At 41.0% G+C, this 115343-nt stretch carries 123 protein-coding genes and 2 other annotated features (2 of these 125 cut by a window edge); of the genes, 18 read left to right on the top strand and 105 right to left on the bottom strand.

Features of this window, described 5'->3' with window-relative positions; translation table 11 throughout:
• The 69 genes from ACXYMX_RS04815 to ACXYMX_RS04475 all read right to left on the bottom strand — a co-directional run.
• Window positions 1-560: the 5' portion of a peroxiredoxin-like family protein gene (locus ACXYMX_RS04815; RefSeq protein WP_459043101.1), read on the bottom strand. The gene continues 85 nt to the left of window position 1, outside the view; 560 of the gene's 645 nt are visible here — the first part of the coding sequence; its start codon is at window positions 558-560; its stop codon lies off the left edge, out of view.
• A 262-nt stretch (window positions 561-822) separates the two neighbouring features.
• Complete coding sequence (gene rpsI / locus ACXYMX_RS04810; protein WP_459043100.1) at window positions 823-1215, bottom strand: 30S ribosomal protein S9; 393 nt, start codon at window positions 1213-1215, stop codon at window positions 823-825.
• A gap of 19 nt (window positions 1216-1234) precedes the next feature.
• Window positions 1235-1672, bottom strand: a complete 438-nt coding sequence (rplM, locus tag ACXYMX_RS04805) for a 50S ribosomal protein L13 (protein ID WP_459043099.1) — start codon at window positions 1670-1672, stop codon at window positions 1235-1237.
• Between the two features lie 172 nt (window positions 1673-1844).
• Window positions 1845-2585, bottom strand: a complete 741-nt coding sequence (gene truA, locus ACXYMX_RS04800) for a tRNA pseudouridine(38-40) synthase TruA (RefSeq protein ID WP_459043098.1) — start codon at window positions 2583-2585, stop codon at window positions 1845-1847.
• A gap of 12 nt (window positions 2586-2597) precedes the next feature.
• Window positions 2598-3395 carry an energy-coupling factor transporter transmembrane component T family protein gene (locus ACXYMX_RS04795; RefSeq protein WP_459043097.1) on the bottom strand — a complete coding sequence of 266 codons (798 nt, stop codon included), beginning with the start codon at window positions 3393-3395 and terminating at the stop codon, window positions 2598-2600.
• On the bottom strand, window positions 3395-4264 hold the full coding sequence (locus ACXYMX_RS04790) for an energy-coupling factor ABC transporter ATP-binding protein (RefSeq protein WP_459043096.1): 870 nt from the start codon (window positions 4262-4264) through the stop codon (window positions 3395-3397). The genes ACXYMX_RS04795 and ACXYMX_RS04790 overlap by 1 nt, the downstream gene beginning before the upstream one ends.
• Complete coding sequence (locus ACXYMX_RS04785; RefSeq protein ID WP_459043095.1) at window positions 4240-5085, bottom strand: energy-coupling factor ABC transporter ATP-binding protein; 846 nt, start codon at window positions 5083-5085, stop codon at window positions 4240-4242. Before ACXYMX_RS04785 ends, ACXYMX_RS04790 begins: the two co-directional genes overlap by 25 nt.
• 304 nt (window positions 5086-5389) lie before the next feature.
• Window positions 5390-5770: a 50S ribosomal protein L17 gene (gene rplQ, locus ACXYMX_RS04780; RefSeq protein WP_459043094.1), complete on the bottom strand. Its 381-nt coding sequence runs from the start codon at window positions 5768-5770 to the stop codon at window positions 5390-5392.
• A gap of 32 nt (window positions 5771-5802) precedes the next feature.
• Complete coding sequence (locus ACXYMX_RS04775; protein WP_459043093.1) at window positions 5803-6747, bottom strand: DNA-directed RNA polymerase subunit alpha; 945 nt, start codon at window positions 6745-6747, stop codon at window positions 5803-5805.
• 133 nt (window positions 6748-6880) lie between these two features.
• On the bottom strand, window positions 6881-7270 hold the full coding sequence (rpsK, locus tag ACXYMX_RS04770) for a 30S ribosomal protein S11 (RefSeq protein ID WP_459043092.1): 390 nt from the start codon (window positions 7268-7270) through the stop codon (window positions 6881-6883).
• 25 nt (window positions 7271-7295) lie between these two features.
• Window positions 7296-7661, bottom strand: coding sequence for a 30S ribosomal protein S13 (gene rpsM, locus ACXYMX_RS04765; RefSeq protein WP_459043091.1), 366 nt, complete (start codon window positions 7659-7661; stop codon window positions 7296-7298).
• 24 nt (window positions 7662-7685) lie between these two features.
• Entirely contained in the window at window positions 7686-7799 is a 114-nt protein-coding gene (rpmJ, locus tag ACXYMX_RS04760; RefSeq protein WP_075526647.1) for a 50S ribosomal protein L36, read from the bottom strand.
• A 37-nt stretch (window positions 7800-7836) separates the two neighbouring features.
• Window positions 7837-8055, bottom strand: coding sequence for a translation initiation factor IF-1 (infA, locus tag ACXYMX_RS04755; protein WP_060203457.1), 219 nt, complete (start codon window positions 8053-8055; stop codon window positions 7837-7839).
• A gap of 392 nt (window positions 8056-8447) precedes the next feature.
• Entirely contained in the window at window positions 8448-9089 is a 642-nt protein-coding gene (locus ACXYMX_RS04750) for an adenylate kinase (protein WP_459043090.1), read from the bottom strand.
• 53 nt (window positions 9090-9142) lie between these two features.
• Window positions 9143-10435, bottom strand: a complete 1293-nt coding sequence (gene secY / locus ACXYMX_RS04745) for a preprotein translocase subunit SecY (RefSeq protein WP_459043089.1) — start codon at window positions 10433-10435, stop codon at window positions 9143-9145.
• The gene (rplO, locus tag ACXYMX_RS04740) at window positions 10435-10875 is read right to left on the bottom strand and encodes a 50S ribosomal protein L15 (RefSeq protein WP_459043088.1); all 441 of its coding nucleotides are present in this window, start codon (window positions 10873-10875) and stop codon (window positions 10435-10437) included. The genes secY and rplO overlap by 1 nt, the downstream gene beginning before the upstream one ends.
• Before the next feature lie 32 nt (window positions 10876-10907).
• Window positions 10908-11090, bottom strand: coding sequence for a 50S ribosomal protein L30 (gene rpmD, locus ACXYMX_RS04735; RefSeq protein WP_459043087.1), 183 nt, complete (start codon window positions 11088-11090; stop codon window positions 10908-10910).
• 13 nt (window positions 11091-11103) lie between these two features.
• Window positions 11104-11604, bottom strand: coding sequence for a 30S ribosomal protein S5 (gene rpsE / locus ACXYMX_RS04730; protein ID WP_459043086.1), 501 nt, complete (start codon window positions 11602-11604; stop codon window positions 11104-11106).
• A gap of 23 nt (window positions 11605-11627) precedes the next feature.
• On the bottom strand, window positions 11628-11990 hold the full coding sequence (gene rplR, locus ACXYMX_RS04725; RefSeq protein WP_459043085.1) for a 50S ribosomal protein L18: 363 nt from the start codon (window positions 11988-11990) through the stop codon (window positions 11628-11630).
• 33 nt (window positions 11991-12023) lie between these two features.
• Window positions 12024-12563, bottom strand: a complete 540-nt coding sequence (rplF, locus tag ACXYMX_RS04720) for a 50S ribosomal protein L6 (RefSeq protein ID WP_459043084.1) — start codon at window positions 12561-12563, stop codon at window positions 12024-12026.
• A gap of 30 nt (window positions 12564-12593) precedes the next feature.
• Window positions 12594-12992, bottom strand: a complete 399-nt coding sequence (gene rpsH / locus ACXYMX_RS04715) for a 30S ribosomal protein S8 (protein ID WP_459043083.1) — start codon at window positions 12990-12992, stop codon at window positions 12594-12596.
• 30 nt (window positions 12993-13022) lie between these two features.
• On the bottom strand, window positions 13023-13208 hold the full coding sequence (locus ACXYMX_RS04710) for a type Z 30S ribosomal protein S14 (protein ID WP_269051743.1): 186 nt from the start codon (window positions 13206-13208) through the stop codon (window positions 13023-13025).
• 19 nt (window positions 13209-13227) lie between these two features.
• The gene (gene rplE, locus ACXYMX_RS04705) at window positions 13228-13767 is read right to left on the bottom strand and encodes a 50S ribosomal protein L5 (protein ID WP_459043082.1); all 540 of its coding nucleotides are present in this window, start codon (window positions 13765-13767) and stop codon (window positions 13228-13230) included.
• 26 nt (window positions 13768-13793) lie between these two features.
• A complete protein-coding gene (gene rplX / locus ACXYMX_RS04700; RefSeq protein WP_459043081.1) occupies window positions 13794-14105 on the bottom strand; it encodes a 50S ribosomal protein L24 in 312 nt (103 codons plus the stop codon).
• A 36-nt stretch (window positions 14106-14141) separates the two neighbouring features.
• Entirely contained in the window at window positions 14142-14510 is a 369-nt protein-coding gene (gene rplN, locus ACXYMX_RS04695; RefSeq protein WP_459043080.1) for a 50S ribosomal protein L14, read from the bottom strand.
• A 39-nt stretch (window positions 14511-14549) separates the two neighbouring features.
• Window positions 14550-14813, bottom strand: coding sequence for a 30S ribosomal protein S17 (rpsQ, locus tag ACXYMX_RS04690; RefSeq protein ID WP_459043079.1), 264 nt, complete (start codon window positions 14811-14813; stop codon window positions 14550-14552).
• Between the two features lie 17 nt (window positions 14814-14830).
• Window positions 14831-15031 carry a 50S ribosomal protein L29 gene (rpmC, locus tag ACXYMX_RS04685; RefSeq protein ID WP_381540196.1) on the bottom strand — a complete coding sequence of 67 codons (201 nt, stop codon included), beginning with the start codon at window positions 15029-15031 and terminating at the stop codon, window positions 14831-14833.
• Window positions 15021-15455 carry a 50S ribosomal protein L16 gene (gene rplP / locus ACXYMX_RS04680; protein ID WP_459043078.1) on the bottom strand — a complete coding sequence of 145 codons (435 nt, stop codon included), beginning with the start codon at window positions 15453-15455 and terminating at the stop codon, window positions 15021-15023. Before rplP ends, rpmC begins: the two co-directional genes overlap by 11 nt.
• A 1-nt stretch (window position 15456) precedes the next feature.
• Window positions 15457-16116, bottom strand: a complete 660-nt coding sequence (gene rpsC / locus ACXYMX_RS04675) for a 30S ribosomal protein S3 (RefSeq protein WP_459043077.1) — start codon at window positions 16114-16116, stop codon at window positions 15457-15459.
• A 3-nt stretch (window positions 16117-16119) separates the two neighbouring features.
• Window positions 16120-16464 (bottom strand): 50S ribosomal protein L22, encoded by a 345-nt coding sequence (gene rplV, locus ACXYMX_RS04670; protein ID WP_459043076.1) that lies wholly within the window; start codon window positions 16462-16464, stop codon window positions 16120-16122.
• A gap of 19 nt (window positions 16465-16483) precedes the next feature.
• A complete protein-coding gene (gene rpsS, locus ACXYMX_RS04665) occupies window positions 16484-16762 on the bottom strand; it encodes a 30S ribosomal protein S19 (RefSeq protein ID WP_459043075.1) in 279 nt (92 codons plus the stop codon).
• Window positions 16763-16822: 60 nt separating this feature from the next.
• Entirely contained in the window at window positions 16823-17653 is an 831-nt protein-coding gene (rplB, locus tag ACXYMX_RS04660; protein ID WP_459043074.1) for a 50S ribosomal protein L2, read from the bottom strand.
• A gap of 36 nt (window positions 17654-17689) precedes the next feature.
• On the bottom strand, window positions 17690-17974 hold the full coding sequence (gene rplW / locus ACXYMX_RS04655; protein WP_459043170.1) for a 50S ribosomal protein L23: 285 nt from the start codon (window positions 17972-17974) through the stop codon (window positions 17690-17692).
• Window positions 17974-18597 carry a 50S ribosomal protein L4 gene (gene rplD / locus ACXYMX_RS04650; protein ID WP_459043073.1) on the bottom strand — a complete coding sequence of 208 codons (624 nt, stop codon included), beginning with the start codon at window positions 18595-18597 and terminating at the stop codon, window positions 17974-17976. Before rplD ends, rplW begins: the two co-directional genes overlap by 1 nt.
• Before the next feature lie 25 nt (window positions 18598-18622).
• Window positions 18623-19252: a 50S ribosomal protein L3 gene (gene rplC / locus ACXYMX_RS04645; protein WP_459043072.1), complete on the bottom strand. Its 630-nt coding sequence runs from the start codon at window positions 19250-19252 to the stop codon at window positions 18623-18625.
• Between the two features lie 40 nt (window positions 19253-19292).
• The gene (gene rpsJ / locus ACXYMX_RS04640; protein ID WP_459043071.1) at window positions 19293-19601 is read right to left on the bottom strand and encodes a 30S ribosomal protein S10; all 309 of its coding nucleotides are present in this window, start codon (window positions 19599-19601) and stop codon (window positions 19293-19295) included.
• Between the two features lie 261 nt (window positions 19602-19862).
• On the bottom strand, window positions 19863-21182 hold the full coding sequence (locus ACXYMX_RS04635; protein ID WP_459043070.1) for a Na+/H+ antiporter family protein: 1320 nt from the start codon (window positions 21180-21182) through the stop codon (window positions 19863-19865).
• Between the two features lie 235 nt (window positions 21183-21417).
• Complete coding sequence (gene tuf, locus ACXYMX_RS04630; protein WP_459043069.1) at window positions 21418-22605, bottom strand: elongation factor Tu; 1188 nt, start codon at window positions 22603-22605, stop codon at window positions 21418-21420.
• Between the two features lie 117 nt (window positions 22606-22722).
• Window positions 22723-24801, bottom strand: coding sequence for an elongation factor G (gene fusA, locus ACXYMX_RS04625; protein ID WP_459043068.1), 2079 nt, complete (start codon window positions 24799-24801; stop codon window positions 22723-22725).
• A gap of 51 nt (window positions 24802-24852) precedes the next feature.
• Window positions 24853-25323, bottom strand: a complete 471-nt coding sequence (gene rpsG / locus ACXYMX_RS04620) for a 30S ribosomal protein S7 (RefSeq protein WP_459043067.1) — start codon at window positions 25321-25323, stop codon at window positions 24853-24855.
• A gap of 37 nt (window positions 25324-25360) precedes the next feature.
• Complete coding sequence (gene rpsL / locus ACXYMX_RS04615; protein WP_459043066.1) at window positions 25361-25780, bottom strand: 30S ribosomal protein S12; 420 nt, start codon at window positions 25778-25780, stop codon at window positions 25361-25363.
• A gap of 102 nt (window positions 25781-25882) precedes the next feature.
• Window positions 25883-26131, bottom strand: a complete 249-nt coding sequence (locus tag ACXYMX_RS04610; protein WP_459043065.1) for a 50S ribosomal protein L7ae-like protein — start codon at window positions 26129-26131, stop codon at window positions 25883-25885.
• A gap of 135 nt (window positions 26132-26266) precedes the next feature.
• Window positions 26267-29869: a DNA-directed RNA polymerase subunit beta' gene (gene rpoC, locus ACXYMX_RS04605; RefSeq protein ID WP_459043064.1), complete on the bottom strand. Its 3603-nt coding sequence runs from the start codon at window positions 29867-29869 to the stop codon at window positions 26267-26269.
• Window positions 29870-29998: 129 nt separating this feature from the next.
• On the bottom strand, window positions 29999-33532 hold the full coding sequence (gene rpoB, locus ACXYMX_RS04600) for a DNA-directed RNA polymerase subunit beta (RefSeq protein ID WP_459043063.1): 3534 nt from the start codon (window positions 33530-33532) through the stop codon (window positions 29999-30001).
• A gap of 223 nt (window positions 33533-33755) precedes the next feature.
• The gene (locus ACXYMX_RS04595; RefSeq protein WP_459043062.1) at window positions 33756-34358 is read right to left on the bottom strand and encodes a class I SAM-dependent methyltransferase; all 603 of its coding nucleotides are present in this window, start codon (window positions 34356-34358) and stop codon (window positions 33756-33758) included.
• A 99-nt stretch (window positions 34359-34457) separates the two neighbouring features.
• The gene (gene rplL / locus ACXYMX_RS04590; RefSeq protein ID WP_459043061.1) at window positions 34458-34817 is read right to left on the bottom strand and encodes a 50S ribosomal protein L7/L12; all 360 of its coding nucleotides are present in this window, start codon (window positions 34815-34817) and stop codon (window positions 34458-34460) included.
• 65 nt (window positions 34818-34882) lie between these two features.
• Entirely contained in the window at window positions 34883-35383 is a 501-nt protein-coding gene (rplJ, locus tag ACXYMX_RS04585) for a 50S ribosomal protein L10 (protein WP_459043060.1), read from the bottom strand.
• A gap of 32 nt (window positions 35384-35415) precedes the next feature.
• Window positions 35416-35564 (bottom strand) — a sequence feature (ribosomal protein L10 leader region).
• A 106-nt stretch (window positions 35565-35670) separates the two neighbouring features.
• Window positions 35671-36372 carry a 50S ribosomal protein L1 gene (gene rplA / locus ACXYMX_RS04580; protein ID WP_459043059.1) on the bottom strand — a complete coding sequence of 234 codons (702 nt, stop codon included), beginning with the start codon at window positions 36370-36372 and terminating at the stop codon, window positions 35671-35673.
• Between the two features lie 114 nt (window positions 36373-36486).
• The gene (rplK, locus tag ACXYMX_RS04575; RefSeq protein ID WP_459043058.1) at window positions 36487-36912 is read right to left on the bottom strand and encodes a 50S ribosomal protein L11; all 426 of its coding nucleotides are present in this window, start codon (window positions 36910-36912) and stop codon (window positions 36487-36489) included.
• A gap of 169 nt (window positions 36913-37081) precedes the next feature.
• Complete coding sequence (nusG, locus tag ACXYMX_RS04570) at window positions 37082-37615, bottom strand: transcription termination/antitermination protein NusG (protein ID WP_459043057.1); 534 nt, start codon at window positions 37613-37615, stop codon at window positions 37082-37084.
• A gap of 113 nt (window positions 37616-37728) precedes the next feature.
• Complete coding sequence (gene secE / locus ACXYMX_RS04565; RefSeq protein WP_459043056.1) at window positions 37729-37914, bottom strand: preprotein translocase subunit SecE; 186 nt, start codon at window positions 37912-37914, stop codon at window positions 37729-37731.
• A 51-nt stretch (window positions 37915-37965) separates the two neighbouring features.
• The gene (rpmG, locus tag ACXYMX_RS04560) at window positions 37966-38115 is read right to left on the bottom strand and encodes a 50S ribosomal protein L33 (RefSeq protein WP_459043055.1); all 150 of its coding nucleotides are present in this window, start codon (window positions 38113-38115) and stop codon (window positions 37966-37968) included.
• A 67-nt stretch (window positions 38116-38182) separates the two neighbouring features.
• Window positions 38183-38821, bottom strand: coding sequence for an RNA polymerase sporulation sigma factor SigH (gene sigH / locus ACXYMX_RS04555; RefSeq protein WP_459043169.1), 639 nt, complete (start codon window positions 38819-38821; stop codon window positions 38183-38185).
• Window positions 38822-38901: 80 nt separating this feature from the next.
• A complete protein-coding gene (locus tag ACXYMX_RS04550; RefSeq protein WP_459043054.1) occupies window positions 38902-39417 on the bottom strand; it encodes an NYN domain-containing protein in 516 nt (171 codons plus the stop codon).
• A complete protein-coding gene (gene rlmB, locus ACXYMX_RS04545; protein ID WP_459043053.1) occupies window positions 39414-40172 on the bottom strand; it encodes a 23S rRNA (guanosine(2251)-2'-O)-methyltransferase RlmB in 759 nt (252 codons plus the stop codon). Before rlmB ends, ACXYMX_RS04550 begins: the two co-directional genes overlap by 4 nt.
• Window positions 40169-40600 carry a Mini-ribonuclease 3 gene (locus ACXYMX_RS04540; protein WP_459043052.1) on the bottom strand — a complete coding sequence of 144 codons (432 nt, stop codon included), beginning with the start codon at window positions 40598-40600 and terminating at the stop codon, window positions 40169-40171. Before ACXYMX_RS04540 ends, rlmB begins: the two co-directional genes overlap by 4 nt.
• Window positions 40597-41997 (bottom strand): cysteine--tRNA ligase, encoded by a 1401-nt coding sequence (cysS, locus tag ACXYMX_RS04535; protein WP_459043051.1) that lies wholly within the window; start codon window positions 41995-41997, stop codon window positions 40597-40599. Before cysS ends, ACXYMX_RS04540 begins: the two co-directional genes overlap by 4 nt.
• Window positions 41998-42021: 24 nt before the next feature.
• On the bottom strand, window positions 42022-42645 hold the full coding sequence (gene cysE / locus ACXYMX_RS04530; protein WP_459043168.1) for a serine O-acetyltransferase: 624 nt from the start codon (window positions 42643-42645) through the stop codon (window positions 42022-42024).
• Between the two features lie 84 nt (window positions 42646-42729).
• Window positions 42730-42949: a binding site (T-box leader), on the bottom strand.
• A 53-nt stretch (window positions 42950-43002) separates the two neighbouring features.
• Window positions 43003-44463: a glutamate--tRNA ligase gene (gltX, locus tag ACXYMX_RS04525; protein WP_459043050.1), complete on the bottom strand. Its 1461-nt coding sequence runs from the start codon at window positions 44461-44463 to the stop codon at window positions 43003-43005.
• A 32-nt stretch (window positions 44464-44495) separates the two neighbouring features.
• Entirely contained in the window at window positions 44496-44978 is a 483-nt protein-coding gene (gene ispF, locus ACXYMX_RS04520) for a 2-C-methyl-D-erythritol 2,4-cyclodiphosphate synthase (protein WP_459043049.1), read from the bottom strand.
• Window positions 44953-45669, bottom strand: a complete 717-nt coding sequence (gene ispD / locus ACXYMX_RS04515; RefSeq protein ID WP_459043048.1) for a 2-C-methyl-D-erythritol 4-phosphate cytidylyltransferase — start codon at window positions 45667-45669, stop codon at window positions 44953-44955. The genes ispF and ispD overlap by 26 nt, the downstream gene beginning before the upstream one ends.
• Window positions 45670-45700: 31 nt before the next feature.
• Window positions 45701-46804 (bottom strand): PIN domain-containing protein, encoded by a 1104-nt coding sequence (locus ACXYMX_RS04510; protein WP_459043047.1) that lies wholly within the window; start codon window positions 46802-46804, stop codon window positions 45701-45703.
• Between the two features lie 174 nt (window positions 46805-46978).
• Window positions 46979-48352, bottom strand: a complete 1374-nt coding sequence (radA, locus tag ACXYMX_RS04505) for a DNA repair protein RadA (protein ID WP_459043046.1) — start codon at window positions 48350-48352, stop codon at window positions 46979-46981.
• Window positions 48353-48428: 76 nt separating this feature from the next.
• The gene (locus ACXYMX_RS04500; protein ID WP_459043045.1) at window positions 48429-50885 is read right to left on the bottom strand and encodes an ATP-dependent Clp protease ATP-binding subunit; all 2457 of its coding nucleotides are present in this window, start codon (window positions 50883-50885) and stop codon (window positions 48429-48431) included.
• Between the two features lie 126 nt (window positions 50886-51011).
• The gene (locus ACXYMX_RS04495) at window positions 51012-52100 is read right to left on the bottom strand and encodes a protein arginine kinase (protein ID WP_459043044.1); all 1089 of its coding nucleotides are present in this window, start codon (window positions 52098-52100) and stop codon (window positions 51012-51014) included.
• Entirely contained in the window at window positions 52090-52644 is a 555-nt protein-coding gene (locus ACXYMX_RS04490; RefSeq protein ID WP_459043043.1) for a UvrB/UvrC motif-containing protein, read from the bottom strand. The genes ACXYMX_RS04495 and ACXYMX_RS04490 overlap by 11 nt, the downstream gene beginning before the upstream one ends.
• A 38-nt stretch (window positions 52645-52682) precedes the next feature.
• A complete protein-coding gene (locus tag ACXYMX_RS04485; RefSeq protein ID WP_459043042.1) occupies window positions 52683-53153 on the bottom strand; it encodes a CtsR family transcriptional regulator in 471 nt (156 codons plus the stop codon).
• A 215-nt stretch (window positions 53154-53368) separates the two neighbouring features.
• The gene (locus ACXYMX_RS04480) at window positions 53369-53554 is read right to left on the bottom strand and encodes a histidine kinase (protein WP_459043041.1); all 186 of its coding nucleotides are present in this window, start codon (window positions 53552-53554) and stop codon (window positions 53369-53371) included.
• Between the two features lie 54 nt (window positions 53555-53608).
• A complete protein-coding gene (locus tag ACXYMX_RS04475) occupies window positions 53609-53986 on the bottom strand; it encodes a hypothetical protein (RefSeq protein ID WP_459043040.1) in 378 nt (125 codons plus the stop codon).
• A 2156-nt stretch (window positions 53987-56142) separates the two neighbouring features.
• Here ACXYMX_RS04475 and ACXYMX_RS04470 point away from each other — a divergent pair.
• Entirely contained in the window at window positions 56143-57099 is a 957-nt protein-coding gene (locus ACXYMX_RS04470) for a nuclease-related domain-containing protein (RefSeq protein WP_459043039.1), read from the top strand.
• A 68-nt stretch (window positions 57100-57167) separates the two neighbouring features.
• Here ACXYMX_RS04470 and ACXYMX_RS04465 read toward each other — a convergent pair whose 3' ends face one another.
• The 3 genes from ACXYMX_RS04465 to ACXYMX_RS04455 form a co-directional block, all read right to left on the bottom strand.
• Complete coding sequence (locus tag ACXYMX_RS04465) at window positions 57168-58277, bottom strand: DUF2812 domain-containing protein (protein ID WP_459043038.1); 1110 nt, start codon at window positions 58275-58277, stop codon at window positions 57168-57170.
• Window positions 58274-58603 (bottom strand): PadR family transcriptional regulator, encoded by a 330-nt coding sequence (locus ACXYMX_RS04460; RefSeq protein WP_459043037.1) that lies wholly within the window; start codon window positions 58601-58603, stop codon window positions 58274-58276. The genes ACXYMX_RS04465 and ACXYMX_RS04460 overlap by 4 nt, the downstream gene beginning before the upstream one ends.
• A 133-nt stretch (window positions 58604-58736) precedes the next feature.
• Window positions 58737-58910 carry a hypothetical protein gene (locus ACXYMX_RS04455; RefSeq protein WP_459043036.1) on the bottom strand — a complete coding sequence of 58 codons (174 nt, stop codon included), beginning with the start codon at window positions 58908-58910 and terminating at the stop codon, window positions 58737-58739.
• Between the two features lie 183 nt (window positions 58911-59093).
• Here ACXYMX_RS04455 and ACXYMX_RS04450 point away from each other — a divergent pair, with 183 nt between their 5' ends.
• Window positions 59094-59486: a thiol-disulfide oxidoreductase DCC family protein gene (locus ACXYMX_RS04450; RefSeq protein WP_459043035.1), complete on the top strand. Its 393-nt coding sequence runs from the start codon at window positions 59094-59096 to the stop codon at window positions 59484-59486.
• Between the two features lie 13 nt (window positions 59487-59499).
• Window positions 59500-59946: a hypothetical protein gene (locus tag ACXYMX_RS04445; protein ID WP_459043034.1), complete on the top strand. Its 447-nt coding sequence runs from the start codon at window positions 59500-59502 to the stop codon at window positions 59944-59946.
• A gap of 170 nt (window positions 59947-60116) precedes the next feature.
• Here ACXYMX_RS04445 and adh (ACXYMX_RS04440) read toward each other — a convergent pair whose 3' ends face one another.
• The 8 genes from adh (ACXYMX_RS04440) to ACXYMX_RS04405 form a co-directional block, all read right to left on the bottom strand.
• The gene (adh, locus tag ACXYMX_RS04440; protein ID WP_459043033.1) at window positions 60117-61658 is read right to left on the bottom strand and encodes an aldehyde dehydrogenase; all 1542 of its coding nucleotides are present in this window, start codon (window positions 61656-61658) and stop codon (window positions 60117-60119) included.
• A gap of 159 nt (window positions 61659-61817) precedes the next feature.
• Window positions 61818-62174: a DUF779 domain-containing protein gene (locus ACXYMX_RS04435; RefSeq protein ID WP_459043032.1), complete on the bottom strand. Its 357-nt coding sequence runs from the start codon at window positions 62172-62174 to the stop codon at window positions 61818-61820.
• A gap of 21 nt (window positions 62175-62195) precedes the next feature.
• Window positions 62196-63737, bottom strand: a complete 1542-nt coding sequence (gene adh / locus ACXYMX_RS04430; RefSeq protein ID WP_459043031.1) for an aldehyde dehydrogenase — start codon at window positions 63735-63737, stop codon at window positions 62196-62198.
• A gap of 205 nt (window positions 63738-63942) precedes the next feature.
• Window positions 63943-64719 (bottom strand): IclR family transcriptional regulator, encoded by a 777-nt coding sequence (locus tag ACXYMX_RS04425; protein ID WP_459043030.1) that lies wholly within the window; start codon window positions 64717-64719, stop codon window positions 63943-63945.
• Between the two features lie 33 nt (window positions 64720-64752).
• The gene (locus ACXYMX_RS04420) at window positions 64753-65940 is read right to left on the bottom strand and encodes a CaiB/BaiF CoA transferase family protein (protein WP_459043029.1); all 1188 of its coding nucleotides are present in this window, start codon (window positions 65938-65940) and stop codon (window positions 64753-64755) included.
• Between the two features lie 19 nt (window positions 65941-65959).
• The gene (locus tag ACXYMX_RS04415; protein ID WP_459043028.1) at window positions 65960-66766 is read right to left on the bottom strand and encodes an enoyl-CoA hydratase/isomerase family protein; all 807 of its coding nucleotides are present in this window, start codon (window positions 66764-66766) and stop codon (window positions 65960-65962) included.
• A 46-nt stretch (window positions 66767-66812) separates the two neighbouring features.
• The gene (locus ACXYMX_RS04410) at window positions 66813-67871 is read right to left on the bottom strand and encodes an acyl-CoA dehydrogenase family protein (protein WP_459043027.1); all 1059 of its coding nucleotides are present in this window, start codon (window positions 67869-67871) and stop codon (window positions 66813-66815) included.
• Complete coding sequence (locus ACXYMX_RS04405) at window positions 67868-69022, bottom strand: acyl-CoA dehydrogenase family protein (RefSeq protein WP_459043026.1); 1155 nt, start codon at window positions 69020-69022, stop codon at window positions 67868-67870. The genes ACXYMX_RS04410 and ACXYMX_RS04405 overlap by 4 nt, the downstream gene beginning before the upstream one ends.
• Window positions 69023-69215: 193 nt before the next feature.
• On the opposite strand from ACXYMX_RS04405, the gene ACXYMX_RS04400 reads away from it, so the two are divergent.
• From ACXYMX_RS04400 to ACXYMX_RS04365, 8 genes are all read left to right on the top strand, one after another.
• The gene (locus ACXYMX_RS04400; RefSeq protein WP_459043025.1) at window positions 69216-70382 is read left to right on the top strand and encodes a S1C family serine protease; all 1167 of its coding nucleotides are present in this window, start codon (window positions 69216-69218) and stop codon (window positions 70380-70382) included.
• 115 nt (window positions 70383-70497) lie between these two features.
• A complete protein-coding gene (locus ACXYMX_RS04395) occupies window positions 70498-71208 on the top strand; it encodes a winged helix-turn-helix domain-containing protein (protein ID WP_459043024.1) in 711 nt (236 codons plus the stop codon).
• Window positions 71205-72617 (top strand): sensor histidine kinase, encoded by a 1413-nt coding sequence (locus ACXYMX_RS04390; protein WP_459043023.1) that lies wholly within the window; start codon window positions 71205-71207, stop codon window positions 72615-72617. The genes ACXYMX_RS04395 and ACXYMX_RS04390 overlap by 4 nt, the downstream gene beginning before the upstream one ends.
• A gap of 87 nt (window positions 72618-72704) precedes the next feature.
• Window positions 72705-73571 carry a foldase protein PrsA gene (locus ACXYMX_RS04385; protein WP_459043022.1) on the top strand — a complete coding sequence of 289 codons (867 nt, stop codon included), beginning with the start codon at window positions 72705-72707 and terminating at the stop codon, window positions 73569-73571.
• An 84-nt stretch (window positions 73572-73655) separates the two neighbouring features.
• Window positions 73656-74963 (top strand): hypothetical protein, encoded by a 1308-nt coding sequence (locus ACXYMX_RS04380; RefSeq protein WP_459043021.1) that lies wholly within the window; start codon window positions 73656-73658, stop codon window positions 74961-74963.
• 246 nt (window positions 74964-75209) lie between these two features.
• Window positions 75210-76622: a YfcC family protein gene (locus ACXYMX_RS04375; RefSeq protein ID WP_459043020.1), complete on the top strand. Its 1413-nt coding sequence runs from the start codon at window positions 75210-75212 to the stop codon at window positions 76620-76622.
• A 29-nt stretch (window positions 76623-76651) separates the two neighbouring features.
• The gene (locus ACXYMX_RS04370) at window positions 76652-77812 is read left to right on the top strand and encodes a M20 metallopeptidase family protein (protein WP_459043019.1); all 1161 of its coding nucleotides are present in this window, start codon (window positions 76652-76654) and stop codon (window positions 77810-77812) included.
• Window positions 77809-78921 (top strand): mandelate racemase/muconate lactonizing enzyme family protein, encoded by a 1113-nt coding sequence (locus ACXYMX_RS04365; RefSeq protein WP_459043018.1) that lies wholly within the window; start codon window positions 77809-77811, stop codon window positions 78919-78921. The genes ACXYMX_RS04370 and ACXYMX_RS04365 overlap by 4 nt, the downstream gene beginning before the upstream one ends.
• A 1241-nt stretch (window positions 78922-80162) precedes the next feature.
• Here the strand turns inward: ACXYMX_RS04365 and wrbA are convergent.
• From wrbA to ACXYMX_RS04350, 3 genes are all read right to left on the bottom strand, one after another.
• Entirely contained in the window at window positions 80163-80777 is a 615-nt protein-coding gene (wrbA, locus tag ACXYMX_RS04360) for an NAD(P)H:quinone oxidoreductase (protein ID WP_459043017.1), read from the bottom strand.
• Window positions 80778-80950: 173 nt separating this feature from the next.
• On the bottom strand, window positions 80951-82147 hold the full coding sequence (locus tag ACXYMX_RS04355) for a DUF3238 domain-containing protein (RefSeq protein ID WP_459043016.1): 1197 nt from the start codon (window positions 82145-82147) through the stop codon (window positions 80951-80953).
• Window positions 82148-82202: 55 nt separating this feature from the next.
• A complete protein-coding gene (locus ACXYMX_RS04350) occupies window positions 82203-82832 on the bottom strand; it encodes a thiamine phosphate synthase (RefSeq protein WP_459043015.1) in 630 nt (209 codons plus the stop codon).
• A gap of 201 nt (window positions 82833-83033) precedes the next feature.
• On the opposite strand from ACXYMX_RS04350, the gene ACXYMX_RS04345 reads away from it, so the two are divergent.
• The 3 genes from ACXYMX_RS04345 (at window position 83034) to pgeF (ending at window position 86980) form a co-directional block, all read left to right on the top strand.
• Window positions 83034-84929: a heavy metal translocating P-type ATPase gene (locus ACXYMX_RS04345; protein ID WP_459043014.1), complete on the top strand. Its 1896-nt coding sequence runs from the start codon at window positions 83034-83036 to the stop codon at window positions 84927-84929.
• Window positions 84930-85088: 159 nt separating this feature from the next.
• Window positions 85089-86177: an alpha-hydroxy-acid oxidizing protein gene (locus ACXYMX_RS04340; protein WP_459043013.1), complete on the top strand. Its 1089-nt coding sequence runs from the start codon at window positions 85089-85091 to the stop codon at window positions 86175-86177.
• Window positions 86178-86221: 44 nt separating this feature from the next.
• A complete protein-coding gene (gene pgeF, locus ACXYMX_RS04335; protein WP_459043012.1) occupies window positions 86222-86980 on the top strand; it encodes a peptidoglycan editing factor PgeF in 759 nt (252 codons plus the stop codon).
• 49 nt (window positions 86981-87029) lie between these two features.
• Here the strand turns inward: pgeF and ACXYMX_RS04330 are convergent, their stop codons facing one another.
• From ACXYMX_RS04330 to ACXYMX_RS04315, 4 genes are all read right to left on the bottom strand, one after another.
• Window positions 87030-87674, bottom strand: a complete 645-nt coding sequence (locus tag ACXYMX_RS04330; RefSeq protein WP_459043011.1) for a vWA domain-containing protein — start codon at window positions 87672-87674, stop codon at window positions 87030-87032.
• A 99-nt stretch (window positions 87675-87773) separates the two neighbouring features.
• Complete coding sequence (locus ACXYMX_RS04325; RefSeq protein ID WP_459043010.1) at window positions 87774-88778, bottom strand: macro domain-containing protein; 1005 nt, start codon at window positions 88776-88778, stop codon at window positions 87774-87776.
• Between the two features lie 116 nt (window positions 88779-88894).
• A complete protein-coding gene (locus ACXYMX_RS04320) occupies window positions 88895-89863 on the bottom strand; it encodes a ring-cleaving dioxygenase (protein ID WP_459043009.1) in 969 nt (322 codons plus the stop codon).
• Between the two features lie 17 nt (window positions 89864-89880).
• Window positions 89881-90294, bottom strand: coding sequence for a MarR family winged helix-turn-helix transcriptional regulator (locus ACXYMX_RS04315; protein ID WP_459043008.1), 414 nt, complete (start codon window positions 90292-90294; stop codon window positions 89881-89883).
• A 153-nt stretch (window positions 90295-90447) separates the two neighbouring features.
• Here ACXYMX_RS04315 and ACXYMX_RS04310 point away from each other — a divergent pair, with 153 nt between their 5' ends.
• A complete protein-coding gene (locus ACXYMX_RS04310; RefSeq protein WP_459043007.1) occupies window positions 90448-90687 on the top strand; it encodes a glutaredoxin family protein in 240 nt (79 codons plus the stop codon).
• A gap of 232 nt (window positions 90688-90919) precedes the next feature.
• Here ACXYMX_RS04310 and ACXYMX_RS04305 read toward each other — a convergent pair whose 3' ends face one another.
• From ACXYMX_RS04305 to ACXYMX_RS04290, 4 genes are all read right to left on the bottom strand, one after another.
• Window positions 90920-91960, bottom strand: coding sequence for an acyl-CoA dehydrogenase family protein (locus ACXYMX_RS04305; protein WP_459043006.1), 1041 nt, complete (start codon window positions 91958-91960; stop codon window positions 90920-90922).
• A gap of 21 nt (window positions 91961-91981) precedes the next feature.
• Window positions 91982-92206, bottom strand: a complete 225-nt coding sequence (locus ACXYMX_RS04300) for a hypothetical protein (protein ID WP_459043005.1) — start codon at window positions 92204-92206, stop codon at window positions 91982-91984.
• Between the two features lie 206 nt (window positions 92207-92412).
• A complete protein-coding gene (locus tag ACXYMX_RS04295) occupies window positions 92413-94851 on the bottom strand; it encodes a DUF2357 domain-containing protein (RefSeq protein WP_459043004.1) in 2439 nt (812 codons plus the stop codon).
• A complete protein-coding gene (locus ACXYMX_RS04290) occupies window positions 94823-96262 on the bottom strand; it encodes an McrB family protein (RefSeq protein ID WP_459043003.1) in 1440 nt (479 codons plus the stop codon). The genes ACXYMX_RS04295 and ACXYMX_RS04290 overlap by 29 nt, the downstream gene beginning before the upstream one ends.
• Before the next feature lie 289 nt (window positions 96263-96551).
• Between ACXYMX_RS04290 and ACXYMX_RS04285 the strand changes: the two genes are divergently transcribed.
• Both ACXYMX_RS04285 and ACXYMX_RS04280 read left to right on the top strand, forming a co-directional pair.
• On the top strand, window positions 96552-97334 hold the full coding sequence (locus ACXYMX_RS04285) for a hypothetical protein (RefSeq protein ID WP_459043002.1): 783 nt from the start codon (window positions 96552-96554) through the stop codon (window positions 97332-97334).
• A gap of 17 nt (window positions 97335-97351) precedes the next feature.
• Window positions 97352-97510: a hypothetical protein gene (locus ACXYMX_RS04280; RefSeq protein WP_459043001.1), complete on the top strand. Its 159-nt coding sequence runs from the start codon at window positions 97352-97354 to the stop codon at window positions 97508-97510.
• A 166-nt stretch (window positions 97511-97676) separates the two neighbouring features.
• On the opposite strand, the gene ACXYMX_RS04275 is transcribed toward ACXYMX_RS04280, so the two are convergent.
• From ACXYMX_RS04275 to ACXYMX_RS04235, 9 genes are all read right to left on the bottom strand, one after another.
• A complete protein-coding gene (locus ACXYMX_RS04275) occupies window positions 97677-98927 on the bottom strand; it encodes an allantoate amidohydrolase (protein ID WP_459043000.1) in 1251 nt (416 codons plus the stop codon).
• A gap of 54 nt (window positions 98928-98981) precedes the next feature.
• Window positions 98982-100229 (bottom strand): allantoate amidohydrolase, encoded by a 1248-nt coding sequence (locus ACXYMX_RS04270; protein ID WP_459042999.1) that lies wholly within the window; start codon window positions 100227-100229, stop codon window positions 98982-98984.
• 133 nt (window positions 100230-100362) lie between these two features.
• The gene (locus tag ACXYMX_RS04265) at window positions 100363-102009 is read right to left on the bottom strand and encodes an ABC transporter substrate-binding protein (RefSeq protein ID WP_459042998.1); all 1647 of its coding nucleotides are present in this window, start codon (window positions 102007-102009) and stop codon (window positions 100363-100365) included.
• A gap of 30 nt (window positions 102010-102039) precedes the next feature.
• Window positions 102040-102969: an oligopeptide ABC transporter permease gene (gene opp4C, locus ACXYMX_RS04260; protein WP_459042997.1), complete on the bottom strand. Its 930-nt coding sequence runs from the start codon at window positions 102967-102969 to the stop codon at window positions 102040-102042.
• 15 nt (window positions 102970-102984) lie between these two features.
• Window positions 102985-103935: an ABC transporter permease gene (locus ACXYMX_RS04255; protein ID WP_459042996.1), complete on the bottom strand. Its 951-nt coding sequence runs from the start codon at window positions 103933-103935 to the stop codon at window positions 102985-102987.
• Between the two features lie 22 nt (window positions 103936-103957).
• On the bottom strand, window positions 103958-104971 hold the full coding sequence (locus tag ACXYMX_RS04250; RefSeq protein WP_459042995.1) for an ABC transporter ATP-binding protein: 1014 nt from the start codon (window positions 104969-104971) through the stop codon (window positions 103958-103960).
• A complete protein-coding gene (locus ACXYMX_RS04245; RefSeq protein WP_459042994.1) occupies window positions 104968-105993 on the bottom strand; it encodes an ABC transporter ATP-binding protein in 1026 nt (341 codons plus the stop codon). Before ACXYMX_RS04245 ends, ACXYMX_RS04250 begins: the two co-directional genes overlap by 4 nt.
• 122 nt (window positions 105994-106115) lie before the next feature.
• Window positions 106116-107330: a M20 metallopeptidase family protein gene (locus tag ACXYMX_RS04240; protein ID WP_459042993.1), complete on the bottom strand. Its 1215-nt coding sequence runs from the start codon at window positions 107328-107330 to the stop codon at window positions 106116-106118.
• Window positions 107331-107415: 85 nt separating this feature from the next.
• Entirely contained in the window at window positions 107416-108408 is a 993-nt protein-coding gene (locus ACXYMX_RS04235; protein ID WP_459042992.1) for a dihydrodipicolinate synthase family protein, read from the bottom strand.
• 341 nt (window positions 108409-108749) lie between these two features.
• Between ACXYMX_RS04235 and ACXYMX_RS04230 the strand changes: the two genes are divergently transcribed.
• Window positions 108750-111620, top strand: coding sequence for a transporter substrate-binding protein (locus ACXYMX_RS04230; RefSeq protein ID WP_459042991.1), 2871 nt, complete (start codon window positions 108750-108752; stop codon window positions 111618-111620).
• Between the two features lie 169 nt (window positions 111621-111789).
• On the opposite strand, the gene ACXYMX_RS04225 is transcribed toward ACXYMX_RS04230, so the two are convergent.
• The 5 genes in view from ACXYMX_RS04225 to ACXYMX_RS04205 are tightly spaced (at most 29 nt apart) and all read right to left on the bottom strand, a layout consistent with a single transcriptional unit that may run on beyond the window.
• Entirely contained in the window at window positions 111790-112548 is a 759-nt protein-coding gene (locus tag ACXYMX_RS04225; protein ID WP_459043167.1) for an SDR family NAD(P)-dependent oxidoreductase, read from the bottom strand.
• 29 nt (window positions 112549-112577) lie between these two features.
• A complete protein-coding gene (locus ACXYMX_RS04220; RefSeq protein ID WP_459042990.1) occupies window positions 112578-113417 on the bottom strand; it encodes a 3-hydroxyacyl-CoA dehydrogenase NAD-binding domain-containing protein in 840 nt (279 codons plus the stop codon).
• Window positions 113418-113435: 18 nt separating this feature from the next.
• Window positions 113436-113579: a hypothetical protein gene (locus ACXYMX_RS04215; protein WP_459042989.1), complete on the bottom strand. Its 144-nt coding sequence runs from the start codon at window positions 113577-113579 to the stop codon at window positions 113436-113438.
• Window positions 113563-114465, bottom strand: a complete 903-nt coding sequence (locus ACXYMX_RS04210) for an NAD(P)H-dependent flavin oxidoreductase (RefSeq protein ID WP_459042988.1) — start codon at window positions 114463-114465, stop codon at window positions 113563-113565. Before ACXYMX_RS04210 ends, ACXYMX_RS04215 begins: the two co-directional genes overlap by 17 nt.
• A protein-coding gene (locus ACXYMX_RS04205) for an acetyl-CoA C-acetyltransferase (RefSeq protein ID WP_459042987.1) crosses the window boundary here: on the bottom strand, window positions 114458-115343 show its 3' portion. 296 nt of this gene lie beyond the right edge of the window; 886 of the gene's 1182 nt are visible here — the last part of the coding sequence; its start codon lies off the right edge, out of view; it ends in the stop codon at window positions 114458-114460. Before ACXYMX_RS04205 ends, ACXYMX_RS04210 begins: the two co-directional genes overlap by 8 nt.

Here is a 115343-nt window from a genome sequence, read left to right as displayed (position 1 = left end):
CCCGACTGATCGATTACAAATGTAGCGGGCTTGGGAAGTTCCCAATCATTATTTCCATTATGAGCGGGAACGTTTAATTTAGACTCCTTATATATTTCAATTAAGAAGTCCGGCATTTTAAATACCAAATCAAACTTTTCAGCAACTTTATTACTTTCATCACTGAGAACTATGAACTCAAGTTCATTTTTTTCCTTTGTGGATAAGGATGCATCTGGGGTCTCTGGACTGATCGCTATTAATGTTGCACCAGCCTCTTTGATGACATCTAATTCCCTTTGATAGGCTTTTAATTCAAGATTGCAATAAGGACACCAGCCACCTCGATAAAATACCAGGATTATTGGTCCTTTTGAAAGTTCTTCAGTAATAGAAACTAATTTCCCTGTTACGTCAGGAAGTTTAAAGTTCGGTGCCTGGTCTCCTTTTTTCAGTCCAAGTGCAATTCCAGACTCTTCTAATTCCTTTGTGGCTTGCGCCATCAACTTCTGTTTTTCCTCCGGAGCCCTTTGCTTAAATCCTTCTTTGTAAGCTGTAAGTTCTTCAAGTAATTTAGACATACGTTTTTGTCCCTCCACTATTATTATTTACATGCGTGTTTTTATATCTCACAGAATAGTGAACTACTAGTCAGTACAAAAAAGCGTATCATATTAACTGAACATTCAAAAGAGATGACGACTTACACCAACAAGGATTTCTCTGAACTTGTTCCGAATTCAAATTGCAGTGTACATTCTGTCCTTAGTAATACGTTAAGAAAAACGAAAAAAGCCCTTCCTGGAGTTTTCCGAGAAGGGCTTTAAAAACTTAATTGTATTATTAACGCTTAGAGAATTGAGGAGCTTTACGTGCGCCTTTAAGACCGTATTTTTTACGTTCTTTCATGCGTGCATCACGAGTTAGTAGTCCTGCTGCTTTAAGTGTTGGACGGAAATCTGGATCTACGTTCAATAGTGCACGAGCAACTCCGTGACGGATTGCGCCTGCTTGTCCTGTGTATCCGCCGCCATGGACGTTTACAAGGATATCGTAGCTTCCTAGAGTTTCTGTTGCAACAAGTGGTTGCTTAATTACTTCACGAAGTGTTTCAAATGGTACGTAGTCCTCTACATCACGATCGTTAACGACAATTTTGCCGTTACCAGGAACGAGACGTACACGAGCTACTGAGCTTTTACGACGGCCAGTGCCGAGATATTGTACTTGTGCCAAAGGTGTTTCCTCCTCTTAATTATCCGCGAAGTTCAAATACTTCCGGTTTCTGTGCTGCGTGCGGATGTTCTGCTCCCGCATATACGTTTAGCTTTTTGAACGTTTGACGACCTAAAGGACCTTTTGGAAGCATTCCTTTAACCGCAAGTTCAAGCATTTTTGTTGAGTAATTTGTACGCATTTCAAGAGCCGTACGTTGTTTTAGATTACCAGTATACCCTGAGTGACGGTAGTAAATTTTGTCTTTCAATTTGTTTCCTGTTAATACGATTTTCTCAGCGTTGATGATGATAACATGATCACCTGTGTCAACGTTTGGTGTGAAAGTCGGTTTATGTTTACCGCGTAACAGCTGTGCAACTTCCGAAGCAAGACGACCAAGCGTCTGTCCTTCAGCGTCGACAACGAACCATTTACGCTCTACTTCGTGGCCTTTAGCCATGAATGTTGTACGCATGTTAGTGTCCTCCTAAATAAATAAAAATCTGTTCCGTTTTCTCTATCCCTAAACACAAATAACCTTCCGGGGCTTTATTGTGGGGTTTTAGAAATACCATTTATCATCATATAACGAATTCATCAATATGTCAAGCGTTTTTCAAAGAACACGTGGAAAAGTTGTCATAGTATTAGTAATCCACTTTTTCCAAGTATAAACCGTGTGCTGGCGCTGTTTTCCCTGCGGCTTTCCGATCTTTTAATGCCAAGATTCGACCGACGTCTGCTGGAGTGTCCCAACCTTTTCCTACCGCTAGCAACATTCCTGCAATTGTTCGAACCATATTATATAAAAATCCGTCGCCTTCAATTGTCATAATTAAAAAATCGCCCTGTTCTTCGAGAGTTAGTAAATTTACAGTACGTACTTTATTCGAAGTGGCTGTTTTAGATGAACAAAAACTCGTAAAGTCATGAGTTCCGATTATAAATGGACAGGCTTCTTTCATTTGTTCCACATCCAACTTCCAGCGACCCAAGTGTACGGATAAATTCCTCTCAAAGGGACTATGGACTTCACTTGAAGACCATTTATACACATATGTTTTTCGAACAGCTGAATAGCGAGCATGGAAGCTTTCATCCACGTATTCCACACCGACTACTCGGACGTCAGTCGGCAACAAGACATTCAAAGCCATCTGCCATCGATCTAACGGTAAGTTGAGTGGTGTGTCGAAGTGTATGACCTGTCCATTCGCATGCACTCCTGCGTCGGTTCTACCGCTCGCTACAGAGTGGATCTGCTTGTCCTTATGGATTTTAACCAGTGCCTTGTCCATCTCTGATTGGACAGTTCGTAATCCAGGTTGGGATTGATAGCCTGCAAAATGGGTACCTTCATAAGCTATAACAGCTTTTACCCGATTCATTTCCTCAACCTCCTACCCTCTTAGTAAATAAAGTCCGATTATTAAAGCTGCAAGTAGAATCATGATAGTTGTATCACGATATCCCCAACTCAATTGACGGTACCTCGTTCTTCCTTCACCGCCGCGATACCCACGTACCTCCATTGCAATTGCTAAGTCTTCTGCACGTTTAAATGCACTGACGAAAAGTGGAACTAGAAGTGGAATCACAGCTTGAATTCGTTGCTTAATGGACCCGCTGCTAATATCAGAACCTCTTGCCAACTGCGCCTTTAAAATTTTGTCGGTTTCATCCATTAATGTAGGGATAAAACGAAGGGAAATAGACATCATCAGTGCGAGTTCATGAACAGGAAGTTTAACTCGTTTAAATGGATTTAATAATTCTTCAATTCCATCCGTAATCGATATAGGCGAAGTTGTTAACGTAAGGATAGACGTCATCAAAACAAGTACTAGAAAGCGAATCGATATGAATATCCCTTGACGGAATCCCTCTTCATAAATTTTAATGAAACCCCAGCTGAATATAACTTCGCCTTCCCTTGTAAAGAAAAAGTGCATCAGCAATGTAAATACTATCAAAAACAGGATTGGTTTTAATCCATTTAGAAGGAAATACAATCGAATGCGGGAGACAAAAATAACTAGCAGTGTAAATGCCAAAACCATACCGTACGTCCAGACGTTATTCGCTAAGAATACAGCAATAATAAAAATAAATACAAAAGATAACTTAGCACGCGGATCGAGTTTATGAACAAACGATGTACCGGGAATGAATCGACCAAAAATCATCTTTTCTAACATTAGTAGCCACCTTCTTCTCGGGCTTCCTTAGCAATTGCAAGTGCGAGTTTCTCCTCAGTTAATGCAAGAGTCGGAAGCGGACGTCCAATTAACTTTTCAAAACCCCTCTGAAACTTTACTGGCCGTGGGAGGCTAAGTCCGTATGTAGATAGCTTCTCTTCATCACTAAAGATTTCTTCCGTAGACCCACTCATAACAGACGTGCCTTGATGCATAACAATAATGGTATCCGCATAGCGCGCGGCATCCTCCATACTATGAGTGACCAGAATTGTCGTCAAATTCTCTTTTTCATGAAGCATGTTGAAGAGTTCCATGATTTCCTTACGACCTTTAGGGTCTAAGCCCGCAGTAGGCTCATCTAAAACGAGTACGGATGGTCTGAATGCAAGTACACCTGCAATAGCAACACGTCGCATTTGCCCTCCTGATAAATCAAACGGGGACTTATTTGCAACATCTTCTGGAAGCCCTAAAAGCCCAATCAATTCATGAGCTCGTTTGCGTGCTTCTTCTTCCGAAACACCGAAATTCATTGGACCAAACATAATATCTTTTTCTACAGTTTCCTCAAATAATTGGTGTTCTGGAAATTGAAAAACAATTCCTACTTGACTTCGTACCTCTTTAAGACCTTTTGTTTTTGTTCCTGCTGAAATGGTCACATCACCAATTTTTACAACGCCTTCTGAGGGTTTCAAGAGACCATTTAAATGCATAAGCAATGTAGATTTACCGGAGCCCGTATGACCAATTATCGCCGTATAGGATCCCGATTGAATCGTTGCATCTACTCTCTGCAATGCTCTTTTTTCAAAAGGAGAGTCTTTCCCATATAAATAGCCTACCTGTTGAAGTGAGATGTCCAAAGCTCATTCACCAACTCTTCTTCTGTCATATGTTCCCCATTCAGTTCCATTCCAGCTTCTCGTAGAAGATTTGAAACTTTCATCGCAAAGGGCAAATCTAATCCAATATCTTCAAGTTCTTTCCCACGCTGAAATAATTCCTCAGGTTTACCGGTAGTGAAAATCTTTCCTTTATTCATTACAACAATTCGATCAGCCAGTAATGCTTCTTCCAAATCATGTGTAATTGAAATGACGGTTAATCCGGTTTCCTTTTGCAGTTCATGCACAATTTGAACAACCTCGTCTCTACCTTGTGGATCGAGCATAGAAGTCGCTTCGTCCATGATAAGTAAGCGTGGTTTCATAGCAAGTGCGCCTGCAATTGCTACCCTCTGTTTCTGTCCTCCAGATAGATGGTGCGGTTCGTGGTCAAGAAAATTAGCCATATTCACTTGCGCGAGTGACTCGTGAACACGTACCACCATTTCTTCAAATGGCACCCCATTGTTTTCAAGCGCAAAAGCTACATCGTCCTGAACTGTTGAACCGACAAATTGATTATCGGGATTTTGAAATACAATTCCCATATTTGATCGAATATCCCACAAATTACTTTCGGTCAATTTTTCGATGAAGACATTCACATCTCCTTCTTTCGGGAAGAGAAGGCCAATCATCAATTTTGCAAGTGTCGATTTACCGGATCCATTATGACCTACAATCGCAATCCATTCACCATCATTTACCGTAAAGGAAACTGAATCAACTGCATTTATTGCATGTCCATCCTCCGATGGATAGGAATAGCTTACATTGTTCATCGATAGGATTTCCTTCATTGTCGACACTCCTGTTCATTCTATGTATTCGAATAAGGCTCAGTTGTACTAAAAAAATGTAAATAAAAAAAGCGCGCACCTCATCCGAAGAAATGCGCTCACATCTATAACTAGTACCGGGTGCTCAATCCGATACTGCGGATGAGGTGCGTAGAGCTAGACCAGACGAATAGTTCGCCAATCATAACACTCAGCTTTTAAAATTGTCGTATAAATCATTTTAAAAAAAGAGGTGTGGCTATGCGTACGCCAGACACACCCCTGTTATAGCAAAGGCTTTATACCTTCACTGTAAATATATAAATTAAACCAGTTCGATTACGACGACAGGTGCACCGTCACCGCGACGAGGGCCCATTTTCATGATGCGCGTGTATCCACCTTGACGTTCTGTGTATCGAGGGGCTACAACATCAAAAAGTTTTTGGATTGCGAAGATTTCATTCTCTTCACCTTCATCATTTGTTACCGTAACGAGTTCACGTCGGATATATTGTGCAGCTTGACGGCGTGCATGTAAATCTCCACGCTTACCAAGTGTAATCATCTTTTCTACAACCGAACGTAATTCTTTCGCACGAGTTTCAGTAGTTTGAATACGCTCATGAACGATTAAATCAGTCGTTAAGTCACGAAGCATAGCTTTACGCTGTGAACTTGTGCGTCCAAGTTTTCTGTATCCCATAAAAGTTTCCCTCCTTCAACCTATAAACTTGCTCAATCTTCTGTTCGCAACTCGAGATTAAGCTCATCTAGTTTCGCTTTCACTTCTTCAAGTGATTTACGTCCTAGATTTCGTACTTTCATCATTTCATCTTCAGACTTGTTAGCAAGCTCAAGAACTGTGTTAATTCCAGCACGCTTTAGGCAGTTATAAGAACGAACAGAAAGGTCAAGTTCCTCAATCGTCATCTCTAGAACTTTTTCAATTTGATCTTCTTCTTTTTCTACCATAATCTCAGCAGTCTGGGCTTCATCTGTCATGCCAACAAATATATTTAAATGCTCAGTTAGGATTTTTGCTCCTAGTGAAACGGCTTCTTTTGGACCAATGCTTCCATCTGTCCATACATCAAGTGTTAATTTATCGAAGTTTGCCATTTGGCCAACCCGCGTATTTTCCACTTGAAAGTTAACCCGTGATACCGGCGTGTAAACCGAATCAACTGGAATAACTCCAATTGCTAAATCATCACGTTTATTCATTTCGGAAGGCGCATATCCACGGCCACGAATTGCATACATACGCATGCGTAAATGTCCATTTTTCCCGAGAGTTGCGATAGGTTGTTCTGGATTCAAAACCTCTACATCACTGTCATGTGTAATGTCAGCTGCTGTAACGACTCCTTCACCCTTTACGTCTATCTCAATTACTTTCTCTTCGTCCGAGTATATTTTAAGAGCCAGCTTTTTCACATTCAATATTATTGAAGCTACGTCTTCGACGACACCTTCAACAGTAGAGAATTCATGAAGTACACCATCAATTTGAATTGATGTTACTGCCGCTCCTGGTAAAGATGATAGAAGGATACGACGCAAGGAATTACCCAATGTATTTCCATAACCGCGCTCTAATGGCTCAATGATAAACTTGCCAAACTTGGAATCTTCATTGATCTTAACTGCTTCAATTTTAGGTTTCTCAATTTCGATCATCCGTTTATCCTCCTTCAAAACATCTAATGTATGGCCGATCCATATTGAAATCGATTTTTTCGTATGACAAAATCTTACTCACAATTCATTTTTGACAATAATTGTGTTTCTCAATCAAATGGAAATCAAGCCATTATACACGACGACGTTTTGGTGGGCGGCATCCGTTATGAGGAACCGGTGTTACGTCTCTAATTGCAGTTACTTCAAGACCTGCTGCTTGTAAAGAACGAATCGCTGCTTCACGTCCAGAACCAGGACCTTTAACCGTTACTTCTAACGTTTTCAGACCGTGTTCCATTGCTGTTTTAGCAGCTGCTTCAGCAGCCATTTGTGCAGCAAATGGAGTTGATTTACGAGAACCTCTAAAACCTAGTGCACCTGCACTTGACCAAGATAATGCGTTCCCGTGCATATCAGTAATTGTAACAATTGTATTATTGAACGTCGAACGAATGTGTGCAATACCAGCTTCGATATTCTTTTTCACTCGACGCTTACGAGTTACTTGTTTTTTTGCCATGTTAAGAAGATACCTCCTTTACCTATTATTTATTCTTGTTAGCTACAGTACGTTTCGCACCTTTACGAGTACGAGCGTTATTTTTAGTGTTTTGCCCACGTACAGGCAATCCACGACGATGACGAATTCCACGGAAACTTCCGATTTCCATCAAACGTTTGATGTTAAGTGAAGTTTCACGACGAAGATCTCCCTCAACTTTTAGTCCGTCAATTAATTCACGGATTTTATCAAGTTCAGCGTCCGTTAAATCACGAACACGAGCTTCTTCTGAAACACCTGCATTAGCTAAAACTTTTTGTGCAGTTGTTTTTCCTATTCCAAAAATATAAGTCAATGAAATGACAATGCGCTTATCGCGCGGAATGTCTACACCAGCAATACGTGCCATATAGATTGTGCACCTCCTTCTAAATTAGCCTTGTCTTTGTTTATGTTTAGGATTTTCACAGATTACCATTACTCGGCCTCGTCTGCGAATAACTTTACATTTTTCACAGATCGGTTTTACAGATGCTCTTACTTTCATCTTACCCAACCTCCTTCATATTCCGGAGTACAATAGTTTATTTGAAACGATATGTGATACGTCCACGTGTCAAATCATAAGGCGAAAGTTCCATTGTCACTTTGTCGCCAGGCAGGATGCGGATAAAGTGCATACGGATTTTGCCAGATACATGCGCAAGAATCGTATGGCCGTTCTCCAGCTCCACTTTGAACATCGCGTTTGGTAACGTTTCGACTACAGTTCCTTCTACTTCGATTACATCGTCTTTCGCCATCAATCCTGTCTCCCTTCTATATCTCAATAAAGGTTCTCACCATTGGTCGGCATCAGTCGCCTTTAAAGCTTCCTTCAACATATGTCTGGATTGCAAGAGTGATGTTCGAAAGACGTCTGTCACATTTCGTTTTCCCGCAAACCAGTCCTTCGACTTATTGTTGTGGAAAATCCTATTGGAATGGACACGACCGTCCAGATTGCCATGGATGAGTTCCTAGTTACGTTTTTATAGCTCTAGGTAGAACTTCTACGTCCCACAGAACTCTAAGCAGTTCTTTTATACCGGCCACCATATGCTTTTGCAACTCGGTGAAACGCCCTTCCCAGTAGTATTACCATATACCCTTATAAAGCATACAATATACGTACCAGTGAGGTTTACTGCACATTCTATTGAAGAAGTGCATCCAGTTCTTTGAAAACTTCGTCGATATGTTGCTCGCCATCGACATTAGATAACACGCCTTTTGCATCATAAAATGCAAGAAGTGGTGCCGTTTGAGTCATATTTACTTCCAGACGATTTGTAACTGTCTCTGGATTGTCGTCTTCTCGTTGATAAAGTTCTCCACCATCTTTATCACATACTCCATCAACCTTTGAAGGTTTGAATTGAAGATGATAAGATGTGCCACATACTTTGCAGATGCGACGCCCTGATAAACGTGCAACCAGTTCATCCTTTTCCACTTGTATATTAAGAACATGTTCAATGCTACGCCCCATATCCGCCAAAAGCTCATCTAAGGCTTCGGCTTGCGGAACTGTACGAGGAAAACCATCTAGCAAGAAACCTTTATCACAATCAGGTTTACTTAATCGTTCACGAACGATACCGATTGTCACTTCATCAGGAACTAGTGCTCCTTGATCCATGTACGATTTTGCCTTGACTCCAAGTTCCGTACCTTCTTTAATTGCAGCACGGAACATATCGCCTGTAGAAATATGAGGAGTTTCGTACTTTTCGACAATTTTGTCTGCCTGAGTACCTTTACCAGCACCTGGCAAACCCATTAATACGATATTCATACGGATAGCGCTCCTTCAAATTCACTTTTCAGGAAGAGTAGTTCCTGAAAAGTTTATTTCATAAATCCTTTATAATGTCTTTTCACAAGTTGTGATTCAAGTTGCTTCATCGTTTCAAGCGCTACACCGACGACGATGATCAAACTCGTTCCGCCGATTTGTGCCGATTGAGGAAGATTTGCAAACTTGATAAAGAACATTGGCATGATTGATACAGTTGCAAGGAAGATAGCTCCCACAAATGTCAATCTATATAATGTACTTGTTAAATAACTTTGTGTATTTTGCCCTGGGCGAATACCCGGAATGTAGGCACCTTGCTTCTTTAAATTATCCGCCATATTTTCAGGATTAACCTGAATAAAGGCATAAAAATAAGTGAAGGCAATAATTAGTGCTACATACAATGTCATTCCGACAGGTGTCGTATAATCAAATACTTCTCTAATCGTAGACGTAAAACTATTTTCACCGAAAAAAGTTACGATAGACTGAGGAGTCATAAAGAATGCAGAAGCGAAAATTACTGGGATAACACCCGCAGCATTCAGTTTTAACGGCAAATGAGTTTGTTGGCTTGCAGTCGAAGGACCTCGGCCAGTAACACGTTTTGCATACTGAATTGGAATTTTTCGTAATGCTTCTTGTACATAAATGATACCGACAGTGATTGCCACAATAACAAGGAGCAATAATGCACTTATTGCGATTCTGATGAATAACGCATCACCAGCATCTTGAAGCTGAGTTGCATAATATTGGTTGACGGCTGTTGGAATACCAGCAACGATACCTGCGAAGATGATAATGGAAATACCATTTCCAACACCTTTTTCGGTAATTTTTTCGCCTAGCCATAATAGAAATGCAGTTCCAGCAGTCAATACAAGCGCAATAACAACATATGTTGAAAATCCTTCTGCAATTATTAGCTTACCGTCAAACATCCGGTTAAAACCGAATGACATGGCCATAGCTTGAATAAATGCCAGGATAATCGTGAAGTACCTTGTGAACTGAGCAAGCTTACGTCTTCCAACATCACCTTGCTTCGCCCATTCGGAAAACTTCGGTACAACATCCATCTGCAATAATTGCACGATGATAGATGCTGTAATATAAGGCATGATCCCCATCGCTAAGATAGAAAAGTTAGCAAGAGCGCCTCCACCGAACATATTCATAAAGCCAATTAGGCTATTTTGATCCGTCTGAAATGCAGATGCATTAACGCCTGGAACAGTTATAAATGTTCCTAATCTAAAAACGATAAGCAAAAGCAGTGTGTAAACGATTTTACGTCTTATATCTTGTACGCGCATAAAATTGGAGATCGTCTGAAACATTAAACCACCTCAGTTTGGCCGCCAGCTTTTTCAATAGCTTCCTTTGCAGAGGCAGAAAATTTGTTTGCTTTTACAGTAATCTTCTTATCAAGAACCCCGTTACCTAGAATCTTAATTCCAGATTTAGCATTACTAACGATACCTGTCTCTATTAACAATTCTGGTGTTACTTCCGTGCCTTCATCGAAAACATTAAGCTTGTCAAGGTTTACAACTGCATAATCCTTACGGTTAATGTTTGTAAATCCACGCTTAGGTAAACGTTGGAAAAGTGGAATTTGTCCACCTTCAAATCCAAGACGTACTCCACCGCCTGAACGAGAGTTTTGTCCGTCATGACCTCTACCAGAAGTTTTACCGTGACCTGAACTCATTCCGCGTCCAACGCGTTTGCGTTTTTTACGAGAACCTTCAGCTGGTTTCAATTCGTGTAATTTCATCTTTATGGCACCTCCTTATTAAAAAATCAAAATCATTTTTCGTTAACTGTAACCAGGTGGGCTACTGTATTGAGCATGCCACGAATAGCGACATTATCTTTATGTTCAACCGTTTGATTCAATTTACGTAGTCCCAACGCTTCTACTGTTTTACGTTGTGCCGGTTTAGAACCAATCACGCTTTTTGTAAGGGTAACTTCAAGTACGTTTGTCATTGTGCTTCCCCCCTTAACCTAGTAGTTCTTCTACTGATTTACCGCGTAATTTCGCAACATCCTCAGCACGTTTCAAGCTTTTCAATCCTTCGACAGTTGCACGAACCATGTTGATTGGTGTACTTGATCCAAGAGATTTAGATAGGATATCAGTAATACCTGCTAGTTCAAGTACTGCACGGACAGGTCCTCCAGCGATAACTCCAGTACCTGGTGCTGCAGGCTTGATAAGGACTTGACCTGCACCAAAACGACCGAGTACTTCGTGTGGAGTTGTACCTTTGACCATTGGTACCACAACTAAGTTCTTTTTAGCATCATCTATTGCTTTACGAATCGCATCTGGAACTTCTTGCGCTTTACCAGTACCGAAACCTACACGGCCATTTTTATCTCCGATTACAACTAGAGCAGTGAAACGGAAACGACGTCCGCCTTTCACAACTTTAGCTACGCGATTAATCGTTACTACGCGTTCTTCGAATTCACTTTTATTCTGATCATTACGACGCATGAAATGTGTCCCTCCTTCTTAAATTAAAATTCTAGACCATTTTCACGTGCTGAGTCCGCAAGAGCTTTCACACGGCCGTGAAATAGGTAACCGCCACGGTCGAAAACAACCGTTTTGACATCCTTTTCAACAGCATTTTTCGCGATCAACTCGCCGACTTTTACAGCAGCTTCAGCACTTGCTGTAGACTCTGAGCCAAACTCTTTGTCCATAGTAGAAGCACTTGCGATCGTTACTGAGTTAATATCATCGATTAATTGAGCATAGATATGCTTATTAGATCGATAAACGTTCAAACGTGGACGAGCCGCAGTTCCGCTGATTTTTGTACGTACACGTGCATGACGGTTTTTACGTACAACGTTTCTATCTTTTTTCGTAATCATCGTGGTCACTCCTTCCGAATGCCTTAATGGGCATTATTTACCTGTTTTACCTTCTTTACGACGGACTACTTCGCCTACATAACGAATTCCTTTACCTTTATAAGGCTCTGGAGGACGTACTTGACGAATATTCGAGGCAAGAGCGCCAACGCGTTCTTTGTCTATCCCACGAACAGTAATTTTTGTGTTTGCAGGAACTTCTACTTCAATTCCTTGTTCCGGTGTAAATTCAACCGGGTGAGAATAGCCGACGTTCAATACAAGTTTTTGTCCTTGAAGTTGCGCACGGTAACCTACCCCTACAAGTTCAAGTGACTTTTCAAAACCTTTTGAAACGCCTGTCACCATATTATCGAGTAATGAACGAGTCGTTCCATGAATAGAACGGTGTTCTTTCGATTCAGAAGGACGGACCAATGTGATCACGTTTGCTTCTTGTTCAATCTTTATATCAGTATTAAATGTGTTTGTAAGTTCGCCTTTAGGTCCTTTAACAGTAACATGATTACCTTCTGCAATCGTAACTGTTACTTGTTCTGGAACAGTAATCGGCTTTTTTCCAATACGGGACATTCAGTTGCACCTCCATTCAATTGTTACGTATTACCAAACGTAAGCTACTACTTCTCCGCCTACTTGTTTAGCACGAGCATCCTTGTCAGTAAGGACACCTTGTGATGTGGAAACGAGGGCGATACCCAGACCATTCAAAACTTTAGGAACTTCGTTTGTTTTTGCGTAAACACGAAGACCCGGTTTTGAAATACGTTTAAGACCAGTGATAACACGCTCGTTATTTTGACCATATTTAAGGAATATGCGGATGATACCTTGTTTGCTATCTTTGACATATTCTACATCGCGTACAAAACCTTCACGTTTCAAGATTTCAGCAATTTCTTTTTTCATGTTTGAAGCAGGAACTTCAAGCTTCTCGTGACGAACCATGTTCGCGTTACGGATGCGTGTAAGCATATCTGCGATCGGATCACTCATTGTCATTGCATTTACCTCCTTCCCATATTTAGGGGATTACCAGCTTGCTTTTTTAACGCCTGGAATTTGTCCTTTGTATGCCAATTCGCGGAAACAAATACGGCAAAGCTTGAATTTACGATATACAGAATGTGGACGACCACATCGCTCACATCTTGTATACGCCTGAACACTATGCTTTGGCGTACGTTTTTGTTTTGCGATCATTGATTTTTTAGCCACGTTTTCGCCTCCCTCTTATTTACTTTTGGAACGGCATGCCGAACTGCGTCAATAACTCTCTTGCTTCTTCATCAGAGTTTGCAGTCGTAACGATGACGATATCCATACCGCGTATTTTAGAAACTTTATCATAGTCAATCTCAGGGAAGATCAATTGTTCTTTTACCCCTAGAGTATAGTTTCCACGACCATCAAATGATTTCTTTGAAACTCCACGGAAGTCACGTACACGAGGTAGTGATACCGAGATTAGCTTATCGAGGAATTCGTACATGCGCTCACCGCGTAATGTAACCTTCGTTCCGATAGGCATCCCCTCACGGAGACGGAATCCTGCGATAGACTTCTTCGCTTTTGTGATGACCGGTTTTTGACCAGAAATGATTGTTAAATCTTCCACTGCCGCATCAAGTGCTTTCGTGTTTTGAACAGCATCACCAACACCCATGTTGATAACGATCTTATCCACTTTTGGCACTTGCATAACCGATGTATATTCAAACTTGCTCATAAGAGCAGGTGTTACTTCGTTTGTAAACTTTTCTTTAAAACGGCTCATCTGTTGGACCTCCTTTCATCCGTTACTTATTTATCCAGGTTTTCACCGGATTTTTTAGCAACACGAACTTTTTTGCCATCTTCTATCTTATAACCTACGCGTGTTGGCTCACCAGTTTTAGGATCTATAACCATGACGTTAGATACATGGATAGCTGCCTCTTGGCTAACGATTCCGCCTTGCGGGTTTTCTTGATTAGGCTTCGTATGTTTCATGACGATGTTAACACCTTCAACAAGCACACGATCCTTTTTAGGTAAAGCTGCTAAGATTACGCCCGTCTTACCTTTGTCTTTACCGGATATAACCATAACTTTATCGCCTTTTTTAACATGCATTCTGTCGCACCTCCTTGATTGGCATTGTCATGTGAATTAAAGTACTTCCGGTGCTAATGAAATAATCTTCATAAAGTTAACATCGCGAAGTTCGCGAGCAACTGGTCCGAAAATACGTGTACCACGTGGGCTTTGATCATCACGAATGATTACACATGCGTTTTCATCAAACGTAATGTATGAACCATCCTTGCGTCGAACGCCACTTTTCGTACGGACGATAACCGCCTTGACGATTTCACCCTTCTTAACAACGCCACCTGGTGTTGCTTTTTTCACTGTACATACAACTACATCACCGATGTTAGCTACTTTACGGCCTGTACCGCCTAAAACTTTAATTGTAAGAACTTCACGAGCGCCAGAGTTATCGGCTACTCTCATACGACTTTCCTGTTGGATCATTGAGGCTACCTCCTCCCGGATTATTATCTCCGAACTTTATTAGATAACGACCGCTTTTTCGACTACTTCTAATAGGCGGAAACGTTTTGTTGCTGATAACGGACGAGTTTCCATTATACGAACAACGTCACCGATTTTCGCTTCATTTAATTCGTCGTGGGTCTTCAATTTCTTAGAATACTTTACACGCTTACCGTATAAAGAATGCTTCTTGTATGTTTCGACCATTACAGTAACTGTCTTATCCATTTTGTCAGATACGACACGTCCTGTGTATACTTTGCGTTGGTTACGCTCTGTCATGGTTGCAACCTCCTCCATCAGTTATTTGCACTGATTTCTCTTTGACGTATTACAGTTTTCATACGCGCGATTGATTTACGAACTTCGCCGATACGTGCAGTGTTTTCTAATTGGCCTGTCGCCAATTGGAAGCGAAGGTTGAAAAGCTCTTCTTTCAGTGATTTCACTTGTTGCTCAATCTCTGCAGTTGTCAAGTCACGGATTTCTTTAGCTTTCATTAGATTCACCACCAATTTCTTCACGTTTTACAAACTTCGTTTTAATAGGAAGCTTGTGAGATGCAAGACGAAGTGCTTCACGAGCAACCTCTTCATTTACACCCGCGATTTCAAACATAACTCTACCAGGCTTAACAACAGCTACCCAGCCTTCTACCGCACCTTTACCTGAACCCATCCGTACTTCTAGAGGCTTCTTTGTATATGGTTTGTGTGGGAAAATGTTGATCCATACTTTACCGCCACGTTTCATGTAACGTGTCATTGCGATACGTGCAGATTCTATTTGACGGCTTGTAATCCATGCCGGCTCTACTGCTTGCAGTCCGAATTCACCGAACTGTACTGATGCTCCGCCTTTTGTAGTTCCGCGCATCTTTCCACGGAATACACGACGGTATTTAACGCGTTTAGGCATTAACATATTAGTTGCCTCCTTCCTCAGAGTTCTTCTTTCTCACTGGAAGGACTTCTCCTCTATAAATCCATACTTTTACGCCTAATTTACCGTAAGTAGTATCGGCTTCTGCATGAGCATAATCGATATCTGCACGTAAAGTATGAAGAGGGACAGTACCTTCACTATAATGTTCTGCACGAGCGATGTCGGCACCGCCAAGACGTCCAGAAACTTGAGTTTTAATTCCTAGTGCGCCAGAACGAATTGTGCGTTGAATCGCTTGTTTCTGAACACGACGGAATGAAACACGGCCTTCTAGTTGACGTGCAATGCTTTCTGCTACTAATTTCGCATCAAGATCAGCACGTTTAATTTCAATAATATTGATGTGTACACGCTTGCCAGTAATATCATTAAGTTGTTTACGAAGTGTTTCTACTTCGGAACCACCTTTACCGATTACCATACCTGGTTTCGCAGTGTGAATTGTTATGTTAACACGCTTAGCAGCACGCTCAATTTCAACTTTTGAAACTGATGCTTCTACAAGACGCGTGTCGATATATTTACGAATCTTTAAGTCTTCATGTAAAAGAGTTGCATAGTCTTTTTCAGCGTACCATTTCGACTCCCAGTCGCGGATGATACCGACCCGTAAACCGTTAGGATGTACTTTTTGACCCACGAATTATCCCTCCTTTTTTTCTGATACCACTACAGTGATGTGGCTTGTGCGTTTGTTGATTGCACTTGCACGTCCCTGTGCACGTGGACGGAAACGTTTCATTGTCGCACCTTCATCAACGAATACTTCGCTTACGATAAGGTTCTCGACATCCATCTCATAGTTATGTTCAGCGTTTGCAATTGCTGAGTTTAATACTTTCTCTACTACCGGAGATGCCGCTTTTGGCGTCAGGCGTAGAATTGCGACAGCTTCACCGATTTTCTTGCCCCGGATAAGATCAACGACTAAACGGACTTTGCGAGGAGCAATACGGACTGTGCGGGCAGTAGCTTTAGCTTGTTGCATCAGAATAACCTCCTCTCAATTAACGTCTTGTTTTCTTGTCGTCTCCACCGTGGCCTCTATATGTGCGCGTCGGTGCGAATTCGCCAAGTTTGTGACCTACCATATCTTCAGTCATGTAGACAGGTACGTGTTTGCGGCCGTCATAGACAGCAATTGTCAATCCGATGAAAGACGGGAATATAGTAGAACGGCGTGACCAAGTTCTAATTACTTGTTTTTTCTGAGAATCATTTTGTGCTTCTACCTTCTTTAGAAGATGGTCGTCTACAAAAGGTCCTTTTTTCAAGCTGCGTCCCATGTCGGAACCTCCCTCCGTGCGTGTACTACGGTCCATTCATAGAACCGCAGTTCATTCACATTATTTTTTACGGCGACGAACAATAAGTTTGTCGGATTTATTGGATTTCTTACGAGTTTTATATCCAAGAGTAGGTTTGCCCCATGGTGTAAGTGGTGATGGCATTCCAATTCCTGTACGACCTTCTCCACCACCGTGTGGGTGATCGTTCGGGTTCATTACAGATCCACGTACTGCTGGACGTTTACCCAACCAACGTGAACGGCCTGCTTTACCAATGTTGATAAGTTCGTGTTGTTCATTTCCGACTTGACCAATTGTTGCACGGCAAGCTTCAAGGATCATACGTACTTCTCCTGATTGCAAACGAATAATAACATATTTGCCTTCACGTCCAAGTAGTTGTGCAGATGTACCTGCAGAACGAACGAGTTGGCCACCTTTTCCTGGCTTCATCTCAATATTATGGATTGTTGAACCCATTGGGATGTTAGTTAAAGGTAATGCATTACCGATTTTAATGTCTGCGTCTGGACCTGACATTACTTGTTCTCCTACTACTAAACCTTTAGGAGCAAGAATGTAACGTTTTTCTCCATCTGCGTAATTGATTAGTGCGATATTAGCAGAACGGTTCGGATCGTATTCGATCGTAGCAACGCGTCCTGGTATGCCATCTTTCCGTCGTTGGAAATCGATGACTCGGTATTGGCGCTTATGTCCTCCACCTTGATGACGAACAGTAGTCCTACCTGTATTGTTACGTCCACCTGTCCGTTTGATTGGAGCAAGCAATGATTTCTCCGGTCTATTCGTTGTAAGTTCAGCGAAGTCCGAAGTAGTCATATTACGACGTCCGTTGGAGGTAGGTTTGTATTTCTTAATCGCCATTTGGTTTCCCTCCTTCGTATAATTAAATGGTTATTTTTAGATCTCGAAAAGTTCGATGTCTTTTGAGTCTGCAGTTAATGTAACAATCGCTTTACGGCGCTTGTTTGTATAACCAGCATGCTTACCCATACGTTTGAACTTCCCTTTGTAATTCATGACGTTTACTTTTTCAACTTCTACGCCAAAAATTTCTTCAACAGCTTGTTTAACAACTGTTTTGTTTGCGCGAGTGTCTACTTCAAAAGTATACTTTTTAAACTCCATTTGTTCAGAAGAACGCTCGGTTATGACCGGACGTTTCAATACATCACGTGCTTCCATCAACCAAGCACCTCCTCTACTTTTTGAACTGCAGCTTTCGTCATAATAAGTTTATCATGACCTATAAGGTCAAGGACGTTGATGCCATTTGCTGTTACTACGCTAATTCCAGGGATGTTTCGAGCAGACAATGCTACTGTCTCATCTAGGTCAGCTGTAACAATTAGGGCTTTCTTATTAATTGAAAGGTCTTTCATGAATTGAATAAAGTCTTTTGTTTTTGGTGCATCAAATGCAAGGCCTTCAAGAACAACTAGATTTTCTTCAAGAACTTTCGTTGAAAGAGCTGAAAGAAGAGCAAGTCTACGAACTTTTTTAGGCAACTTGTATGAATAACTTCTTGGTGACGGACCAAATACGATTCCGCCTCCACGCCATTGTGGTGAACGAATCGACCCTTGACGAGCACGACCTGTTCCCTTTTGACGCCACGGCTTACGTCCACCGCCGGCAACTTCTGAGCGAGTTTTCACTTTGTGATTACCTTGACGTAAAGAAGCTTGTTGTTGAATAATTGCTTCGAATAAGACGGCTTCGTTTGGCTTAATCCCGAAGATTGCATCGTTTAGTTCGATGTCACCAACAGAAGTACCCGTCTGGCTTAATACAGAAATTTTAGGCATTTCAATTTCCTCCTTCCTTTAGTAGTCAGTTTCCTTTAACAGCGTTTCTCACTTGGATAAGTGACTTACGTGCTCCTGGAACGTTCCCTTTAATAAGTAGTAAGTTGCGCTCAGCGTCAACTCGTACAACTTCTAAGTTTTGAATAGTCACTGTATCGCTACCCATACGTCCTGGCATCTTCTTCCCTTTGAATACACGTTGTGCATCAACTGAACCGATTGAACCTGTAGAACGGTGGAAACGAGATCCGTGACTCATTGGACCCATTGAGAAACCGTAGCGTTTAATAACACCTTGAAATCCTTTACCTTTTGAAACTCCTGTTACGTCGATTACATCGCCTTCAGCAAAAGTTTCAACTGTAACCTCTTGTCCAACTTCATAAGCACTAACGTCCAATCCACGAAATTCGCGGATGAAGCGCTTAGGCGTCGTGTTAGCTTTAGCAACATGCCCTTTTTCAGGTTTGTTTGAAAGCTTGTCACGTTTGTCTTCAAATCCAAGCTGAATTGCTTCATAGCCATCCGTTTCTTGTGTCTTCTTTTGAAGTACAATGTTTGGAGTAGCTTGGATGACAGTTACTGGAATTAAATCGCCGTTTTCAGCGAAAACTTGCGTCATTCCGAGTTTTCTTCCTAAGATTCCTTTGGTCATTAGTAACACCTCCTGTAATGTTTTAATACTATTTTAATGATTAAAGTTTGATTTCAATGTCTACGCCGGATGGTAAATCCAACTTCATTAACGCGTCGACAGTTTGTGGTGTCGGGTTAACGATATCGATCAAGCGTTTATGAGTACGCATTTCGAACTGTTCGCGTGAATCTTTGTAAACGTGAACCGCACGAAGTACAGTGTAAACACTTCTTTCAGTTGGTAGTGGAATCGGACCCGATACACTAGCACCCGAACGTTTTGCTGTTTCAACAATTTTCTCAGCAGACTGATCTAGAATTCTGTGATCATATGCTTTTAAACGAATACGAATCTTTTGTTTTGCCATTATTTTCCCTCCTTTTCGCCTAATTTGATAGACATTCTCCACGAAAATTTCCCACACACATGCCATGGCAAAGCGGCCTGGTGTGTCGGCAACCTCTCGCTTCATCGCAGTCAAAAGACCAACATTCAATATTATACACAAAGGAATTTCATTACGCAAGTGTTTTATGCATTTTCTTTCCTGAGCTTTTTAATTATAAATCCTAGTGTGCTAAATTGCAAGTAGCCACGAATTAGTCAGAACAATTAAACACCCTATTTTTTAGTTTAGAAAGATTGCTGTTATCCAACCAAACACTACAAGTGGAATATTGTAATGAATAAATGTTGGCACACATGTATCCCAAATGTGGTTGTGTTGCCCATCAACATCAAGGCCAGCAGTCGGACCAAGTGTCGAGTCTGACGCAGGTGAGCCTGCATCACCAAGAGCCCCGGCAGTTCCTATGAGCGCGATGATTGCCATTGTACTAAAACCAAACTCTATACTAAGCGGCACAAATATTGCTGCGATAATCGGTATGGTTGCAAAGGAAGATCCAATACCCATCGTCACTACTAATCCGATAAGCAACATTAGTAGTGCTGCCATCCCTTTATTATCACCAAGTAGTTCACTCGAGTTGTTCACAAGTGATTGAATATGGCCAGTTTCTTTTAGTACTGCCGCGAATCCATTTGCTGTAATCATAACAAATCCAACAAACGCCATCATTCGCATCCCTTCATTCACAACACTATCTGCTTCCTTCCATTTTAGTGCACCGGTTATATATAAAATGAAAATCCCAGTAATAGCACCCGCTATCATAGATTGAGTCGGAATTTGAACAGCTAGCGTTCCAACTAGCGCAAGTACCGTGAACACCACATTGCGTTTCTTAATGTCATATTGTTCCTCACTAGTATCTATTTGATGATTTTCATATACCCTAGGCTTTCTATATGAGAAAAATACCGCTATGAGCAATCCAACGACAAGTCCAAGAACCGGAAATGCCATCGCCTTAGGAATATCTGCCATGTCAATAGCTAAGCCAGCCTTATCCATCTGAGTTGCTAGAATTTCATGAAATATAAAGCCGTATCCGTACGGCAATAGAATGTAAGGAACCGTAAGTCCAAACGTTAGAACAGACGCTATTAATCGTCGATCTATTTGCATCATATTCAATATATGCAAAATCGGTGGAACCAACAAAGGAATAAAAGCGATATGAATCGGAATTAAGTTTTGAGAAAATATAGCCATAGAAAGAAGAACGAATATAATTAAGACCTTCCCAAGTGCTGTCCTGTCCTTTTGACCATCTTTCTTGACTATTTTCAACATGACATTCACTAGAAGCTGTGGGATTCCAGTTTTTGAAATTGCTACTGCAAAGCCACCCAATAAAGCATAGCTAAGAGCGATTGTTGCCCCATCACCTAGCCCACCTGTAAACGTCGTAATTGTCGCATCTATTGAAAGTCCTCCTACAAGTCCACCAATAATCGCTCCTGCAACAAGAGCCAAAACAACGTTGACTCGCAATAAACTTAAAATAAGCATAATAAGAATTGCGATAATAACTGCATTCATTTAATTTCCTCCTACCAACCGATGCTTTAACCAATTAAAGCGATAAAGTATTTTTGGCACTTTATCAACTTATCAGAAGAGAACAGCCCTGTCAACAGCAGTTGATAGTTATATATTAATTATAGTAGTTTTACTTAAAATCATGAGAGTAGATTAAGTGATAAGCAGAGATTATCGATAGTTCATAAGATAAAAAAATCCCACCGCTAAGGGTGGGATTTTAAAAATAAAGATATTATTTTTGAATTGTCGCTACAACGCCAGCGCCTACTGTACGTCCACCCTCACGAATTGAGAATTTAGTACCTTCTTCAAGAGCGATTGGGTTGATAAGCTCAATTGTCATTTCAACGTTATCTCCAGGCATAACCATTTCTACGCCTTCTGGAAGATTACAAACACCAGTTACGTCAGTTGTACGGAAGTAGAACTGAGGACGGTAGTTTGTGAAGAATGGAGTATGACGTCCACCTTCTTCTTTTGAAAGAACATAAACTTCAGCTGTAAATGAAGTATGAGGAACGATTGTACCTGGCTTAGCAAGTACTTGACCACGTTGGATATCATCACGTGAAACTCCACGTAGTAATGCTCCAATGTTGTCGCCCGCTTCTGCATAATCAAGAAGTTTACGGAACATTTCTACACCTGTAACAGTAGTAGCTTTTGCTTCTTCAACGATACCAACGATGTCGACAACGTCTCCGATTTTAACTTGTCCACGCTCAACACGTCCTGTAGCAACTGTTCCACGACCTGTAATTGAGAATACGTCCTCAACAGGCATCATGAATGGCTTTTCAGTATCACGTGGTGGAGTTGGAATGTATGAGTCAACTGCATCCATAAGTTCAACAATTTTCTCTTCCCACTCTTCTTCGCCTTCAAGTGCTTTAAGAGCAGATCCTTTGATAACTGGAATGTCATCGCCAGGGAACTCATACTCTGAAAGAAGATCGCGAATTTCCATTTCTACTAACTCAAGAAGCTCTTCGTCGTCAACCATGTCACACTTGTTCATGAATACAACAAGATATGGAACACCTACTTGACGTGAAAGCAAGATATGCTCACGAGTTTGTGGCATTGGACCATCAGCTGCAGATACAACTAAGATTCCGCCATCCATTTGTGCTGCACCAGTGATCATGTTTTTAACATAGTCAGCGTGACCCGGGCAGTCTACGTGTGCGTAGTGACGAGTAGCAGTTTCGTACTCAACGTGAGACGTGTTAATTGTAATACCACGCTCTTTTTCTTCTGGTGCATTATCAACGTCAGCATATGACTGAGCTGTTCCACCTGATCTTTTTGCAAGAACCGTTGCGATTGCAGCAGTTAAAGTTGTTTTACCATGGTCAACGTGACCGATTGTTCCTACGTTAGCATGTGACTTGGAACGGTCGAATTTTTCTTTACCCATTATAGAAGTCCTCCTTATAAATACAAAAGTTTATTTTTTATTAGAGTCATTGGAGATTTTTCTCCAATGACTTAAAGCATACAATTAATTTATACTGCAAATAAAGATAGATTACAATTAATCGCCTTTATTTTTCTTGATAATTTCTTCTGCAATTGATTTCGGTACTTCTTCATAGTGATCAAACACCATTGAGAATACTCCGCGCCCTTGCGTATTTGAACGTAGGGACGTTGCATAACCGAACATTTGAGCAAGAGGAACCATTGCACGAACTACTTGTGCGTTACCACGAGCTTCCATTCCTTCAACGCGGCCGCGTCGAGAAGTGATATCGCCCATAATATCGCCCATGTATTCTTCCGGAATAATGACTTCAACCTTCATCATTGGCTCTAATAGAACCGGATCAACGTGTGCGACAGCGTTTTTAAGTGCCATTGAAGCAGCAATCTTAAATGCCATCTCGTTTGAGTCAACATCATGGTAAGAACCATCAAATAGTCGAGCTTTAATATCAATTAGTGGGTAACCCGCTACAACACCATTGTTAAGTGAATCACGAATTCCAGCTTCTACAGAGGAGATATATTCACGTGGAACAGTTCCACCAACAACATTATCTACGAATTCAAATCCTGCCCCAACTTCGTTAGGAGAGAACTCAACCCATACGTGACCATACTGTCCACGTCCACCTGATTGACGTACGAACTTACCTTCAACTTCCGCTGATTTGCGGAATGTCTCACGGTAAGAAACTTGTGGTGCACCAACGTTAGCTTCAACATTAAACTCACGACGCATACGGTCAACGAGAACGTCTAGGTGAAGTTCACCCATACCAGCAATAATTACTTCGCCTGTTTCTTCGTCTGTGTGCGCGCGGAATGTTGGATCCTCTTCTTGAAGCTTAGCAAGTGCTTGACCCATTTTATCTTGGTCAGCTTTCGTCTTAGGCTCTACAGATAGAGAAATAACTGGTTCTGGGAAGTCCATTGACTCTAGGATGATAAGGTTCTTTTCTTCACATAGTGTGTCGCCAGTTCCTGTATCCTTAAGACCAACAGCTGCTGCAATATCTCCAGCATGTACTTCTGCAATTTCTTCACGTGAGTCAGCATGCATTTGTAGAATACGTCCTACGCGTTCACGCTTTCCTTTTGAAGAGTTTTGTACGTATGAACCTGATTTTAACACACCTGAGTAAACTCGGAAAAATGTTAATTTACCTACATACGGATCTGTCATTACTTTAAAAGCTAATGCAGCGAATGGGCCATCTTCCATAGCTGGACGAGTTAACTCTTCGCCAGTGTCTGGATCTGTACCTTTCATAGGTAAAACATCTTCTGGAGATGGAAGGTAGTTGATGACAGCATCAAGTACAAGTTGAACTCCTTTGTTTTTGAATGCAGTTCCACATACAACCGGATAAAATTCAACAGCTAACGTAGCCTTACGAATTGCTGCTTTAATTTCATCAACTGTAAATTCTTCTTCATTCAAAAACTTCTCAAGAAGATCTTCATCAAACTCAGAAAGAGCTTCGATTAGTTTTTCACGATATTCAAGTGCTAATGGTAGGTGCTCTTCAGGAATTTCGCCAATTTCAACGTTCATTCCAGTATCATCACCATAGTTAATTACATTCATTTCAACTAAGTCAATAATTGAATGGAACTGATCTTCCGCGCCAATAGGCAACTGGATTGGATGCGCATTTGCACCAAGACGTTCGCGTAGAGTTCCTACTGAATATAGGAAATCTGCACCTGTCTTATCCATTTTGTTGACGAATACAAGACGTGGAACACCGTAGTTTGTTGCTTGACGCCAAACTGTTTCAGTTTGTGGTTCAACACCTGATTGTGCATCAAGTACTGTTACAGCACCATCAAGTACACGAAGTGAACGTTCAACTTCTACAGTGAAGTCTACGTGACCTGGTGTATCAATGATGTTAACGCGGTGACCCTTCCAAGATGCTGTTGTTGCAGCAGAAGTGATTGTAATACCACGCTCTTGTTCTTGTGCCATCCAGTCCATTTGAGATGCACCTTCGTGCGTTTCTCCAAGTTTGTGGATTTTACCTGTATAATATAGAATCCGCTCAGTCGTTGTTGTCTTACCAGCATCGATGTGAGCCATGATTCCAATGTTACGAGTCTTCTCTAAGGAGAACTCTCTAGCCATAATGTAAATCTCCTTCCGTTTCGGATTAGAGCTGTTATAGAAACCTTTATTTTACCAGCGGTAGTGAGCGAATGCTTTGTTCGCATCTGCCATTTTGTGAAGCTCTTCACGACGTTTTACTGATGCACCAGTGTTATTAGATGCATCTAGAATTTCATTTGCAAGACGCTCTTCCATTGTCTTCTCTCCACGACGGCGAGAGTAGTTTACGAAGAAACGTAATCCAAGTGTAGTACGACGCTCAGGACGCACTTCAACTGGAACTTGATAGTTTGCTCCACCTACACGGCGTGCACGTACTTCAAGTACCGGCATTACATTGTTCAATGCTGCTTCAAATACTTCAAGTGGATCCTTACCAGAACGTTCTCTTACAAGTTCGAACGCACCGTAGAGGATTTTTTGAGATGTACCTTTTTTTCCGTCAACCATCAATTGGTTAATCAGACGTGAAACGAGCTTCGAGTTATATAGTGGATCTGGAAGTACGTCACGTTTTGCAACAGGACCTTTTCTAGGCATGTTGTATTCCTCCTTTCGTGCTAATTATTTTTATGTTTTATTTTTTTACTTTAGGTTTTTTTGCTCCATACATAGAACGACTTTGCATACGGCCAGTAACTCCAGCTGTATCAAGTGCTCCACGAACGATATGGTAACGAACACCAGGTAAGTCTTTTACGCGTCCTCCACGGATAAGAACAACACTATGTTCTTGTAGGTTATGACCTTCACCAGGAATATAAGCGTTAACTTCCATTGAGTTTGTCAAACGAACACGTGCATATTTACGAAGTGCCGAGTTTGGCTTCTTCGGTGTCATAGTACCAACACGTGTACAAACACCCCGCTTTTGTGGAGAGTTTACGTTTGTCATTGACTTTTTGAAGCTGTTATAACTTTTTCCGAGTGCTGGTGATTTAGATCCCATCACGTTTGGTTTACGTGGTTTGCGGACCAATTGGTTAATTGTAGGCATCGGTTTTTCCTCCTCTCATACTTTCATTTGTAAGACCACACATCCAGGTGGTTCATTTTTAGGTAAAAAACAAAGTCTTTGTGCTTTATTGCACAAAAACGATTATACAGTAATCGCAACTACAGCCGTACCAACTTGTATTCCGCATGCTTCTCCAAGTTTTTTCTTGGAATCCACATACACTACAGGGATACCCTGAAGCTTCGCTTCTTCAATTACTGAAGAAATTATACGTTCTTCAGCATCCTGAGCAATAATGAGTTCAGTCACTATTCCTGCACGGATTGCTCTCACTGCCTGCTTAGTACCGATGATTGTCTTCTTCGCCTGTTCAACTTTTTCATAAGACATTTACATATCCTCCAAAGTGCAGACATTTAACTATCAACCTTTTGTATATTATCATTTGTTTTTAAATCTGTCAATACATAATTAAAAAAAGAGGGGGAATTACTTTTCAATTCCCCCGGAAGGTACTTCACTTATTTACTCTGCTGCTACTTTTTCGTCTGCATTCTTTGTTTCTTCTTTATCCATAAGGATTTGACGATAACGCTGCATTCCAGTTCCCGCGGGTACGAGTTTACCGATAATGACGTTCTCTTTCAATCCTAATAACTCATCCATTTTCCCTCTAATCGCAGCATCCGTTAGAACACGTGTCGTTTCTTGGAATGAAGCGGCAGAAAGGAAGGATTCTGTCTCAAGAGATGCTTTAGTGATACCAAGAATAACCGGGCGACATGTCGCAGGTATTTTTCCTGCTTCAAGAACCACTTTGTTCGCATCCGAGAATTGATGAATATCGACTAATGAACCTGGTAATAGATCTGTGTTTCCTGCTTCAATTATACGTACTTTTCGAAGCATTTGACGTACCATAACTTCAACGTGTTTATCACCAATTTCAACACCCTGACTACGGTATACCTTTTGAACTTCTTTTAATAAATATACTTGAACAGTAGCCACGTCTTTGACCACGATTAACTCTTTAGGATCGATAGACCCTTCAGTAATCGGTTCTCCTCTGTCGACAGTGTCACCAACAGCAACTTTGAGTCGACCATTGTAAGGCGCCAAGTACTTACGTGTTTCAACTTCACCCGTGATGGTAAGTTCTTTCTGACCTTCACGAATTTCGTCTATTTCCGTAACTACTCCTTTAATTTCCGAGATGACAGCTTGCCCTTTCGGATTCCTTGCCTCGAAAATTTCCTGGATACGTGGAAGACCCTGAGTAATATCATCCCCAGCAACTCCACCTGTATGGAACGTTCTCATCGTAAGCTGAGTACCTGGTTCACCGATTGACTGAGCAGCGATGATTCCAACTGCTTCGCCGACCTCGACATTTTCGCCTGTAGCTAAGTTAATACCGTAACATTTCTTACATACGCCGTGTTTCGTGTTACAAGTAAATGCTGAACGTATTGAAATCTCTTCAATACCAGCCTCTATAATTGTACGTGACACGTCTTCTGTAATCATTTCATCCCTCGCTAGAATTACTTTTCCAGTTTCAGGATGACGTATTGTTTTCTTAGTGTGACGTCCTGCGATACGCTCATCAAGTCCTTCAATCAACTCAGAACCTTCCATTAGCGCACCAACCACAAGGCCACGATCTGTACCACAATCATCTTCACGAACAATAACATCTTGAGCTACATCAACAAGTCGACGAGTCAGGTAACCTGAGTCAGCTGTTTTCAGTGCCGTATCCGCAAGACCTTTACGAGCACCATGCGTTGAGATAAAGTACTCAAGAACCGTTAGTCCTTCACGGAAGGATGACTTAATCGGTAACTCGATAATCTTTCCTGCCGGGTTTGCCATCAGACCACGCATACCTGCTAACTGCGTAAAGTTTGAGGCGTTACCACGAGCTCCGGAATCACTCATCATAAAGATTGGGTTCATATTATCAAGAGATTCCATTAGTTTATCCTGGATAACATCTTTTGCATGACTCCAATAAGAGATAACGCGATCATAACGCTCTTCTTCCGTGATCAAACCACGTCTAAATTGCTTCAGAACATTATCTACTTTACTTTGAGCTTCTTCTAGAATTTCACCTTTATTTGGAAGTACAACAATGTCTGACATTCCTATCGTAATTCCTGCACGTGTTGAATATTTAAATCCAAGGTCCTTCATACGGTCTAGCATTCTTGATGTTTCCGTAATGTGGAACACTTTAAATATTTCAGCAATGATATTACCAAGTATTTGCTTCTTGAAAGGTGCTACGAGTTCAGCTTCAGCAAGATGCTTCTTCACGTCTACTGTTCCGGAAACAAAATACTTTTTAGGCGTCTCAACTTGTAAGTTGAAATCTGTCGGTTCGTTGATGTACGGGAACGACCTTGGTAAAATCTCGTTAAATATTAGCTTACCTACAGTTGTAAGAAGTAATTTACCGTTTTGCTCTTCCGAGAAATTCGGGTTATTTAACGAGCCTGCTTGAACAGCGATACGTGAATGAAGATGTACATGACCATTATGATAAGCGATAATCGCTTCATCTGTATCACGGAATACAAAACCTTCACCAGCTGCATCTTTACGTTCAAGTGTTAGGTAATAGTTTCCTAAAACCATATCCTGAGATGGAGTAACAACCGGCTTACCATCCTTAGGGTTCAAAATATTTTGAGCTGCAAGCATTAATAGACGGGCTTCAGCTTGTGCTTCTTCAGAAAGTGGTACGTGAACAGCCATCTGGTCACCATCGAAGTCAGCGTTATATGCTGTACATACAAGTGGGTGAAGAGTGATTGCACGACCTTCTACAAGAACTGGTTCAAACGCCTGGATTCCTAGACGGTGAAGCGTTGGTGCACGGTTCAATAAGACCGGATGCTCCTTAATAACTTCTTCTAGTACATCCCAAACTTCAGAATGAAGACGTTCGATTTTTCGCTTCGCACTCTTGATGTTATGTGCAAGTCCACGTTCAACGAGTTCCTTCATAACAAATGGCTTGAATAATTCAATTGCCATTTCTTTTGGTAAACCACACTGATACATTTTCAAGTTTGGACCTACGACAATAACAGAACGTCCTGAATAATCCACTCGTTTACCAAGTAAGTTTTGACGGAATCGACCTTGTTTCCCTTTCAACATATGCGATAGGGATTTTAATGGACGATTTCCTGGTCCTGTAACTGGACGTCCTCTACGACCGTTGTCAACAAGTGCGTCAACCGCTTCTTGTAACATACGCTTCTCGTTTTGAACGATAATTCCAGGAGCACCAAGATCAAGCAATCTTTTCAGTCGATTGTTCCGGTTTATAACCCTTCGGTACAAATCATTTAAATCAGAAGTTGCAAATCGGCCACCGTCTAGTTGTACCATCGGACGGAGCTCTGGTGGAATTACCGGTAATACTTCAAGAACCATCCATTCAGGACGATTGCCTGAGTGACGGAAAGACTCAACAACGTCAAGTCGTCTGATAGCACGTGTACGACGTTGACCTTGAACTGTTTTCAATTCCTCTTTAAGGAAGTCTGCTTCTTTATCCAAATCGATTGCAGCCAAAAGACGCTCAATTGCTTCTGCACCCATTAGCGCTTGAAATTTCGTACCATACTTTTCACGATACATACGGTATTCTCTTTCAGATAGCAACTGCTTTCTTTCGAGCGGTGTATCCGCTGGATCTACAACAACATAGGATGCAAAATAGATAACTTCTTCTAGAGCACGTGGTGTCATATCAAGAATTAAGCCCATTCGGCTTGGGATTCCTTTAAAGTACCAAATGTGTGTTACTTGAGCAGCTAGTTCGATGTGCCCCATACGTTCACGACGAACTTTCTGACGTGTAACTTCTACACCACAACGATCACAAACGACTCCTTTATAACGAACACGTTTGTACTTTCCGCAATGGCATTCCCAGTCCTTTGTAGGTCCGAAAATACGTTCACAGAACAATCCTTCTTTTTCTGGTCTTAATGTCCGGTAGTTAATCGTCTCTGGCTTCTTAACTTCACCATATGACCATGATCGAATCTTATCCGATGAAGCGAGGCCGATCTTCATATACTCAAAATTGTTTACATCTACCAAGGAGCATACCTCCCTCTTGTCTTAGTTAGCGATTGCCTTTTCCGAGCAAGCCTGTACCTTTTATTAACTATAAAGAGGAAAATGATTTCTCTTTTCCTCTTTATTTTATTAAATCAACAAACCGTTTTATTAATCTGCTTTAACAAAATTCAAAGCATCGGTTGGTTGCATATCATCATCTTCATCAAGATCGCGCAATTCTATCTCTTCGAAATCAGCAGATAGCATTTTCACATCTAAACCAAGGCTCTGTAGTTCCTTAATTAGTACTTTAAAGGATTCTGGAACTCCTGGCTGAGGAACACTTTCGCCTTTGACGATTGCTTCATACGTTTTTACGCGTCCTACAACATCATCTGATTTCACAGTTAAAATCTCTTGAAGTGTATAAGCTGCTCCATATGCTTCAAGCGCCCAAACTTCCATCTCTCCAAAACGCTGTCCACCAAACTGAGCTTTACCGCCTAGTGGCTGTTGAGTAACAAGAGAGTATGGTCCAGTTGAACGAGCATGAAGTTTATCGTCAACCATATGCGCAAGTTTGATTAGATACATCACACCAACAGATACGCGGTTATCAAAAGCTTCTCCTGAACGACCATCATACAGGATTGTCTTTCCATCACGATCCATACCAGCTTCCTCCATTGTTGACCAAACGTCTTCTTCGTTTGCTCCGTCAAATACTGGGGATGCCATATGAATACCTAACGCCCGAGAGGCCATACCAAGGTGCATTTCAAGAACCTGACCAATATTCATACGTGATGGAACACCTAGAGGGTTAAGCATAACGTCAATCGGTGTGCCGTCTGGCATATAAGGCATGTCGGATTCAGGTAAGATTCTAGAGATAACACCTTTGTTACCGTGTCGTCCAGCCATTTTGTCACCTACGGAAATTTTCCGCTTTTGAACAATGTAGGCACGAACGAGTTGGTTAACGCCTGGTGGTAGCTCGTCTCCATCTTCGCGATTAAATACTTTTACATCCAGAATGATTCCACCAGCTCCGTGTGGTACACGAAGAGATGTATCACGTACTTCACGTGCTTTTTCACCGAAAATTGCATGAAGAAGTCTTTCCTCTGCAGTAAGTTCAGTTACACCCTTCGGCGTCACTTTACCTACTAAAATGTCTCCATCACGAACTTCGGCTCCAATACGAATGATTCCACGGTCATCTAAATGACGAAGCGCTTCTTCTCCGACGTTTGGAATGTCACGAGTAATTTCCTCAGGACCGAGCTTTGTGTCCCTCGCTTCAGATTCGTACTCTTCGATATGAACTGAAGTGTATACGTCATCTTTCACAAGTCGTTCGCTCATTATAATTGCATCCTCATAGTTAAAACCTTCCCAAGTCATGAATGCAGTAAGGACGTTACGCCCAAGTGCAAGTTCGCCTTGTTCCATAGAAGGGCCATCTGCAAGAATGTTGTTCGGTTTAACTCGATCACCAACACTAACAATCGGGCGTTGGTTATAACAAGTTCCTTGGTTTGAACGGATGAAGTTGTCTAGGCGATATACTGTTAAGTCACCTTTGACTTCTTTTCCATCAACTGTTTCAATTCGTCGAACACGAATTTCTTTCGCTTCTACATGCTCTACGACACCTTCATGGATAGAAAGAACAGCAGCACCTGAGTCACGCGCTGAAACGTGCTCCATTCCAGTACCAACTAATGGTGCTTCTGGATTAAGAAGAGGGACAGCTTGTCGTTGCATGTTTGCTCCCATCAATGCACGGTTAGAGTCATCGTTTTCTAGGAAAGGAATACATGCCGTTGCAGCAGAAACAACCTGCTTAGGAGAAACGTCCATATAGTCAATTTGATCACGTTTAAACACCGTGTTATCACCCTGGAAACGACCTACAACACCCTCATTAACAAATGAACCATCTTCTGCAAGAATCGCATTTGCCTGAGCAACCACGTAATTATCTTCTATATCTGCAGTTAAGTAGTCTATTTGAGATGTTACTCGGCCTGATTCTGGATCGACCTTACGATATGGAGTTTCAATAAACCCAAACTTATTCACTTTCGCAAATGTCGAAAGGGAGTTAATTAAACCAATGTTTGGTCCTTCTGGGGTTTCAATCGGACACATTCGACCGTAGTGAGAATAGTGAACGTCACGTACTTCAAAACCTGCGCGCTCACGAGTTAAACCACCGGGTCCAAGGGCAGACAATCGACGCTTATGCGTTAGTTCTGCAAGCGGGTTTGTCTGATCCATAAACTGTGATAATTGAGAACTTCCGAAGAATTCCTTTATGGACGCGATTACTGGACGAATATTAATGAGTTGTTGCGGTACAATAGACTGCGTATCATTAATTGACATTCGTTCTTTAACTACACGCTCCATACGTGAAAGTCCGATGCGGAATTGGTTTTGTAAAAGTTCGCCTACTGAACGTAAACGACGATTTCCTAAATGATCTATGTCATCTGTATTTCCAATACCATGTAAAAGGTTGAAGAAATAGCTAACTGAAGCAACTATATCTGCAGGCGTAACATGCTTAATCGCATCTTCTACATATGCGTTAGAAATTACATTTATTACTTGTTTCTCTTCATTATTCGGTGCGTACACTTTGATTGTTTGAATTGTAATGTTCTCATCAAGAACGCCACCTGCATGGGAGATTTCTTCAAATCCAATCCCTTTTTCCAAGTGAGGTAAAAGACGGTCGAGCGCACGGCGATCGATAAGTTCATCTTTTTCCAAAAGGATTTCACCTGTTTCAGGATCAACAAGTGTTTCAGCAAGCGTTTGATTGAACAAGCGGTTTTGAACATGAAGTTTCTTATTCATCTTGTAGCGACCAACATTCGCCAAGTCATATCTTTTCGCATCGAAAAAGCGTGAGAATAGGAGATTCTTCGCGCTATCAAGCGTAGGTGGCTCACCTGGGCGGAGTCGCTCGTAAATTTCAAGCAAGGCCTTTTCGGAGTTTTCCGTATTATCTTTTTCAAGCGAGTTACGTAAATACTCGTTATCACCAATCAATTCGATGATTTCCTCGTCAGTAGAGAAGCCAAGCGCACGAAGAAGTACTGTAATCGGCAATTTACGCGTCCGATCAATTCGTACATGTACCACATCTCTTGCGTCGATTTCATATTCTAACCAGGCACCACGATTCGGAATTACGGTTGCGCCAAATCCACGCTTTCCGTTTTTATCCACTTTGGCATTGTAGTAAACACTTGGAGATCGAACAAGTTGCGAAACAATTACTCTTTCCGCACCATTAATAACGAACGTACCGTTTTCTGTCATAAGTGGGAAATCACCCATGAAAACGTCTTGCTCTTTCACTTCGTCAGTCTCTTTGTTGTGGAGTCGAACTTTCACTCTAAGCGGTGCAGCAAAAGTTACGTCACGCTCTTTAGATTCGTCAACCGGATATTTAGGCTCTTCTAAATGATAATCGACAAATTCTAATGAAAGATTTCCCGTGAAGTCTTGAATTGGAGAAATATCACGGAACATTTCCCGTAAACCTTCTTCTAAAAACCACTCGTAAGATGCCGTCTGTATTTCAATTAGATTCGGAAGATCCAACACTTCGCTGATCCTTGCGAAACTTCTACGCTGACGGTGTTGACCATATTGGACTAGATGACCTGTCAACTCATTCACCCCTTATAAATGCAATATTAGTTCTTTGCGATATCATAAAAGTAGTGTATGATATCCAAAAAACAAAAAAGAAAACGAGTTCTAGCAAGAGCTCATTTTCGGTTTGATAATCTTTTATACATCGTCAGTATACCAACTCTTGGCATGTTTCATGCAAAAAGGCAGACGACCGCATGATATTAATTTATGCATCTTATAACGTTATCGTATATTCATTTGAAAGTCAAGCCTTTTTAGCTTTCAAAATATAGTATCCTCTTTTTTTCACAACAGTATCGACTGTACCAAAGAGCTCTAATAACCGATTAATAGTTGATGGGGCACCCTGTTTTTTCTGGATAACAACCCATAACTCTCCACCGGTTTTCAACTTCGAAAATGCACCGTCATAAAAATTAAAAATCGTTGTCTTTCCCGCTCTAATTGGTGGGTTTGTTACAATCACAGCAAAGTCTTCAGCCGTTACCGCCATTAGTGCATCGCTTGAATAGACCTTTGTATTTTCAACTTTATTTAATTCAGCATTTAACTTCGCAAGATGAAGCGCTCGTTCATTAACGTCAACCATATGAACAGTTCTTTCGGGCGCTAACATTGCAACCGATAAACCTATAGGACCATATCCACAACCAACATCCAGGACATCGCCTGTAATTTCGGGTAAGGTGAACGTTTCAATAAGAAGTCGTGAACCAAAATCCACTTCCCCTTTACTAAAAACTCCCGCATCCGTCTTAAATCGAAGGTTTTTCCCACGCAATTCGGTTGTCCATTCAGCTTGATTGCTTTTCACCACTGGATCTTTGGAATAATAATGTTCAGACATTATAGTCCCTCTCCCTCTTATAAAAGTATCTAAAAGAAAGGTAAATGAAGAAAAGCCCGTCTTTCGCCGACGAGCTTTTCTTCATTTATTCAATAAGAATTACTTAAGTTCGATTGATGCGCCAACTTCTTCAAGTTTAGCTTTTAGCTCTTCAGCTTCTTCTTTTGTTACGCCTTCTTTAACAGCTTTTGGTGCTTCGTCAACTACTGCTTTAGCTTCTTTCAAGCCAAGACCAGTGATTTCACGTACTGCTTTGATAACTTGGATTTTCTTGTCTCCAGCAGCAGTAAGGATTACGTCGAATTCAGATTGCTCTTCTTCAACAGCAGCTCCGCCACCAGCAGCAGCTACAGGTGCAGCAGCTGTTACGCCAAACTCGTCTTCAATTGCTTTTACAAGGTCGTTAAGTTCAAGAACTGTCATTGCTTTAACAGCTTCTAGGATTTGTTCGTTAGTCATTATAATTTCCTCCTAATATTTGTTTTGTCGAGTTTAACTCGCAAATGTATCTTTAAGCCGCAAAATTATGCGCCTTGTTCTTCTTTTTGATCTGCAACTGCTTTTGTGATTGCAGCAAGGTTGCGCATTGGTGCTTGTAGAACACTGAGTAGCATAGATAGTAGACCATCGCGTGATGGAAGTTCTGCCAATGCCTTTACGTCAGCTTGAGATGCTACCAATCCTTCGATAACGCCTGCTTTAATTTCTAACTTGTCGTTTTTCTTAGCAAAATCGTTAAGGATTTTTGCCGGAGCAACAACATCTTCAGTTGAAAACGCAATCGCGTTAGGTCCTGTTAGGAATTCATTCAACCCTTCAAGTCCCGCGTCTTCAGCTGCACGACGTGTCATTGAGTTTTTATAAACCTTAAACTCAAGACCCGCATCGCGTAATTGCTTACGAAGATCTGTTAGTTGGCTTACGTTTAGACCACGGTAGTCAACAACAACAACTGACGCTGCCGATTTTAACTTATCCGCGATTTCAACAACAACTGCTTGTTTCGCTTCTAATACTTTGCTCATTTGGACACCTCCTATTAAGTTTCGTGTCACTCATACCGATATGAAAAGCCCTCATGTCTACATAGGTAGACATGAGGGCTGAAAAGTCGTCATCTTTATAAGAAAAGAGCGTCTTTGTCCTCGGTAGGAATTTTAAGCGGCAAGCCGCTCCTACTGTCTACGGTACAAATGAATATTGTCAATTACATTATAACAAAAGCTATCGCTTTCCCTACAAATAAAATTGTATCCAATTTATTAATTAACAACAAGAGTTATCTTACTAGAAGATAATTCAGTTGTCAATATTATTTTGCTACAACAACACTTGAAGCATCAACTTTAATAGCAGGACCCATTGTTGTCGTCATGTTAACTGACTTCATGTATGTCCCCTTAGCTGAAGCAGGCTTCGCTTTTTGAATTGTTTCAAATACAGTTAAGAAGTTCTCAACTAATTTGTCATCTTCAAAAGAAACCTTACCAATTGGCGCGTGAATAATTCCAGCTTTATCAGCACGGTATTCAACTTTACCAGCTTTGATTTCTTCAATTGCTTTAGTTATATCGAAAGTTACAGTTCCTGTTCTAGGGTTTGGCATAAGACCTTTTGGTCCAAGAATACGACCAATCTTACCAACTTCACCCATCATATCAGGTGTTGCAACGATTACGTCAAAATCAAACCAACCTTTTTGAATTTTTGCGATGTAATCTGCATCTCCAACATAGTCAGCTCCAGCAGCTTCCGCTTCTTTAAGTTTTTCACCTTTTGCGAAAACAAGAACGCGTTGAGTTTTACCTGTACCGTTTGGAAGCACAACTGCTCCACGGATTTGCTGATCATTTTTACGTGTATCGATTCCAAGACGGAATGCAACTTCAACTGTCGCGTCAAAATTTACAGTGCTTGTCTGCTTAGCTAGTGCTACTGCTTCCGCTGCGTTGTAAACTTTTGAGCTATCAATAAGCTTAATTGCTTCTGTGATTTTCTTGCCTTTTTTAGCCATTTAAAATTTCCTCCTCATTTGTGGTTTTAACGGGTTAAACCTCCCACGAATAAGGGTTGCGTGTCCTAACGAACCACCGCAACCCCCACTACGAACAAAACATCTTAACCGAAATTAATCTTCGATCGTGATTCCCATACTGCGTGCAGTACCTTCAACCATAGCCATCGCCGCTTCAACCGACGCCGCGTTAAGATCTGGCATTTTTTGTTCTGCAATTTCGCGAACTTTATCGCGTTTTACAGTAGCAACCTTCGTTTTGTTTGGTTCTCCAGAACCTTTTTGAAGATTAGCTGCAACCTTCAGCAATACTGCTGCCGGTGGAGTTTTTGTAATGAATGTAAATGAACGGTCTTCAAATACAGAAATCTCAACAGGAATAATTAGACCTGCTTGATCCGCTGTACGCGCGTTGAATTCTTTACAGAATCCCATTATGTTCACACCTGCTTGACCAAGCGCTGGCCCAACTGGTGGAGCCGGATTCGCTTTCCCTGCAGGGATTTGCAATTTAACAACTTTAGTAACTTTTTTAGCCACGAGACACACCTCCTTAAGTCCGTGATGTGGTAATTGGGTTGCCCCTCCCACTCAATATGTGCCTGCCGACATGCGTCGGTAGAATGTGTTAATCTGTTCAAACTATTAGATAACAGCCTGACCTTTGAAATGATACCACTAAATCGCATAGTGCGCAAGTGTTATTTAATTATATTTTTTCAATTTGTTCAAAATCCAATTCCATGTTCGTTTCGCGACCAAACATGTCTACAGAAACTTTTACTTTTCCTTTAGCTTCGTCGATCTCTTCCACTTTACCTTGGAAGTGAGCAAATGGACCTTCAAGCACTTGAACCATTTCGCCAAGAGAAAAGTCGATTTCCAACCTACCCTCTTTGACACCCATTTGTTTCAGGATAAATTCTACTTCTTCTGGAAGTAAAGGCGTTGGTTTCGCTCCTCCACCTGAAGAACCAATAAATCCAGTAACACCTGGCGTGTTACGAACAACATACCATGAATCATCCGTCATAATAATTTCTACGAGAACATATCCTGGGAACGTTTTCTTCAAAACTGTACGTTTCTTACCATCTTTGAAATCAGTTTCTTCTTCTTCTGGGATAATGACACGAAATATCTTATCTTGCATTCCCATCGTTTCTACACGTTTCTCTAGATTGGCTTTCACTTTGTTTTCATATCCAGAGTACGTATGAACGACGTACCAATTTTTCTCCATCTCCATAGTGACAAGGACTGTTCGTCCGCCCCTCCTTTTTCCCGTACAAAATGAAAAACCCGTACACTCTACAGGACGGGCCATTTTATCAAGGGATTATTTATTCTGTTCTATTATAACGCAAGGTACCACTCAATTACACTTGATATACCAAGGTCTGTAAGTGCAAAGTAAACGGCCATGAAAATAACTGTCGTAAGAACAACAATTGTATAACGTGTCAACTGTTTTCGACGCGGCCAACTAACCTTTCTCATTTCTGAGACTACGGCTTTTAAAAAACTAGTAATCTTACCCATTGTATTGTGACCCTCCGAATAAATATATAATACGCCTGTCAGCTTGCTTTGTCATGCCGTTTGTCTGTGGACTGTATGTCCATCACAATGCTTACAGTACTTTTTTAAAGTTAACCGATCTGCAGGCTTATCTTTTCGAGCTGGAACAGAATAATTCCTGGAAGCACATACATCACAGCTTAATATTACTTTTTTAGTCATTTTACCACCCTATACGACTTATAGTCTTGCTAAAGAGTAACATCTTACATTCAAGGTGTCAACACGTCTAACGTACAGCTTCAACCTGCATATATCGTTCAAGCTTCCTCTTAATTCTTTGGAGTGCATTGTCGACTGATTTAACTTGTCGATTCAATTCATCTGAAATTTCCTGATAGGATTGACCTTCTAAGTAAAGAGCAAGCACTTGCTTCTCAAGACCGCTCAAAACCTTATTCATCTCTTTCTCCATGTGAATAAAATCTTCCTTATGAATTATTAAATCCTCTGGATCATCGAGGGTCGGTCCTGGAACCATGTCTAGAAGAGTGCGCTCCGATTCCTCTGAGTATACGGGCCTGTCCAATGAGATAGATGTATTCAAAGGGATATGCTTCTGTCTAGTCGCTGTTTTAATCGCCGTAATAATTTGGCGAGTTATACAGAGCTCTGCAAACGCTTTAAAAGAGCTAAGTCGATCCGCCTTGAAATCACGAATCGCTTTGTAGAGACCTATCATTCCTTCTTGAATAATGTCTTCCCGATCGCCGCCAATTAAAAAATAAGAACGCCCCTTCAGTCGTACAAACGACCGATATTTAGTAATCAGAAAATCGAGTGCATCAGTATTGCCATTATGGATAATCTCAATAATCTCTTCATCTGTTAATCCTGTAAAATTAGAAACTCTGCCACTAACCAACATCTTTTCCACCACTGGATCACCCCGACTTTTCATAGGTCCTCTTTCAAGTATACCGTATGGAAATTTTTTACGTCAAGCCTTCATTTCATTCCCCGGCGCCATTTTTCGAATTTTTCTGCAACTTCGTCCGATAAAGGTATTTTAGATAGTGGTTGTTGGCTATGAATATCCTTAACTTGTACTGATATAAATTTATCAATCTCATCCATTTCTATTTCTAACTCGCGCGCTGATTTCCGAAGAGCTCCCTGTGCAAAGATTACCCATTGTTCTGTTAAGTCGGATGTCGCTACATGAATTTGTACAGTTCTTCCCTTTAATTCACTTACAAGTTTTTCTATCCGTTCGTCAGCTGTTTCTTTTTCTCTAGTAAAAACAATTTCCAAGTCGTATCTGCGTTTCTTTTTTTCAATTCCCGCTATCAAATGCGCATCAAAAACAATAATGACGCGCCAACCCGTGTATCCCTTATATTCTGCCATTCTCTCGATAAGGCGGTCTCGAGCATCCTCAAGCCGCTCTTCTTTCATCTTGCGTAGTTCCTCCCACGCACCAATGACATTATATCCATCGACAAGGAGTATATCCTTTTTCATCCCTCAGTTTGGTTAGCTTGCCGCTTGCGTAACACTTCGTACATGAGAAGTGATGCCGCTACCGAGGCATTGAGTGATGTAACATGACCTCTCATAGGTAAGTGGTAGAGGAAATCGCATTTCTCTTTCAATATTCGCGACATCCCTTTGCCTTCACTACCTATAATTATTGCAAGCGGTAATGTTGCATCCATCAACCTATAATCAGTCGACTTTTCAGCATCCGTCCCTGCAATCCAAACACCCATTTTCTTAAGCTCTTCTATTGTTTGCGAGAGGTTATTCACCCTTACAACCGGAATATGCTCAATTGCACCTGTTGATGCTTTCGCAACGACTCCCGTAAGGCCAACCGCACGACGTCTAGGAATAATAACTCCGTGAACTCCTGAAGCATCTGCCGTTCTCAGTATTGACCCTAGATTATGCGGATCCTCAAGTTCATCTAAAATAAGAATGAATGGATCTTCTCCGCGTTCAGTCGCTACAGCCAAGATATCACTGAGTTCGGCATATTTATAAGCCGCAACTGAAGCAACAATCCCTTGATGATTCATATCCAACATGCCATCGAGCTTTCGTTTCGGAACAGCTTGAACAATAACTTTTGCTTCATTGGCAAGCGAGAGAATTTCCCCGATACTTTTTTTGTTAAGTCCTTCAGCTATCCAAATTTTATTTAGTTCTCTTCCTGACCGAAGTGCTTCTGCGATAGGATTTTTCCCACCTAATAATTCCGTTTCATTTTCTGTCATGACGTTCCCTCTTTCTCTGGGTTCTCAATAATACGTATGGACTCATTGATAAACTCTTCAATTCTTTCAGTTCTTCGAAGCAAGTACAAAAATCCGAGTACCGCTTCGAATCCCGAACTGTGATTATATGTGACGACATCAGTATTTTTCGGAACAGATCCTGACTTCGCATTTCTACCACGTCTCATTACAGCTTCTTCTTCTTCTGTAAAAAATCCAGAGCTCAGCATTTCTTTGATAACTACTGCCTGTGATTTAGCTGAGACGTACCGAGTCGCCTCCTTATGCAACACGTTCGGTCGAACACGCCCTGAACGCAGGAGATGTTCTCGTATCGCTTGTTCATAGACTGCGTCGCCCATATAGGCAAGGGCGAGGGCATTTAATTGTTTTACGTCAATATCCCTTAGTGAATACACTTGCTTCATCCCCTTTTCCAACGCGTCCCTTGTGCCGTGTCCTCAAGGAGAATGCCTTTTTCCTTCAACTCATCACGAATTTCGTCAGAACGAGCAAAGTCTTTCGTGCGACGAGCTTCTAGTCGTTCGTTAATTAGCTCTTCGATATCCTCGTCGAGTAAGTTGGATGCTCCGCTGATTGGAATTCCAATGACCGCCATGAGTTCCTCCATCGTTTCAATGAAGTTCTTTATGACTTCAGCTTGTGTATTTTTCTCCAAAAGATAAACGTTTGCCAGTTTTGCCAACTCAAATATAGCGGCAATACCATTCGCTGTATTAAAGTCATCATCCATTGCGGTTTTGAATTCCGCCTTGCACGTAGCGACTTTATGATTCCATATGTCGTTTTGGTCTCCCAAATCTGCTGAAGAATTAAGTCGATGATTTAAATTATTATAAGCCGTTCGAATACGCTCGAGACCATTTTCTGCACTTTCAATAAGATCCCGCGAGAAGTTGATCGGATGCCTATAATGAACGGACAACATGAAAAACCGCAATACTTGAGGGTCTATTTTTTTTCGTATATCGTTTACTAGAACAAAATTGCCTAGTGACTTCGACATTTTTTCGTTGTCGATATTAATGTAACCGTTGTGCATCCAATAACGTGCAAACTGTTTTCCCGTCAACGCTTCTGACTGAGCGATTTCGTTTTCATGGTGAGGAAATGCTAAGTCTTGCCCACCTGCATGTATATCCATCGTATCGCCAAGATGTTCGCGCGCCATTACTGAACACTCTATATGCCAACCAGGTCGGCCAGCACCCCATGGACTTTCCCATGAAATCTCTCCATCTTTTGCAGCTTTCCATAAGACAAAGTCAAGTGCATCTTCTTTTTTAACGCCCGCTTCTATACGCGCCCCAACAATCAACTCTTCTGTTGATTGTTTAGATAACTTGCCGTACCCTTCAAACTTTTTTGTTCTGTAATATACGTCACCTTGTGATTCGTACGCAAAACCTTTTTCAATAAGTACTTGAACAAACGATACAATGTCCTCGATATGATCCATAACTCTCGGATGAACGTCCGCTTTCCCACATCCTAAAGCAGAAACATCTTCATAAAATGCCTCAATAAAGCGATCCGTCAATTCCTTAACGTCTTCGCCAAGCTCTTTCGCAGCTGCAATAATCTTATCGTCAACGTCTGTAAAATTCGATACATACTTCACGTCATATCCACTGTATTCTAAATAGCGTCTGACTGTATCAAAAACAATAACAGGACGTGCATTACCGATATGAATATAGTTGTAAACGGTAGGGCCACACACATACATCTTCACTTTTCCTTCTTCCAACGGAATAAAAGGTTCTTTCTGTCTCGTCAATGTATTATAAATTTGAATGCTCATAATAAATCCCCTTTCCAATATGCCTTACTTTTCTAATCGGTCAAGTCGCTCTTTTAATATTTTTATTTCCCGTTCAAGCTTACTACATTCATCTGCTACGGGATCCGGAAGGTCTTGATGATCCAGTCTTCTTGTTACTCTTTCACCATTTCGAACGACAATCTTGCCCGGTATTCCTACAACCGTTGATTCCGAGGGCACATCTTTCAGTACAACCGATCCAGCTCCAACTTTACTATTCTCACCAATTGTAATGGAACCAAGTACTTTCGCGCCTGTTGCAACTAAGACGTTGTCGTGAAGTGTCGGATGCCTTTTCCCTTTTTCTTTCCCTGTACCACCAAGAGTAACTCCTTGATAGATCGTTACATCGTTACCGATTTCACACGTTTCTCCAATTACAATTCCCATGCCATGGTCCATAAAGAAACGTCGTCCAATTGTAGCCCCAGGATGAATTTCAATTCCTGTAAAAAAGCGACTTACTTGCGAAATTACTCGCGCCAAGAATAGAAACCTTTTATTGTAGAAAGCATGTGCAATTCGGTGTGACCAAATTGCATGCAATCCAGAATATGTGAGAATAACTTCAAATCTGCCGCGCGCAGCTGGATCCTGGTCTAAAATGCAGTCGACGTCTTCTTTCATTCTTCGAATCACAGTTCTGCTCCTTTCTTTCGGGTTATTTCCATTTTATTTTTAGATATTAAAAAATGCGCCTCTGTCGAAAATGACAGAGACGCATTCATTGCGTGGTTCCACTCCGCTTGAAAGGTTACGCACCTTCCCGCTTTACACCGAATAACGCTGGTGATACGTCCACGCCTACTTAATGTTCGGCTCGGCTCTCAAAGGGGCATTTCCACATTGCAGAGACTCGGATCGCTTGCAGCCGGTGACGATCCTCTCTGAAGAGCTTACACTGTGTACTTTTCCTTATCGTTGATTTCAAGGCACATTCAATTAATTACTTTTATTCTACACTGCAACTAACGAATGTCAATATTACTGCACTGCAAATTTTGAAACTCGTTCAATTGCAACTTCTTTTCCAATAAGTGCAATCGCAGTCGGTAATTCTGGACCATTTGTCTGTCCTGTTGTAACAACACGCGTTGGCATAAATAAGTTCTTCCCTTTATGACCCGTCTCTTTTTGGACAGCTTTGATAGCCGCTTTAATTGATTCAGCGTCGAAAACCTCAAGCGCTTCAAATTGAGCTTTAAGCGAGGTCATCACTTCAGGAACTTGTTCGCCCGCAAGGACTGCCTGGGATGCTTCATCATATTCAATCTCATCTTTAAAGAACTGGGCAGAAAGTTCAACAATTTCAGCTCCGTAACTCAATTGGTCTTGATAAAGAGCTATTAAACTGTGTGCCCATGCCGTTTGTTCAGCCGACAATTCTTCTGGTAGTGCACCGGATTTTTGTAAATGCGGCAATGTCAGTTCGATTAGTTGGTCAATCGATAACTTTTTAATGTATTGGTTATTCATCCACATCAACTTATTTTTATCGAAAACAGCTGGGGATTTCGATAAACGATCCGCGTCGAAAATAGAAATAAGCTCCTCTTTCGAATAGATTTCTTCTTCTCCACTCGGTGACCAACCAAGAAATACGATGAAGTTGAAAATAGCTTCAGGGAGATACCCTAACTCCTCGTATTGCTCGATAAATTGAATAATAGATTCGTCACGCTTGCTTAGTTTTTTACGTGCATCGTTGACAATCAATGTCATATGACCGAATTTCGGCTCTTTCCAGCCAAATGCTTCGTAAATCATTTGTTGCCTTGGCGTATTTGAAATATGGTCATCTCCGCGAAGAATATGCGTAATTTCCATATAATGATCATCAACAGCAACCGCAAAGTTATATGTTGGAATTCCATCCTTTTTCACAATGACAAAGTCGCCCATGCCGTCCGACTCAAATGATACATCGTCTTTCACCATATCGTTAAATGTATAGACTTTTCCAGGTTGAACAGCATAACGAATACTAGGCTCTCTACCTTCTGCTTCACGTACAGAACGCTCTTCATCTGATAAATTGCGGCACTTTCCACTATAACGCGGCATTTCATTTTTGGCGATTTGTGCTTCACGTTCTGCCTCTAATTCCTCAGCTGTACAATAACATTTATAAGCTTTCTTTTCCTCTAGCAATTGGTTATATAAACCTTCATATATATCATTTCGCTCAGATTGACGATATGGACCAAAATCTCCACCTACATCAATGCTTTCATCCCAATCGATGCCGAGCCACTTCAAGTAATTCAGTTGTGATTCTTCACCGCCGGAAATATTACGTTTCGCATCGGTATCTTCAATACGAATAATAAATTTCCCACCTTTATTTCGTGCATATAAATAGTTAAATAATGCCGTTCTGGCATTTCCTATATGTAAATGCCCAGTTGGACTTGGTGCATAGCGTACGCGAACTTCTTTTGTCATAATATAAAAGCCTCCTATAATTTTAAATTCCTTTATTGATTGATTGAAGTTAAGAGAATTACTGCTAAAGATGCAATTCCTTCTTCTCGACCGGTAAATCCTAATTTCTCAGTTGTTGTCGCCTTCACGTTAACTTGTGTAACATCTGCTTCGAGTAACTCCGCTATACGTTCTCGAATCGCTTCAATATGCGGTGACATTTTTGGTTTTTCCGCAATAATTGTGCAATCAATATTGCCGAGCTTATATCCACGCATTTTAACAAGTTCCCATACCTTTTCTAGCAAAACTGCAGAATCAGCATCTTTGAATGCCACATCCGTATCAGGGAAATGCTTTCCAATATCCCCTTCACCAATTGCCCCGAGCGCCGCATCCGTAATTGTGTGCAGCAACACATCTGCATCCGAATGACCAACTAGTCCTTTCGTGTGAGGAATTGTTATCCCGCCAATTATTAACGGACGCCCCTCTTCAAATTTATGTACATCATACCCTTGTCCAATTCGAATCATTTTCATCTTCCTCTCGTCGTCTTTTCAATAAAATTTCTCCAAAGACGAGGTCTTCTTGGGTCGTCATCTTTACATTATCATATGTACTTTCAACAATCCTTACGGAATGCCCAAGTCGTTCAACCAACATGGATTCATCCGTACCCAAAAACCCATTTTCTATCGCTCGGTTGGATGCATTTTGTAGAACATCAAACCTAAATGCCTGAGGAGTTTGAACAATCCAAAGTTTTTCTCGGTCGACTGTTTCCTCGATGACTCCATCAGAAGCAAACTTCATTGTATCTTTCGCACGAACACCTGCAATTGCTGCCCCAAACTCATGAGCAGTTTGAACAAGTTCCCTTATAATTGAACGAGGAACAAATGGGCGAGCAGCATCATGTACAAGAACAATGCCGCCCCCATTATACGCCTTAATACAAGCTGCAACACTATATTGCCTTTCGCTTCCACCCTCAATTAAACCGAGGACTCTCGTAATTCCGAACTGATCCAACATCGCTTGCATCTCTTCTCGCTCTTCTATTTTAACAGCAAGAAGAACTCCTTTACATGCTGGGTCCCGTTCAAATACATCTAACGTATGAATAAGAATTGGTTTTTCACCAAGTTCTAAAAATAATTTATTTTGCCCTGCACCCATTCGCTGTCCGCTTCCTGCTGCTGGCATAATCACTGTATACTCCACAATCCATCTTCCTCTTCTATCCTATAAGAACTTAATTTGCACGTGCTGTTTTCCCATTCTTCGGCTTCGCAAAAATCATCCGTCCTGCAGATGTTTGCAGAACACTCGTTACAACAACGTCTATCGCGTTACCAATATGGTATCTACCCTCTTCAACAACAATCATTGTACCATCGTCCAAATATGCAATTCCTTGGTTATGCTCTTTACCGTCTTTAATAACAACAACGTGCATATCCTCACCTGGAATTACTACTGGCTTGACCGCGTTCGCAAGATCGTTGATGTTTAGTACGGGTACTCCGTGAAGATCTGCAACTTTATTCAAATTAAAATCATTCGTTACAACAAGACCGTCCATTTTTTTTGCTAGACGCACAAGTTTTAAATCAACTTCTGGCGTATCTGCGATATCTTCATCCGTAATTAAAATAGTAGGTCCATCTGATGTTTGCAAGCGTTTCAGTATATCTAAGCCTCTTCTTCCCTTTGTCCTTTTCAGCGTATCCGATGAATCTGCGATATGTTGAAGTTCTGTTAAGACAAACTGCGGAACGACTAAGACGCCTTCTAAGAAACCTGTTGAGGAAATATCTGCAATTCGACCATCGATAATTACACTTGTATCAAGCAACTTGTGCAGGTTTCCATGCTTTGTAGAAGCCTCCCCGTTTCCATCTTTCTTTTTTTGACCTACATTTTTTGTAGCCTGCATTGCACTCATAAATTCTTCACGCTTCTTATATCCCACTTGGAATCCAAGATAACCAGAAATAACGGACAAAATAATAGGCAGTACATCCGATATAAATCCAATCTGAATACTTCCTAATCCGAAACTGACGAGAAACGCTACACTTAGGCCAACCATAAGGCCGATTGTTCCGAATATCAAATCGAATATAGGCGCCTTTAACAAACGATCTTCCATCCACTTAATCAAATTAACAAGTGGCATCGTTAGAAAAACACTAATAAAAGCTAATAAAGCAGCACCGACTAGGGCAGAAACGTACGGGTTATTTATGAATGGGTTCGTAGTAAAAGAAAATAATTTAAATAAGTGCGGTAAGAATAAGACCCCGAGCGTACCTCCGATAAGTAGAAATGAAGCTTGAACAACTTTTTTCAACATTGAATCCACCTCCTTTAAAGTTAATTATACATGTTTACCCTTTATATCACTCTGTTTAACCTTTTTTCCAGGAACAAAAATCATCTGCCTACTCTCATTGGACGCCTATAGGCAATTCAGAGTTCCTTAATTTTATTAGTAATAGGGTTACCCGAACAGTAACCCCCTCATTTTCTACTTTGTAAAAGCTATTTTCAGTGCATCACTAACAGTTTCTACACCAATTACTTGAATCCCTTTTGGATAGTCCCACCCACCAAGATTTGACGAAGGAATAATCGCGCGCTCAAAACCCAGTTTCGCGGCTTCTGACACTCTTTGTTCAATTCGCGAAACGCGACGTACTTCACCCGTAAGTCCAACTTCTCCGATAAAGCAATCGGATAATCCAGCAGCAGCGTCCCGGTAGCTCGAAACAATACTTACGAGAACAGCAAGGTCGATTGCAGGTTCATCTAGTTTGACCCCACCCGCAACTTTTATATATGCATCTTGTGCTTGTAAGAGCATACCCATACGTTTTTCAAGAACTGCCATTAAGAGCGAAACTCGGTTTTGATCGAGTCCAGTCGCCATACGCTTCGGATAATTAAAGCTGGATGGTGTAACGAGTGCCTGAATTTCAACAAGAATTGGTCTTGTTCCTTCCATAGAAGCAACAACTGTTGATCCTGCTCCCCCTTGTGATCGTTCGCGTAAAAATAACTCCGAAGGATTCAGGACCTCTTTTAATCCCGACTGAAGCATTTCAAAAATGGCAATCTCATTTGTAGAACCAAATCTGTTTTTCACACTACGTAAAATCCGGTATGTATGATGCCGCTCCCCTTCAAAGTAGAGAACTGTATCCACCATATGTTCAAGTAGACGTGGCCCAGCTATTTGCCCATCCTTCGTTACGTGACCAACAAGGAAGATAGCGATGTTTTCAGTTTTAGCAATACGCATAAGCTCCGCTGTACACTCACGCACTTGGGTGATACTTCCGGGTGCTGATTTCACTTCAGGATGATGGATTGTCTGAATTGAATCCACGATTACAAATCGCGGCTTTACCTCTTCAATTGTATGATGAATTTGCTCTAAATCTGTTTCTGCATATATATAAAGCTCTTCTGAAGTGACGCCAAGCCGTTGTGCACGCAGCTTTGTCTGACGAATCGATTCTTCACCAGAAATATAAAGAACGCGATGCCCTTTATTTGCAAGCAATGAAGACACTTGAAGAAGTAGTGTCGATTTCCCAATTCCAGGATCACCAGCTGTTAGGATCAGTGAACCAGGCACAACACCCCCACCAAGAACCCGATTCAACTCTTCTAAATCCGTGTCGATACGTGGTTCGTCCGAAGTTTCAATGGCACTAATAGGCATAGCTTTTTGCTTCACATTGGCACTGTGTTGAAAGGCACCACGCGGCCCCTTTGAAACAACTTCTACTTCTTCATCCATTGTGTTCCATTCGCCACAACCAGGGCATCTTCCCATCCACTTCGGCGACTCGTAACCACAAGACTTACATACGAATTTTGACTTTCTTTTTGACATGTAATCCTCCCAATACGAAAAGGACAGCCCAGTCGCATCGAAATTTTATCGATGGATGGACTATCCTGTTCACTTATTATTTTTCAACTTTTTCTTTTTTAGGCTTATCTTCATTCCTGTTCACGACAAACTCATCGTCTTTCACATCAACCACAACTTTGCCACCCGTCAATAAATTCCCTTTAAGGAGCTCTTCAGACAAACGATCTTCAATGTGTTTTTGAATTGCACGACGTAAAGGACGAGCTCCGTAGTCTGGATCATACCCAACTTCAGCAATCTTCTGCTTTGCATCGTCCGTGATTTCAAGTACGATATCTTGTTCTTTTAAGCGTTTTGATAATTCGTCTGCCATCAGCGTGACGATTTCTCGTAAATGTTCTTTCTCAAGCGAATGGAAGACAATCATTTCATCTACGCGGTTCAAGAACTCTGGACGGAATGCTTTTTTCAACTCTTCTAGCATCGCAGATTTCATGCCCTCATAATCTCTGTCATTATCTTGCAAGTTAAATCCGACGTATCGATTTTTACGCAATGTTTGTGCGCCGACGTTTGACGTCATGATGACAACCGTATTACGAAAATCGACCGTACGGCCTTTGGAATCCGTCAATCTACCATCTTCAAGTACTTGTAGAAGGATGTTAAAGACATCCGGATGCGCTTTTTCAATTTCATCCAGAAGAATTACGGAGTAAGGTTTACGACGAACTTTTTCCGTTAACTGGCCGCCCTCTTCATACCCTACATATCCTGGAGGTGATCCAACTAGACGTGAAGTCGAGTGTTTTTCCATGTACTCTGACATATCTACTCGAATCATCGAATCTTCATCACCAAACATAACTTCCGCTAGCGCCCTTGCTAACTCCGTCTTCCCTACCCCTGTTGGCCCTAGGAAGATGAATGAACCGATTGGGCGTTTCGGATCCTTAAGACCCGCACGTGCACGTCTAATTGCCCGGGAAATAGCTGTTACGGCTTCAGACTGCCCAATGACACGTTCATGGAGCATTTCTTCCATGTTCAGTAATTTTGCAGTTTCTGTTTCTGCTATTTTAGATACAGGAATTCCAGTCCACATTGCAACAACTTCTGCAATATCTTCAACTGTCACTTTCGACTCTGTTTTTCCTTGCTTTTCTTTCCATGCCGTTTTTGTCGTTTCCAACTCTTCTTTTATTTTCTGTTCTGTATCCCGATAGGACGCTGCTTTTTCAAATTCTTGACTTTGAACAGCCGCATTTTTCTCAGAGCGGATTGCCTCCAGCTTCAATTCGAGTTCTTTCAAGTTAGGTGGCGTCGTATACGATCGTAGACGCACTTTAGAACCTGCTTCATCAATCAAATCAATCGCTTTATCCGGAAGAAAACGATCCGAAATGTATCGGTCCGACATCTTAGCAGCCGCGTCAATCGCTTCATCCGTAATCTTCACACGATGGTGCGCTTCATAACGGTCTCGGAGTCCATAAAGTATCTGAACTGTTTCTTCAACTGTTGGTTCATCAACTTGAATGGGTTGAAAACGTCTCTCGAGCGCTGCATCTTTTTCAATGTATTTGCGGTATTCATCCAGCGTTGTTGCACCGATACATTGCAGCTCTCCACGTGCAAGAGATGGTTTCAAAATGTTCGATGCATCAATTGCACCTTCAGCTCCACCAGCGCCAATTAATGTATGCAACTCATCTATGAATAAAATAATATTGCCCGCTTGACGAATTTCTTCCATCACTTTTTTCATACGATCTTCAAATTCACCACGGTATTTCGTACCCGCAACAACGGTTCCCATATCAAGCGTCATCACTCGTTTATCACGAAGGATTTCAGGCACTTCATTATTAATCACTTGTTGCGCTAATCCTTCAGCAATTGCTGTTTTACCAACACCAGGCTCACCAATTAGAACAGGGTTGTTTTTGGTACGACGTGCTAACACTTCAATAACACGGGTAATTTCTTTGCTTCGACCAATCACCGGATCTAAAGTACCTTCTCGCGCAATTTCGGTTAAATCTCGCGCTAAGCTATCTAGCGTTGGCGTTGCTGCAGAATTTGAAGTCCCCTGATTCCCAACGGAACTATCATTATTGCCTAGTAACTGGAGAACTTGTTGACGCGCTTTATTTAAACTGACACCAGCATTGCTTAAAACACGTGCTGCAACTCCTTCACCTTCGCGAATAAGTGCTAGTAAAATATGTTCCGTTCCAATATACGAGTGTCCTAACTTTCTTGATTCATCAACAGAAAGCTCGATAACCTTTTTAGCACGCGGTGTATAATGAACAATTGGACCAACATCTTTTGTTCCTGCACCCACAAGCTTATCTACACCTTGTTCGATTGTTTCAAAACTCACATCAATCGCTTCAAGTGCCTTTGCAGCAATGCCGCCGCCTTCTCGAATAAGACCAAGTAAGATATGTTCTGTTCCAATAGATTCATGCTTCATGCGAATTGCCTCATCTTGTGCGAGTTGCAACACTTTTTGTGCCCTTTGTGTAAATCGGTTAAACATCATATTCAGTCCTCTCCTTCTACTATATATAATCAAACTACTTGATTCTCATACCTAACAATTATATTCTTTCTTGACTAACTTTGACCTTAACATACTGTATAGGTGAGGACCGTGCAAAATTATTGCTCAATCTTCTAATTTTTCTTCAAACGATGTTGACCCACCCTCAATATTCAATCGTTCACGGAAGAGTTTCGCTCGAAATGTATCACGTTCTTCTTGCGATAATTCCACTCCAGCAAATTGCTGAAGAAAACCAGGCTGCATAAAAATCATCAATTCATTCAATATCGAAACGTCTACATCTTGAATAATATTTAGATCAATGCCAAGCCGTACATCCGATAGACAGCGTGCCGCCTCTCCTGAAGGCAAAAGTCTTGCATAGACAATTGTTCCAAGCGAGCGAAACAATCTATTTTCAAGTGCTAGACGAGATTTCGCCAAAAGAACTTCACGAGATTTACGCTCATGCGCAATTAATCGAGAAGCAATATTCTCTAAATCCGAAAGAATCTCTTTTTCCGTTTTACCTAGAGTCGTTTGGTTAGACACTTGATAGACGTTCCCCGGCGCATCGCTACCTTCACCGTAACTTCCGCGAACGACCATACCGAGCCGAGAAATCGCTGGAATAATCCGATCAATTTGCTTCGTCATTGTCAACGCCGGGAGATGCATCATAACCGATGCACGAATCCCAGTGCCCGTGTTAGAAGGGCAACTTGTCATATATCCGAAGGTTTCATCAAAAGCATAAGCCAACTCACTTTCAAGCAAGTCATCGACAGCATCAGCTTTCTCGTATGCAGCCTCTAATTGAAGACCTGGGTAAATACATTGGATGCGTATATGATCTTCTTCATTTATCATCACGCTTACCGTTTCGTCTTTAGACAAAATGACCGCGCCGTGCCGGTCCGGGTTTGCCAAATGAGGACTAATCAGATGTTTCTCTACCAGAACCTGACGTTCCAGAGTAGGCAATTCCGACATTTTCATATACGTGTATTCTGTATTTTTGGAATCAACCAAAGTACCTGTAGCCGCCTTATCCACTGCCAATGCATCGTCTTCAGTAAAAGCAATTGGGAAACGGTACCCTGTCAAGTTTCTCGCTAACCGGATGCGGGTTGACATTACTATGTCCGAATGTTCACCGTGTGCGGCCATCCAACCCGTCACCGCACTTTGAATGAATTTCTCAATCGTCATGAACTTCGTCACCTCCGTTAACCAATTGTTCCTTTAATGAATTCGCTTCATCTCGTAAAGCTGCAGCTTCTTCAAATCGTTCGGATTCTACTGCCTCATTCATCTTGTTTCGAATTTCTTCAATTTTTCTTTTTACCGCATATATTTGGTTAAATGAAATCGGGATTTTACCAGTATGTGAAGAATGTCCATTATGAAGTTTCCCAAAGACGCTTGGTAACTTCTCTCGAAACGTTTCATAGCAGGTTGCACAACCAAACTTTCCAATATCAAGGAACTTCCTAAATGTTAAACCACACGAGGGACAATCTAAATCCGTACCATCCGCTGTGCGCGTCTGTTGAGGTGCCTGAAAAAGGTCTGCACCGCCAAACCATTGCGAAAGAAACTGTTGAATCGATAATGGTTCTTGATTCGGGTCAAAATTAAACGCCTCGGATTTAAACGCACATTTTTCACATAAATGATGCTCTATCGACTCTCCCATATGCCCTTTCGTTAGAATGACAGTAGCAGGTCGTTCTTTACATTTTTCACATATCATCGAAAGTCACCTCAAATCGGTTTAATTAACGTCTTTCTTTATTCCATTTGCTCATAAATAAGTGTTAAAAGCATTGACTGCAAGATTCGCGCACGTAGTGCATCTCGTTCAGGAAGTGGAAGTCGCAACGTCATTCTATCGACAGCTGCTAAAATTAGTTTTGATTCCCGTTCAGAAATTACATCTTCTTCTAAAAGCCGATAAACTACATCCAGCGCCATTGTATTGGAGGCTCCTTCTTCTAGCCCCATCAATATATGGTCAATTAGATCTTTACGTGAATTTGTCTGAACTCGAAATATACGGATATACCCACCACCGCCTCGTTTCGATTCAACAGCATATCCACGTTCCACTGTAAAACGTGTATTAATGACATAATTAATTTGCGAGGGTACGCATTGAAACTTCTCGGCAACTTCATTCCGCTTAATTTCAACTTTACCACTCTGTTCTTCTTCGAGGATTGCCTTTAAATATCCTTCAATAATGTCAGAAATGTTTCGCACGTTCTCACCTCTTTCATTTCGGACGATAAGCCATTGACTTTGACTATCTTTGACTTAATTGTACAGGACATTCCTATTCTTTCGCAATTGATAAGCATTGCGCCTGCAACATGCTTAGTGTTGACAATCCATGCCTTAGTTTAGACCCCAAATTTTCTGCGTTTCTTTTTGAACATAAAAAAGTGGGACCCCTGCGTAAAAGGGGCCCCACTTTTTCACTCTTCTTCGCCTTCTTCTTTCGGAAACAGGAAGTAGGAAATAACTCCACTCACGATCGTTGCACCAATCGTAATCAATACACGCGCCACGTCCGAAACTTCCTGGTGGTTACGAGACAGCATGACCCAACTAGTTCCCATTACTAAGATCATAATAGGTATGACATATTTTAAACCCCTCAACAGATTCACCCTCAGATCGAATTTATGATAGTTGTATTCTACCATAAAACGAAATCAGAACCTTGGTCTACATCCTGGACCTCTCCATCCAGGTCTAGTTCCACCCATACCTGCTGGACCGAAGCCTCCTGGACCGGGACCGAAACCACCCATACCTGGTCGAGGACCTCCTGGACCGTAGCCAGGCATTACCATTCCACCTGATACATTTTCAGTTGTCTCTGTGTAGTAGTGACGAGGTACTGGAACTGTATATTCACGGTTCACGTTAACGATCGGATGAATCACAGGAACGACTTGTGGAACAAATTGGTTATGAAACCGATACTGCGTCGGACAGACAATTGGCTGCATTTGGTTGCCCATCTGGTTACCCATTTGGTTGCCCATCTGATTGCCACAATTATGTTGATTATGGTGTTGTTGCATCATATTCTCACCTCCTCCTTCTATTACATGTGAAAAGTTATGTGATTCACGGGCTGACGACTATTCCCATGCGTTTTGTAGGAGAATTACTTTTATTTGGAATAGAGTGTGGGCGATTTTGTGTTGTGGGAATGAATTGGGCGTTGCGGGAGCAAGTGGTGGCGTTACCGGAATAAACTCGTGCGATACGGGAGCAACCGGTGGCCATACGAGAATAAACGACGGCGTTTTCGCGTTGCGGGAGCAAATGATATCGTTACGGGAATAAACTCACGCCATACGGGAGCAATCCGTCGCCATACGAGAATAAAGGACGAGGATCTCGCATTGCGGGAATAAATTGCTCGTTGCGGGAACAAACAGCATCGTTACGGGAATAAACTCGTGCCATACGGGAGTAACCGGTCGCCATACGAGAATAAAGGACGAGGATCTCGCGTTGCGGGAATAAAACGCTCGTTGCGGGAGCAAATGGCATCGTTACGGGAATAAACTCGTGCGATACGGGAGCAACCGGGGGCCATACGAGAATAAACGACGAGGATTTCGCGTTGCGGGAATAAAACGCTCGTTGCGGGAGCAAACAGCATCGTTACGGGAATAAACTCGCGCGATACAGGAGCAAACAGTGGCCATACGAGAATAAACGACGGTGATTTCGCGTTGCGGGAGCAAATGACATCGTTACGGAAATAAACTCACGCCATACGGGAGCAATCCGTCGCCATACGAGAATAAAGGACGAGGATCTCGCGTTGCGGGAATAAATCGCTCGTTGCGGGAGCAAACAGCATCGTTACGGGAATAAACTCGCGCGATACGGGAACAACCAGTGGCCATACGAGAATAAACGGCGGTGATTTCGCGTTGCGGGAGCAAATGACATCGTTACGGGAATAAACTCACGCCATACGGGAGCAATCCGTGGCCATACGAGAATAAACCGCGGCGATTTTGCGTTGCAGGAATAAATCGCTCGTTGCGGGAGCAAATGGTGGCGTTACGGGAATAAACTTGTGCGACACGGGAGCAACCGGTGACCTTACGAGAATAAACGACGAGGATTTCGCGTTGCGGGAATAAATCGGCCGTTGCGGGAGCAAGTGGCATCGTTACGGGAATAAACTCGTGCGATACGGGAGCAACCAGTCGCCATACGAGAATAAACGACGGTGTTTTCGCGTTGCGGGAAAAAATCGGCCGTTGCGGGAGCAAGTGGCAGCATTACGGGAATAAACTCGTGCGATACGGGAGCAACCAGTCGCCATACGAGAATAAACCGAGGATTTCGCGTTGCGGGAATAAAACGCTCGTTGCGGGAGCAAATGGTGGCGTTACGGGAATAAACTCGTGCGATACGGGAGCAACCGGGGGCCATACGAGAATAAACGGCGGTGATTTCGCGATGCGGGAATAAACTCGTGCCATACGGGAGCAAACAGTCGCCATACGAGAATAAACGACGGCGATTTCGCGTTGCGGGAATAAATCGCTCGTTGCGGGAGCAAATTACACCGTTACGGGAATAAACTCGTGCGATACGGGAGCAACCGGGGGCCATACGAGAATAAACGGCGGTGATTTCGCGATGCGGGAATAAATCGCTCGTTGCGGGAGCAAATGGCAGCGTTACGGGAATAAACTCGTGCCATACGGGAGCAAACAGTCGCCATACGAGAATAAACCGAGGCGATTTCGCGTTGCGGGAATAAATCGCTCGTTGCGGGAGCAAATTACACCGTTACGGGAATAAACTCGTGCGATACGGGAGCAACCAGTAGCCATACGAGAATAAACCGCAGCGATTTCGCGTTGCGGGAATAAATCGCTCGTTGCGGGAGCAAACAGCATCGTTACGGGAATAAACTCGTGCGATACGGGAGCAACCGGGGGCTATACGAGAATAAAGGACGAGGATCTCGCGTTGCGGGAATAAAACGCTCGTTGCGGGAGCAAATGGCATCGTTACGGGAATAAACTTGTGCGATACGGGAGCAATCCGTGGCCATACGAGAATAAACGACGGCGATTTCGCGGTACGGGAATAAACCCCCGCCATAAGGGAGCAACCAGTACCCACCACAAAACAACCTTAAAAACATTGAATATTCAAACACCCCATGATAGAATGTAAAGCAATTACAATTTAAAGGAGGCTGGTGTTTATCATAATTAAACCGCGTCGTGAACCGCTTATTATAGGGGGTTTAAGAGCCGCATTATCGCGAATTCATCCTCAGCACGACATCGTTCCTCGACTTCAAAGTGCATACTCTTCTCGAATGAGTGGATTTGCCGGGGAGGAGCGCGTTGATCGAGTGTTTCAAAGCTACACTTTTCCTGGTAGATATAAAATATTCAACGGATTATCCTTAAAATCTAGCACCGACTTTCAAATCGACTCCCTGTTCTTAACTCCTTCATTTGCAGTCATTTTCGAAACCAAGAACATTGCTGGTAGCATTCTGGTAAAAGAAAATCCCCCGCAACTTGTACAAACCCTTGATTCCGGCGAGACAAAAGCTTATAACAGTCCCATTTCCCAAGTACAGTCAAACATAGAGCTTCTTCAAGATTGGTTTTATAGTCGCACTATTTCATTACCCATATACGGTGCGGTTGTCTTAGTTTTTCCAAAGAAAGAAGTCCATGTGCACGACACAGTTATTCCGTTTTTATATCCAAATGCAATTCCCTCTTACATCCGAAACCTTCCATCTTCGAACCCCATTTTAGATGAAAAAACCTTTTCTCAAGTAGTACATGAATTAATCCAAGGCGATGGTGAGTATATCCCACAATCAATTTGTTCAACTTATTCCCTTACTAAAAATGACTTTTCAACAGGTGTTCGATGCCCGTCTTGTCACTCATTCGGCATGCAGAAATATAGAGCAGGTTGGATTTGCCCTTCTTGTAATAAAAAAAATACGGATGCTCACATTCAAGCCATACACGATTGGTTCCTACTTTTCGGTGAGAAAATGACAAATAAAGACTGTCGGGAGTTTCTAAATGTTCCCCAGCGTTCAACCGCAACCCGGATCTTACAAAGTATGAAGTTGCATGCAGAAGGTGAAAAGCGCAACCGGACGTATTCCATAACTACTAAATAACTCCTGTTCAACAAAAAAGATGCCCTCAGCCAATTTGCTCGACTAGTAGGACATCCCTATTTTTTCATTCAAACATGAAGCATTCTCCGCGCATACAAAACGACTCGAGTCACTAGGTGAATGGGAATCAATAACGTAATTATTAAGAGTACGACGAAGACCTGATTGATTACGCTTTGTTGGTAATTAACAAAATTGAGCCACAAGTTAATCGCTAAAACTGCCAGTAAATAAAGGGTTAAGGTCATGCTTGAGATTACCACCCTTCGAACTTGTGCTTTTTTCTCCAATGCGTCGTACGTAAACTCAGGCTTTTTTTCGCCGACCTCATAGTCTTTCTGCCATATCGAATATTTCGTAAATGAAAACTGCGTAGTAAATTTCAACTGCCACCCTGCACTTTTATGAATATCATAGTAATCAGGAGACGTCTTAAGTTGATAATCGTACAAGTAGGATACATGTTTCGGTGCTCCCTTTTCGAAAATAAACCTTGTACCTGGCTTCCCCACTCGAACAAGATGATTCCCTTTTGCAGCCATATCCGATAACCAGTTTTCAATTAAATCCGGAGCGTACATCCAGCCAAACTTCCACTTTACAAAAGTTTCACCTTTCGTTGTTTGTTCATCAATAGAAGTCTCAAAAAACTTATTTTCGAAGCGCCTTAATTTAATCGATGTGTAGACAGCAAGAAATACAACTACGAGACTTTGTAAAATAGGTAGTCCAAGAACCCACAATAACTGACCTTCACCTTCGATTGGTTCACCCGAAAATATCAGTACCAAAAGGAGTAATACTAATAAAATCGATTGCATGCCAGAGAAAAAAGCAACGACCGTTACTATATTTGAATGCAATCGATTTCTTCTCAAAATTCCTTCTCTAGATGGAAAACTTTGAATCGACTCTTCGCCGTTTTTGATGAACTTCCAATTTCCTTCCGTAATTGATTTCACCCAGCCTGATTCTCCAAGTGCACGGGGTAATCCAGCGTGCGTACGATCATAAACGACTTGATAATCTACCTTTTCACGTTCCGCTTCTTCAAATACGAACATCCGGGAATTAGGATTCACGCCTACTAACTTTTTGCCCTCGGCTGCATTCAACGACAACCACTTCTCCGTTTTTTCAACATCGTAACTCCAAAAAGGTCTCCATTTTTTAATCAATTGAACTCCTCCTCACTGGCCATAACATTTGCATGCAACTCTTTTAAACGGGCCATTTCGTTGCGCATTAGCACTTTTCCTACATCGGATACTTCATAAATAGTTTTCCTTTTTTCATCAGCGAAGATAACGACGATTCCGTCTCTCTGCATTTTTTTCAACGTACCATAAATCGTTCCCGATCCAAGAACTAAGCGTCCTTCCGTTAACTCTTCCACATGTTTAATAATTCCGTAGCCATGACGAGGAACCGAAAGTGACAACAAAATATAAAACGCTGTTTCAGTCATCGGAATATAAGATTTAATGATTTTCTCAATTTTCAATGGACATCACTTCCGTTCTGCAAACTCAATATGTCACACCTTGACTATATCATGTCGTGACATATAGTGTCCAGATATACCCAAATAAAAAAGAGTCTCCCAGTTATATTAGGAAACTCTTTTGATTAAAGTATTATTGGTACGTTCGAGGTAGCTTTTTATCTTCTTTCGCTTGAACCTCTTCATCCCAGTCATCTTCCACCGAAAAATAGTCCGGCGCACCTTCTCCGACCATTCTTAAAGAGGCAATGTAATCCTTGTCTTGCCTTCTTTGCATTTCTTCCGACTCAATGTTTAAGCGTTCCATACAATCAGCCTCCTAACAAATTTTACCGTGGCAAAATAAATAGGGCAGCAACACATTTACCAGAACCTCTCTTTAATTATACTAAATATTCAATGAAATGCAAATGAGCCTGCTCCAATAGTTTTCTTTATCGTTTATAAGGTTATACTAAAAACATATACATAAAATCAAGGAGGTATTCGAATGAAGCGAATTATCTTATTTGATGGTGAGTGTAACTTTTGCGACTCCAGTGTACAATTTATAATAAAAAGAGACCCTGCGGCACATTTTCTATTTACTTCATTACAAAGTGAAGTCGGCCAGAAACTCGTCAAAGAACAAAACATTCCAAGCGACGTTGATAGTCTAGTGTTAATTGAAAATAATAAAGTCTATACTAGATCCACTGCAGCGCTTCGTATTGCAAAAAAGCTCGATGGATTATGGCATCTGTTATACCTATTCATACTCGTACCACCCGTTATCCGGAACGGCTTTTATGACCGATTCGCAAAAAATCGTTACAAATGGTTTGGCAAAAAAGAAGATGCTTGTGCGCTACCGTCACCTGAAATGCGCAAAAGGTTTATATAAAGGTGGTCATTCAATGCTTCTTTTAAATGGCGTTACTGGATTTCATGATCCAAGAACTAGGTTTCCCAAAAGTATTGATGGAAAACAATTTAAACACCTTTGTTATGCACTTATTTTAAGTAATAAAGGTAAGATTCTAGATTTCACAGAACCCATCTACCCATCCAATTTTTACAACGTTAAAGTCGATGTTTTCGGTCGGATTTTTCATGTTTTGCTTAATAAACATTATCCATTCCTTGCATTTGCATCTAACATCGAAGAGCAGTTCATCCAATTTATCGATGAACCTTTTCTCGCGCAGGAATTTAGCCCGCATTATCAAATTATCGAAAATGAAAAACTAAATCAACCCTTGCAAATAAACCCTTCTAAAAAACACCCTTTACTCATTGACAACGAATTAAATAGCTTTGAATTAAGCCAGATTGCTTATTGGAAGCCACAAAACATTGGGTAAATCCTGTTTAACTACTGGGATTAATTCGCAATGATCAACAACAACATTAAAAACCCTTCCAAGTTTCGGAAGGGTTTTCTACTTTCAACGTATTATGGAAACATACCTTCGCGTCCTTCTACGACGTCGATAGTAAATGGGTATGCTTCCAAGAAGAGTCTAGTTAACTCTTAAAAGAATCCTAGTTTGTCTTCACTATAACTAACGAGTACGTTTTTTGTTTGTTGGTAATGATCCAGCATCATTTTGTGATTTTCACGACCGATTCCAGACGCTTTGTACCCTCCGAATGCCGCATGTGCAGGGTAAGCGTGGTAGCAATTTGTCCAGACACGTCCAGCCTCAATGCCTCTCGCTAAACGGTAAGCTGTATTTGTGTCGCGCGTCCATACGCCTGAACCTAAACCGTATAACGTGTCGTTTGCGATTTCCAATGCCTCTTCTTTTGTTTTAAATGTCGTTACTGAAACAACTGGCCCAAAAATCTCTTCTTGGAAAATACGCATTTTGTTGTCGCCTTTGAAGACAGTCGGTTGGATGTAGTAGCCATCTTTCAGTTCGCCTTCCAAGTGGTTTTGTGCACCACCCACCAAACATTCTGCACCTTCTTGCTTGCCTATATCTAGATAAGAAAGGATTTTTTCCATTTGTTCTGTCGATGCTTGTGCGCCCATCATCACTTCCGGGTCAAGCGGATTCCCCGTCTTAATGGCTTTCACCCGCTCGATTGCACGCTCCATAAATTTATCGTAGATTGACTCTTGAATTAGTGCGCGGGATGGACACGTACATACTTCGCCTTGATTTAGCGCGAACATGACAAAACCTTCTATTGCTTTATCAAGCAACGCATCGTCTTTATCCATAATATCTTCGAAGAAAATATTCGGTGATTTCCCACCAAGTTCCAGCGTGACCGGAATTGTATTTTGTGATGCATACTGCATAATGAGGCGACCAGTAGTCGTTTCACCTGTAAATGCAATTTTTCCAACGCGTGAACTAGACGCAAGAGGCTTGCCTGCTTCGAGTCCAAAACCATTGACTACGTTCAAAACACCTTTTGGCAATAAATCCTCGATTAATTCAACGAGAACTAAAATTGACGCAGGAGTTTGTTCCGCCGGCTTTAGCACGACACAGTTTCCAGCAGCAAGTGCAGGAGCTAGCTTCCAAATCGCCATTAAAATCGGGAAATTCCAAGGAATAATTTGTCCGACGACACCGATTGGCTCGTGGAAATGATACGCTACTGTGTCCTTGTCAATCTGACTGACTCCGCCTTCTTGCGCACGAATCGCTCCAGCAAAATAGCGAAGATGATCAATTGCAAGTGGTAGATCTGCGTTCAACGTCTCACGAATCGCTTTCCCATTTTCCCATGTTTCTGCAACGGCAAGCATCTCCAAGTTTTGTTCCATACGATCTGCAATTTTCAGCAAAATGTTGGAACGCTCTGTAACAGATGTCGTCCCCCACGCCTCTTTCGCTGCATGCGCTGCGTCTAAAGCGAGCTCTACATCTTCTGCAGTCGAACGTGCTACTTCGGTGAACTTTTTACCCGTCACAGGTGTTGGATTATCAAAGTACTGGCCTTTTACAGGTTGTGTCCACTCTCCACCTATATAGTTTTCGTACCTATCTTTAAAATTAACCTTCGCTCCCTTTGTGTTTGGAAAAGCATACACCTTACTATCAATTGCTTGCACCATACTAAATTCCTCCCTATTCTGTTGGACTCTTCCCAACTCGCATACTTGACGTGAATTTTGTCACGCACTACAACCTTACGTAGCAGTACCCAACAATATGCACAAACTTCTCTAAATAAAAAAAATACCTTCTGGATTTTCACCAGAAGGCATTTCGTTTTATAGTTGCAATTCTTTATTCTCTTCAGGAGTAAAGGCACGCGATCTCGTTAAGAAACGCTTTCCCTCAACCCCTTCTAATGAAAACATACCACCCCGACCATCTACAACGTCGATGATAAGTTGTGTATGCTTCCAATAGTCGAACTGGTTTTTGTGCATGTAAAACGGGGCACCGCCAATATAACCTAGTAAGACGTCATGATCTCCAACGATTAGTTCTCCGTCTGGATAACACATCGGTGAAGAGCCATCACAACATCCTCCTGACTGATGGAACATAAGCGGACCGTGTTTCTTCTTCAAATAATCCATGAGTTCAAGTGCAGTATCCGTTGCGATTACGCGTTCAGTCATCCACACTTTCCTCCTTTTCTATTAAAAGAATCCTTGTTTGTTTTCATTATAACTAACAAGCATATTTTTCGTTTGTTGGTAATGACTTAACATCATTAGGTGGTTTTCACGTCCTACACCAGAAGCTTTATATCCTCCGAATGCAGCATGTGCTGGGTAGACATGGTAGCAATTTGTCCAAACGCGACCTGCTTGAATACCGCGTCCGAAACGATACGCTGTGTTCATATCCCTAGTCCATACGCCAGATCCTAATCCGTACAATGTGTCATTCGCAATTTCAAGCGCTTCTTCTTTTGTCTTGAATGTTGTGACAGAAACAACAGGACCAAAAATTTCTTCTTGGAAAATACGCATTTTGTTATTCCCTTTAAAGACAGTTGGCTTCACGTAGTATCCGCCTTCAAATTCGCCACCCAACTTATTCTGTTCGCCGCCCGTTAAACATTCGGCTCCTTCTTGCTTACCTACATCTAGGTAAGACAAGATTTTTTCCAACTGCTCGGTAGATGCCTGTGCGCCCATCATAACTGTTGGATCAAGTGGATTACCCGTTTTTATCGCTTCAACACGCTCTATCACACGCTCCATAAACTTATCATATATCGATTCCTGAATTAAGGCGCGTGAAGGACATGTACACACTTCCCCTTGATTAAGAGCAAACATGACGAATCCTTCAATTGCTTTATCGAAAAATGCATCGTCCTCATCCATTATATCTTCAAAGAAAATATTCGGAGATTTACCACCAAGCTCTAGTGTTACTGGAATTGCATTTTGAGAAGCATATTGCATAATGAGGCGACCCGTTGTCGTTTCACCTGTAAATGCAATTTTTCCAATCCGTGAGCTTGAAGCAAGTGGTTTTCCAGCTTCAAGTCCAAAACCATTGACGACGTTAATAACACCTGCTGGAAGTAAGTCTTCAATTAATTCCATAAGGACTAAAATCGATACTGGAGTTTGTTCAGCCGGCTTCAACACAACACAGTTACCCGCTGCAAGAGCAGGTGCCAGCTTCCATACCGCCATTAAAATCGGGAAATTCCATGGAATGATTTGTCCAACGACTCCGATTGGCTCATGGAAATGATAAGCCACAGTGTCATTATCAATCTGACTTACGCCGCCTTCTTGAGCACGAATTGCACTGGCGAAATACCGGAAATGGTCAATTGCGAGCGGTAAATCTGCGTTCAATGTTTCACGAACAGCTTTTCCGTTATCCCAAGTCTCTGCAACAGCCAACATCTCTAAGTTCTTTTCCATTCGATCGGCAATTTTGAGTAGAATATTAGAGCGCTCTGTAACTGATGTCGTTCCCCAAGCGTCTTTTGCCGCATGTGCAGCATCGAGTGCTAATTCAATATCTTCAGCTGTCGAGCGCGCGACTTGCGTAAAAACCTTACCCGTAACAGGAGTGACGTTATCAAAGTACTCTTTCTTTACTGGTGCCGTCCATTTGCCTCCAATAAAGTTCTCATATCGTTCTTTAAAGTTCACCTTCGCGCCTTCGGTATTTGGAAATGCGTATACTGGATTTTCGACTGCTTGAACCATTCTTATTCCTCCTCAAATGATTAGTGCGCAAAACAACTTATGTATGCGCTTACAAACTACTTAACTACTATTCTGTCAGACTAGGCAGAATAGTTCAACCTTTTATGCATGTAATCTTTCGACAATTATTTTACTACGCCGTATAAAACAATTGCTTGGCCAGTCATTCCTCTTGCCGCGCCCGTTATAAAGACTCCTTTGTTTTTCATCCTTTTAACTGCGCCTTAATTTCTGTTGCCCCACTTACAACTACTTGAATTAATTCGTCCAGAGCATGCTCCTCAAAACGAACAGAAGGAATGATAACGGTTATGGAGGCCAACACTTCGTCGTACTCATTAATCACGGGCGCACTGACAGAAACAGCACCTTTCACTCGTTCTCCGTAACTTATTGCATATCCTTGTTCTTTGATTTCTCTAAGATCTGTTAACAATTCACCTTTTGAAGTAATCGTTTTTTCTGTGATTTGCTCGAACTCGACTTCATCTAAATACATATGAATTTCTGCAGTAGATAAGTTCGCCAATAATACTTTAGCTGTAGCACCAGCATAAAGCGGTGACGTGTCGCCAACATAAGTGTTTGCACTTAATTTGTGTTGGCTACCTAGATTATAAATACATCTTCGTTCATTGTTTTCAATAATATTTAAACTAACGCTTTCTGTCGTTGCGCGATTAATTCTTTCAAGGACAGGTTGGGCGATAGAAACAATCCCTGAACTTTTTTCGACCAATTCACCGAGGAATAATAAGCCGAGTCCAAGTTGGTACTTTTTTGTTTGCTCGTTCCTATGCAAAAACCCCTCATAAACCAACGTCGAAGTTAAACGCTGAAGTGTAGAAACCGACAGCCCCGTTAGTTTATGTAGTTCTGTTAGCGATAAATACGTATGTTCTCTAGAAAAAACTTTTAATATTTGAATCGCACGATGAACCGTTTGTAACGAATAATTTTTAGAAAATTTTTCTTCTGTCACGATGATCTATCCCTTCATTACCCGCTTTCTAGCCTAAATAATCGAATCTCTTTTTAATTGCTCTAATTCTTCACTATCTAGACCAAGTTCTTCACTTAAAAAAGCTTCAGTATGTTCTCCAAGAAGCGGAGGAGCGTACCTACTCGTAATATTTAACCCTGAGAATCGCATCGGATTTTTAATCATTTGCGTAGTCCCAACGATTGGGTGAACTACCTTTTCAACAGACCCTCTTGCCTTCGCTTGAGGCTGATGGATGGCTTCTTCAATTGTATTCACTTTCCCCGCTGGAATATTGTACTTAGAAAACAATCGAATCCATTCGTCTGCTAATTTCTCGCTGATTATATCTTTTATTTGAGATACCAGCTCATTTTCATGTTTTTTTCGATTTTCATTCGTTGCATACCTTTCATCAGTAACCCATTCTTTGCGGTCCACTAGCTCACAAAACCTTGCAAACAACCTATCATTCCCAACAGCTATCATGATAGGGACATCTTTACATTGAAATACTTGATAGGGAACGACGTTGTTGTGACTATTTCCGACCCTTTTCGAAACAACTCCTGTATTTAAGTAACTACTCGATACATTCGCCATGCTACTAAGTTGAACATCTAACAGGGCCAAGTCAATATGTTGACCGACATGATTCACATCTCTCATACGAATGGCCGCAAGTATACTCATTGCAACATAATTAGATGTTAAAATATCAGAAATCGGAATCCCTACCTTTGTAGCTTCTCCCTCACTTTGGCCTGTAACGTCCATTAGTCCGCTCATCGCTTGAATAACCGGATCAAATCCTGGCTCATCCTTCGCTGGGCCCGTATGACCAAACCCGGTAACTGAGCAGTGAATTATTTTATCGTTTACTTTCTTTAAATCCTCATAACCAAGACCCATCTTCTCCATTGTGCCTGTTTTAAAATTTTCCAAAACAATATCGGCATTTTTCACAAGTTTAAGAAATAACTCTTTTCCTTTAGGTTCTTTTAAGTTTAAGGTGACAGAGCGCTTGTTTCGATTCGCAGCTAAATAATAGGTGCTTTCACCGTTAATAAACGGACCCCAATCCCTCATACTATCTGTTCCATCTGGGTGTTCAATACGGATTACGTCTGCTCCAAGATCCCCTAGAACCATTGCCCCAGCTGGCGCCGCATACACTCTAGACAAATCAAGAACTTGTATGTCTTCTAATGGTTGTTTCATACGTGCCTCCCAAACCTTTTTAGTTAAACTTTGGTTTTCTTTTCTCAACAATCGATTGGACGCCTTCTTTGTAATCGTCGAGTTCCGTGACCAATCCCATTGACGAAGAAATCATGTCTAATGAAGCCCTTAACGTCATATCGCGATTCTGGTAAACCGCTCTCTTAATTAATCGGATTGCTTGCTGTGGTCCCTTCACTAGTTTCTCTACATACGCTTCTGTAAAGGCGTCGAGTTCATCGTCTGGAACAGCATAGGTAACGAGTCCAATATCTTGTGCTTCTTTTCCATCAACAACTTTCGCTGTCCATAGCATATCGAGCGCTTTATCAAGGCCAACTAGTTTGGGTAAGAAGTACGCTGCGCCGTCACCTGGTACAATTCCGACATTCACATAGCTCTCCGAAAACTTTGTACTTTCAGATGTAATTCGAATATCACACATTAGCGCCATATCCATGCCCGCACCGTATGCAAAACCGTGCACTTTTGCAATAACTGGTTGATCAATTTCTTCGAGTAATAAAGGTACACGTTGCACTTTCTTCCACAGTGAATTTTTTCGTGCCATCGCCGTCGAAACTACGTCACGTTCACTTCTATAAAATCCCTCACCAGCGGCCATTGCCTTAATATCTCCACCCGCACAGAAGCATCTTCCATTTCCTGAAACAACAACAGCCCGAATCTCATCCGAATCACGCACTGTCTCTAAAGCTTTAATCCATAAATCAATCATTTCTTCACTAAAGCCATTTAAACTATCTGGACGATTTAATGTAATCCTAGCAATGTTGTTTTCCACTGTAAAAAGTAAATCTGTCATTTGAACTCCTCCTCATTGTTGGTCTTCAGCTGTCTACATAAATTCTTCACTTTGTCATTGTTTCCCATAGTCCTTCTTCAGGAGACTCCAATAGATACGTTGCCACCTTTTCCAGCCAAACCGTTTCATTTCCGTATTCTTCACGCCACGCCCATAACCTTCGTGTGTATTGATGTAAACGGTGTTCATACGTTACACCGATTCCCGCGTGTGTTTGGTGAGCACTTTTTGCGACGATTCTCGCAGCCTCATTCACTCGTATACGGGCATACGCCAATTCACGGACAAATTGCCCCTCTTTATAGACTTCAATTACGTTATTCATAGACGAGATTGTAATGACAGTTTCGCCTGCTAACGTAGCCAAATGTTGTTGAACCATTTGAAAACGGTGAAGTGGTCTACCGAATTGCTCGCGTTCTTTCGTATACCTAACAGTCAATTCCAAAATCGTCTCAATTGCACCTGCCATCATCGTAATTCTTGATAAGGTGAATAGATTAACCATTTTTTCTATGAATGCATCTCGGTCAACTGGATGGAGCTGCAAATCTTTGACTTGAACGTTCTCAAATACCAAAGTATCTCTTGGTTCACCCGCTATATTATTAGTCAGTTGTACATCCGCCTTGTCGATTGGTAATAAACCCACAACTGTTTTACCTTCTAATTCACCAAGGGCAAGTACACTTTTCACATGCCTCCCCCACGGGACGTTGGTAAGCGTTCCTGTAATCAAAAAACCTTCATCTGTTTTTACAAATTGAACCGTATTTCCTAGCTCAATGCTGCTTGTCACAGGATCACTATTCGTTTTTTGCCCAAGTTCTGCAAGTGTCTTTTTCACTATAATCGTTTCACTTAAAGGTAGAGGGACTGCGTACTTTCCAGCAAGATTGATAATGCTGAACGCATCTTCAAAATCGCCCCCTGATCCACCTTGACCTTCCGGAATACCGATTGAAATCAGTTCCGACTCGCTTAGTACATCCCATAGTCCTTGCGACCATTCGCCGTTCTCCGACTTGTCGATTAGCTCTTTAGATGTATGATCTTTAAAAATATTATTTGTCACATCGACAATCATGTCTTTTATATCACTCAATTTGCGACAACTCCTTTTGCAACAATTCCTGTTAAGATCTCCGTTGTTCCACCTCTTAGTGTGAATCCAGGCGAATGTAAAATTGACTGTGCCATGAGCACATCGTAACGATTTTCTCCGTCCATTTTTGGATGCGTAGAAATAAGTAACCTTGCAATTTCTGGAATGCTTTGTTCGTAAGCCGTCCCCATATTTTTCACTAATGCGGCAATCATATTTACGTCTTTTCCATCTTCAAGAAGTTTTGCAACCCCAATAGACATGCATCTTAAGCTCCACATTTCAGCAAGTAGTTTCGACGCCGTTTTTAACCCAGTGACATCTTTCTTCTCTTTTAGGAGGCGAACCAATTCTTCAAGCAATGGGAATGTACTTAGGATTCGCTCAGGACCACTCCGCTCAAATGCAAGCTCTGTCATTCCTTGCTGCCAGCCATTTCCTACTTCTCCAATTAAACGATTATCTGGAATGAATACGTTTTCAAAAAACACTTCGTTAAAATGATTCTCACCTGTTAAATATTGAATCGGTTGAATTGTCACTCCAGGAGCTGCCAAGTCGACGATTAATTGACTTAGTCCGTCGTGGCGTTTGCTTGAATCCTGAGGAGAAGTTCTACAAAGCGTAATCATATAATGGGAGTGATGCGCTCCACTCGTCCAAGTCTTGGAACCATTTAGCAGCCATCCACCTTCTGTTTTTTCTGCACGGGTACTAATTGAAGCTAAATCGGATCCGCTGTTTGGTTCACTGAGTCCAATTGAAAAGTAACGTTCCCCCTTCGTAATTTTGGGCAGAAAATACTCCTTTTGTTCTTCCGTACCAAAGCGTAAAAATAGAGGTCCCGTTTGTCGATCCGCAAACCAATGCGAAGCAACTGGGGCACCTGCCGCTAAAAGTTCTTCAGTTAGAATGTAGCGCTCAATGGAACTTCTTTCACTTCCGCCATATTTTTTAGGCCATGTCATTCCAATCCACCCTTGTTTTCCAATCAGTTTGGAAAACTCTTCTGAATAACCACTTAACCATGAGTCATTCGCTTGAACGAACGTTCCTTTTTCTCTCTCTTTATTTAAAAATGCGCGTACTTCATGTCTAAATGTATTTTGCTCTTTCGTAAATTGAACAACAGGCAACACTAGATTTTTCATTTAATAAACTCCTTTTTAAATTAATTACCGATAAGCGGTACTCGATATCACACATGTATATAATAGTGTATGCAACTAGAAATGGAATGTCAATTCATAATATTCAGATTACAAATAGGGACTTCTCCGTAATAATTTGTTCATATTTCTGTTGTAGACTAAAGATAATCTAGTACAACAGGAGGAATACACTATGGAAAATGAAAGAAAAAATAAAAGAAGTTATCGATTTTTATCTACCATTGGAGCAGCGGTTTTAGGTTCAGCATTCACTTTAGGCGTTGTCACAAATACAGACTTGCTAACTCCAGAGCCTCAAGACCCAACGCCAACTACCGTCACAGCACCTACAGAAGATCTAAAGCCACTCGCTGCAACCGAAGGCTATTCTCTTTCGGATATGGTTGAACACGCAGCCAGCGGTATTGTTGGCATTATTAATTACCAAAACTCGGGAAATCACTTTGCTGAGGGAACAAAAAGTGTAAAAAGCGGTACAGGTTCTGGAGTCGTTTACAAAATTGATGGAGATCTTGCTTATATCGTGACAAATAATCACGTTATTGAAAATGCCGAGAAGATTGAAGTATCGCTTGAAAACGGAGAAACGACCGAGGCAAACTTAGTCGGTAAAGATGCGTTAACAGACTTGGCCGTCGTAACAATTGACTCAAAATATGCGGATACGGTTCTTGAGTTCGGAGATTCAGAAAAACTTCGTGCCGGTGACCAAGTCATAGCCATCGGAAATCCACTGGGCCTTGATTTTTCCGGTACTGTGACTCAAGGAATTGTGAGCGCTGTTGACCGAGCAATTACCGTCGAAACGTCTGCAGGAAACTGGGAGTTAAACGTCATTCAAACGGATGCCGCCATTAACCCTGGTAATTCAGGCGGCGCCCTCTTAAATACTGCAGGCGAAGTAATTGGTATTAATAGTTTGAAAATTTCTAAAGGCGGTGTTGAAGGACTCGGCTTCGCCATTCCAAGTAACGAAGTTGGACCTTTGGTTGATGAAATGACAACAAACGGAGAAGTAGTTCGCCCCTATATCGGAATTGGTCTTACAGATCTCACGCAAGTACCAGCGATGTATGTACAGCACCTCCCGGAATCCGTTGAAGGTGGCGTCATGGTTGCAAGTATCGATCCCGAATCAGCTGCAGGTAAAGCAGGACTTCAGGTTGAAGATGTCATTACAGCTATTAATGGAACGAACATTAATAACTCAACGGACCTTCGTAAGTTTCTTTACTCAGAACTAAAAGTCGGCGACACAGCAAAATTCACTATTTACAGGGGTGCAGAAGAGAAACAAATAGACGTTACGTTATCAAGTACAAAGTCCATGAATAACTAACGTTCAGAAAGACCTTTCCCTTATCTACAATTGGGAAAGGTCTTTCTAGTTGCATATTCCCCGTTTTCGTTTTACTTTGAAATGAATAGCTAGTCGGAAAAGGGGGTGCGCTCTGTTGAAGATATTAGTAATTGAAGACAATGAAAGTGTCTCTGCGATGATTGAAATGTTTTTTATAAAAGAAGGAATTCAAGGGGAATTCGTTAAGGACGGCCTGGTAGGTTATAACCGCGCGCGTGAAGAAAACTGGGACTGCTTAATTATTGATTGGATGCTGCCAGGAATGGACGGTGTTTCGATTTGTCGAAAGCTACGGCAGGAAAAGTACGCCCGCCCCATTATTATGCTGACTGCAAAAGATAGCGAATCGGACCAAGTCCTTGGCCTTGAAATGGGAGCAGATGACTATGTCACAAAACCGTTCAGCCCATTGGCTCTGATGGCACGGATTAAAGCGGTAACACGCAGATACACGCCTACTACAGAGCTCACGGTCGATGAAAACCTCATTCAAACAAAGCATTTCACGATTAATAAAAGCACTCGTGAAGTACTTCGTGACGGTGAACCAATACGCAATTTGACGCCGAAAGAATTTGACCTGCTTTCCCATTTTGTTCAACACCCCAAACAAGTATTTTCTCGCGACCAACTTCTAGATAATGTTTGGGGATATGATTTCTACGGGGATGACCGAACTGTCGATGTTCATATTAAACGTCTTCGCGAAAAAATTTCAACGGCAGAACATTCCTATTTTCACACGGTTTGGGGTGTAGGTTATCGGTTCGATGAAACCGCAGATCCGCTAGGTGATTCGAAATGAAAATCAAATACTTATACCAACAACTGGCAAGCCATATTTCCGTAATAATTATTGCCTTTTTACTCCTAAGCTTGATGTTCTCTCATTTCGTTGAGCAATTCGTTTATGAAAATAAAACCGAAGAGCTCACTACATATGGAACGAATATTTTGAGGGACATTGGACAAGATCAGTTCAATTCTAGAAACACGTTGCAACAATACGGAAACGTGCTAAATGGACAAGATATTCAGTACAGTTTATTTGATGAAAAGTCAGCGGTCATCTATTCAACGGGTCTAAAAACACCGCTTATTGAATTAAATCAAGACGAATGGCAACAACTTAAAAATGGCAACACCATAACGGTTAAACAAGAATTGAAACGGTTTGATGAAGGCGTAACATTTGTTTTGTTACCTTATCATCTTAACAACCAATTCATAGGGGGCGTCCTATTAACGTCGCCTATCAAAGGGTCGCGTGAAGTTATTTCTCGTATGAATCAATATTTAATATATACAACATTATTCGCACTTGTTGTCGCCTTAGTACTCAGCTGGATTTTATCGCATTTTCATGTGAATCGAATTAAAAGATTACGCGAAGCTACTTCATCCGTCGCTGGAGGCGATTATTCCGTTCGGATTCAATCGTCCAACTTCGATGAAATCGGCGAACTTGCGGAGGACTTCAACAAAATGGTCGAACAATTGAATGTGTCTATGGATGAAATCGAGAACCTTGAAAATAGAAGACGCCAATTCATGGCAGATGTATCCCATGAGCTTCGGACTCCCTTAACAACGATTAAAGGAATCATCGAAGGCATGAAAAACGATATGATACCCGAATCTGAAAAGAAAAAAGGACTTGGTCTTGCCAGCAGTGAAACGACCAGACTTATTCGCTTGGTCAATGAGAACTTAGACTATGAAAAAATTCGAGCCAATCAAATTAGTCTCCACAAACAAGATATTCAACTTGTCGAATTGTTAGAAGTTATTCAAGATCAACTCGAAGGTATTGCAAGCGAACGCAACAACAAAATTTTCGTTTCATCAGATTCAACAATTACCGTATTTGCTGACTATGATCGTCTCACTCAGATTTTAATTAACATTACAAAAAACAGCATTCAATTTACCGAAAATGGCAGTATATTTTTACGAGGAATTGCCGGAGAACATGAAACGACGATTGAAATAGAAGATACAGGCATTGGCATCGATCCTGAAGACATCGAAAAAATTTGGAGTCGGTTTTACAAGGCCATTGTTTCGCGGACATCGAATCCTTACGGTGAATTTGGGCTTGGCTTGTCCATCGTTAAACAACTAGTCACGATGCACAACGGGACGATTACTGTTGCTAGTGAAAAAGGACAAGGTACAAAGTTCACAATTACCCTTCCTCACAAGATAAATTAGTGGGAATCCTTGGATTTTTTATTTCCGTAATAGTTTGTTCATAATTCAATTATATGATAGAATTATCAAAGATTTGGAGGAGAAATGATGAATAAAAAATGGTTAATTTCGCTTATAGCACTTGGTGTGGTGGCAATTGCAATCCTTGTCATCCCTGGGTTTTCAAAAGAAGAATCTGTTGCAACAGTTGACGGAGAAAAAATTACAAAAGAAGAATTGTATAACTCGCTTGTGAGTTCAACTGGTGAACAAGCGCTGAATACATTAATCGATCAAAAGTTAATCGCTTTGGAAATTAAAAATCAGAAAATTAAAGCTTCCGACGATGAGATAGAAGCTGAAATGGCTACACAGATTGAAGAACTCGGTGGAGAAGAAACGTTTGAAGCATTATTAACACAAAATAATGTAACAAAAGCTATGTTTAAAGAAAACATTGCTGAATTTCTTTCAGTTCGCCAATTAATCGAACCACGCGTAGAAATTTCTGAAGAAGAGATTCTAGCATACTTCGAAGAAAACAAAGAAGACTTTAATCAAGAAGAACAAGTAGAAGCAAGTCATATTTTGGTGGAAGATATTGCAACTGCAAATGAAGTGAAAAAGAAGTTAGATGCTGGCGAAGACTTTGCTGAGCTTGCGAAAGAATACTCTACAGATGAGTCCAATGCAGAGAACGGCGGAGAATTAGGTTTCTTCAACTCTACTAGAATGGTAGAGGAGTTTACTGAAGCTGCTTTTTCAATGAACGTAGGGGATATTAGCGAACCTGTAAAAACAACACACGGCTTTCACATTATCCACGTAACGGATAAGAAAGAAGCGAAAGAAGCTACTTTCGAAGACAGTAAAGAAGAAGTCAAAGAACTACTGTTTGAAAAAGGTGTTCAAACCGAATACACAGTATTATTAGCGGAACTAAAAGAAAAATATAAAGTTACCAAAACTCTATAAGTAAATTTTCTAGGAAAGGCCCTCGTGCCTTTCCTTTTTTTTGTGCTAAAATAAACTCATTGTTAGTTTAAGGAGGGAAATTGATTGATTACAAAAGTTGCATTATTCGGCTCGGAAGATCTGGTTACGCAGGTGATGTGCTATGCATCCGAAGTTAGTAAAATTGAAGTCATCCCTTTTGTATACCAATCGGCAGAGGAAGTGTCCAATCTAATTTCGAAAGCAAATCACTGTGATGTGTATCTTTTCTCTGGCGTTCTTCCTTACTTTTTCACAAAAAAGAATCTAGGTCCTTTTAACAAACCCACTGCTTACATAGAAGACAATGAATTAAATATTGCACTAACGCTACTAGAAATCTCCAATAAGAAAATTGCTCCATTGGAACGAATTTCGATTGATTTGCCCGACCGGGAATTGCTCGATTTAATTCTTCTTCAACTTGAGATTCAGCCAACACCAAAATTTGTAACCGACTATCCATGGTTAGCCAATGATTTTACAAAGGATTTCGTCACGACCGACATCCTAGAAACTCATGCTTCACTATGGGAGTCCAAACAGATTGACTTTGTCGTTACAAGTATTCATTCACTTTATGATGAACTCGTAGAATTGCAGATTCCTTGTATGCGTATGGTTGATCCTAAGAAAAATATTATCGATGCGTTAGAGGAAGCAAAGAGTTTAGGCGTTTTGCAGCATGCTAAGCATTCTCAAGTTGCGGTTGGTCTGATTGCCTTTTCAAAGACATTCGATTCAATCGTCTCCTTAGAAAACCTTCGTAAAAAAGTGCACTATTTCGCGAAGCAAATCAATTGTACGGTTCAACTTACCGATACGGACACTTTTGCTTTATATGGGACAAGAGGAAGCATTGAGTACTTGCTTACCAATTTGAAGTTGCTAGACGATCTTTCGTCCTACGCAAATGATGAGAACTTGCCTATTTTTATTGGGTTTGGATACGGTATGACGATTATTGAAGCCGAATCCAATGTGCAAATTGCACTTAACTATTCCCAATCAAAAAAGAGTGAATTACCTATCCATATGCATATCGTTACGGAAGACAAAGTGGTCATCGACGTTCAAGATGATAAACCAAAGAAGTTCATCCTTCAAAGTCAGGACGAAGACTTAATTCAATTAGCGAGTGAAATTGGCATTAGTGTGACCAATTTAAATAAAGTAATTCAGTTTACCAATTCAAGACCCGTAAACAGATTTACATCGAGTGATATTGGGGAGTATTTCGAAGTAACTAGACGAAGTGCGGAAAGAATGTTGAAGAAGATTGCCGATTGCGGGTATTTGACTGTCATAGGTGAAGAACAACCTTTTCAACATGGACGACCTCGCGCTATTTATCAATTGGACTTGCCCATCTAAGTTGCTTTTTCCAACATATTTCATTAATTTACTTACCTATAAAAATTAATTATTACTAGATTCCAACGTGATAATTATTCATCTAAATGCATATCCATACTGGATTAAGCTCTTTTTCTACGCTTTTTGAGTCACTATATACTATTTCATAATAATCTAAATACTATTGACGAACATTTTATTTTCCGATAGACTGTTATGAATTAACGACTAGTTAGCGACTACTATATGCAAGGAGGAAAACGTTTGGATAATCAGCAACTGACAGATCCGTCGAAAGAGAAGAAGTGGAAGTTTGGTATTCCACATGTGTATGTAATTTTATTCATGGTCATTATTCTTGCAACAATTGCAACTTATCTCGTCCCAGCGGGCGAATACGATCGCATGGTGAATGAAGATAATCGTACAATCGTAATTGATGGTACGTATCAACAGGTAGAATCTTCTCCTTCCGGTTTTATGGATATCTTTCAATCCATTCATAAAGGGATGACAAACTCTGCTGGCATTATTTTTTACATCTTTATTGTTGGAGGGGCATTTGGAATCCTTCAATCTACAGGAGCAATTACTGCTGCTGTTGGGAGTATTTCCTCCAAAATGAAAGGCAAGGAAATTTTACTCATACCAATACTTATGACGTTCTTCGCTTTGTCCGGTGCGATGTTGGGACTCGCGGAAGAAACGATTCCATATATTACGATTTTAGTTCCTCTGATGATGTTAATTGGCTATGATTCGATGGTTGGTGCAGCAGTAGTGTTACTTGGAACTTCTGCAGGATTTACCGCTGCCTTTATGAATCCGTTTACAGTCGGAGTTGCACAAGGAATTGCTGAAGTTCCGATGTTTTCAGGGATGGGATTCCGTATTGTCCTTTGGTTCGTATTCCTTTCTGTAAGCATTTGGTACGTCATGCGCTACGCTAAAAAAATAAAGAATGATCCAACGAAAAGTGTGTTATACGGAAGTCCAGACCAAGAAATTGTGGCTGCTACCGAGATGACTTCTATGAACACTGGCCATAAACTGATTTTCTTAACATTACTAGCTACCTTAGTCACTTTAGCTTATGGCGTTATTGAACTGGAATGGTATTTATCTGAGATTGCAGGACTGTTTTTACTTATGGGAATTGTCATGGGGATCTTCGGAAAAATGAATTTCAGTGAAATTGCTGAAGCCTTTATTAAAGGCTGTCAAGTTCTCGTTATGGGAGCTCTTGTCGTCGGATTTGCGAATGCGATTCTAGTTATCCTTCAAGACGGTAAAATCATGGACACGATTCTTAATACACTTGCTTCAAGTATTGACAACATGCCTAGCGCACTTGCCGCAATTGGTATGTATGTCGTTCAATGTATCCTGAACTTTATTGTCCCTTCAGGAAGTGGGCAGGCCGCTCTAACGATGCCAATTATGGCACCTTTAGCCGATTTAGTCGGTGTTACAAGGCAAACCGCAGTCCTAGCTTTCCAGTTTGGTGATGGGATTTCAAATATCTTCACACCTACATCTGGTTACTTCATGGCCGGACTAGCATTAGCCCGTATCCCTTGGATAAAATGGGTGAAATGGATTTTCCCATTGATTATTATCCATTATCTATTAGGCGCGATTTTCGTTACTGTTGCGCACTTAATTGGTTTTTCTTAATTCAAAATTAAATGTGAGGTTGAATTTTTGTGAACATACAACAAGATCTAACACAGTGGATTACCGAACAACGCAGGTACCTTCATGAGAACCCTGAAGTTTCCTACAAAGAAAAAAACACGCGGGATTATATCGAAAAAGAACTTCAAGCACTTGGAATTGAAACACATAGCCTCACTGGTAAAGATGTGATTGGGACGATTCAAGGTGCTCATAACGGGAAGACGATTGGCATACGCGCTGATATCGATGCGCTGCCCGTCACTGAAGAAACAAATTTACCCTTCGCTTCAAAAAACGAAGGGGTTATGCATGCATGTGGGCACGATGGGCATATGGCCATTTTACTGGGGATTGCCAAGTATCTCACAAGTAATCGTGACAAGATCCATGGAACAATTTTGTTGATTTTCCAACACGCTGAAGAGGAAATTCCCGGTGGAGCCACTGAACTTGTTTCAGCCGGATTGCTTAAAGATGTAGATGCAATCTTCGGTTATCACTTATGGCAACCACTTGAAACGGGTCTGATTGGCTTTCGCGAAGGACCTACGATGGCCGGGGCCGACCGCTTCTCCTTTACCATACTCGGAAAAGGTGGACATGGTTCGATGCCAGATGAAACCATCGATCCGACGCTCGTTATTTCTCATGTCATTACGCAACTTCACAGTATTATTAGCCGTAGTTTATCGCCAAAAGAACAAGCAGTCCTTAGTATTGGAACTTTGAATTCAGGTACAACGTATAACGTCATTCCAGACACGGCTTCAGCTACAGGAACCGTTCGCTATTTCAATCAAGAAACTTCGGTCTTTATTCGCCAACGAGTGGAATCGATTATTAAAGGTGTTTGTGAATCTTTCGGAGCTACCTGCGAAATAAATTACGAACACGGGGATCCTGCTTTGGTAAATGACAAAGACTTAACTTCGTTCATGAAAAATACGGCTTTGCAGTTATTTGGCGAGAGCAAAGTGGTTGATATCGACCCGATTATGGGAAGTGAGGATTTTGCTTATTATTCCGTTGAAATCCCAGCATCGTATACCTTTATTGGTATCGGAAAAGCATCACACCCGTATGGTCATCATCACCCGAAATTTGATATCGATGAAGAAATGCTTCCTGTTGGCGTCGAATTATTCGTAAACGGATTAATCGATTATTTAAAAGGAGAATCTAAATGAAAATTACTTCGATAGAGTTATTTGCCATTCGATTACCACTTAAAGAACCTTTTATCATAAGTTATACTACGTATGACGATATGCCTTCCATTATTGTCAAAATGGAAACGGACACGGGACTTATTGGTTACGGAGAAGGAACACCTGACGAGCACGTAACTGGAGAAACGTTTGAAAGTACATTTATGCAATTACAGAAAACACTTGCGCCTGTTGTAATCGGCGAAAACCCGTTCAACATCGAGAAAATTCACGAGAAAATGGATCAAGCCATTTTTGGGGCACCTTCTGCAAAAGCAGCGATTGACATTGCATGCTACGATTTAATGGGCAAAGCATCCAACCAACCTGTTTATAATCTGCTTGGTGGTCAATATCATGAAACGCTTGAAGTACCTCAAGTAATTAGCATTCTGCCTCCTGAGGTTGTAGCAAAGAAAGCGAAACAGGCAATTAAAGATGGCTATCAGTCGTTAAAGCTAAAAGTAGGAACGGATAAGAATTTGGATATCCTACGTATTCGTGCTGCTCGCGAAGCGGTTGGTCCCAATGTTCCGCTTAAAGTCGATGCCAATCAAGGATGGAAAACAAGCGCTGAATCCATGTATGTGCTTCAACAAGTTGCAGATTGCAAACTAGACTGGATCGAACAACCTGTCGTTGCAAGTGACATCGATGCATTACTCGAAGTTAAACAAAAAACGAACTTCCCTGTCATGATTGACGAAGGACTCCATGGAAATAAAGAAATGCGCGAGGTCATCATTAAACGCGCAGCGGATGTTATCAATATCAAGCTCATGAAATGCGGCGGCATCTATCCTGCAACACATTTAGTTCATCAAGCGGAACTAGCCGGGATCACATGCCAAGTCGGTTCTATGGTAGAATCTGCAGTCGCTTCTGCTGCTGGACTTCATTTATCTTTAGCTAAAAAGGCGATTCAAAGTAACGAACTCGTCGGACCGTTAATGTTCAGCAAAGACATTGGCAACCTAAACTACGAGATCCCATTCGTTTATCTAAGTGATAAGCCTGGTTTGGGAATCGAAGTAGATATGGACATGTTAAATGAGTTAACCGTCGACCATGTGAAAATCGGAGAATGAGTTAAGAAAAAGCTTTCGGGCTTTTTCTTTTTTTGTTGGAATTTTTGTGCCCGGAAGTGTGTGGAAGCGCTGCGTGGGAATAAACCGGGGCGTTGCGGGAATAAAGTCACTTGTTACGGGAATAAACACGCCAGTGCGGGAGCAACACTCGACGATACGGGAATAAAAACTGGCGAGGTCTCGTTGCGGGAGCAAACCGGGGCGTTGCGGGAATAAAGTTAGCCGTTGCGAGAATAAACACACCAGTGCGGGAGCAACACTCGACGCTACAAGAATAAAAGCGGGCGAGCTCTCGCTACGGGAACAAACCGGGGCGTTGCGGGAATAAAGTTACTCGTTACGAGAATAAACACGCCGTTGCGGGAGCAACACACGACGATGCGGGAATAAAAGCTGGCAAGGTCTCGTTTCGGGAGCAAACCGGGGCGTTGCGGGAATAAAGTTACCCGTTACGAGAATAAACCTGCCATTGCGGGAGCAACACTCGACGCTACGGGAACAAAAACTGGCTTGCTCTCGTTACGGGAGCAAACCGGGGCGTTGCGGGAATAAAGTTACCCGGTACGAGAATAAACACGCCGTTGCGGGAACAACACACGACGATACGGGAATAAAAACTGGCGAGGTCTCGTTACGGGAGCAAACCAGCGCGTTGCGGGAATAAAGTTACCCGGTACGAGAATAAACTCGCCGTTGCGGGAGCAACACTCGACGATACGGGAATAAAAGCTGGCGAGGTCTCGTTACAGGAGCAAACCGGGGCGTTGCGGGAATAAAGTTACCCGGTACGAGAATAAACGCGCCAGTGCGGGAGCAACACTCGACGATACGGGAATAAAAACTGGCGTGGTCTCGTTACGGGAGCAAACCTGGGCGTTGCGGGAATAAAGTTACCCGGTACGAGAATAAACATGCCAGTGCGGGAACAACACACGACGATACGGGAATAAAAACTGGCGTGGTCTTGTTACGGGAGCAAACCAGCGCGTTGCGGGAATAAACACGCCGTTGCGGGAGCAACACTCGACGATACGGGAATAAAAGCGGGCAAGCTCTCGTTACGGGAGCAAACCTACCCGTTGCGGGAACAAAGTCACTCGGTACGAGAATAAACACGCCAGTGCGGGAGCAACACTCGACAGTACGAGAACAAACAAAACAAACAAAAAAAACTGCACGACCACTTGTTAGATACTACCTAACAAATGGTGGTGCAGTTCATGACTAGCTGGCTTTTTCGCTTATATTCGTCGGAGTGCTTCCGCAACTTTAACTGTACGTTTCGCCTGATGAAAGACCGCCGCTTTAATAACTGCCTCATCGTCGACCATTTTCCCATCTTGTCCAACTGTGACGTTCGTTCCGTATGGATTTCCACCTGCCGCAAATGTAACAGGATCTGTATAACCCGGAGCTGCCACTAGTGCACCCCAGTGATACATTGTCGTATAAATAGATAGGATTGTAGCTTCTTGGCCGCCATGTGGATTTTGTGCAGATGACATCGCACTGACCACTTTATTTGCAAGCTTGCCCTCTGCCCATAAACCACCTGTTGTATCGAAAAAGCTTTTCATTTGTCCGGGCATGTTTCCAAAACGTGTAGGCACACTGAAAATGATCGCATCTGCCCACGCTAAATCTTCAGGCTTTACTTCAGGAACATCCTTTGTCGCTTCGATATGTGCTTTCCACACCGGATTCGAATCAATGACCGTTTGCGGAGCTGTTTCGGCAGCCTTTAGCATTCTTACTTCAGAACCCGTTTCTTTCGCCGCTTCCGACGCCCACTGAGCAAGCTTGTAGTTGGTTCCTCCCGAACTATAATAGACAATCGCTGTTTTTACACTCGTCAATTCCAGTAGCCCCTCTTTGGTTGGATTCCCAAAGAGTCTATATAAATAACCCATACTTTACTCACCACTTTTCATATATAACACTATCATTTATTCTTTAATTTAACCCAACTTAAATTTGGTTGTCAAAAAGATAACCCAAAAATGAGAAAGCACTCACGCTTTCTCACTAGTTACTCAAAATTTGAAATTCGCCAGTATTGTTTTGACATCACAGGTGACATCCATGCAAGACCTCTACTTTCAGCTTGATGAATGGCTACCCACTCCCCCTTTTCACCTTGTTTCAAGTAGATTTCATGGTGAGGAGCTTGGTCATGAAAACCCGTCATATCAAACGTGCCATCGCGACGCATCACAGCACGTACTTCATAATCGATTACAGGCGAGGAAATAAGCGGGTTTCCAACCGCATGGGTTAGTAAAAAACCTGCCTCTTCTTTGCCGTGATCCAATCGCTTAAAAAAAATTCCTTCTTTAGATGCAAATTCGGACTTACGTAACCTTCCAGCTTTAGTGTAGGATGCTGATCGTCCAGTTTCTTTTGTAAACTTCATTGGAATTTGTGCTTTATTGTATGCAAGTTCAATGTCCACACGGGTTCTAAATCCCTTTCCTTCTGGATGAAACCCTCTCCCATCCCCTTCAAAATAAGAATCCAGTGATAGAAGGTTTGGGTTCTTGATCCATTTATCTTTCAAAAAGGTCGTGTACAGAAAATGCCAATCGTCAATCGACTTATACGTTCTTTTATCCATCACAGGTGTCAATAACTTCCTCGGCTTATCAATGACTTTAATCATTTTAAAGTTTTCTACTTCTGCCTCCCCTTTGGATGAAAAAGGGTGCATCTTTCCAATAGCTCGCGCAATAATTGACTTGCCGAAACTAAGTGGTTCTATCGATTCGGCTAATGGTCGATTCGAGAAAATCGAATACGTATAGGTTTCATCCAATGAAAAGTCTTGGTCTATATATTGGTTCGTATGAACCGTTTCTAGTAAGACATTGTTTCGAAAGACGTCATATCTATCAATGTCTTTAATTCGTTCCCAACACAATGCAATCTTTGTTTTTGCAACAATTGTTGTCAGCACTAGAAACTGAAGCGGGTTTTCAACATTTCTCTTCTCTGCGTATGCAGACGTTTGAAGCGCGATAACATCAACGACTTCACCGTGTTCAACTCGTTCAATTGCGTAGGAGTACATTTTGGCATGTTTAAAATCACCATCACTAAATTCCGGGACTGTACCCTCATAGAGGAGGATGCCATCCCGATACACATTATACGTTCCACCCAAGTCGTTCCATTTAAATTGAATTAAATCTGCTCGATTCACGACGGTTTGTATTTCAAAGTCTTCCATGAAATTCGCCTCCTTTATCGAAGCGTTTCACACAGAACCAAAACCTATACACTACTCAATGCATTTCTACGCCCGTTAAGGATAGAAGGACCTGCCCTTTTAAACGGCGTACAAACTCAGCGATACTTTCTTCTCCAGCTGCAACCGAAGAAATCATCACACCAGATCCACCTTTTCTAATGACGGAACCTATTTTACGTTCCGATATATTTCCATATCCAATAACAGGTAATCCAGGCAGCTGACTAACAATCTCTCGAATGAGTTCAAGTTCTGCAACTGAGGAAGCATTCTCTGATTCGAATAATGGCCCCACAGCAATGTAATTTGCACCGGCATCCACGGCCGAAAATGCCTCGCGCGCTGTATTTACAGTTACACCAAGGAGTTTAGAAGGTCCAATACGTTCTCGGACACCTGCACAATTTTTAAATTCAATATGGACTCCATCCGCATCTAATGCAATGGCTGTTTCAATCTCTTTATTTACAATGAATGAAACCCCATAGGTACGACAGAGTTCTTTGCATTCCTTCGCAAACTCCAAACTCTTGGCTTCTGTTTCAGTAAGCCTGAAACTTGTAATCCCACCTTTAAGTGCCTCTTCCAATATAAAAAGAGATTCGTGGCTTTCAGTACTGCCCGTCTCCATCGTGAAAATAAGTTTTAGCTTTTTAGTTATCAAGTTGGTTAACCCCTTTCCTCATTAGTCATAATATTTCCCGGAAAATTAAAACCTACGGCTCGCTAGATGCTCAAACTTATCCTATGCTTAGACGAATGAAAGTATTCCTTAATCAATTTTTATAGCAAATTGCTTAACAATAATCATTCTAATGTGATACTATATATAAATAGATAACATTTATAAAAATGAGGGATACTAATGACAACAACTTCAGAGGAAAAGGAAAACCCGTTTCAAAAGATGTTCAAGAACGTTGAATTGATTGCCGCTGTTGTATCAGGCATACTCATTCTCATTGCCTGGTCCTTCGGTGAAGGGACAACATCTGTTGTTCTTTATCTACTGGCGTTTGCCATTGGAGGATTTGCGAAAGCAAAGGAAGGCATTGAAGAAACAATTAAAAACAAAGAGCTTAACGTAGAGATGCTCATGGTCTTTGCCGCGATTGGATCAGCTATTATCGGCTATTGGGCTGAAGGTGCCATTCTTATATTTATCTTTGCAATGAGCGGTGCATTAGAAACGTATACGTTAAATAAAAGTCACAAGGAAATTTCATCTCTAGTTAAACTGCAACCTGAATCTGCATGGTTACTTGATGAAAACGACCAAGCAACACTCGTACCAACCGCAGATTTACTAACAGGCTCGCATATTCTCATCAAACCAGGCGAAAGTATTCCCGTTGATGGCGTGATTTTAGATGGAAGAAGTACCATTGACGAATCCGCGATTAGCGGTGAATCCATTCCTCTTACAAAAAGCGTTGGGGAATCGATTTATGCGGGAACTGTGAATTTAAACGGTGTGATAACCGTTGAAATGACCAAGCCAAACTCAGAAACATTGTTCCAAAAAATTATTACGATGGTCACATCCGCTCAAAGTGAAAAATCACCTTCTCAACAATTCATCGAACGTTTTGAGGGAACATATGTGCGAATCGTCATTATCTCCGTGCTAATTATGATGGTCCTTCCCCACTTTGTTTTCGGATGGGATTGGACGACTACGATTTACCGAGCGATGGTTCTTCTCGTTGTCGCTTCACCTTGTGCCCTTGTTGCTTCAATTATGCCTGCAACACTTGCTGCCATTTCAAATGGAGCAAAAAAAGGTGTTTTATTTAAAGGCGGATTGCATTTAGAACATCTAAGTTCTCTTAAGGCTATCGCTTTCGATAAAACCGGAACACTTACTCAAGGAAAACCAATTGTAACGGACTTTGTCGTTCGCGAAGGATTAGACAGAAAAACTGTGCTTGAGATTCTTGGACGCATTGAATCACAATCCAACCATCCACTTGCTGTAGCAATTACAACGTACGCAAATGAGGAAGGTTTGGATTTAAATGAGCGCATCCACATTGAAGACGTACCTGGTTGGGGCATTAAAGCTACTGAGGACGGGAAGGAATACCTCGTCGGGAAGCCTGCATTTGTAGGCACTGAAGAAGCCGATGGTTTTTCAGACAGCGTCGCTGGAAGTTTAGCCTCAGAAGGTAAAACGGTTATTTTCATGCGGGATGCAGATGGGATTATGGCACTTGCCGCTTTGAAAGATACGCTGCGTCCTGAGGCAGTTCAAACAATCGCAAATCTCAAGAAAGCCGGCATTCACACAATTCTACTCACAGGAGACAATGAAAAAACAGCACAAGTCATTGCCAAAGAGGCTGGAATTGATGACTATGAAGCCGAATGCTTACCTGCAGAAAAAGTGGAGCATTTAAAACAGCTTCAAAAGAAATATGTATATGTGGGAATGGTCGGAGATGGTATAAACGACGCACCTGCGCTCGCCACCGCAACAACGGGAATCGCAATGGGCGATGGCACAGGCGTAGCGTTAGAAACGGCTGATGTCGTCTTAATGAGAAATGATTTAACACAAATCAAATACGCTATCAAACTCTCTCGCAAGATGAATCGAATCGTGAAGCAAAACATCTTCTTTTCGATTACAGTCATCGCGATTCTAATCGTAGCGAACTTCATGCAAGTCGTGGATCTTCCACTTGGAGTCATTGGTCATGAAGGAAGTACAATCCTTGTTATCTTGAATGGATTGCGTATGTTGAATCGGAATATTTGAACGCCAAAGGAACTGTCAACGAGGCAGTTCCTATTTCTTTGGGCATATTCACTGATTTATCTATACTTTCTCTCAGATTTACAACATAGTAAAAAACCGTTTGTTATAATAAATATCAGGCAATACGTAGGTATTTTATTGGACGGAGATGATTGAACAATGGACAACCGAAACTTAGAATTAAATGCACAAAAACATATGAGAAAAGAGGCATTTGATTACATCGCCCGGGGGTCTGGAGACGAAGTCACAATGGATGCAAACATTCAGGCATTCCATAACTGGACCATTCGCCCCCGTGTTTTACGTGACCTCACGAAACGGGAGTACTCTGTTTCCTTATTTGGCGAAACACTAACTACTCCACTTCTCCTTGCACCAATTGGTGTTCAAAGAATCGCGCATCCACAAGGGGAACTTGCTTCTTCACGTGCATCCGCATCACTTGGAATCCCTTACATTGTGAGTAGTGCATCCTCCTTTTCCATGGAAGAGATTGCCGAGGAAATGGGTGACCAGCCACGATGGTTTCAACTGTATTGTTCGACTGAGGATTCTGTAACAGAAAGCTTTGTTAAACGTGCAGAAGCGAGCGGATATTCAGCCATTGTCGTTACAGTCGATACACCGATGCTCGGCGTTCGAAAAACGGACTACGTAAACAGCTATTCTCCTCTAATGGAAGGGCACGGCTGTGGCAACTACTTAACGGATCCAGCTTTTTGTGCACTGTTGGAAAAGTCCCCACTAGAGGACAAAGATGCAGCCCTTTTAAAACAAAATGAAATTATCGACCAGCCAGGGCTCAATTGGGATGATTTAATCAAGGTTCGCTCCTATACCAATCTTCCAATCCTTTTAAAAGGCATTCTACACCCTGAAGACGCTCAGCTTGCACTTGAGCACGAAGTAGACGGCATCATCGTTTCCAATCACGGAGGCAGACAACTCGATCACTGCATTGCGTCATTAGATGCACTTCCCGACATTGTCGAAGTTATTGATGGTCGCATACCCGTCTTGTTAGATAGCGGAATTCGAACAGGTACAGATATTATAAAAGCACTTGCACTTGGAGCAGATGCCGTTTTACTAGGTCGTCCCTACATTTATGGACTTACAATTGATGGACAAAAAGGGGTCGAAAAAGTCATTAGTGACCTTCTGCATGATTTAGATGTGTCTATGGCTTTAACTGGAAAACGGTCCGTTCAAGAACTTAAAAACATGACTATGATGAAAAGCTGAAAACTTATCTTCAAGGTATTCAATCAACAAATTGGGGTGAACTTATGAAAACAGTACTCTATTTAGACAATGACACGTTTGTATCTGGCATAACCCTGAAGGACAAAATTGAACCCGAACAGAACAATATGGCACTTCATGTTTGCCTAAACCCTGAATCTGTTTTGAATAACCGTAAAAAGTTAGCCCTTTCTTTAGATCATTCTATAGATGACTTTGTCTTGGCCAATCAAACCCATAGCGCAAACTTCCATAAAGTCTCGTCTTTAGATAAAGGCAAAGGCGCTAGAAATAAGAACACAGCAATTGCTGATGTCGATGCCTTATATACATATGAGCCAAATATCGTACTTGGTGCCTTCACCGCCGATTGTGTCCCAGTTATGTTTCACAATAAAGTGAATGGTCTTATAGGCGTGATCCATTCCGGTTGGCAAGGAACTGTAAAGGAAATAACCCACAAACTGTTCACTCATTTAACTGAAGTTGAGCGCTGCAATCCTGCAGATTTCCAAGTTCAAATAGGCCCCGCACTAAGTCAGGAAAAGTTTGAAGTCGATGAAGATGTCTACAAGCAATTCGATGACTTGGGGTATGCGGAAGAGTATATGCATTTCAATGAAACGACAAAGAAATACCATATCGATAATCAGCAAACTGTGAAAAAGCAATGTGAATTGGCCGGCGTCCCCGCCAATCAAATTACCATAGACCTTAAGTGTACCTATATAGATCCGGACGGATTTTCTTACCGCGAGGACCGAAAATTCGGAAGACATTTAGCATTTATTGTTCGTAAATAACTAAAAAACGAGGTGGAAATTTTACTCCATCTCGTTTTCTAATTCTTTCTTAACTACGTCGCTCAAAATCACTCTCTATCGATGCTTTCCATGAACGTTCTACTTTCTCACCTCTACGAAAAGTTGCTACGGCTTCGTTCAGTGCCTGAAAATTCTCTTCAATTCCTTCACTATCTGCATGGTAATTCACGGCATATTCTTCCTGAATACCGAACTTTGCAGCAGTGGATAGCGCGTCGATATTTGCTCCTAGGAAAATAAATTCCCAGTTAAACTTCTCTTTTTGGTCGGTAATCATCTTTTTAATTTTTTCATACCCATACTCTTTACTCGCATTTTCCATTCCGTCCGTTGTAATTACGAATAACACTCTTTCGGCCCGTTCTTCTTCACTCGTCCGTTTTTGGACGTTGCCGATTTTTTGAATCGTGAACCCGATGGCATCCAGTAAAGCCGTCGTTCCACCTACTTCATACTCCCGTTCAGTAATCGGTGCAATCCCTTTGATGTGAATGCGGTCATGCAGTAAATCATTAGCATGATTAAATAACACCGTTGTTACAATCGCTTCGCCTTCTTCTTTCTTCTGTTTCCCAAGCATCGCGTTGTAGCCACCGATTGTATCCGCCTCTAGACCAGCCATCGAACCACTCTTATCTAATATAAAAACCAATTCCGTTGTACTTTTCTTCATACTTGTCATCCTCCTCGGTTGTTACCAGAACATTTCTCTGGTTCATCTACAACAAGAATAACAAGCATTCGAACTGAATTGGTCGTTCCAAAAGCGACATTATGCGCCCAACGTCATTTGATCAAAACTAAAAAGTGCTTCGTTAATCTCAAAAACATTATAATTCCCTCGTTCAATAAAATACTCAAGAATCACGTCGAACTTGTTACTTCTCGACAAGGTATACCCAGCTTTCCCCAATAGATCCAGCGTCTCGTCTAAATTAAGTTCGAGTGCAACCGCAAATGCCAATACGGTCTTTTTCATCGGGTTGTAATTTTCCGTGTTTCGGATCTTGGAGAAAAGCTTTCGATCGATATTCGCCTTCTTATACGTTTCTACATCAGTCATCGATTTTTGGTCAATTAATCGTAAGAGACTTTGAGAGAAAGACTCTTCTAACTGGCCTAAAACGTCGTCTAAACTACGCTTTTCACTTACTGCTTCTAAAGGTTCAGAAACCGATTCCATACTAGACTGCTGATAAATCATCTCTTCAGCTTCACGTATTCGACCAAACTTTTTCTCTTGCTCATCGACATAATGTTCGTCGATGTATTCACTAATTGATGCATGCAATTCTGCACTTAAACTGAATGCTTCTTTATCAAACACGACGAGGTAAACAGAGATCTCATGTTGTTGAATGAATTCACGGATTGTCTTCAGGGCGACTTGAAGCGCTTGTTCCTTTGGGTAGCCGTAAATACCTGACGAGATAAGTGGGAACGCAATTGAATTACATCCTAACGTAACCGCAAGTTCTAAGGAATTTCTATAACAACTGACAAGCAAATTTTCCTCATTCGCATTTCCACCTTGCCAAATTGGACCTACCGTATGTATGATTTTCTTAGCAGGGAGCTGAAACCCTTCCGTACTTACCGCTTCACCGACTGAACACGAACCAATTTCGTCACAAGCCCCTTGCAACTCGGTTGCACCAGCAGCGCTAAATATTGCGCCACAAACACCACCGCCTTTTTGTATCGAACTGTTTGCTGCATTGACAATCGCATCTACTTGCATCGTTGTAATGTCATTTCGCACGATTTCTAATGGCATTGCATCCATCCCCTTTCCTTTTATTGAGCGCTCATTTCTTAATAACAAAATTATACCAAATTGACAAACTAAAAAGTACGCTTGCCACAATTCATGACAAGCGTACAGTTTCATTCTTAATTAGTAACTAAAGGCTTAACTTTAGCTTCGATTTGCTCACGCTTAGGCTCTAGAAATGGCGGAAGCGCTAAACTTTCTCCTAAATGCTCCAATTCTTCATCTGTATCAAAACCAGGACCGTCCGTTGCGATTTCAATCGTTAACCCATTTGGATCTCGTAAATAAATCGACTTGAAATAAAAACGGTCGACATACCCGGAATTTGGAATACGGTTTTCATTTAACTTCTCAATCCATTTATGCAATTCTTCCTCGTCTGCCACGCGAAGTGCAACATGGTGAACACTTCCTCTACCCGGGCGTTCTGGAGCCAAATCAAGTCTGTGTTCAACGTGAATTTCAGCACCCGACCCGCCTTCTGCCACTTCAAACACTTCAATATCCGGTTGCCCTTCAACATCAGATGCAAATTGATCTTTTTTCCTAAATCCAAAGACATTTGTCAAGATATTTACGATGCTATCTTTATCCGCTACCGTTAACTGTGAAGGTCCAAGTCCAACAATCCCGAACTCTTCTGGAATTGGGCTCTTACTCCAAGGCTTTCCACCCGCTACACCTTTATTGTTTTCATCTGAAACAAGCATCAGCCTTTGCCCTTCAAAATCTGTAAACGCAAGCGTCTTTCTTCCAGCTCTCTCTTTAATGTCTTCATGTGCCACATTCATCTCAATAAAACGAACTTGCCAGTACCGCAATGCTGCATCCGATGGAACTCGAAGCGACGACAGTGAAATACTGTTGTTTCCTTGATACGTTCGTCCGGCCATTGGAATTTCAAAAAAAGTTAAATCCGTTCCAGGATTCCCTTTCTCATCCGCGTAAAACAGATGGTACATCGACGGGTCATCCTGATTTACTGTCTTTTTCACTAATCGTAAGCCCATCACATTCGTGTAAAAGTTAAAATTTTCGTTGGCGTTTGCCGTTATGGCTGATACATGGTGTATTCCTTTGATTTCCATCGCTATTCCTCCTAGAGTTATTTCAGTTTTTTTAGTAGTTCATTCAATTGCTTCTTTTCATCTTCAGTTAGGTTTTCAAACTGGTTCGCTTGAAAATCCTCTTGAACAGGCACAACCTCGTCAAATAACGCTCGACCTTGTTCCGTAAGTGATACGTACTTTGTTTTCCAATCTTGCTCTCTTTCAATCAAACCTAAACTTTCTAATTTCTGAAGGAGATGTGTAATGTTCCCCTTTGTCACAAAGAGTTTATCGCCAAGTTCTTGTTGCGTAAGTTTATCAAACGTACCGACTTGGACGAGTACATCAAACTGAGCTGCCGTTAACCCCCATTTTTTTAAATGTCGATTGGATGAACGGAGACTTTTAGTATAAAAACGTGCTATGCGAAACCAAATGAGTAAATCTAAACGAATTAGTCGATTTTTCATGCTATAACCTTCTTCTCAAGTAGACTTTTTACTTACTACTCACTTATCAGTTTACGATTGAACTGACGAGCAGTCAATCTTTTTGTTTTGACTATTTTTCTCCAACATATAAGATGGAACCAACTAAATGAATCTATAGGAGGCACCAAAGCTATGACAAACATTGCGACAGTTTATACAACAAATACGTGTCCGTACTGCACAATGATGACCAATTACTTAAAAGAACAGAACATCGAATTTAAAGAGGTAAACGTTCAGGATGATCCTGCTGCCGGTCAAAAACTAGTCGAAACAACAGGTCAAATGGGCGTTCCACAAACCGAACTAAACGGCGAATGGATTCTCGGGTTCAATCCAGACGCTATCCAAGAAGCTTTGAAATTAAAATGAGTAGGATGAAACAAATCGTGTCCTCACTCTTTTGTAAATCGTGTGCTGTCCAAACACCGGAATCCATCGAAAAAGACATGAACCGAAAAATCTTTCCACGAATTTGTATCGGCCACGTCGGTATGTTTATAGTTGGAATTGCTCTTGTTGTTATGGAATTTATGCGGTAACTCAATCTCAAAAGAACAGAGCCACCTCCCAAATCTATGGGTAGATGGCTCTGTTCTTCAATTTAAGGGGTAAGGAACGTATGCTGACTTGCAGTATATAAATTTCTCCAGATTCGATTCAATCGGGAAGACTCCATGACCGCTTCCATTCCAAAGTGGCGAATGACTTGATTTGTACTATCAATTGTAACTTCTGCAGCTTCTTTACATACCTTCGAAAAATTGTTTAAATGCAACTCATCTAATGGCTTTCCATCTGTATGAGCTTCCCACAACTCTTCCAATGCTGAGTAAAAAGCATCCTTTATTTGAGTGAAATCAAGAAGTTTCTCGTTTACAATCGCTGTTACAACTTCAAACTTATCTCCTTTTGACCAGCTTTCTTCATTGGACTCAAGGATGACTTTCACTTCTTCAAAAAAGCTTTGACCAATTCCTAAACTCACTGCTGTAAATGAGCTTTGCCCGAATTGGACAAATGGAAATGTATGAACTAAACTTGAAAATTCATTTTCATGCTTCGTCAAATCGAATATTCGATCCATCGGGACAAATGCATTTTCTACACGAATTGTATGACTTCCTGTGCCTTTTAATCCAAAAGCATCCCAATCTTTAATCACTTCAACTTGAGCCAGGATGAAAATACATGTCACGATCTCATCCGTACCTTCTACTTTACTATTTGCCGTAAACATTGAAGCATGAGATGCACCGCTGCAATACCTCCACTCACCTGTCACACGGTATCCGCCATCTTCTTTCACAGCGTTCGCCGTTGAATGCGCACTTCCAGCAATCAATGCTTCTTCCACAGTAAACAGTTCCAAACACGTACTCTTTTTAAAGTTAGGAGCAAACATATTCCCTCCGGAACCAATCGCCACAAGCCACCCAAAACTCCCGTCCATTTCAGAAGCTTCTTCGAAAACACGAACCGCATCGGGAAGTTCTAAATCCAGTCCACCAAGCTCTTTTGATAAAAAACACTTAAACAACTTTTCATCATACGCAAATTGCAAGATCTCTTCAGGCAACTCTCCCTGACTTTCAATTAAAGCACCCTGATTCTTAATAAGTTCGCGAATCGATTCATCAAACATGATTGAGTCTCCATTTCTAATTTACTGATACTCTTTTTCAATAATTTTTTTAAGTTGATTAATTGCTTCTCGATCGAATTGCATAATTTGGCTGGCCTTACCTTTAAATTCTCTATTCTTGGAGCCGTATGTAGTTACCTCAATATATTTTTCCCCTTTAACGTTAAGGATATTATACGTTGCTTCTACTACTTCATGAACCCTTGAATTTCTAGTTTGTCGTTCCATTTTATTTATCAATGCCATGCCATTTCCCCCAATCCTTCATAATATCTCCACTTAAAAATTAAGCACCAATTTAATAACGTGATTAACATACAATAGAACTTCCCGAAGCGGCCCATAAGACGCATCTATTCACTATTTATGATATTTCACATTTGATAGTATAAGAGGTTTATTTTCTTTAATATTATCATTTTCTCTACCTGCAAAAGTTTTAAGATCACCTACTAGTTTGGATATATCAATTCGACCATACGTTTAAAAATGAATGATTCATTATCTAGTATCATTGCCATGTCTATACTCTCACTGAAATCCTTACTTATAAAGCTTAAACGACGCGTCTCATGATGAATTTCCAATTTGTATTTGTCGAATTCGAATGATTTGACCCTGCTTGCTTCATCCACAAATACGTTGTCCAAATTCACTTGAACGTCATTTGAAATTCGTTGTACCATTTTCCAAAGTATTTTTTCTTCAAGGGTTTTTGAAAATGTATTTGTGAGTGAATCCGCTCGCAAAAAGTTATTCTTATTAACAGTTGCATGATGATGAATGCGATATCCTTTACCCTCAATTAGTTTCTTTTGCCACCGGTTGACTTTAAATTGAATAGTTAGCTTATCAATTTCAATATTCGTTACTTCTGCATAGTAACGAATGCACATCGATTCATCCTCATACACCGCGATGTATTGTATGCGTTGCCAACCTTCTAGCAATTCCACAGCTGACATATCATAACTTTTAGCTGATATTAACTGTTGCAATTCTTCTTCACTATTTACAGAAATAATCAACACTTGATCTACCGAATATGGGTCTCCTTTTTCTTCAAGTGATCCTTTCGGCAATATCCCTTCAAGCTGTAATTGTTCGGGACTTTTATTCAATAAGTTGTCAATAAAACGATCGACTAATTCCATAGCATTCGGTAAAAAAGGAAGCCCACCAATATTAACGCTATCAATACTGCTGTAAAGTGGATGCCCTTCGTAACTTTGCTCTTCATTCCATGGAAATAAAACATAAGCACCAAATGCTGTGCGTTCATATCTGCCATCCGTATTGACTACAATCGAATCGCGGTAACGGTGCATTGTATTTATATCGTCTTGCATTGGACCCGGGATATCAGGGTTTGTCTCTAAGTCTAATCGATATTTCGCATCGAAAATATACTGATATTGATACTCTTTTCCCTTTTTTCCAATACTCAACATGGTATCTGGTTTCTGTTGTACAGTCGGTACACGGTTGCTAGTCGTGTCAAATTGGTACTTCAACGTTATTGCCTCGTTCGTTACAGGATGCACATACTTACGTTCAGCTGTTCGTGATTTATTCAGATTAACAAAAAGCCCATCCGAATTAACCTTTACAATATCCTGGCTTATCGGTATACACTTTTCATCTAACAATCGACCTAACTTTAAGAATGTCCAGTATTCATATAATGTCGCGATATCTTTAACAGACATCTTATAGATCTCACCTTGAAGTACAATACTTTTACTAATCGTCGTATACACTTGCAGCACATTACGGTAACCTGGAGCCATTTGCAATACCAGACTTACTACGGAGCGATCTAACTTCCCAATACCGCGCCAGAATAAGTTTTTCTCTCTTTTTTCTACCCATTCTATCATCGAATTTAGGTTTGCCACTAGATCATTATCCATCCTGCCATATCCTCTGCAATAAGCTTTCTCTACAACCCGTTTTAAATCCTTTAAGCGGGTAACAATCCTATTCATTGTCCATTTTACGTATCTGTTTTCATGTGTATCTGCGGTATGCTCCTTCTTTACTAATAAGCCTTTGGTCGGCATCACACTTCTGCCATGAATGGATATACCATTTGGAACTTCGACAAACTTACCTGCATTTTTACGCAGGTAAGACAGAGATCTTGGGTCTTGCCGCCTTAACTTATCCCCACGCACTTCCACATAATTTTTTCTCAATTGGTGGTGTGATCTCTTCTCAATATGTTCAATCGCACGTTGATACTGACCATAATGCAATTCGATTAGCCGATAGAACTCTGTTAATGAAGGCTCTTTATAAATTTTGGCACTGCCCTGTAAATAGGTACGTTTAATAAAATGATACGCAAGATTATAGATCTCCTCATTCACTTCATCCAACAATGCTTTGTAATCCTTTTTATAATCTAACTTTGTTGGAAACACCTCTAAAACTACCGATAATAGTATTCGCTGATGATTCCCACGAATCTCAAAAGATGTTAATCCCACTTCGTTTCGAAAATGCAATGTTCCTGTTAATATATCTCTTCTAGAAATTTTATTTACCGCATTCCTAAATTCCGGGAATTCATGATAAAATGATAACTGCTCATCTGTTTTAGGTAGGATAATGATTTCATATCGTCCATTTTCAAAGAAGATAGGTAAAAGTTGTTGATTTGTATAAGGAATAAGTTCTTCTGTTATGGCATTATATATTTGAACTTCATCTAAATTCTTCGCACGGCACTGAAATTGCATCGAATCCTCGACTTTGAAAGACATATGCTCACGAAGTTTGTTATATTGTGGATGCGCTGCGGCTCCTTTAATTATGCACGTCAATTCAGGCGTCTCAATGACTACCAATTCCTTGTCCTTAGGAGATCCAGAAAGACGTGAAACCATCAAGGTGATACCTCCTCAACATCTCCGCTACTTTTTTCGTGCTACGGGGATATCTAACAGATTCCACAACATTTTCGGCATCATAAGGTAAATCAGATAACCATTCAAACAATTCATTCAGTAATTTATCTATTCGCCCATCACTACCCGTAATGCGCGGCAAGATCTTTTGCATTAGACAAAAATCAAATGCCTCATCCTCTTCCAATAATTCCATGTTCACATTATGTACCATGTAGAAACAAATCTCGTCACGCACACGGTATCCAATATGTGCGTTCAACGGTTCAAGCAAGTTATTAATTTGCGATAACTTCCTTGAGATATCCTCTATAAACGGTCGATCCGTACTATATATATCCTTCAATGAGATATAATCTGCGGCCAATTGCTTATTTGAAATCCGTTGTATATCTACCTGCTCCTGATCGGCAAGGAAGTCGAAGTTCTCCAAATAAATTTCATTGAATTCAATTGTATTTGCTCGGTCCAATACTTTTTTACTAAACGCATGTGTAGTCTCATCCATATTGACCGTGCCAATAATATAAAGGTTTTCTGGTAAATGTAAAGGCCGGCCAACATACTTTTCATCTAATAAATATGATGTAGTAATTTGATCTCCAACTCTTTTACGACTCTCCATAACGCTTAAAACATCACTAAAATAATATTCCACTCGTGCCAGGTTCATTTCATCAAGGAGAACAATATGCGGTAAATCAGGATGATCCATCGCATGCTCAACCATCTCCGTCAAAGGACCTTTCTGAAATTCATTCTTTAAATCCACATATCCCAATAACTCTGAGCCATCACTCCAGTCTGGCCTAACTGGAATTAATTTAAATTGTCCATTCTCCTCTGTTGCACCTATACTTTCTGCGAACAACTGCGCAATTTTTGTTTTTCCAGTCCCTGAGATACCAGAGATAATGACAAAAGGTTTGCTTCGTATGGAAAGATATAGGTTTTTGATATTTGGTAAGGAATAGTTAAAACCCATGGAAGTGATGTAAGAGTAGATATTTGAAACTAAATCGATATTTTGTAAAGGTTCCAGTTTTGATAATGTTACTTCATTTACTGTAGAAACCTTGCCTTGCTCTTTTAAGCGCAAAAGTGTTTCTATCTTCGTATATTTGATAGGGTTCCCAGACCCTTTATGTATATCCCCCACATCCAAACCAATTAATTTATCTCTCAATTCGTTAGTTGTTACACGACCTTGTAAAATATAACGCGATGGGTTTCTTTTGGGTATCTCTTCTTCATACCCTAAGAAATCAAAAACCTCGATAATCTCATTCCGAAAAACCGCACAATAATACTTTAAATCTCTCGTTTCTGTTTTCCCGAAGCTAGCTACCCAACTAAAACTTGTCGCTTGATAGAGTTCTTCAGGTGACATGTCTTCTTTATATGTTCTATTGATCTTTATTAAGACTACATCCTCAATTAGATTATTGATAAATAACTCCCCCTTTAATACCTTCCTACATCCCTCACTTGATTTGATTTCAAATAATTTCAAACATTATATATATATTCATTCTCCTACATCTGATACTCACTTACAACTATCTTCCAAACTTGTCCAATATAGATTATGTAGAATTCTGTCGTCTTCCAAGTCTTCGCAACACCCCGTAGAAAAATAATTTAGCCGTATGTATAGTACCCGTGAGGAGGGAGTACTAATGAAAACATGTCATACGTGTAGGCGTCAGATCTTTGAGGTGCCGTTTAGGTGGCACGGTGGGTTGGAGATTTTTTGTGGGGAAGCTTGTTTGCCTGAAGGAATGTTAGATGAACCTCACGCGCTTGCGTATTCGGATTTACTGGCGATGTATAACGAATATGTGGAGCGACTCGCTGATGTTGAGAATTGGAGCCAACGTGACGAGTTGCTGAGCGAGATTGATTATTGCGAAGGACAGTGTGCTGAGTATGTTTTAGGGGATAGTGAAGGGTTTTATTATAAGAAGAGGTTGAGGCATTTGCATCAGTGGTTTACTGACCTTTACGATAAAACGGCGAACTATTTGTTGAACTGGGATCATTACCAGTTTGACACGGGACTTATGATTTACTGGAAAGGGATTATACAAGATTCTTCTAAAGAAGTGGCTGTTGCTTTGCAGATGAAGTTAGAAGCTTACATGAAGGAGAATGACCTGCAACCTTTGCACTTACATGAACACCCTTTCGATGCGCTTCATACAACGGAAAGTATTTTGGTGTTTCCACAAAGTGAATTTTACAAAGACTCACTAGGTCAAGAGGCGTTGCAAGATATGTACGAGATTTGTGTCGACTTTTTTGATGAATCACCTGTGAGCGCCAACTTTCACTTGGATGTCTGTATCGAACTCACAAAGCTATTTACGTGCCCACTTTGTAGTTGCCTAGAACCCATTGATGGTGCCGCGATAAGCGAAGATCACCAAATTTACGCTTGCGATTATTGTTCCACTAAATGAAAGGAGGAGAGATTGATATGAAAATTTATTTTTACTACGATGGTGAAGAATTTGAGAAGTCCTATGAAGATGATTTTCGGTCTGCTAAAATTCGTGAAGAAATACGATCAGAATGTTTACAGAAAGGGAAAACGCACAAGGAGATTCAAGAAGCTTTCGATGCGTTTGGTATTTAATCGTTAAGTTAGGTTGATCGTTGAATATGTGCGTGACGTGAAAATAAGCGTTCCCCATTTAGAACTTGAAGCGCATATCAACATTATTATTTAACGAAGCCCCTAATTATAAAAAATCGAGCGCTTGGCTTCTTCAACTGAAGTTCCCATGCGCTCGGTCGTTTGTTTACTTTGCCAGTGATAGAACTGTATGCAATAAAACATTCGTTGCCTTTTCTATATCTTCATAGGATGTGAACTCTCCTGGACAGTGACTTAGTCCCGCTTTACTCGGCGCAAAAATCATCGCTGTTTTCGTTATATCATGCATGAATCTTGCATCATGAAGAGCGGGACTTGTTATTGATTGATAGGAATAACCAAACGAAGTAGCAGCTTCTTCGATTTTCTTTAATATCTCCTCAGAAAAATAAGCACCACTTATATACGACGTTTGAGTAAACTCCATACTCACATCTCGCTTTTCCAGTATTCGTTCAAATTGCTCTTTGATCAGTTGAACTGCTTGCGTTTTAACTTCTTCGTTTATATGTCGAACTTGGAACATAAATTCAACCGTCTCAGCTGTAATGCTTTCCACAGAAGGACTCACCTGAAATACATCGACCGCCGTGACCAAGTCTTCGAATTGCGCCGCCACACCATCAATTGCGAGTGCCATTTCAGATGCAGCAAGAAGCGCATCTTTTCGGTGATTATTTGGATACGCTCCATGACTCGATTTACCTTTCACAATGACTTTATGTCTTTTTGAACCTTTAATCCCTTGAACAATTCCGATTTCTTTTTGGTTCTCTTCAAGGAATGGGCCTTGTTCGATATGAAGTTCTATAAAGTATTCGACATTCGACGGACGGTGTTCTTCCTTACCCATAAACCCAATTTCTTCTAGGCTTTGTTCGAAAGTAGTTCCATCTTTATCTTTAAATCGATAAACGTATTCCTTCTCAAAGTTTCCCGTAATTACCCCAGATCCTTGCATCGGAACAACACCAGGTCCTTGTGAAAAACGCTCACCTTCTTCATTGGTAAAGTTCACTATTTCGATTGGTCTTTCTGTTTCGATTTGCTGATCGTTTAACGTGCGGATAACTTCTAGAGCAGATAAGACACCTAAAACACCATCGAAACGTCCGCCTTTTGGAACAGAGTCGAGATGCGACCCGATCATTATAGAACCTAATTCCTTATTGCTTCCTTCTCTTCGTCCATAGATATTCCCAAGGTCGTCAACTCGAACTTGCAACCCCTCATCTTCGAGCCACTTGATAAAAATGTTTCTCATTTCCTTATCCTCTTCAGTTAAAGCCAGCCGTGTAAGTCCTCCGTTATCTACAGCCCCTATTTTAGAGCTCACTTCAAATGTTTCTTTCAACCTCGATAAATTAACTTGAAGACTAGCAGTAGAATTTTTCATCGATTAGACCCCTTTAGAGTTATTTTTTACACAGTAACTTACTGGCATACTTTCTTACTTTTCTTGCAAAAGAGAGAGCGCTTCTTCCTCAGCTAATTTATGGACCAAGTTTAATAAGACGTCTGCACCTTTTTCAATATCATCCCAATTGGTCTCTTCATCTGGGACATGACTTTTTCCATCAATACTTGGAACAAAGATCATTGCCGCAGGACATAGATTATTCATATACATTGCAACATGTCCCAATCCACCAATCATTCGTTTGATTGGATACCCTAGGGAATCTGCCGTTTGAACAATATCCTCACTTAATTTCGGTGAAAACGTAGTCGGTTTTATAGATAATAATTCTTTTACTTCCATTTGAACCCCATCAACTTTAGCTATTTCATAGAGTCCTTTGAACAACTGATCCTCTAATTTCGCTCGGTCTAGGTTTTCATCACGCGCATCAATCAGAAATGTCACTTTTCCAGGGATCATATTAACAATTCCTGGTTCAACGTTTACATCTCCAACGGTTGTAATGCCATTTTTACCAATTGCCTTGGCAGCTTGCTCGACTTCCACAATCATTCTTGCTGCTGTGGAGAGCGCATCTTTCCTTTTCGACATCGGTGTAGAGCCGGCATTGTTTTCTTCACCCGTAATCGTTACTTCAAAACGTTCAATCCCTACAATTTTTTCTACGACTGCGAGAGGTAGGTTTTCTTGTTCAAGGATGGGGCCTTGCTCAATATGGAGCTCGATAAAGGCTTCTGCGTCAACTAGACGATTCTTCTTTTCGCCTAAGTACCCAATCTTTTCCAATTCTTCTCGAAAGGTTTTCCCGTTTTCATCTTGAGCTGCATGAACGGCTTCAATCGAATAATCTCCCGACAATACCCCACTTCCGCCCTTCATCGGTGCAAATCGAAATCCTTCTTCATTCGTAATATTCACAATCTCAATTGACCTTTTTGTCTCAATCGAATGTTCCCTTAAGGTTTCGATAACTTCTAACGCACCGATAAGACCTATCGTGCCATCAAACTTCCCGCTATTAATAACTGAATCGAGATGGGATCCAATGACAATTGGCTTTGCAGTAGAATCCGTTCCTTCTTGTCTTCCATATACGTTTCCTAGATCATCCACTCGAACAGAAAGACCTGCTTCGCTTAACCACTCTTTCAATAAATCTCTTGCTTCTTTATCACTCGAAGAAAGTGCTAACCTCGTTACCCCACCATCTTGAGTCGCACCAACAGCTGACATTTCCTCAAATTTATGTTTCATTCGTTCTAAATTAATTCGCATAGTATCCTTCCTTCCGTTGAAATTGCATATCTACCAGAGACCTGCTAAAAACCTAGAGAAAAAGGGCAATTTTCCTTGGATAGAAAATTGCCCTTTTAATTATAACTACATTAGCATGAATACTTAATTGGTGTTAGTTTCCTCCACCAACAGACCATTTGTGTAGGTCATAGTGATACCCGACAGCTCTTGGCTCCCCGAATTTAACATCTTCAGAGATTGCAGAGAATTCATGGTCAGAGTATAAAACAAGATTCGGCATGTCTTCGTTCCATAATACTTGAAGCTCATCATAAATTACTTTTCGTTTTTCTGGATCCGTCTCATTTTTTCCTTGTTCAAGTAATTCATCAGATTTCGGATTGTTATAATTCATATAGTTATAAGCACCTGTAGACCCATAAAGTGTTGTAATATCTGGATCTAGCGTGAACTTCATACCGTATAGTAACAAATCAAAATCTCCAGACATTGCTTTTTGATTGACTGTCGGGAAATCAAAAGTCGCGATTTCTACTTTTAATCCTACCTCTTGCAGGTTTTGTTCAATGATCGATGCTGATTGTTCTCTTACTTTATTTCCAATTGGAACAACTAAACGAAGTGTTTTACTCGTATCCCAACCAGACTCCGCGATTAACTGCTTTGCCTTTTCAACGTCATGTGTAAATTGCTCTAAGTCTTCATTTAAATATGGGCTGATAGATGTAAAAGGTCCATCAATTACTTCTCCATATCCCTTCAATAGCTTATCAACAATTAATTGACGGTCTACAGCATAGGCAATTGCCTGGCGAAGCTTTGTATCTGTGATTGTTTCATTGTTTAAAAACATCGTTTGGAAAGCTGCTGATGCTTCGTTCTTTACTCTTACATCAGGGAAAGCTTCAACTGTTTCATAATCCTGTACTGCCACCGCACCAATAAGAGGTGTATTCATATGAACTTCTCCAGTTTGAAGCTGCGCGACAATATTTGGACCTGGCATAACTTTTACAAAGATTTTTTCAAGTTCTGGCTTTCCAAAGTAATAATCTGGATTTGCTTCAAATTCAACATATTGATCCGTCTTGTACTGTACAAATTTGAACGGGCCATTCGTTACATTAGGATTTTGCATAAATGGGTGTTGTGATAGTTTTGCTGGATCTACATCACCTAAAATATGCTTTGGAGCAATAATGATTTTAATGCCGATCTGCTCTTTAACCATAGCTGGATCGTATGGTTGTTTTGTTTTTATTTCAAGTGTTTTTTCATCGATTACTTTTATGGATGAAATTTCTGTTTCACCTTCTGGTAATTTACCGTTTTCCTGCAAACCGTCTAACGATGCAATGTAACCACCAAAAGTTGTTTCAACTACCGGGTTGGCAATCATATTTAACGTATATGCAACATCATCTGCAGTTACAGGTACGCCGTCCGTCCAATTGGCATTCTCATGAATCTTGATTGTATAGGTTTGATTATCTGTTGTCTCAAATGATTCTGCTAATCTAGGTACAAAATTCAAAGGGCCATCCATGTCTAATAACGATCCGAACATGAAATTGACGAGCCACGATGATGTTGTGTCAGATGTATTTATCGGGTTAAGTAAAACAGGTGCATTTGTCACTCCGATGAATAATGAGTTATCGCCCGATTTTTCTTCTGAACCACTACTGTTATTTCCTTCTGCCTCTTCCGTTTTCTCTGGCGTATCACTACTACATGCAGCTAGTACCATTAATGACATAATTACGATAACGCCCATAAAATATTTAAATGACTTCATCTTGTTCCCTCCAATATCTTTTTTGTATTCTTAACGCAAGCTTTTTGGATCCATTGCATCCCGCAATCCATCACCTATAAAGTTAATAGATAAAACAGAAAGCAAGATCATCAAACCTGGCGGGATCCATAACCAAGGTTGTGATGCTAAAACTGTCAGTGACTGAGCATCGATCAACATATTTCCCCAACTTGCCGTAGGCGGTTGGACGCCCATTCCAAGAAAACTCAAGGACGCTTCCATAATAATTGCGTAGGCAATCCCAAACGTTGCGTTAACTAGAATAGGTGCTAGACAGTTCGGCAAAATATGGTTAAACAAAATCTTTGGGGTTGAATAACCCAGTGCTACTCCAGCTTTCACATAATCCATTTCCTTTACGGAAAGGACACTTCCTCTTACTAACCTGGCAACCGCTGGCCAACCAAGTAAACCTAGCACCAAAATTATGTTAAATAAACTTGGTCCTAAGATACTTACTAAAACAAGAATAACCATCAAGAATGGGAAAGACATAAATACGTCAGTAATGCGCATAATGACCATATCAACCCATTTACCAAAGTACCCGGCGACTGCACCAAGAATCGTTCCAATAAAAACATAAATCGATACAGCACCCAAACCTACTAATAAAGAAACTCTAGATGCATAGATCAAGCGGCTTAGGATATCTCGTCCTACCTGATCCGTACCAAGTAGGTGTGCACTAGAGGGTTTGGCTTCAAATTCTCCGTTCATACTATAAGGGTCCATTGGGGCAATCCACGGTGCAAAGATAGCCATCAACGCGATTATCGTAAATAGGACCAGACCTGCGACAGCAAGTTTATGCTTTAAAAAACGTCTTTTTATTAATTTTAAATAACTTTCTTCTTCTCCAAGATTTTCAAGGACAACAGTAGCATCTTGTCCATTAATCTGATTCTTATCATTTGCATATAATTTGGGTAGATTCATTTTTCCCCCTACTCTCTATTCATATTTAATACGAGGATCCGCTACAGAATAGAATATGTCTGTTAATAGATTTGAAACTAAAACTGCTAGAGCAGCAATAAAAGTTAATGCCATTAGAGTTGGATAATCACGTGACCCAATGGATTGAATCATCAATTGTCCGAGTCCAGGCCACTGAAAAACTTGCTCTGTAATTACTGCACCACCTATTAACAAAGGGATTTCCATTCCAATAATTGTGATTATCGGGATTAGAGCATTACGTAAGGCATGTTTATTTGTTACGACATATTCCTTTAACCCTTTTGCACGTGCTGTCCGTAAATAATCTTGACCCATTACTTCAAGCATGCTTGAGCGGACATATCGAACTGTACTGGCAGCAATAGCTGTACCAAGTACCGTCGCCGGGAGGATTAAATGCCTAAATGTATCTACAATCCCGTTATCTCCTCCCAACGTATTCATTCCACCTGTTGGTAAAATTGGAAATACGATGGCGAAAACATAAAGTACGCCTAGTCCTAAGAAAAAACTTGGTATCGAAACGCCTAAAAACGAAAAGGTGGTTGTCAGATAGTCAATCCACGAGTACTGTTTTGTTGCACTAAGAATCCCTATCGGAATGGCAATCAGATAAGCAATTACAAGGGCGGTTCCGATGAGTAATATCGTCGGACCTATTCGCTCTGATATCCTATCTACTACAGGTTCGTACGTTGAATAGGAGTACCCGAAATCCCCTTTCACGACATTTTTCATCCAATAATAGTATTGAATATGAATCGGTTCATCTAATCCTAGCGCCTTTTTCTTAATTTCAATATCAGCCTCAGTTGCATATGGGTTCACATGCATATCTACCGGGTTCCCGGGCGCCATGTTTATGATAAGAAAGTTGAATATGGTTACACCGATTAAAACAGGAATCGCAATTAAGATTCGTCTAATGATATATTGAAACAATGGGTTCCCTCCCTTATGGATATCATTGTGTAAGCGGAAAATGACAGGCTACTAAATGATCTCCGCCTACCAATTCCGGTGTTTGCTCACTACAAATACTTTGTGCAAAAGGACATCTTGTATGGAAGCTGCACCCTGATGGAGGATTTGCTGGACTTGGCACATCCCCTTCGATTACAAGTCGCTCCCGATTTCGTGTATGTGGATTTGGGATTGGATATGCATTCAAAAGAACCTGAGTATAAGGGTGTTTGGGGCTTTTAAATATATCTTCCGTTTTAGCTAACTCAACGATTTTCCCTAAATACATAACAGCGATTCGGTCACTTATGTACTTTACTGCTCCTAGTCCGTGGGCAATAAATAAATAAGTTAAATTAAATTCTTTTTGTAAATCTTTTAATAGATTCAATACTTGTGCCTGAATCGATGCATCTAAAGCTGAAACTGGTTCATCACATACAATTAGTTTCGGGTTTAGCATAAGTGCTCGGGCAATCCCTACCCTTTGTCGTTGGCCGCCGGAAAATTCATGTGGATAGCGGTTTCTATGAAACTTCGTTAACCCTACGATTTCTAACATTTCCTCTACTTTCTTATTAACCTCATCGCCTGTTGCCAATTTGTGATAGATGAGTGGTTCTGCCAGTAAATCTCCAATTCTCTTTCTTGGATTTAATGAGGAATACGGATCTTGAAAGATTATTTGTAAGTCGGTCCGCGTTTTTCGTAATTCCTGCTTCGATAATGTAGATAAATCATTCCCCTGGAAAATTACATTCCCTTCAGTCGGTGTTTCCAAATGGATAATGGCTCGTCCAGTCGTTGATTTACCACAACCTGACTCTCCTACAAGACCAACCGTTTCACCTTTGTAAATATCCAAGCTCAATCCATCAACGGCTTTTACATGGCCAACGGTTCTAGAGATAATTCCTTTTTTAATAGGGTAATATTTTTTAAGGTTTTGAACTCTGAGTAGTGGCTCCTCTTTTTCTTGGAAAAGGGATACATCTTCTTTTGATTTGGTAGTCACACAGATACCCCCTTTTCTACTGCCATTTCTACTACCTCTTCTACTTCCATTCCTTCATTCAATAAACATCTAACTTTGTGATGGTCTTGTCCTTCGACTGGAAGAAGACGCGGTTTTTCCTGCGTACATCTTACAGTTGCAAATGGGCAACGTGTATGGAAGCGACAACCTTTCGGCATATCATGTAATGTTGGTACCGTTCCTGGTATTGAATACAAGCGATTGGAACTCTCGTATTCAAGATGAGGAATCGAAGCAATTAACCCTTGTGTATAAGGATGCTTGGGATTGTCGAATAATGTGAAAACATCTGTTGCTTCGACTACTTCCCCTGCGTACATCACTAGAACTTTGTCAGCTAATTCTGCAATGACTCCTAAATCATGTGTGATAAGCATAATTGCTGTTCCTGAAACTTCTTGAAGATTTTTCATCAGCTTCAATATTTGTGCTTGAATCGTTACATCTAAAGCTGTCGTTGGTTCGTCTGCGATAAGTAACTTCGGCTGACAGGAAAGTGCCATGGCAATCATGACCCTCTGTCTCATACCACCTGAAAGCGTATGAGGGTATTCATTGACGATGGCCTCTGCTCTTGGTATGCCTACTTTCTTTAGCATCTCTATTGCATAACTCTTCGCTTCTTTTTTATTCATATTCATATGCAACCGCGTCAATTCAGTCATTTGGTTTCCTATTGTAAAAACAGGGTTTAGGGAGGTCATTGGTTCTTGAAAAATCATAGAAATTTCATTCCCCCGAATTCTCCTCATCTTCTCCTCTGATAGTTCTGTTAAGTCAACTCCGTTCAACTTAACTGACCCTTTTTTAATGTATCCTTGCTTTCCTAGTAGTCTCATAATGGATAGAGAAGTGACACTTTTTCCGCAACCTGATTCACCAACAATACCTATTGTTTCCCCTGGCTCTAATGAAAAAGTGACTTCTTCTACGGAGATCACTTCACCCTTATCAGTTTTAAATGCTGTTTGTAACTTGTCAACCTCTAAAAAACTTTCCATTTCCTTCACTCCTTTCAATAAAACTTAAAAACTCCTTGAGTGTGGAGATAGTGGTAAATCATTGGATTTACCACTATAAGACCTATGCGATAAGAGGAAACTTCTTTGTCTTCACTTTATAACTACCTCGTAGCCTTAGTGTTTAACTCTCCTACAGAAGCTCCTGAAACTAGGTAATGATGGACAAGACTGATTAACCCTTTTCCAGCGTTCACCATCGCCTGTTCGTCGAAATCGAATTTAGGATGATGGTGCGGGTAGCTTGCTCCAAGTTCTTCATTCCTTGCACCTGTCATGAAAAACATTCCTGGCTTTTCTTTCACATAGTACGCAAAATCTTCTCCACCCATCATCGGGTCAATCTCAATAAGTGTTTCTTCTCCTATATGTTCCTTAATTGTTTCGACAAACTGTTTCGTTTCTTCAATGTGATTGTAAACCGCCGGGTAACCTCTTACATATTCGATTTCGCTAGTAGCATGGAATGCACTGCAAATTCCGTTTACTATAGTTGTTATTTCCCCTTCAATCTCATCGAGAGTTTCGTCTTTATACGTTCGAATTGTACCAATAAGTTCAGCTGAATCAGCAATGACATTCGATGCCATTCCAGCATGGAAAGAACCAACGGATACAACTGCAGGAGTTAATGGGTTAATATGACGGCTCACAATATGTTGTAACTGAGTGACAATTTGGCTACCAATGGCAATTGCATCGACCGTTTTATGCGGAGCAGAACCATGTCCACCTTGACCTTGAACTTTAATTTTAAAATCAGTATCGGCTGCCATGACGTAACCTTCTCTATACATATAAACGCCCGTCGGTTTATCGGATGAAAGATGCGTACCAAATACGACATCAACACCTTCAAGACAACCATCCTTCACCATTGCTATAGCACCGCCCGGGAGTAATTCTTCCGCATGTTGGTGAATCAAAACAACATTTCCAGAAAGTTGAGCTCGGTTTTCTTGAAGTACTTTTGCTACAGCCAATAACGTTGCCGTGTGACCATCATGCCCACATGCATGCATGACACCATCTACTTTAGATTTATAGGGTACGTCTTTTTCATCTTGAATTGGTAGCGCGTCAAAGTCGGCACGCAAGGCAATTGTTTTCCCAGGATTCGCTCCATAAATCGTACCAACTACTCCTCTTCCTCCAACGTTTCTACGCACTTCAATTCCAAAGCCCTCGAGGATTGAAGCAATCATTTTAGGTGTCTCTACTTCCTCAAACGATAGCTCTGGATGTTGATGCATATGTCTCCGCCACTCAACCATTTGACCGTACATTTCCTCAATTTGATTAAACCAGTTTTTCACCAATTCATTCTCTCCCCTATAAAATGATTGTATTTTTGTTTCCTCTATAAATTAGACAAGTTATCTACCTAAATCATCAGCTTCAAAATTAATTGGTTTCACAAGTTAACTCTTTTGATTCAACCAACCCGCATCGGACCAAGTCTGCATGAAGCTCTTTTTGTTCTTCTTCACTTAGCGGAACAAGAGGTGCTCTCACAACTCCACCTGCAAGACCCTTCATCTCAGACCAATATTTGAGCGCCGCGTTTGGCATATGGTTTCGCTTTAACGGATCCATAATCCATTTGTTATAAACTTCACGTTGTACGCTCAGCAACTCGAATTTTTGCTGAGCACGTTCAACTTGCCCATTCTCCATTAGCGATACATACGCATCGATTGGACGGTGAGATGCATCCTGATACAAATACGGTTCCGGATCAGCAAATAGGATTGACTGTGCATGCGCTTTCATATTCAATAAAAAGTGTTCTTCAAGTGGATCACTTACTAAGACACCATTCCTCTTAGCTGATCGTAAACCTAAGTTTTCTTCCTCAGAAGCGGTTGTTTTTAGTATTTTTAAATTTGGCAACTCACATAGCTTCGCAAACATTTCAGGATTTATAAGGCTTCCTGATATTGTCGCTGCGTTAAAAATGACAAGTGGCATATCCAGTTGGTCATGAATATACTCAAAGTAGCTAAATAGCTGTTCATTGGATCGTGGCCCCATTGGAGGTATCGTTAGTACCGCATGGGTAGCCCCTATTTTTTTTGCATGTTTGCCTAACTCAATCGTTTCATCTATCGAACTTGCAGTCACGACAACAGATACGCCAAGACGATCTTTTGCTTCGTCTATAATCGTTTCTAAAACTACTTTTCTCTCATTCAAATCCAACGCCCAGACCTCACCCATTAATCCGTTACAGAACACGCCATCTAACCCAGTAGCAATATAAGAACGTATATTATGGCGAATTCCTTCACTATCAATTGAACCTGAAGCAAGAAAGGGTGTATGTATCGCAGCCCAAATTGGAGTACGCCGTGATACATGGGTAGAGGACGGCTCAGTCCTTTTGTATTCAACCATTTATTTTCAGAGACCTCCATTCGCTAGTTTTACTTACATGGATATGAGAACATGTCTTAAAAGTTTTTATGTCCTACTAATTAATATTGCAAGTTGCATGCCAAAAAATAAAATTTTCAGTTTTTATTACGAATAACCTTCTATTTTCCCTTGTTTTTGTCCGTTAGTATCACATCTACTGAAACAATTAATAATTAACAATACTTTTTTAATTCAAATAATTGTGACCAGAACAAACAGAAGTTGTGTTATGCTATTTAATAAACTGTAACGCTGTTGTACACATACTGAACATAGTTGAACAAAAGTGTTACACTTTTCATTTTTAAGGAGGTTTACGAATGACGGATACAACAATGCCGGTTATTAAGATTGGTATCCTCTATTCTCTCACTGGAACAACAGGTAAAGTTGAACGGGGAATGTATCAAGCAACTCTCCTGGCCATAAGGCAAATTAATGATCAGGGTGGAGTAAATGGAAAACTGTTGCAGCCCGTTGTTGAAGACATTGCCTCAGATCCATATTTAGCTGCAATAAAGGCAGACAAGTTGATCACTACAGACAAAGTATTTGCACTCTTTGGTACCTATACTTCTGCTTGTCGTAAAATGGTAATTCCTGTATTAGAAAAATATAATAAAACTTTATTTTATCCAGCCAGTTATGAAGGGGAAGAACAGCATCCGAACATTATTTATTGCGGTTCTGTGCCGAACCAGCAACTGCATCATTTTATCCCGTGGATTATTGAGAATTTAGGTCAGTCTTTTTATCTAATTGGCTCTGACTTATCCCCTAGGTATCAAAATATTAGGCATATTATTGAATCCAAAGGCGGAATGATTATCGGTGAAAAGACAGTGGAACTTGGATTGCAGAAGTTTTTCAATCACTTTAATGAAATTCAACAATTAAAGCCAGATGTGATCTTTTCCACACTCATTGGTGATAGTTCGATTGCATTTTATCAACAACATGATCAATATGGACTGAGTCAACCAATTGCTAGCACAGTAACTACCTACGACCATCAACCTTCTTCCGTAGAACATTATTCGTGCTATCCTTATTTCAGCTCCATTCAATCCGAAGCCAATGAGGCATTTATCACTGAATACCGTCGAACTTATGGTCCCGAAAAAGTTAGCTCCCCTATGGAAAGCGCATATTACAGCGTATTTTTATTTGCTGAAGCAATAAAAAAAGTGAATCATATAGAAACCGATTCACTGAAACATTCTTTATCTGGGCTCTCATTTAACGCCCCCCAAGGAAAAATTGTTGTGGACAAAAAAAATCAGCACTTATGGCTAAACTCGAGAATCGGAAAAATGAATCACACTGGACAATACACGATTATCTGGGAATCAGAAACGATCATTCCGCCTATTCCTTTCTCCGAAAAGGTTTTTACAGCGGAAATTGAAGTTCCCAATCCTTTATTGCCGGAAATACTCGATCGAAAATTATCAAAGTATGAGAATCTAATGAGTGAATTTAAGCATGCGACTCATTTGTTTCCTTATACATTTGCCTTTTTCGATAACGAAGGTATTCTGTTAAAAGTATTTAATAATGAATCAGTAACTACGCCAGCATTCGTAGATCAGTTTATTCAAGGGGAAACAAAGTTGAATACATCTGGAAATACTTCCGAAATTAGGGTGACAACAACAGGACAACCTTACCATCACATAACTACTACGGGTTCTAGTGATTCAGAGTTGAAAGACTGGATATCTGTGGGAATTCCTATTAAAAATGATAGGAGAATTCAGCACGGAACATTGGGCTTATTTTTTACGAAAACCAATTCCGAAACAGCAAATATAATTATTAATTCGATTTCATCCATAATTAAATACTGCCTTACTATTGCAGAAAAAAGAGAGAAAGATAGTTCATACTTGAAATTCCTACAAGATATATCAGGAAATATTAAAGAGCATCTTTTTGTGATGAATGACGGAAACATAGTTTTCAAAAATCAATCCGCTCTTGAATTAATGGAATATAAGAGTGACTTTATCGACAGCATTTTGCGGGAAATCTCATTATCCTCACGTGACGAATCTCAGTATATGCTTCGTAAAGAGGACTCCGGTGACCTCTATGAGGTGTTGGTTGTTCAATCTTGGCCCAATCAATATATTTACTTAAAATTACAAAGTGAAAAAAGTCCTTTTAGCTTTAAACATGAGAATAAAAGCCAACTATTAACGAAGGACATTATCGGATCTGATGCAAAATTCCTTCGAACAGTTACGCTCGCTAAGTCTGCTTCAGAAATGAATGCAAACGTTTTAATTTTAGGTGAAAGTGGAACAGGGAAAGAACTGTTTGCTAGAGCTATCCATAATGAAAGCACTCGAATGAGTGAACCTTTTGTTGCTTTAAACTGTGCCGCCATTTCGAAAGATTTAATCAATGCTGAGCTGTTCGGCTATGAAGAAGGTGCTTTTACGGGTGCAAAAAAAGGAGGAAGGCCAGGGAAATTCGAGTTTGCTAATGGGGGTACATTGTTTTTGGATGAAATTGGAGATATGCCAATTGAGTTGCAAGCAACCCTTCTCCGGGTCCTTCAAGAAAAAGAAGTCATTCGTGTCGGGGGTCATAAACCCATCCCTGTGGATGTACGTATTATTGCAGCAACCAATAAAAACTTAAATCAAGAGATTGCTTATAATGGTTCCTTTAGAAGCGACCTCTATTTTAGGCTAAACGTGTTTACGATTGAACTCATTCCATTGCATGAGCGAAGTAAAGATGTTCCGGAATTGGCAATCCATTTTATAAAAGAATTGTCTTTAGAAACTGGATTGCCTTATAAAGAACTCTCACAAGAAGCTCTTTATATGCTAATTCACTATCCGTGGCCAGGAAACATTCGTGAGCTTAATAACGTAATTGAACGGGCCTTTTATTTATCGGGTAATTCTTTTATCATTACAAGGAGCCATCTGCCACAGGACGTTGTCCAGTTTTCAAGTAACATTTCGGCCAAGCCAGCTTCTACTGAACACATTCAATCGTTTAGGAATATAAAAGAAATCAAACAGTATAGCAATCAAAACGAAAGAACCCACATTATTCAAACCTTATTGGAGCAAAGGGGAAACATTAGCCAAGCGGCCAAGGTTTTAGGTATTTCTAGAACGACACTTTACCGGAAACTTGATGAGTACGATATTAATAGAGACTCTCTTTAGTTCGCCTTTGAGACAAAATAACACTTAGTCTAAAAACAACTTATGGAAGAAGCATTTTGGTCGTTTCGTATTTAACTGCTCTCACTTTAAACATAAATGACCAGATTCGAATCGTTCCGAATCTGGTCATTTTCTTATAATGAAAAAAAGTTTACCGCCAACCGTTTATCTATTGAGCCAACCATCCACCGTCAACGAAAATCGTTTGTCCTGTAATATAGCTGCTTGCATCACTAGCCAATAAAAGAATTGCGCCTTCAAGCTCTTCAGCCCTTGCTAATCGTTTCATCGGTGTTTTACTTACGATCTTGTCTCGGACTTTGGCTACAGCCAATTCTGCTTCATTCATCTCTGTTTCAATATAAGCTGGCCCGATTGCGTTCACCTGAATTCCGTACCTAGCCCACTCTAAAGCTAATGACCTCGTGAGATTAATGACCGCCGCCTTACTTGCAGTATAAGGGCTGATTCCTACGTCGCCTACAGCACCTGCTATCGAGGAAATGTTAATAATTTTTCCGCCTTCTTGTATCTTCATTTGTTTCGCAACTGCTTGAGAACAAAAGAATAACGACTTAACATTTAAATCCATGACTTTATCCCATTCTTCTTCCGTTACATCCAAAGCAAAGTTTGTGGAAGACGTCCCGGCGTTATTTACAAGAATATCAATTTTCCCAAACTCTTCGACTACGTGATCTACCATTTGTGTAATAGCTTGAGTCTTTTGCAAATCCGTAGCTAATCCCATACCTTTTCTGCCCAGCTGCTCAATTTCAGCTACTACTAGATTATTTCGATTCTCATCTCTACCTACAACAATTACATCTGCCCCTGCCTTGGCAAGCGCTAAGGCAAACGTTCTTCCAAGCCCTCTATTTCCACCTGTCACAAGTGCTACCTTATTTTCTAATGAAAATGTATCCATAGTCAAAACTCACTCCTCCTAAGATAGCTTCAATATTTGAAAAAACCTTCTCCTGTTTTTCTACCTAATAGACCTGCTCGTACATACTTCTTCAGTAAAGGAGCGGGACGATACTTCGAATCATTCGTCTCGTAATACAACGTTTCAGTAACATGAAGCAATGTATCTAAACCTACCAAATCCGCTAATGCAAGTGGACCAATTGGATGACTTGCGCCAAGTAACATCGCTTTATCAATATCTTCGGCTGATGCAAGTTCCTCTGTTAATACAAAAATGGCTTCGTTGATCATAGGAATAAGAATTCGATTCACAATAAATAATGGGGATTCCTTTACTGTAATTGCTACCTTATTAAACTGTTCAGCAAGTTGGTGTGCTATCTCAAATGTACGATCACTCGTTTGCATTCCCCTGATAATTTCAACTAGCGGCATCACTGGAACCGGATTAAAGAAATGTATACCGACTACTCGCTCGGCTCTATTCGAAGCGCTTGCCATTTCAGTAATACTGAGCCCTGATGTGTTTGTAACAAAGATTGTCTCCGGTTTACAGATTTTATTTAGCTCAGCGAATAGTTCTTTTTTGGGTTCTATCTGTTCTATGATTGCTTCAATCACAACGTCTGCATCTTGCAAATCTGTTATCAGACTCGACGTGCGTATGCGTTTCCTAATTTCATTTGAAGCTGCTTCGTCATTTTTCCCTTTTTCCACATTTCGCGCTAGCGTCTTTTCGATTCGTTTAACGCCCCGCTCGAGTCCGTCTACACTTTTATCAAACAAACATACTTGGTAGCCCGCTTCTGCAGCTACTTGGGCAATTCCATTTCCCATTATTCCTGCACCGACCACAGCAATTTTCATCCAACGTCACTCCTTCTTTTATTCAAACATATCCGGCAAGTCTGAAGCTTTCAACGGAAATTTGGCTGGGCGCTTTTCAAGTACCGACAACTTTCTATAAAAATCAGCTGGAATTCCGTTAGATCCAATTCGCACGGCGGTACCATTAATCTCTTCGTACAAGAATCGCTACCCCTTCCTCATACTCCGTGATAAGCGTTTCTACAATTTCTTTTGTTGTTTCACGTTTCGTCACTGTTGTAACTCCCTGCCCTGCGGACCAAATATCGCGCCAAGCTTTCACGTCTACTAAATGAGATAAATCAACTTCATCTTTTGACTTTAATGTCGTTGGATCAATACCTGCTTTTAGTAAACTAGGTATGAGTATATTTGCATGAACGCCACTAAAAGAATCTGTATATAAAACGTCTTCAATCGTCGCATCGATTACCATTTGTTTATATTCTTCTTGTGCGCTACTTTCTTCAGCTGCTATGAAACGAGTGCCTAAATAGGCATAATCAGCACCCATTAACTTTGCTGCCGCAACATCTACGCCTGTAGAAATAGATCCTGACAAAATAATTGTACCTCCATAAAACTCCTTGACTGCGGCAATAAAGGCGAACGGGTTTAACATTCCCCCGTGTCCTCCCGCACCTGAACAGACTAAAATCAACCCATCCACGCCCGTTTGAGCAGCCTTTTTGGCGTGTCCAACATTCGCAACGTCTGAATACACTAAGCCTCCGTATGCATGAACGACTTCACGAACTTCTCCGGGATGTCCGAGTGAAGTAATAACAATAGGTGGCTCATATTTTCGGATTAGTTCCAGGTCGTCTCCATATCGTGAATTTGTTTTTTTATGGCAAATAAAATTAACTGCCCACGGAATATCTCCCAGGCCATCTTTTACTTCCTGTAGCCACTCTGCACATTTTTCAATTGGGCGCGCATTCAAAAGTGGAAAAGAACCAATAACTCCAGCCTTCCCTGCTTCTATTGTCATTTGTGGAGTTGAGACTAAGAACATTGGAGCAACAATAACCGGTAATTTAATCATTTGCAATCACCACTGCAATTCCTTGTCCGCCACCAATACATAAACTCGCTACTGCATATTTGCCATTCCGACGTTTCAGTTCATAGGCTGCAGAAAGTAGGATTCTTGTGCCACTTACCCCTACAGGATGCCCAAGAGCAATTGCTCCGCCATTGACGTTTGTTTTTGATCGATCCAGTCCCAATTCTTTTTCAACAGATAAATATTGAGCCGCAAAGGCTTCATTTATTTCAACGATGTCCATATCGTCAATTGTCAAATTCGCACGTTCAAGCGCTTGTCTTATTGCAGGCACTGGGCCAATCCCCATAATTGTTGGATCTACTCCAACGATTCCCCATGAAACAATGCGTGCAATTGGCTGTAAATCATGTTCTGTAACCGCTTTCTCACTTGCTACAATTAGAGACGCCGCCCCGTCATTAATCCCTGAAGCATTACCTGCTGTAACTGTTCCATCCTTTTTAAAAGCTGGACGGAGCTTAGCCATTCCTGCCAAATCTACTTCCGGTCGAATATGCTCATCCTTGTCAACCGTAACTGTACCTTTTCGAGTTTTAATCTCAACTGCAACAATTTCTTCAGCGAATATTCCGTCTTCTACGGACTTAGTAGCTCGCTGATGCGATTCGATAGCAAATGCATCTTGTTCTTCTCTAGTAAATGAGTACTGTTCAGCCAAGTTTTCTGCTGTCATTCCCATTCCGCTTCCCGTATACTGATCGACCAATGTCGCTTGAAGCATATCTTCAAATTGAAGGTTGCCCATCTTCGCCCCACCGAATCTTTGTTCAAAGTTTGAATACGGTGATTGCGACATGTTTTCCGCACCACCTGCTAGAACAATATTCGCTTCTTCTAATACTATTGATTGGGCA

Source organism: Sporosarcina sp. CAU 1771, from assembly GCF_054482775.1.
The sequence above is the reverse complement of the archived record's forward strand: the minus strand, read 5'-3'. Positions and strand labels throughout refer to the sequence as shown.

Bases quoted from the DNA above. Each gene is read 5' to 3' on its own strand.
- adh (WP_459043033.1), bottom strand. From the start codon at position 61,658: ATGGTGCAAGCAATTGATAGTAAGGTGTATGCTTTTCCAAACACAAAG.
- rpmG (WP_459043055.1), bottom strand. From the start codon at position 38,115: ATGACTAAAAAAGTAATATTAAGCTGTGATGTATGTGCTTCCAGGAAT.
- ACXYMX_RS04345 (WP_459043014.1), top strand. From the start codon at position 83,034: ATGACAACAACTTCAGAGGAAAAGGAAAACCCGTTTCAAAAGATGTTC.
- secY (WP_459043089.1), bottom strand. From the start codon at position 10,435: ATGTTTCAGACGATCTCCAATTTTATGCGCGTACAAGATATAAGACGT.
- ACXYMX_RS04635 (WP_459043070.1), bottom strand. From the start codon at position 21,182: ATGAATGCAGTTATTATCGCAATTCTTATTATGCTTATTTTAAGTTTA.
- ACXYMX_RS04750 (WP_459043090.1), bottom strand. From the start codon at position 9,089: ATGAATATCGTATTAATGGGTTTGCCAGGTGCTGGTAAAGGTACTCAG.
- rplF (WP_459043084.1), bottom strand. From the start codon at position 12,563: ATGTCCCGTATTGGAAAAAAGCCGATTACTGTTCCAGAACAAGTAACA.
- rplQ (WP_459043094.1), bottom strand. From the start codon at position 5,770: ATGGGATACAGAAAACTTGGACGCACAAGTTCACAGCGTAAAGCTATG.
- ACXYMX_RS04230 (WP_459042991.1), top strand. From the start codon at position 108,750: ATGACGGATACAACAATGCCGGTTATTAAGATTGGTATCCTCTATTCT.
- rplV (WP_459043076.1), bottom strand. From the start codon at position 16,464: ATGCAACAAGCTAAAGCTACTGCCCGCACAGTCCGTATTGCTCCTCGC.
- ACXYMX_RS04490 (WP_459043043.1), bottom strand. From the start codon at position 52,644: ATGATATGTGAAAAATGTAAAGAACGACCTGCTACTGTCATTCTAACG.
- ACXYMX_RS04415 (WP_459043028.1), bottom strand. From the start codon at position 66,766: ATGACAGATTTACTTTTTACAGTGGAAAACAACATTGCTAGGATTACA.
- ACXYMX_RS04550 (WP_459043054.1), bottom strand. From the start codon at position 39,417: ATGAAAAAGGATATACTCCTTGTCGATGGATATAATGTCATTGGTGCG.
- ACXYMX_RS04245 (WP_459042994.1), bottom strand. From the start codon at position 105,993: ATGGAAAGTTTTTTAGAGGTTGACAAGTTACAAACAGCATTTAAAACT.
- rplR (WP_459043085.1), bottom strand. From the start codon at position 11,990: ATGATTACGAAAAAAGATAGAAACGTTGTACGTAAAAACCGTCATGCA.
- rpsH (WP_459043083.1), bottom strand. From the start codon at position 12,992: ATGACAATGAGTGATCCGATCGCAGATATGCTTACACGCATCCGTAAC.
- tuf (WP_459043069.1), bottom strand. From the start codon at position 22,605: ATGGGTAAAGAAAAATTCGACCGTTCCAAGTCACATGCTAACGTAGGA.
- sigH (WP_459043169.1), bottom strand. From the start codon at position 38,821: ATGTTGGTTAGTGGCAGAGTTTCTAATTTTACAGGATTAACAGATGAA.
- radA (WP_459043046.1), bottom strand. From the start codon at position 48,352: ATGTCAAAAAGAAAGTCAAAATTCGTATGTAAGTCTTGTGGTTACGAG.
- ACXYMX_RS04420 (WP_459043029.1), bottom strand. From the start codon at position 65,940: ATGAAACAACCATTAGAAGACATACAAGTTCTTGATTTGTCTAGAGTG.
- ACXYMX_RS04310 (WP_459043007.1), top strand. From the start codon at position 90,448: ATGACAAACATTGCGACAGTTTATACAACAAATACGTGTCCGTACTGC.
- ACXYMX_RS04495 (WP_459043044.1), bottom strand. From the start codon at position 52,100: ATGACGATTGAGAAATTCATTCAAAGTGCGGTGACGGGTTGGATGGCC.
- rplN (WP_459043080.1), bottom strand. From the start codon at position 14,510: ATGATCCAACAGGAAAGTCGTATGAGAGTAGCCGATAACTCTGGCGCT.
- ACXYMX_RS04355 (WP_459043016.1), bottom strand. From the start codon at position 82,147: ATGGAAGACTTTGAAATACAAACCGTCGTGAATCGAGCAGATTTAATT.
- ACXYMX_RS04510 (WP_459043047.1), bottom strand. From the start codon at position 46,804: ATGTTGAAAAAAGTTGTTCAAGCTTCATTTCTACTTATCGGAGGTACG.
- ACXYMX_RS04265 (WP_459042998.1), bottom strand. From the start codon at position 102,009: ATGAAGTCATTTAAATATTTTATGGGCGTTATCGTAATTATGTCATTA.
- fusA (WP_459043068.1), bottom strand. From the start codon at position 24,801: ATGGCTAGAGAGTTCTCCTTAGAGAAGACTCGTAACATTGGAATCATG.
- ACXYMX_RS04295 (WP_459043004.1), bottom strand. From the start codon at position 94,851: ATGGTTTCACGTCTTTCTGGATCTCCTAAGGACAAGGAATTGGTAGTC.
- rplL (WP_459043061.1), bottom strand. From the start codon at position 34,817: ATGACTAACGAACAAATCCTAGAAGCTGTTAAAGCAATGACAGTTCTT.
- cysE (WP_459043168.1), bottom strand. From the start codon at position 42,645: ATGAAAGAAGACGTCGACTGCATTTTAGACCAGGATCCAGCTGCGCGC.
- gltX (WP_459043050.1), bottom strand. From the start codon at position 44,463: ATGACAAAAGAAGTTCGCGTACGCTATGCACCAAGTCCAACTGGGCAT.
- cysS (WP_459043051.1), bottom strand. From the start codon at position 41,997: ATGAGCATTCAAATTTATAATACATTGACGAGACAGAAAGAACCTTTT.
- ACXYMX_RS04285 (WP_459043002.1), top strand. From the start codon at position 96,552: ATGAAAACATGTCATACGTGTAGGCGTCAGATCTTTGAGGTGCCGTTT.
- rpsQ (WP_459043079.1), bottom strand. From the start codon at position 14,813: ATGACAGAGCGTAACCAACGCAAAGTATACACAGGACGTGTCGTATCT.
- rpsE (WP_459043086.1), bottom strand. From the start codon at position 11,604: ATGCGTCGTAATGATCAGAATAAAAGTGAATTCGAAGAACGCGTAGTA.
- ACXYMX_RS04390 (WP_459043023.1), top strand. From the start codon at position 71,205: ATGAAAATCAAATACTTATACCAACAACTGGCAAGCCATATTTCCGTA.
- ACXYMX_RS04595 (WP_459043062.1), bottom strand. From the start codon at position 34,358: ATGTCTGAACATTATTATTCCAAAGATCCAGTGGTGAAAAGCAATCAA.
- ACXYMX_RS04235 (WP_459042992.1), bottom strand. From the start codon at position 108,408: ATGGTTGAATACAAAAGGACTGAGCCGTCCTCTACCCATGTATCACGG.
- rplD (WP_459043073.1), bottom strand. From the start codon at position 18,597: ATGCCTAAAATTTCTGTATTAAGCCAGACGGGTACTTCTGTTGGTGAC.
- ACXYMX_RS04540 (WP_459043052.1), bottom strand. From the start codon at position 40,600: ATGAAGCAAGTGTATTCACTAAGGGATATTGACGTAAAACAATTAAAT.
- ACXYMX_RS04280 (WP_459043001.1), top strand. From the start codon at position 97,352: ATGAAAATTTATTTTTACTACGATGGTGAAGAATTTGAGAAGTCCTAT.
- ACXYMX_RS04210 (WP_459042988.1), bottom strand. From the start codon at position 114,465: ATGATTAAATTACCGGTTATTGTTGCTCCAATGTTCTTAGTCTCAACT.
- ACXYMX_RS04290 (WP_459043003.1), bottom strand. From the start codon at position 96,262: ATGTCACCTGAAGAACTCTATCAAGCGACAAGTTTTAGTTGGGTAGCT.
- rpmJ (WP_075526647.1), bottom strand. From the start codon at position 7,799: ATGAAAGTAAGAGCATCTGTAAAACCGATCTGTGAAAAATGTAAAGTT.
- rplB (WP_459043074.1), bottom strand. From the start codon at position 17,653: ATGGCGATTAAGAAATACAAACCTACCTCCAACGGACGTCGTAATATG.
- ACXYMX_RS04340 (WP_459043013.1), top strand. From the start codon at position 85,089: ATGGACAACCGAAACTTAGAATTAAATGCACAAAAACATATGAGAAAA.
- ACXYMX_RS04435 (WP_459043032.1), bottom strand. From the start codon at position 62,174: ATGACTGAACGCGTAATCGCAACGGATACTGCACTTGAACTCATGGAT.
- rpsM (WP_459043091.1), bottom strand. From the start codon at position 7,661: ATGGCACGTATTGCTGGTGTAGACATTCCGCGCGATAAGCGCATTGTC.
- ACXYMX_RS04385 (WP_459043022.1), top strand. From the start codon at position 72,705: ATGAATAAAAAATGGTTAATTTCGCTTATAGCACTTGGTGTGGTGGCA.
- rplC (WP_459043072.1), bottom strand. From the start codon at position 19,252: ATGACCAAAGGAATCTTAGGAAGAAAACTCGGAATGACGCAAGTTTTC.
- ACXYMX_RS04785 (WP_459043095.1), bottom strand. From the start codon at position 5,085: ATGAAGGAAATCCTATCGATGAACAATGTAAGCTATTCCTATCCATCG.
- ACXYMX_RS04445 (WP_459043034.1), top strand. From the start codon at position 59,500: ATGCTTCTTTTAAATGGCGTTACTGGATTTCATGATCCAAGAACTAGG.
- rplO (WP_459043088.1), bottom strand. From the start codon at position 10,875: ATGAAATTACACGAATTGAAACCAGCTGAAGGTTCTCGTAAAAAACGC.
- rpsL (WP_459043066.1), bottom strand. From the start codon at position 25,780: ATGCCTACAATTAACCAATTGGTCCGCAAACCACGTAAACCAAACGTG.
- rplW (WP_459043170.1), bottom strand. From the start codon at position 17,974: ATGGAAGCACGTGATGTATTGAAACGTCCGGTCATAACCGAGCGTTCT.
- rplJ (WP_459043060.1), bottom strand. From the start codon at position 35,383: ATGAGCAAAGTATTAGAAGCGAAACAAGCAGTTGTTGTTGAAATCGCG.
- rplA (WP_459043059.1), bottom strand. From the start codon at position 36,372: ATGGCTAAAAAAGGCAAGAAAATCACAGAAGCAATTAAGCTTATTGAT.
- ACXYMX_RS04220 (WP_459042990.1), bottom strand. From the start codon at position 113,417: ATGAAAATTGCTGTGGTCGGTGCAGGAATAATGGGAAATGGAATTGCC.
- ACXYMX_RS04325 (WP_459043010.1), bottom strand. From the start codon at position 88,778: ATGCCATTAGAAATCGTGCGAAATGACATTACAACGATGCAAGTAGAT.
- adh (WP_459043031.1), bottom strand. From the start codon at position 63,737: ATGGTTCAAGCAGTCGAAAATCCAGTATACGCATTTCCAAATACCGAA.
- rpsK (WP_459043092.1), bottom strand. From the start codon at position 7,270: ATGGCAAAAAAACAAGTAACTCGTAAGCGTCGAGTGAAAAAGAATATC.
- ACXYMX_RS04455 (WP_459043036.1), bottom strand. From the start codon at position 58,910: ATGGAACGCTTAAACATTGAGTCGGAAGAAATGCAAAGAAGGCAAGAC.
- rpsJ (WP_459043071.1), bottom strand. From the start codon at position 19,601: ATGGCAAAACAAAAGATTCGTATTCGTTTAAAAGCATATGATCACAGA.
- ACXYMX_RS04275 (WP_459043000.1), bottom strand. From the start codon at position 98,927: ATGAAAAATTCTACTGCTAGTCTTCAAGTTAATTTATCGAGGTTGAAA.
- ACXYMX_RS04500 (WP_459043045.1), bottom strand. From the start codon at position 50,885: ATGATGTTTAACCGATTTACACAAAGGGCACAAAAAGTGTTGCAACTC.
- ACXYMX_RS04300 (WP_459043005.1), bottom strand. From the start codon at position 92,206: ATGGCATTGATAAATAAAATGGAACGACAAACTAGAAATTCAAGGGTT.
- ACXYMX_RS04365 (WP_459043018.1), top strand. From the start codon at position 77,809: ATGAAAATTACTTCGATAGAGTTATTTGCCATTCGATTACCACTTAAA.
- ACXYMX_RS04450 (WP_459043035.1), top strand. From the start codon at position 59,094: ATGAAGCGAATTATCTTATTTGATGGTGAGTGTAACTTTTGCGACTCC.
- ACXYMX_RS04330 (WP_459043011.1), bottom strand. From the start codon at position 87,674: ATGAAGAAAAGTACAACGGAATTGGTTTTTATATTAGATAAGAGTGGT.
- rpsG (WP_459043067.1), bottom strand. From the start codon at position 25,323: ATGCCTAGAAAAGGTCCTGTTGCAAAACGTGACGTACTTCCAGATCCA.
- secE (WP_459043056.1), bottom strand. From the start codon at position 37,914: ATGGGTAAGATTACTAGTTTTTTAAAAGCCGTAGTCTCAGAAATGAGA.
- ACXYMX_RS04225 (WP_459043167.1), bottom strand. From the start codon at position 112,548: ATGGATACATTTTCATTAGAAAATAAGGTAGCACTTGTGACAGGTGGA.
- ACXYMX_RS04775 (WP_459043093.1), bottom strand. From the start codon at position 6,747: ATGATCGAAATTGAGAAACCTAAAATTGAAGCAGTTAAGATCAATGAA.
- rplE (WP_459043082.1), bottom strand. From the start codon at position 13,767: ATGAGCCGTTTTAAAGAAAAGTTTACAAACGAAGTAACACCTGCTCTT.
- ACXYMX_RS04315 (WP_459043008.1), bottom strand. From the start codon at position 90,294: ATGAAAAATCGACTAATTCGTTTAGATTTACTCATTTGGTTTCGCATA.
- ispF (WP_459043049.1), bottom strand. From the start codon at position 44,978: ATGATTCGAATTGGACAAGGGTATGATGTACATAAATTTGAAGAGGGG.
- truA (WP_459043098.1), bottom strand. From the start codon at position 2,585: ATGAATCGGGTAAAAGCTGTTATAGCTTATGAAGGTACCCATTTTGCA.
- ACXYMX_RS04475 (WP_459043040.1), bottom strand. From the start codon at position 53,986: ATGATGCAACAACACCATAATCAACATAATTGTGGCAATCAGATGGGC.
- ACXYMX_RS04270 (WP_459042999.1), bottom strand. From the start codon at position 100,229: ATGCGAATTAATTTAGAACGAATGAAACATAAATTTGAGGAAATGTCA.
- nusG (WP_459043057.1), bottom strand. From the start codon at position 37,615: ATGGAGAAAAATTGGTACGTCGTTCATACGTACTCTGGATATGAAAAC.
- ACXYMX_RS04610 (WP_459043065.1), bottom strand. From the start codon at position 26,131: ATGTCTTATGAAAAAGTTGAACAGGCGAAGAAGACAATCATCGGTACT.
- infA (WP_060203457.1), bottom strand. From the start codon at position 8,055: ATGGCGAAAGACGATGTAATCGAAGTAGAAGGAACTGTAGTCGAAACG.
- ACXYMX_RS04320 (WP_459043009.1), bottom strand. From the start codon at position 89,863: ATGGAAATCAAAGGAATACACCATGTATCAGCCATAACGGCAAACGCC.
- opp4C (WP_459042997.1), bottom strand. From the start codon at position 102,969: ATGAATCTACCCAAATTATATGCAAATGATAAGAATCAGATTAATGGA.
- ACXYMX_RS04400 (WP_459043025.1), top strand. From the start codon at position 69,216: ATGGAAAATGAAAGAAAAAATAAAAGAAGTTATCGATTTTTATCTACC.
- rpsS (WP_459043075.1), bottom strand. From the start codon at position 16,762: ATGGGACGCAGCTTGAAAAAAGGACCTTTTGTAGACGACCATCTTCTA.
- rlmB (WP_459043053.1), bottom strand. From the start codon at position 40,172: ATGACAGAAAATGAAACGGAATTATTAGGTGGGAAAAATCCTATCGCA.
- ACXYMX_RS04405 (WP_459043026.1), bottom strand. From the start codon at position 69,022: ATGAAAAATCTAGTGTTGCCTGTTGTTCAATTTACGAAAGAGCAAAAT.
- rplP (WP_459043078.1), bottom strand. From the start codon at position 15,455: ATGTTAATGCCTAAACGCGTTAAATACCGTCGTGTATTCCGTGGAAAG.
- ACXYMX_RS04795 (WP_459043097.1), bottom strand. From the start codon at position 3,395: ATGTTAGAAAAGATGATTTTTGGTCGATTCATTCCCGGTACATCGTTT.
- pgeF (WP_459043012.1), top strand. From the start codon at position 86,222: ATGAAAACAGTACTCTATTTAGACAATGACACGTTTGTATCTGGCATA.
- rpmD (WP_459043087.1), bottom strand. From the start codon at position 11,090: ATGACAAACGTACTTGAAGTTACCCTTACAAAAAGCGTGATTGGTTCT.
- rplX (WP_459043081.1), bottom strand. From the start codon at position 14,105: ATGCATGTTAAAAAAGGCGATAAAGTTATGGTTATATCCGGTAAAGAC.
- rplM (WP_459043099.1), bottom strand. From the start codon at position 1,672: ATGCGTACAACATTCATGGCTAAAGGCCACGAAGTAGAGCGTAAATGG.
- rpmC (WP_381540196.1), bottom strand. From the start codon at position 15,031: ATGAAAGCTAAAGAAATCCGTGACTTGACAACTGCAGAGATTGAGCAA.
- ACXYMX_RS04305 (WP_459043006.1), bottom strand. From the start codon at position 91,960: ATGTTTGATGAATCGATTCGCGAACTTATTAAGAATCAGGGTGCTTTA.